The 112,467-nt window shown below is 59.7% G+C and carries 116 protein-coding genes (1 of these 116 only partly in view); 65 read left to right on the forward strand and 51 right to left on the reverse strand.

What is annotated here, in order from left to right; all coding sequences use genetic code 11:
* Window positions 1–101: hypothetical protein (locus ACRZ94_RS19590; RefSeq protein WP_480655235.1), on the forward strand; the 101-nt coding region annotated here is incomplete at its 5' end.
* Between the two features lie 9 nt (window positions 102–110).
* Here the strand turns inward: ACRZ94_RS19590 and ACRZ94_RS19595 are convergent.
* The 8 genes from ACRZ94_RS19595 to ACRZ94_RS19630 form a co-directional block, all read right to left on the reverse strand.
* Window positions 111–1,397 (reverse strand): lipopolysaccharide biosynthesis protein, encoded by a 1,287-nt coding sequence (locus tag ACRZ94_RS19595; protein ID WP_480656671.1) that lies wholly within the window; start codon window positions 1,395–1,397, stop codon window positions 111–113.
* A 169-nt stretch (window positions 1,398–1,566) separates the two neighbouring features.
* Window positions 1,567–3,393: an SGNH/GDSL hydrolase family protein gene (locus ACRZ94_RS19600; RefSeq protein WP_480798127.1), complete on the reverse strand. Its 1,827-nt coding sequence runs from the start codon at window positions 3,391–3,393 to the stop codon at window positions 1,567–1,569.
* Window positions 3,394–3,650: 257 nt separating this feature from the next.
* On the reverse strand, window positions 3,651–4,238 hold the full coding sequence (locus tag ACRZ94_RS19605) for an LbetaH domain-containing protein (RefSeq protein WP_480656667.1): 588 nt from the start codon (window positions 4,236–4,238) through the stop codon (window positions 3,651–3,653).
* A complete protein-coding gene (locus ACRZ94_RS19610; protein ID WP_480656665.1) occupies window positions 4,235–5,398 on the reverse strand; it encodes a glycosyltransferase in 1,164 nt (387 codons plus the stop codon). Before ACRZ94_RS19610 ends, ACRZ94_RS19605 begins: the two co-directional genes overlap by 4 nt.
* Window positions 5,395–6,498, reverse strand: a complete 1,104-nt coding sequence (locus ACRZ94_RS19615; RefSeq protein WP_480798128.1) for a glycosyltransferase family 4 protein — start codon at window positions 6,496–6,498, stop codon at window positions 5,395–5,397. Before ACRZ94_RS19615 ends, ACRZ94_RS19610 begins: the two co-directional genes overlap by 4 nt.
* Entirely contained in the window at window positions 6,495–7,514 is a 1,020-nt protein-coding gene (locus ACRZ94_RS19620; RefSeq protein ID WP_480798129.1) for a CgeB family protein, read from the reverse strand. The genes ACRZ94_RS19615 and ACRZ94_RS19620 overlap by 4 nt, the downstream gene beginning before the upstream one ends.
* Window positions 7,511–9,007, reverse strand: coding sequence for a hypothetical protein (locus ACRZ94_RS19625; protein ID WP_480798130.1), 1,497 nt, complete (start codon window positions 9,005–9,007; stop codon window positions 7,511–7,513). The genes ACRZ94_RS19620 and ACRZ94_RS19625 overlap by 4 nt, the downstream gene beginning before the upstream one ends.
* Before the next feature lie 66 nt (window positions 9,008–9,073).
* Window positions 9,074–10,303 carry a glycosyltransferase family 4 protein gene (locus ACRZ94_RS19630; RefSeq protein ID WP_480656657.1) on the reverse strand — a complete coding sequence of 410 codons (1,230 nt, stop codon included), beginning with the start codon at window positions 10,301–10,303 and terminating at the stop codon, window positions 9,074–9,076.
* Between the two features lie 175 nt (window positions 10,304–10,478).
* On the opposite strand from ACRZ94_RS19630, the gene ACRZ94_RS19635 reads away from it, so the two are divergent.
* The 9 genes from ACRZ94_RS19635 to amaB all read left to right on the forward strand — a co-directional run bounded on the left by ACRZ94_RS19635 (window position 10,479) and on the right by amaB (window position 22,711).
* Window positions 10,479–11,456 carry an alpha/beta hydrolase gene (locus ACRZ94_RS19635; protein ID WP_480656655.1) on the forward strand — a complete coding sequence of 326 codons (978 nt, stop codon included), beginning with the start codon at window positions 10,479–10,481 and terminating at the stop codon, window positions 11,454–11,456.
* 163 nt (window positions 11,457–11,619) lie between these two features.
* A complete protein-coding gene (locus ACRZ94_RS19640; protein ID WP_480656653.1) occupies window positions 11,620–13,200 on the forward strand; it encodes an ABC transporter substrate-binding protein in 1,581 nt (526 codons plus the stop codon).
* 102 nt (window positions 13,201–13,302) lie between these two features.
* A complete protein-coding gene (locus ACRZ94_RS19645) occupies window positions 13,303–14,862 on the forward strand; it encodes an ABC transporter substrate-binding protein (protein WP_480798131.1) in 1,560 nt (519 codons plus the stop codon).
* A gap of 83 nt (window positions 14,863–14,945) precedes the next feature.
* Window positions 14,946–15,923, forward strand: coding sequence for an ABC transporter permease (locus ACRZ94_RS19650; RefSeq protein ID WP_480798132.1), 978 nt, complete (start codon window positions 14,946–14,948; stop codon window positions 15,921–15,923).
* Window positions 15,920–16,870 (forward strand): ABC transporter permease, encoded by a 951-nt coding sequence (locus ACRZ94_RS19655; RefSeq protein WP_480656647.1) that lies wholly within the window; start codon window positions 15,920–15,922, stop codon window positions 16,868–16,870. The genes ACRZ94_RS19650 and ACRZ94_RS19655 overlap by 4 nt, the downstream gene beginning before the upstream one ends.
* A gap of 4 nt (window positions 16,871–16,874) precedes the next feature.
* Window positions 16,875–18,584: an ABC transporter ATP-binding protein gene (locus ACRZ94_RS19660; RefSeq protein ID WP_480656645.1), complete on the forward strand. Its 1,710-nt coding sequence runs from the start codon at window positions 16,875–16,877 to the stop codon at window positions 18,582–18,584.
* 207 nt (window positions 18,585–18,791) lie between these two features.
* The gene (locus tag ACRZ94_RS19665) at window positions 18,792–19,967 is read left to right on the forward strand and encodes a 2-aminoethylphosphonate--pyruvate transaminase (RefSeq protein ID WP_480798133.1); all 1,176 of its coding nucleotides are present in this window, start codon (window positions 18,792–18,794) and stop codon (window positions 19,965–19,967) included.
* 122 nt (window positions 19,968–20,089) lie between these two features.
* Window positions 20,090–21,196 carry a saccharopine dehydrogenase family protein gene (locus ACRZ94_RS19670; protein ID WP_480798134.1) on the forward strand — a complete coding sequence of 369 codons (1,107 nt, stop codon included), beginning with the start codon at window positions 20,090–20,092 and terminating at the stop codon, window positions 21,194–21,196.
* A 3-nt stretch (window positions 21,197–21,199) separates the two neighbouring features.
* Entirely contained in the window at window positions 21,200–22,711 is a 1,512-nt protein-coding gene (gene amaB / locus ACRZ94_RS19675; RefSeq protein ID WP_480656639.1) for an L-piperidine-6-carboxylate dehydrogenase, read from the forward strand.
* Between the two features lie 36 nt (window positions 22,712–22,747).
* Here amaB and ACRZ94_RS19680 read toward each other — a convergent pair whose 3' ends face one another.
* A complete protein-coding gene (locus tag ACRZ94_RS19680; protein WP_480656637.1) occupies window positions 22,748–24,325 on the reverse strand; it encodes a DUF5928 domain-containing protein in 1,578 nt (525 codons plus the stop codon).
* A 141-nt stretch (window positions 24,326–24,466) separates the two neighbouring features.
* Between ACRZ94_RS19680 and ACRZ94_RS19685 the strand changes: the two genes are divergently transcribed.
* Window positions 24,467–25,285, forward strand: coding sequence for a sulfotransferase family protein (locus tag ACRZ94_RS19685; protein WP_480656635.1), 819 nt, complete (start codon window positions 24,467–24,469; stop codon window positions 25,283–25,285).
* A 158-nt stretch (window positions 25,286–25,443) separates the two neighbouring features.
* Here ACRZ94_RS19685 and ACRZ94_RS19690 read toward each other — a convergent pair whose 3' ends face one another.
* Together ACRZ94_RS19690 and ilvD are read right to left on the reverse strand one after the other, a co-directional pair.
* The gene (locus ACRZ94_RS19690; protein WP_480656633.1) at window positions 25,444–25,896 is read right to left on the reverse strand and encodes an NUDIX hydrolase; all 453 of its coding nucleotides are present in this window, start codon (window positions 25,894–25,896) and stop codon (window positions 25,444–25,446) included.
* A gap of 91 nt (window positions 25,897–25,987) precedes the next feature.
* Complete coding sequence (gene ilvD / locus ACRZ94_RS19695) at window positions 25,988–27,820, reverse strand: dihydroxy-acid dehydratase (protein WP_480798135.1); 1,833 nt, start codon at window positions 27,818–27,820, stop codon at window positions 25,988–25,990.
* 106 nt (window positions 27,821–27,926) lie between these two features.
* Here ilvD and ACRZ94_RS19700 point away from each other — a divergent pair, with 106 nt between their 5' ends.
* The 3 genes from ACRZ94_RS19700 (at window position 27,927) to ACRZ94_RS19710 (ending at window position 30,594) form a co-directional block, all read left to right on the forward strand.
* Window positions 27,927–28,490, forward strand: coding sequence for a helix-turn-helix domain-containing protein (locus tag ACRZ94_RS19700; protein ID WP_480656629.1), 564 nt, complete (start codon window positions 27,927–27,929; stop codon window positions 28,488–28,490).
* Window positions 28,491–28,555: 65 nt separating this feature from the next.
* The gene (gene sseA, locus ACRZ94_RS19705) at window positions 28,556–29,410 is read left to right on the forward strand and encodes a 3-mercaptopyruvate sulfurtransferase (protein ID WP_480798136.1); all 855 of its coding nucleotides are present in this window, start codon (window positions 28,556–28,558) and stop codon (window positions 29,408–29,410) included.
* Window positions 29,410–30,594, forward strand: coding sequence for an amino acid aminotransferase (locus tag ACRZ94_RS19710; protein WP_480656625.1), 1,185 nt, complete (start codon window positions 29,410–29,412; stop codon window positions 30,592–30,594). The genes sseA and ACRZ94_RS19710 overlap by 1 nt, the downstream gene beginning before the upstream one ends.
* Window positions 30,595–30,705: 111 nt before the next feature.
* Here ACRZ94_RS19710 and ACRZ94_RS19715 read toward each other — a convergent pair whose 3' ends face one another.
* On the reverse strand, window positions 30,706–32,031 hold the full coding sequence (locus tag ACRZ94_RS19715) for an ammonium transporter (RefSeq protein ID WP_480798137.1): 1,326 nt from the start codon (window positions 32,029–32,031) through the stop codon (window positions 30,706–30,708).
* A 36-nt stretch (window positions 32,032–32,067) separates the two neighbouring features.
* The gene (locus ACRZ94_RS19720) at window positions 32,068–32,406 is read right to left on the reverse strand and encodes a P-II family nitrogen regulator (protein ID WP_480798138.1); all 339 of its coding nucleotides are present in this window, start codon (window positions 32,404–32,406) and stop codon (window positions 32,068–32,070) included.
* Window positions 32,407–32,663: 257 nt separating this feature from the next.
* On the opposite strand from ACRZ94_RS19720, the gene ACRZ94_RS19725 reads away from it, so the two are divergent.
* Window positions 32,664–34,847, forward strand: a complete 2,184-nt coding sequence (locus ACRZ94_RS19725) for a transglycosylase domain-containing protein (protein ID WP_480656619.1) — start codon at window positions 32,664–32,666, stop codon at window positions 34,845–34,847.
* A 57-nt stretch (window positions 34,848–34,904) separates the two neighbouring features.
* Here ACRZ94_RS19725 and leuB read toward each other — a convergent pair whose 3' ends face one another.
* On the reverse strand, window positions 34,905–36,008 hold the full coding sequence (leuB, locus tag ACRZ94_RS19730) for a 3-isopropylmalate dehydrogenase (RefSeq protein WP_480798139.1): 1,104 nt from the start codon (window positions 36,006–36,008) through the stop codon (window positions 34,905–34,907).
* A 91-nt stretch (window positions 36,009–36,099) separates the two neighbouring features.
* Between leuB and ACRZ94_RS19735 the strand changes: the two genes are divergently transcribed.
* The gene (locus tag ACRZ94_RS19735; protein WP_480798140.1) at window positions 36,100–36,627 is read left to right on the forward strand and encodes a redoxin domain-containing protein; all 528 of its coding nucleotides are present in this window, start codon (window positions 36,100–36,102) and stop codon (window positions 36,625–36,627) included.
* On the opposite strand, the gene ACRZ94_RS19740 is transcribed toward ACRZ94_RS19735, so the two are convergent.
* The 6 genes from ACRZ94_RS19740 to leuC all read right to left on the reverse strand — a co-directional run bounded on the left by ACRZ94_RS19740 (window position 36,624) and on the right by leuC (window position 42,443).
* The gene (locus tag ACRZ94_RS19740; protein ID WP_480798141.1) at window positions 36,624–37,517 is read right to left on the reverse strand and encodes a LysR family transcriptional regulator; all 894 of its coding nucleotides are present in this window, start codon (window positions 37,515–37,517) and stop codon (window positions 36,624–36,626) included. The genes ACRZ94_RS19735 and ACRZ94_RS19740 overlap by 4 nt on opposite strands.
* Before the next feature lie 57 nt (window positions 37,518–37,574).
* A complete protein-coding gene (locus ACRZ94_RS19745) occupies window positions 37,575–38,621 on the reverse strand; it encodes an endonuclease/exonuclease/phosphatase family protein (protein ID WP_480798142.1) in 1,047 nt (348 codons plus the stop codon).
* A complete protein-coding gene (locus ACRZ94_RS19750) occupies window positions 38,618–39,448 on the reverse strand; it encodes a hypothetical protein (protein ID WP_480656609.1) in 831 nt (276 codons plus the stop codon). Before ACRZ94_RS19750 ends, ACRZ94_RS19745 begins: the two co-directional genes overlap by 4 nt.
* Window positions 39,449–39,808: 360 nt before the next feature.
* Window positions 39,809–40,414 (reverse strand): 3-isopropylmalate dehydratase small subunit, encoded by a 606-nt coding sequence (leuD, locus tag ACRZ94_RS19755; RefSeq protein ID WP_480656607.1) that lies wholly within the window; start codon window positions 40,412–40,414, stop codon window positions 39,809–39,811.
* Window positions 40,415–40,456: 42 nt separating this feature from the next.
* Entirely contained in the window at window positions 40,457–41,002 is a 546-nt protein-coding gene (locus ACRZ94_RS19760) for an HdeD family acid-resistance protein (protein ID WP_480656606.1), read from the reverse strand.
* 37 nt (window positions 41,003–41,039) lie between these two features.
* Window positions 41,040–42,443, reverse strand: a complete 1,404-nt coding sequence (gene leuC / locus ACRZ94_RS19765) for a 3-isopropylmalate dehydratase large subunit (RefSeq protein WP_480656604.1) — start codon at window positions 42,441–42,443, stop codon at window positions 41,040–41,042.
* Window positions 42,444–42,696: 253 nt separating this feature from the next.
* Between leuC and ACRZ94_RS19770 the strand changes: the two genes are divergently transcribed.
* The 4 genes from ACRZ94_RS19770 to ACRZ94_RS19785 all read left to right on the forward strand — a co-directional run bounded on the left by ACRZ94_RS19770 (window position 42,697) and on the right by ACRZ94_RS19785 (window position 45,563).
* A complete protein-coding gene (locus tag ACRZ94_RS19770; RefSeq protein WP_480656601.1) occupies window positions 42,697–44,046 on the forward strand; it encodes a mechanosensitive ion channel family protein in 1,350 nt (449 codons plus the stop codon).
* A 155-nt stretch (window positions 44,047–44,201) separates the two neighbouring features.
* On the forward strand, window positions 44,202–44,561 hold the full coding sequence (gene rsfS, locus ACRZ94_RS19775; protein ID WP_170327847.1) for a ribosome silencing factor: 360 nt from the start codon (window positions 44,202–44,204) through the stop codon (window positions 44,559–44,561).
* 44 nt (window positions 44,562–44,605) lie between these two features.
* Window positions 44,606–45,076: a 23S rRNA (pseudouridine(1915)-N(3))-methyltransferase RlmH gene (rlmH, locus tag ACRZ94_RS19780; protein WP_480656599.1), complete on the forward strand. Its 471-nt coding sequence runs from the start codon at window positions 44,606–44,608 to the stop codon at window positions 45,074–45,076.
* A 1-nt stretch (window position 45,077) separates the two neighbouring features.
* Window positions 45,078–45,563: a flavodoxin family protein gene (locus ACRZ94_RS19785; RefSeq protein ID WP_480656597.1), complete on the forward strand. Its 486-nt coding sequence runs from the start codon at window positions 45,078–45,080 to the stop codon at window positions 45,561–45,563.
* 3 nt (window positions 45,564–45,566) lie between these two features.
* On the opposite strand, the gene ACRZ94_RS19790 is transcribed toward ACRZ94_RS19785, so the two are convergent.
* Window positions 45,567–45,914, reverse strand: a complete 348-nt coding sequence (locus tag ACRZ94_RS19790) for a hypothetical protein (protein WP_480656595.1) — start codon at window positions 45,912–45,914, stop codon at window positions 45,567–45,569.
* A 35-nt stretch (window positions 45,915–45,949) separates the two neighbouring features.
* Window positions 45,950–46,660, reverse strand: a complete 711-nt coding sequence (locus ACRZ94_RS19795) for a DUF599 domain-containing protein (protein WP_480656594.1) — start codon at window positions 46,658–46,660, stop codon at window positions 45,950–45,952.
* Between the two features lie 154 nt (window positions 46,661–46,814).
* Here ACRZ94_RS19795 and ACRZ94_RS19800 point away from each other — a divergent pair, with 154 nt between their 5' ends.
* The 3 genes from ACRZ94_RS19800 to ACRZ94_RS19810 all read left to right on the forward strand — a co-directional run bounded on the left by ACRZ94_RS19800 (window position 46,815) and on the right by ACRZ94_RS19810 (window position 49,007).
* Complete coding sequence (locus ACRZ94_RS19800) at window positions 46,815–47,606, forward strand: trypsin-like serine peptidase (protein WP_480798143.1); 792 nt, start codon at window positions 46,815–46,817, stop codon at window positions 47,604–47,606.
* Window positions 47,603–48,418, forward strand: a complete 816-nt coding sequence (locus ACRZ94_RS19805; protein WP_480798144.1) for a trypsin-like serine peptidase — start codon at window positions 47,603–47,605, stop codon at window positions 48,416–48,418. The genes ACRZ94_RS19800 and ACRZ94_RS19805 overlap by 4 nt, the downstream gene beginning before the upstream one ends.
* A gap of 121 nt (window positions 48,419–48,539) precedes the next feature.
* Entirely contained in the window at window positions 48,540–49,007 is a 468-nt protein-coding gene (locus ACRZ94_RS19810; protein WP_480798145.1) for an Hsp20 family protein, read from the forward strand.
* A gap of 100 nt (window positions 49,008–49,107) precedes the next feature.
* Here ACRZ94_RS19810 and ACRZ94_RS19815 read toward each other — a convergent pair whose 3' ends face one another.
* Entirely contained in the window at window positions 49,108–49,557 is a 450-nt protein-coding gene (locus ACRZ94_RS19815; protein WP_480798146.1) for a hypothetical protein, read from the reverse strand.
* 632 nt (window positions 49,558–50,189) lie between these two features.
* On the opposite strand from ACRZ94_RS19815, the gene ACRZ94_RS19820 reads away from it, so the two are divergent.
* Entirely contained in the window at window positions 50,190–50,621 is a 432-nt protein-coding gene (locus tag ACRZ94_RS19820) for a hypothetical protein (protein ID WP_480798147.1), read from the forward strand.
* A 94-nt stretch (window positions 50,622–50,715) separates the two neighbouring features.
* On the opposite strand, the gene ACRZ94_RS19825 is transcribed toward ACRZ94_RS19820, so the two are convergent.
* The 3 genes from ACRZ94_RS19825 to ACRZ94_RS19835 form a co-directional block, all read right to left on the reverse strand.
* On the reverse strand, window positions 50,716–51,714 hold the full coding sequence (locus tag ACRZ94_RS19825) for an isopenicillin N synthase family dioxygenase (protein WP_480656583.1): 999 nt from the start codon (window positions 51,712–51,714) through the stop codon (window positions 50,716–50,718).
* A 287-nt stretch (window positions 51,715–52,001) separates the two neighbouring features.
* Window positions 52,002–54,185 carry an esterase-like activity of phytase family protein gene (locus ACRZ94_RS19830; protein WP_480656581.1) on the reverse strand — a complete coding sequence of 728 codons (2,184 nt, stop codon included), beginning with the start codon at window positions 54,183–54,185 and terminating at the stop codon, window positions 52,002–52,004.
* A 123-nt stretch (window positions 54,186–54,308) separates the two neighbouring features.
* Complete coding sequence (locus ACRZ94_RS19835) at window positions 54,309–55,784, reverse strand: NAD-dependent succinate-semialdehyde dehydrogenase (RefSeq protein ID WP_480798148.1); 1,476 nt, start codon at window positions 55,782–55,784, stop codon at window positions 54,309–54,311.
* A gap of 270 nt (window positions 55,785–56,054) precedes the next feature.
* On the opposite strand from ACRZ94_RS19835, the gene ACRZ94_RS19840 reads away from it, so the two are divergent.
* The 10 genes from ACRZ94_RS19840 to ACRZ94_RS19885 all read left to right on the forward strand — a co-directional run bounded on the left by ACRZ94_RS19840 (window position 56,055) and on the right by ACRZ94_RS19885 (window position 64,000).
* Window positions 56,055–57,134, forward strand: coding sequence for a hypothetical protein (locus tag ACRZ94_RS19840; protein WP_480798149.1), 1,080 nt, complete (start codon window positions 56,055–56,057; stop codon window positions 57,132–57,134).
* Window positions 57,131–57,475, forward strand: a complete 345-nt coding sequence (locus tag ACRZ94_RS19845; protein WP_480798150.1) for a hypothetical protein — start codon at window positions 57,131–57,133, stop codon at window positions 57,473–57,475. Before ACRZ94_RS19840 ends, ACRZ94_RS19845 begins: the two co-directional genes overlap by 4 nt.
* Window positions 57,472–58,590, forward strand: a complete 1,119-nt coding sequence (locus tag ACRZ94_RS19850; protein ID WP_480798151.1) for a hypothetical protein — start codon at window positions 57,472–57,474, stop codon at window positions 58,588–58,590. The genes ACRZ94_RS19845 and ACRZ94_RS19850 overlap by 4 nt, the downstream gene beginning before the upstream one ends.
* Window positions 58,591–58,677: 87 nt before the next feature.
* Window positions 58,678–60,609, forward strand: coding sequence for an AAA family ATPase (locus tag ACRZ94_RS19855; protein WP_480656571.1), 1,932 nt, complete (start codon window positions 58,678–58,680; stop codon window positions 60,607–60,609).
* Window positions 60,606–60,941 (forward strand): hypothetical protein, encoded by a 336-nt coding sequence (locus ACRZ94_RS19860; RefSeq protein WP_480656569.1) that lies wholly within the window; start codon window positions 60,606–60,608, stop codon window positions 60,939–60,941. Before ACRZ94_RS19855 ends, ACRZ94_RS19860 begins: the two co-directional genes overlap by 4 nt.
* On the forward strand, window positions 60,938–61,231 hold the full coding sequence (locus ACRZ94_RS19865) for a hypothetical protein (protein ID WP_480656567.1): 294 nt from the start codon (window positions 60,938–60,940) through the stop codon (window positions 61,229–61,231). The genes ACRZ94_RS19860 and ACRZ94_RS19865 overlap by 4 nt, the downstream gene beginning before the upstream one ends.
* 141 nt (window positions 61,232–61,372) lie before the next feature.
* Complete coding sequence (locus tag ACRZ94_RS19870; RefSeq protein ID WP_480798152.1) at window positions 61,373–61,672, forward strand: hypothetical protein; 300 nt, start codon at window positions 61,373–61,375, stop codon at window positions 61,670–61,672.
* Window positions 61,673–61,736: 64 nt separating this feature from the next.
* Entirely contained in the window at window positions 61,737–63,074 is a 1,338-nt protein-coding gene (locus ACRZ94_RS19875; RefSeq protein WP_480798153.1) for a DUF6638 family protein, read from the forward strand.
* Window positions 63,075–63,341 carry a hypothetical protein gene (locus ACRZ94_RS19880; protein ID WP_480656562.1) on the forward strand — a complete coding sequence of 89 codons (267 nt, stop codon included), beginning with the start codon at window positions 63,075–63,077 and terminating at the stop codon, window positions 63,339–63,341. It begins immediately after the preceding gene.
* Window positions 63,342–63,352: 11 nt separating this feature from the next.
* Window positions 63,353–64,000, forward strand: coding sequence for a DUF1523 family protein (locus ACRZ94_RS19885; protein ID WP_480798154.1), 648 nt, complete (start codon window positions 63,353–63,355; stop codon window positions 63,998–64,000).
* 15 nt (window positions 64,001–64,015) lie between these two features.
* Here ACRZ94_RS19885 and ACRZ94_RS19890 read toward each other — a convergent pair whose 3' ends face one another.
* The 6 genes from ACRZ94_RS19890 to ACRZ94_RS19915 all read right to left on the reverse strand — a co-directional run bounded on the left by ACRZ94_RS19890 (window position 64,016) and on the right by ACRZ94_RS19915 (window position 71,254).
* Window positions 64,016–65,110 (reverse strand): flagellar basal body P-ring protein FlgI, encoded by a 1,095-nt coding sequence (locus ACRZ94_RS19890; protein ID WP_480798155.1) that lies wholly within the window; start codon window positions 65,108–65,110, stop codon window positions 64,016–64,018.
* On the reverse strand, window positions 65,107–66,117 hold the full coding sequence (locus ACRZ94_RS19895) for a flagellin (protein ID WP_480798156.1): 1,011 nt from the start codon (window positions 66,115–66,117) through the stop codon (window positions 65,107–65,109). The genes ACRZ94_RS19890 and ACRZ94_RS19895 overlap by 4 nt, the downstream gene beginning before the upstream one ends.
* Window positions 66,117–67,568, reverse strand: coding sequence for a flagellar hook-associated protein FlgK (flgK, locus tag ACRZ94_RS19900; RefSeq protein ID WP_480656556.1), 1,452 nt, complete (start codon window positions 67,566–67,568; stop codon window positions 66,117–66,119). Before flgK ends, ACRZ94_RS19895 begins: the two co-directional genes overlap by 1 nt.
* A gap of 33 nt (window positions 67,569–67,601) precedes the next feature.
* Window positions 67,602–68,897, reverse strand: a complete 1,296-nt coding sequence (locus ACRZ94_RS19905) for a flagellar hook protein FlgE (protein ID WP_480656554.1) — start codon at window positions 68,895–68,897, stop codon at window positions 67,602–67,604.
* Window positions 68,898–68,995: 98 nt separating this feature from the next.
* Window positions 68,996–69,832, reverse strand: a complete 837-nt coding sequence (locus ACRZ94_RS19910) for a flagellar motor protein MotB (RefSeq protein ID WP_480656552.1) — start codon at window positions 69,830–69,832, stop codon at window positions 68,996–68,998.
* 84 nt (window positions 69,833–69,916) lie between these two features.
* Complete coding sequence (locus tag ACRZ94_RS19915) at window positions 69,917–71,254, reverse strand: FliI/YscN family ATPase (protein WP_480656550.1); 1,338 nt, start codon at window positions 71,252–71,254, stop codon at window positions 69,917–69,919.
* Window positions 71,255–71,341: 87 nt separating this feature from the next.
* Here ACRZ94_RS19915 and ACRZ94_RS19920 point away from each other — a divergent pair, with 87 nt between their 5' ends.
* The 9 genes from ACRZ94_RS19920 to ACRZ94_RS19960 are packed head-to-tail and all read left to right on the forward strand — an operon-like array spanning window position 71,342 to window position 75,881.
* Window positions 71,342–71,728 (forward strand): FlgB family protein, encoded by a 387-nt coding sequence (locus tag ACRZ94_RS19920; RefSeq protein ID WP_480656676.1) that lies wholly within the window; start codon window positions 71,342–71,344, stop codon window positions 71,726–71,728.
* Window positions 71,729–71,740: 12 nt separating this feature from the next.
* Window positions 71,741–72,127: a flagellar basal body rod protein FlgC gene (flgC, locus tag ACRZ94_RS19925; RefSeq protein WP_480656548.1), complete on the forward strand. Its 387-nt coding sequence runs from the start codon at window positions 71,741–71,743 to the stop codon at window positions 72,125–72,127.
* Between the two features lie 11 nt (window positions 72,128–72,138).
* The gene (fliE, locus tag ACRZ94_RS19930) at window positions 72,139–72,429 is read left to right on the forward strand and encodes a flagellar hook-basal body complex protein FliE (protein WP_366553739.1); all 291 of its coding nucleotides are present in this window, start codon (window positions 72,139–72,141) and stop codon (window positions 72,427–72,429) included.
* A 4-nt stretch (window positions 72,430–72,433) separates the two neighbouring features.
* Complete coding sequence (locus ACRZ94_RS19935; protein WP_480656546.1) at window positions 72,434–72,706, forward strand: flagellar biosynthetic protein FliQ; 273 nt, start codon at window positions 72,434–72,436, stop codon at window positions 72,704–72,706.
* On the forward strand, window positions 72,706–73,416 hold the full coding sequence (locus ACRZ94_RS19940; protein ID WP_480656544.1) for a flagellar hook-basal body complex protein: 711 nt from the start codon (window positions 72,706–72,708) through the stop codon (window positions 73,414–73,416). Before ACRZ94_RS19935 ends, ACRZ94_RS19940 begins: the two co-directional genes overlap by 1 nt.
* 22 nt (window positions 73,417–73,438) lie before the next feature.
* Window positions 73,439–74,224 (forward strand): flagellar basal-body rod protein FlgG, encoded by a 786-nt coding sequence (gene flgG, locus ACRZ94_RS19945; RefSeq protein WP_480656542.1) that lies wholly within the window; start codon window positions 73,439–73,441, stop codon window positions 74,222–74,224.
* Complete coding sequence (gene flgA / locus ACRZ94_RS19950) at window positions 74,224–74,634, forward strand: flagellar basal body P-ring formation chaperone FlgA (RefSeq protein ID WP_480656540.1); 411 nt, start codon at window positions 74,224–74,226, stop codon at window positions 74,632–74,634. The genes flgG and flgA overlap by 1 nt, the downstream gene beginning before the upstream one ends.
* The gene (gene flgH / locus ACRZ94_RS19955) at window positions 74,634–75,365 is read left to right on the forward strand and encodes a flagellar basal body L-ring protein FlgH (protein WP_480656538.1); all 732 of its coding nucleotides are present in this window, start codon (window positions 74,634–74,636) and stop codon (window positions 75,363–75,365) included. Before flgA ends, flgH begins: the two co-directional genes overlap by 1 nt.
* Window positions 75,366–75,377: 12 nt before the next feature.
* Window positions 75,378–75,881, forward strand: coding sequence for a flagellar basal body-associated protein FliL (locus tag ACRZ94_RS19960; RefSeq protein WP_480656536.1), 504 nt, complete (start codon window positions 75,378–75,380; stop codon window positions 75,879–75,881).
* Here the strand turns inward: ACRZ94_RS19960 and ACRZ94_RS19965 are convergent.
* The 7 genes from ACRZ94_RS19965 to ACRZ94_RS19995 all read right to left on the reverse strand — a co-directional run bounded on the left by ACRZ94_RS19965 (window position 75,878) and on the right by ACRZ94_RS19995 (window position 82,651).
* On the reverse strand, window positions 75,878–76,261 hold the full coding sequence (locus tag ACRZ94_RS19965; RefSeq protein WP_480656534.1) for a hypothetical protein: 384 nt from the start codon (window positions 76,259–76,261) through the stop codon (window positions 75,878–75,880). The genes ACRZ94_RS19960 and ACRZ94_RS19965 overlap by 4 nt on opposite strands.
* On the reverse strand, window positions 76,258–77,346 hold the full coding sequence (gene flhB / locus ACRZ94_RS19970) for a flagellar type III secretion system protein FlhB (RefSeq protein WP_480798157.1): 1,089 nt from the start codon (window positions 77,344–77,346) through the stop codon (window positions 76,258–76,260). The genes ACRZ94_RS19965 and flhB overlap by 4 nt, the downstream gene beginning before the upstream one ends.
* Complete coding sequence (locus ACRZ94_RS19975; RefSeq protein ID WP_480798158.1) at window positions 77,343–78,116, reverse strand: flagellar biosynthetic protein FliR; 774 nt, start codon at window positions 78,114–78,116, stop codon at window positions 77,343–77,345. The genes flhB and ACRZ94_RS19975 overlap by 4 nt, the downstream gene beginning before the upstream one ends.
* Window positions 78,113–80,200 carry a flagellar biosynthesis protein FlhA gene (gene flhA / locus ACRZ94_RS19980; RefSeq protein ID WP_480798159.1) on the reverse strand — a complete coding sequence of 696 codons (2,088 nt, stop codon included), beginning with the start codon at window positions 80,198–80,200 and terminating at the stop codon, window positions 78,113–78,115. The genes ACRZ94_RS19975 and flhA overlap by 4 nt, the downstream gene beginning before the upstream one ends.
* A gap of 9 nt (window positions 80,201–80,209) precedes the next feature.
* Window positions 80,210–80,899: a lytic transglycosylase domain-containing protein gene (locus ACRZ94_RS19985; RefSeq protein ID WP_480656526.1), complete on the reverse strand. Its 690-nt coding sequence runs from the start codon at window positions 80,897–80,899 to the stop codon at window positions 80,210–80,212.
* A gap of 73 nt (window positions 80,900–80,972) precedes the next feature.
* Window positions 80,973–81,440, reverse strand: a complete 468-nt coding sequence (locus ACRZ94_RS19990; RefSeq protein ID WP_480656524.1) for an Lrp/AsnC family transcriptional regulator — start codon at window positions 81,438–81,440, stop codon at window positions 80,973–80,975.
* The gene (locus ACRZ94_RS19995; protein WP_480656522.1) at window positions 81,437–82,651 is read right to left on the reverse strand and encodes an MFS transporter; all 1,215 of its coding nucleotides are present in this window, start codon (window positions 82,649–82,651) and stop codon (window positions 81,437–81,439) included. The genes ACRZ94_RS19990 and ACRZ94_RS19995 overlap by 4 nt, the downstream gene beginning before the upstream one ends.
* 164 nt (window positions 82,652–82,815) lie before the next feature.
* On the opposite strand from ACRZ94_RS19995, the gene ACRZ94_RS20000 reads away from it, so the two are divergent.
* The 7 genes from ACRZ94_RS20000 (at window position 82,816) to ACRZ94_RS20030 (ending at window position 87,596) form a co-directional block, all read left to right on the forward strand.
* Window positions 82,816–83,430 carry a ribonuclease D gene (locus ACRZ94_RS20000; protein ID WP_480656520.1) on the forward strand — a complete coding sequence of 205 codons (615 nt, stop codon included), beginning with the start codon at window positions 82,816–82,818 and terminating at the stop codon, window positions 83,428–83,430.
* Window positions 83,427–84,389, forward strand: coding sequence for a KpsF/GutQ family sugar-phosphate isomerase (locus ACRZ94_RS20005; RefSeq protein WP_480798160.1), 963 nt, complete (start codon window positions 83,427–83,429; stop codon window positions 84,387–84,389). Before ACRZ94_RS20000 ends, ACRZ94_RS20005 begins: the two co-directional genes overlap by 4 nt.
* Before the next feature lie 33 nt (window positions 84,390–84,422).
* A complete protein-coding gene (lptC, locus tag ACRZ94_RS20010) occupies window positions 84,423–85,004 on the forward strand; it encodes an LPS export ABC transporter periplasmic protein LptC (protein WP_480798161.1) in 582 nt (193 codons plus the stop codon).
* 42 nt (window positions 85,005–85,046) lie between these two features.
* Window positions 85,047–85,499, forward strand: coding sequence for an LptA/OstA family protein (locus ACRZ94_RS20015; RefSeq protein ID WP_480656515.1), 453 nt, complete (start codon window positions 85,047–85,049; stop codon window positions 85,497–85,499).
* Entirely contained in the window at window positions 85,499–86,257 is a 759-nt protein-coding gene (lptB, locus tag ACRZ94_RS20020) for an LPS export ABC transporter ATP-binding protein (protein ID WP_480656513.1), read from the forward strand. Before ACRZ94_RS20015 ends, lptB begins: the two co-directional genes overlap by 1 nt.
* A gap of 252 nt (window positions 86,258–86,509) precedes the next feature.
* Window positions 86,510–87,073 carry a ribosome hibernation-promoting factor, HPF/YfiA family gene (gene hpf / locus ACRZ94_RS20025; protein ID WP_480656511.1) on the forward strand — a complete coding sequence of 188 codons (564 nt, stop codon included), beginning with the start codon at window positions 86,510–86,512 and terminating at the stop codon, window positions 87,071–87,073.
* A gap of 58 nt (window positions 87,074–87,131) precedes the next feature.
* Window positions 87,132–87,596 (forward strand): PTS sugar transporter subunit IIA, encoded by a 465-nt coding sequence (locus ACRZ94_RS20030; RefSeq protein WP_480656509.1) that lies wholly within the window; start codon window positions 87,132–87,134, stop codon window positions 87,594–87,596.
* Window positions 87,597–87,645: 49 nt separating this feature from the next.
* Here the strand turns inward: ACRZ94_RS20030 and dalA are convergent, their stop codons facing one another.
* On the reverse strand, window positions 87,646–88,161 hold the full coding sequence (gene dalA, locus ACRZ94_RS20035) for a divisome-associated lipoprotein DalA (protein WP_480656507.1): 516 nt from the start codon (window positions 88,159–88,161) through the stop codon (window positions 87,646–87,648).
* Window positions 88,162–88,329: 168 nt separating this feature from the next.
* Between dalA and ACRZ94_RS20040 the strand changes: the two genes are divergently transcribed.
* Together ACRZ94_RS20040 and ACRZ94_RS20045 are read left to right on the forward strand one after the other, a co-directional pair.
* The gene (locus ACRZ94_RS20040; protein WP_480798162.1) at window positions 88,330–88,929 is read left to right on the forward strand and encodes a L,D-transpeptidase; all 600 of its coding nucleotides are present in this window, start codon (window positions 88,330–88,332) and stop codon (window positions 88,927–88,929) included.
* Window positions 88,930–89,069: 140 nt separating this feature from the next.
* Complete coding sequence (locus ACRZ94_RS20045; RefSeq protein WP_480656504.1) at window positions 89,070–89,252, forward strand: hypothetical protein; 183 nt, start codon at window positions 89,070–89,072, stop codon at window positions 89,250–89,252.
* Between the two features lie 83 nt (window positions 89,253–89,335).
* Here the strand turns inward: ACRZ94_RS20045 and hemH are convergent, their stop codons facing one another.
* Both hemH and ACRZ94_RS20055 read right to left on the reverse strand, forming a co-directional pair.
* The gene (gene hemH, locus ACRZ94_RS20050) at window positions 89,336–90,385 is read right to left on the reverse strand and encodes a ferrochelatase (protein WP_480656502.1); all 1,050 of its coding nucleotides are present in this window, start codon (window positions 90,383–90,385) and stop codon (window positions 89,336–89,338) included.
* Between the two features lie 56 nt (window positions 90,386–90,441).
* A complete protein-coding gene (locus ACRZ94_RS20055; RefSeq protein WP_480656500.1) occupies window positions 90,442–91,272 on the reverse strand; it encodes a methyltransferase domain-containing protein in 831 nt (276 codons plus the stop codon).
* Between the two features lie 46 nt (window positions 91,273–91,318).
* Here ACRZ94_RS20055 and ACRZ94_RS20060 point away from each other — a divergent pair, with 46 nt between their 5' ends.
* From ACRZ94_RS20060 to ACRZ94_RS20080, 5 genes are all read left to right on the forward strand, one after another.
* The gene (locus ACRZ94_RS20060) at window positions 91,319–92,017 is read left to right on the forward strand and encodes a double zinc ribbon domain-containing protein (RefSeq protein WP_480656498.1); all 699 of its coding nucleotides are present in this window, start codon (window positions 91,319–91,321) and stop codon (window positions 92,015–92,017) included.
* Between the two features lie 37 nt (window positions 92,018–92,054).
* Window positions 92,055–92,312: a glutaredoxin 3 gene (gene grxC, locus ACRZ94_RS20065; RefSeq protein ID WP_480656496.1), complete on the forward strand. Its 258-nt coding sequence runs from the start codon at window positions 92,055–92,057 to the stop codon at window positions 92,310–92,312.
* Complete coding sequence (locus ACRZ94_RS20070; RefSeq protein WP_480798163.1) at window positions 92,309–93,139, forward strand: carbon-nitrogen hydrolase family protein; 831 nt, start codon at window positions 92,309–92,311, stop codon at window positions 93,137–93,139. The genes grxC and ACRZ94_RS20070 overlap by 4 nt, the downstream gene beginning before the upstream one ends.
* Before the next feature lie 15 nt (window positions 93,140–93,154).
* A complete protein-coding gene (locus ACRZ94_RS20075) occupies window positions 93,155–93,595 on the forward strand; it encodes a MarR family winged helix-turn-helix transcriptional regulator (RefSeq protein ID WP_170334681.1) in 441 nt (146 codons plus the stop codon).
* Between the two features lie 109 nt (window positions 93,596–93,704).
* Window positions 93,705–94,301: an imm11 family protein gene (locus ACRZ94_RS20080; RefSeq protein ID WP_480656492.1), complete on the forward strand. Its 597-nt coding sequence runs from the start codon at window positions 93,705–93,707 to the stop codon at window positions 94,299–94,301.
* 87 nt (window positions 94,302–94,388) lie between these two features.
* Here ACRZ94_RS20080 and ubiG read toward each other — a convergent pair whose 3' ends face one another.
* The gene (gene ubiG, locus ACRZ94_RS20085) at window positions 94,389–95,135 is read right to left on the reverse strand and encodes a bifunctional 2-polyprenyl-6-hydroxyphenol methylase/3-demethylubiquinol 3-O-methyltransferase UbiG (RefSeq protein WP_480656490.1); all 747 of its coding nucleotides are present in this window, start codon (window positions 95,133–95,135) and stop codon (window positions 94,389–94,391) included.
* Between the two features lie 48 nt (window positions 95,136–95,183).
* Here ubiG and pip point away from each other — a divergent pair, with 48 nt between their 5' ends.
* From pip to infB, 6 genes are all read left to right on the forward strand, one after another.
* Window positions 95,184–96,161: a prolyl aminopeptidase gene (pip, locus tag ACRZ94_RS20090; RefSeq protein WP_480656488.1), complete on the forward strand. Its 978-nt coding sequence runs from the start codon at window positions 95,184–95,186 to the stop codon at window positions 96,159–96,161.
* A complete protein-coding gene (locus ACRZ94_RS20095; protein WP_480656487.1) occupies window positions 96,158–96,979 on the forward strand; it encodes an ABC transporter substrate-binding protein in 822 nt (273 codons plus the stop codon). Before pip ends, ACRZ94_RS20095 begins: the two co-directional genes overlap by 4 nt.
* A gap of 158 nt (window positions 96,980–97,137) precedes the next feature.
* Complete coding sequence (rimP, locus tag ACRZ94_RS20100) at window positions 97,138–97,728, forward strand: ribosome maturation factor RimP (protein WP_480656485.1); 591 nt, start codon at window positions 97,138–97,140, stop codon at window positions 97,726–97,728.
* Window positions 97,728–99,341 carry a transcription termination factor NusA gene (nusA, locus tag ACRZ94_RS20105; RefSeq protein WP_480798164.1) on the forward strand — a complete coding sequence of 538 codons (1,614 nt, stop codon included), beginning with the start codon at window positions 97,728–97,730 and terminating at the stop codon, window positions 99,339–99,341. The genes rimP and nusA overlap by 1 nt, the downstream gene beginning before the upstream one ends.
* A gap of 24 nt (window positions 99,342–99,365) precedes the next feature.
* The gene (locus ACRZ94_RS20110) at window positions 99,366–99,989 is read left to right on the forward strand and encodes an RNA-binding protein (RefSeq protein ID WP_480798165.1); all 624 of its coding nucleotides are present in this window, start codon (window positions 99,366–99,368) and stop codon (window positions 99,987–99,989) included.
* An 8-nt stretch (window positions 99,990–99,997) separates the two neighbouring features.
* A complete protein-coding gene (gene infB / locus ACRZ94_RS20115; RefSeq protein ID WP_480798166.1) occupies window positions 99,998–102,472 on the forward strand; it encodes a translation initiation factor IF-2 in 2,475 nt (824 codons plus the stop codon).
* 172 nt (window positions 102,473–102,644) lie between these two features.
* On the opposite strand, the gene ACRZ94_RS20120 is transcribed toward infB, so the two are convergent.
* The 6 genes from ACRZ94_RS20120 to ACRZ94_RS20145 form a co-directional block, all read right to left on the reverse strand.
* Window positions 102,645–103,313 (reverse strand): hypothetical protein, encoded by a 669-nt coding sequence (locus tag ACRZ94_RS20120; protein WP_480798167.1) that lies wholly within the window; start codon window positions 103,311–103,313, stop codon window positions 102,645–102,647.
* Window positions 103,314–103,451: 138 nt separating this feature from the next.
* Complete coding sequence (locus tag ACRZ94_RS20125) at window positions 103,452–104,279, reverse strand: alpha/beta hydrolase (protein ID WP_480798168.1); 828 nt, start codon at window positions 104,277–104,279, stop codon at window positions 103,452–103,454.
* Between the two features lie 3 nt (window positions 104,280–104,282).
* A complete protein-coding gene (locus tag ACRZ94_RS20130; RefSeq protein WP_480798169.1) occupies window positions 104,283–105,161 on the reverse strand; it encodes a tryptophan 2,3-dioxygenase in 879 nt (292 codons plus the stop codon).
* Between the two features lie 63 nt (window positions 105,162–105,224).
* The gene (gene tdh / locus ACRZ94_RS20135; RefSeq protein ID WP_480798185.1) at window positions 105,225–106,253 is read right to left on the reverse strand and encodes an L-threonine 3-dehydrogenase; all 1,029 of its coding nucleotides are present in this window, start codon (window positions 106,251–106,253) and stop codon (window positions 105,225–105,227) included.
* Window positions 106,254–106,267: 14 nt separating this feature from the next.
* On the reverse strand, window positions 106,268–107,452 hold the full coding sequence (locus tag ACRZ94_RS20140) for a glycine C-acetyltransferase (RefSeq protein ID WP_480656471.1): 1,185 nt from the start codon (window positions 107,450–107,452) through the stop codon (window positions 106,268–106,270).
* 111 nt (window positions 107,453–107,563) lie between these two features.
* Window positions 107,564–108,127 carry a helix-turn-helix domain-containing protein gene (locus ACRZ94_RS20145; RefSeq protein ID WP_480656469.1) on the reverse strand — a complete coding sequence of 188 codons (564 nt, stop codon included), beginning with the start codon at window positions 108,125–108,127 and terminating at the stop codon, window positions 107,564–107,566.
* Window positions 108,128–108,242: 115 nt separating this feature from the next.
* Here ACRZ94_RS20145 and ACRZ94_RS20150 point away from each other — a divergent pair, with 115 nt between their 5' ends.
* Window positions 108,243–109,418 carry an acetyl-CoA C-acyltransferase family protein gene (locus ACRZ94_RS20150; protein WP_480656467.1) on the forward strand — a complete coding sequence of 392 codons (1,176 nt, stop codon included), beginning with the start codon at window positions 108,243–108,245 and terminating at the stop codon, window positions 109,416–109,418.
* 97 nt (window positions 109,419–109,515) lie between these two features.
* On the opposite strand, the gene ubiB is transcribed toward ACRZ94_RS20150, so the two are convergent.
* Window positions 109,516–111,045, reverse strand: a complete 1,530-nt coding sequence (gene ubiB, locus ACRZ94_RS20155; protein WP_480798170.1) for a 2-polyprenylphenol 6-hydroxylase — start codon at window positions 111,043–111,045, stop codon at window positions 109,516–109,518.
* Window positions 111,046–111,798 carry a bifunctional demethylmenaquinone methyltransferase/2-methoxy-6-polyprenyl-1,4-benzoquinol methylase UbiE gene (ubiE, locus tag ACRZ94_RS20160; RefSeq protein WP_480798171.1) on the reverse strand — a complete coding sequence of 251 codons (753 nt, stop codon included), beginning with the start codon at window positions 111,796–111,798 and terminating at the stop codon, window positions 111,046–111,048.
* Window positions 111,799–111,947: 149 nt separating this feature from the next.
* On the opposite strand from ubiE, the gene ACRZ94_RS20165 reads away from it, so the two are divergent.
* Window positions 111,948–112,467, forward strand: the 5' portion of a protein-coding gene (locus ACRZ94_RS20165) for a hypothetical protein (RefSeq protein WP_480798172.1). It continues 179 nt past the right edge of the window; the window shows 520 of its 699 coding nt (coding positions 1–520); its start codon is at window positions 111,948–111,950; the stop codon falls past the right edge of the window.

Consider the following 112,467-nt stretch of genomic DNA (forward strand, 5'->3'; position numbering starts at 1 on the left):
CCATGGTCCTGATCGAGGTCCAGACCGGCACCTATCTGGGTGAAGACGACATCGTCAGATACGAAGACATCTACGCAAGAGGACAAGGCGCTAAAGGGTAAGGCGCCTCGTCACCCAAATGGCGGGTGGCGTCGCATAACCCGAAGTGTCGTGGCCAGAATGAAGAGGTGCATCGCCAGCAGCGCTGCACCCGCCGAGATCAATCCGAAAGGGGCCAGTAAAAACCCTGTCGCAAATGTGCTGAGAACACCGGCGGTAGCGACCCAGATGGCCAGCAGGGAATGGCGGTTTGTGGACACATAAGGGGTCTGCAGGGTGAACCACACGATCTCAACCGCGATGGCCGTGGTCATCAGATACAGCAGCGGGGTCCAGCCTGCGACGGCTCCACGCGTCCACCACGCCAGAAAACCGGGCCCTAGTGTGATCATGCCAACCCAATAAAGCCCCGATCCGCAAATCCCGGACCAGACCATCAACCTGAATATCCGTGCGCCGGTCTGCCGGTCCTGTTCGCCGCTGAGGCGCGCGAAAATCGGCTCAAGCGCATAGATGAAAATGGCGGCGCACATACGGCCAACCCGCGTCAGGGTGCGGATCGCTGAGAGGATCGTGACCTTGTCCGGCCCAAGCTGGCTTGAAACCAGAATATTCACACCCTGAATCGTGACCAGATTGGTGATCGTGTACAGCATGTAGGACAGCGACGGCCCAAGCATGTTGCGAATCTTGGTGAAAGAGATCAGGCGCACATTCGGGCGGGTCCAGGGGTGCTTGACCCAGAGTATCGTGGTCGCGACCGAAAACAGGGTGATCTGAAGCGCAACAATCGTGACCGCGACGGCAAGATACCCTCCTCCGGCCAGTCCCCAGAAGGCAAGGGCGATTGCGACGCCAAGCTGATAGGTTGCGGTGGTAGCGACCATCAGCCAATAGAGCCCGCTGGCCCGCAACCCTGCGCCCACAGCCCCGAACAGGATCGAACCGGCGGCCACCATGGTCAGCAGGAAAAAGGTCAGCGGGACCTGATCGGCGAATTGCGAGATTCTGAGGAAATCGGCAAGTGGTAGCATGCTTGCCGCCGTACCCAGCGCCAGCAACAGAACGCAGACTCCGATCAGCATTACCCAGGCCGAGGCATTGACGACCCGCGCCCGGCCTGTGCGTTTTGCCGCCGTCAATTGCGTCATTTCATTCGCGGCGATCTGCGCCAGCCCCAGATCAGCCAGCGAGAACACGGACCGCAAAGAATCAATCGCCAGCCAGCCGCCGTAAACCTCTAGCCCCCAGGTCGAGATCATTATGGGCATCAACAGTAATTGTGTGCCTACCGTCACACCGCGGGCATAAACCTGCGCGCCGCTATTGGCGAAAAACTCCTTGGCGTTTCTTTGCATGGGGTCCGGCTTTTGACGTATTCGGCAAGAACGCCGTCACGTTACATGTCATTGTGATATGGGCCAGATCAAAACACAAAATGCCCGGCTTTGGGGGCCGGGCAATGGTTGAGTTTTGAAGACTGATGCTTTTTTGACTCAGTCGAATTGACCCCTAATTAGAGTCTATTCAGTTCGATACGGTAGGCAAGAAACGACCCGCAAACTGAGTCATGACGGCGGTCAGGTCCGTGTCTGAGAGCGCATCAAAGATGCCCAATGCGGCAATCTCTCCGGCGAAGGGCTCCAGCCCGCCAACCCCACCAAACAGGTGAAAAAGCGGCGTTGTGTCCGCCGGAAGCAAAGCCGGGTTGTCGATCATGGTCCGGGGTTGCGCGGCCCCGTTCAAAAACACGTCGCTGTCGCCATAGCTGCCACCGGCAGGCCTGCGCCACGCGATGACCGCATTGCTGCCATCGCTGATCGTCCCAAACCGGCTGCCGCCGTCGGAATGGTTCCAGACAATGCCATCGGCGTCCACGCCCCCCGACAGACTGCCTGCGCCAACATCGCCCAGTTGCCAGATCCTTTCCAACGCAGACAGGGCCGGGCCGGTGGTTAGGGCGGCAACAACAGTAAGCCCGGGGTTTTCGCCCAGCCCAAACCGGGTTGCAGCCTGAAAGAGCGCGCTGCCATTGCCCATGACGCGCCCTTTGCTGTTTGAGATCTGCGGAACGACCGGGATCGCGTCTGTATCTGCAAGGCGCGGCAAAAGGTGTTCGGCAATTGCCTTGTGCCCGGCATCGTCCGGGTGGGTTGAATCGGCCTTGGTAAAGGCAAACCCCTCCATATCCACAAAGGTGAACCCGGGCCGGGCCTGTGTGGCAGACAGGATGCTGTCGCGCGTCTGGCTCCAGGCAGCGGGTGGGGTGTTGGGGGCGTGGTGGTCCCATGGGCCGATCACCCAAACCGGCCCGGAATAGACACTGCGCAAGGCGTTGAACGCAGCATTGGCGCCCGCCTCGACCCCGGTTTGGCCGACATCGTTCAGTCCAAGGGCGATGACCACCTCGTCCGGCGCGCCGGAGGCTGCCGAAATACGGTTGAAGTCATCTACGATGCGGTCGGCCAGTGTTCGCTCGGCGCCCGAACTGTCGTTGACATAGCCGGTGCCGCCATTTCCGCTAGCGACGGAGCTGAACTCTTCGTGCGGGCGCAGCAGGTTGACCCACCCGTTCCAGGGCGCACTGGCGCCCGCGGCTGCGGTAAAGCTGTCGCCAAATACGATGGTCCGCCACCCCGGGGCGCTGGCGCTGACGGATGCGCCCGGTCGGGTCTTGAACCCAAACCAGCGGGCATCGCCGAACCCTTCGACGACAACGCGGTTAGCTTTTGCCGGCAGTTTGAAGGCCCACCAGCGCCGTCCGGGTCCGACGCCTGCGTGATTGACGGGTTTATGTGCCACGCCATTGATTGTCACACGATACCGGTCCAGCAGGTTGTCGCCGCCGTCAATGCGGATCGCAAAGTCGCGATCCACGATAAATGAGGCCTTCCACGACACGCTATGCCCATTTGCCGCCGGGATGTTGCCGCTGTTGCGGGTGGCAGATGGGAACTGTCGGCCCATCAGGCCGAAATAGTTGGAATCATGGAACCATCCGCCCCGCAGATCGGCGTCTTCTGCGCCATCCTGAATCAGGTGGCTTTGCGTCAAACCGTCATAAGGTGCCGATGGGGCGGACGAGGTGCCAACGGACAGGGTATTGGGATAGCCCGTCACATAAAACCCCCGTGCGCTGTCACTGGGTGCGGACAGGTGATGCCCGTTGCCGCTTGTATCCTTCACATGGCCAACGTCCTGCTGCACGTCGTTGACCGGGACGTTGCCTGCCAGATCCTGCGAAAGGCTGGACCTGTCCGTCAGGTCAAACAGCGCCAGCGGGTTGAAGGCCAGCAAACCCGCGCTGCGCCTGCGGACAGACAAGCTGGGGATGGAAATGCCAGAACTGATCATGCCAGATCTCCGTGATGTTGAATGAATAGGGCCAACCTCTGGCGGCCCCGGGATGTGTTCGTAACGGGATCAGGTGGTCACAGGCCCGCAGGGTCGACCACAAAGCCTGTCCTGTGGCGCGCTGTCTCAGGCCCGATTTCGTCAGCGACAAAAATTTCGCCCGAACGTTTGTTTTTGCTTAGGTGAGCGCACGGTGGCCCGGCAACAGGCGTGGAACAAACAATGAAACCCGTGGCCTACCGGACAATGAAACCGATCTAATTCCCCACCAAGTCCGACCGATCAAATTTCGCGCGCGTGCGAATGAACTGCGCACGATTTCCGGCGTAAACGCCCCAGGGCTGCAATGAGGTCATCGCAACGCCGCGCGCACCAAGAACGGCCCCCTCGCCCAGCTCGACGCCCGGCCCGACAAAGGCACCGGCGGCCACCCAGGCCTGCCGCCCGACGCGGATGGGGCGCGTGATCAACTGGTCGTGGAGGTCATCTATGTCATGACTTCCTCCGCACAGTTCTGCATCCTGCGAGATTGTGGCGAATTCCTCGATCACGATCCGGTCCATGCAGTAGCAATTCGCCCGGCGGCCCAGAACAGTATATCGTTCAAGCGTCAGGTTGGGCGGGTACCAGATACGGGCTGAGCCATAGACGCGCGCTGTGGAATGAACATCTGCCCCAAACAGGCGCAACGACCAAATGCGCCAGAAATGCAGGGGTGGCGGCGTCCACCGACAGAGCAGGTACCACCAAAGCCCCCAGATTAGCCGCAAAAGCCGGTGTCGCGCACTGAAATTCGGGCCGCCTGTCACCGGTGAACTGTGCTGCGCGTCCAAAGGCCGTGTCACTGCGCGCACCTTTTTGCGTCTTGCAGCACGCCCATTAGATCCTGCGCCGCCGCATGCGTGGTAAATCGCTGTTCATATCCGGTGCGCGCTGCACGTTTCATGTCCGCGCGTTCAGGGGCGGATAGGGCAAGAAACTCTGCAATCGCCCGGCCCGCACCGGCGCTTGTGTTGTCGCAAATGATGGCTGCGCCCGTGTCCGAAAGCTCGGCATGGATATTTGTTTGCCGCGTTGTGATAACCGGCGTTCCACACGCCAGCGCCTCGGCCAGAACCACGCCGAAGTTTTCTTGATGGGTGATCAGGGTCAGCGCCTCGGCCCCCTCAAGCGCGGCCCATTTCTGGTCGCCTGACAGCGGCCCGGGGAAATGCACGCGGCCTTCGATCCCGGTAACGCGTGCCAGATCGCGCAGGCCCGGCACCATGTTTCCCGGATCCGGCCCTGCGATCACTAGTTGCAACGTTGGATCGTCCACAGCGGCCTGTCCAAACCCCCGGATCAACAGATTGGCCCCTTTCTTTGGATGAAGCCGGCTGAGGAACAGGATGTACCGTTGATCCGCTGTCAGGTTCAGTTTTTTCCGAAACGCGCCAATTCTTGCCGCAGAGTCCGACGTTGGCGGTGCGCTCGCGCCATAAGCGACAACCGCTTCGGTGTAGGGCGGGCCGATGAACCCGCCGCGTGCAGCGTCAGCCTCTTGTCTTGCGGTGAAAAGAACGCGGTGGGCATGATGCAAAACGGGGCCTTGCGCGGCCCAAAACGCCTGTTTGACCCAGTGTTTGACCGGTTTCACCTGCCGAAAGTACGGGTCCAGCATACCGTGCGTATAGACAACATAGGGCAACCCGGCCCTGCGGCAGCCGCGCCCGCCACCGACCGAGGCCCAGTGCCAGACGCCATGAATCACGGCCACGTCGAAACGATGCGCATTATTTGCAATCCAGCGGGCCAGCTTTTGGGTATAGCCGACCGAACTGACACCTGGCCCCACTCCGGTGGCCGGAACCGGGCTTTGTGCCAGCCACGGCGCCTGTGGTGTATCGAGTGTGACGGTTTCGTTCTGCCAGCCCGCGCGGGCCATTTCTGCCGAGCTCGCATTCATGCCGTGCACCGGGCCGCCATAGGCCGGATCAACGGTCGGGATCACGCGCAGCACTCTCATGCGGCCACCGCATTCAGGATGCTCTGCAATTGCTGTTCGTAATGCGCCATTAGATACTGTGTTTTGACCTTTCGGCGGCCCTCTGCCCCCATTTGCCGCGCCAGTATCCGGTCGCTCAGAAGGGTTTCCAGCCGGTCGGCAAAAGCCTGCGTGTCTGACGGGTCGACGACATAGCCGTCCCTCCCGTCCGAAACGATTTCCTGCGCCGCATCCCGGTCCCCGCAGATCACCGGCAGGCCCCGCAACCACGCTTCGAGATACACAATTCCGAACCCCTCTTTTTCCGAAGGCAGGCAGAATACGCTGGCTTGCCCATAGGCGGCGGCAAGGGCTGCATCCGAAATTCGGCCAGTAAACCGAACGCTGGTGGAAAGGTCGAGATCCTTTGAAAACGTCTCTAATACAGGGCGAATGACACCATCACCCACGATCGTCAGGGTCGCATCCACCTGCCGTTGTTTCAGCAGGGCGAAGGCCCGCAACAGTTTGTCAACGTTCTTGCCGTGATCATGTGCAGCCAATCGGGCCACGCACAGGATGTTCGGAGGCCCGTCATTGGACGGATCAGGCAGCGGCAAATCATCCACCGCATTGCGGAAGACGCTGAACATCTGAGGCGACAGCCCAAACGCCTGCGCCATCCGGTCGGCTGTGAATTGCGAGACCGAGATAACCCGATCCAGACGCCGCATCATCGCTGCGTCCAGCGGCTGCCGCGCGCGATAAACGGGGTCGCCCCAAACCTCATCCCCGTGAGCGACCAGGACTCGGCGTGCCCGGGGTGCAACCATGGAACATGCGCTTAGCACCGGCAGGAGATTGACGTGGCCCGCAATCAGAATATCGGCCCCCCGCGCGGCCGTCACCGCCGCGCGAAACATCCTCGGGGCAGAGCTGTCACAGGGATGGAAGTCAGCGGCTATGTCCGTGGGCATGTCCGATACCTGATCCCGCCGTAGTATAATCTGCGGACGCGCCCCACCTGTTTCCCCCGCCCGATTGGCCAGCGCTTTGACAAAGCGGCGATTGAACTGCTGCAGCCCGCCAAGCAAGCTGTAGGTCTCAAGCCCCAGGAAGACGATTTTCTCGGGCGCACTCATACTTGCGTGCCTTTCGCATGTTCCAGAATGCTGGACATGAGGGGCTCGTTGAACGTGCCGTTTGCCCGGGCGCGGGCTTGTCCGGCGCGGGCAACATCCCGCAGGCGGTCAGGCTCGGCCAGCAGGCGTTTGCACTGTTCCGCGCAATCCTCGGCGGTGTCAAAAAACAGGGCCTCGCGGGATTCGTCGTACAGGCGTTCATGGGTTGGGGTCCGGATCGCACACATCGCTGTACCAATGGCGGGGATCTCGATACTGCGGTTGGTGTGCGTATCGCAGTTGTTGGTGTTCAGAATAACCAGCGCAATCCGGGCACCTGCGATGGCTGAGGCATAATCGCGCCCTTCCAGATAGCTGCTGCGAATATGGGGTTTGAGCACCGCGTGATTTACAGCCTTGTGCCAGCGCGGCCCATAGATCGCCAGATCCAACCCGGCCTCGATCAGTGTTTGCATGAAAGCCTCGCGGCCCGGCATCCAGGTTCCGACAAAGGCAACGTCCGACTGCCACTGCGGATCCAAGGGGGTGTCGAACGGTCTGTGCACAACCTCATCGGCGCATTGCAGAACGGCGCGCGGATTGCGTGCGCCTTTGGCCCGCATGGCGTCTTCCTGACTGTCCCGTTCGACGGTCACTGTAAGGTCGTATTGTTCCAGAACCTGCTGAAAAAGGGCCCAGCGTTTCCGCTCGGGCGTGGGCGTGGCATAGGGATTATCCCCGGTATAGTGACTGATTGAAGGGGCAAAACCCTTTAACAGAGTCATGCTTTTGGGGCCGATCACTTCGCCACCGTCAACATGGACATGATCGAATGACGCGCCGTTGATGTCTTGTTTCAAGGTCCGTGACACAAGATGATCGATGCCAAATCCACCCTGACGATTGAGCCAAAGCCGCCAGTGTTTTGGCAGTGCGCGGTCCGGGGCGATATGCACAACCTCATGCCCCAGCCGCCTTGCGGCCTCAGCCCGCTGTAACGAGGTTCCGGATTTCGATCCAACGTAAAGCAGCCTCATTCCGGGTGCCCCGTGGCGGGTCGGAGTGCAGGGGTCGGGGCGCACATCGTCAAAAGCCGCAGGCTCAGACCGACCAGCAGGCACAGGGCCAAAACCTGCAGGGGGGCCCGCAACATGGTCAGCGTTTGCCCCAGAATGGTTGTGGTCAGAATTCCATAGCCGACCAATAGGGCGTTGAACGCCTGCACCACGGTCCGCAGGCCGAAATAGCGCAGCATCAGGCGGTAGGTCACAGCCCAGCACGCGAATACAAAGGTGGAAATGAGGAATACGCCCCAATAGCCACCAAGCGCCCACGCCTCGGCCTGTGAGGTGATCATGGGGCGGCCGACGCTTTCGCGGGATCGCAGGGCCAGCTCCCAGACCAGTTCATCGCCCAGCATGGTGATCTTCTGCTGCCCGAAATTCGGCAGCGCGCTGGGTATGGTGGTCTGCCACAGTTTGGCGAAATCCAAGCCCGTTGGCACAACGATACGGCCGGTGACGATGTCCATTTGTGGCAACAAGGTCAGGCGATCAAATATCGACGTGTCGCCGCCGCCAAAGAAATACGACCGGAACAGGCTGACGCCGGTTTGACGCTCGGCATAGACGAAAGAGGCGCTGTGCGTGTGGAACGGGTTGATCAGCGTGATCAGTGTCTCGGTGGAAAACAGGCGGGCAAGAGCCTCGCGTATCATCAGGTCTGGCGTTTCGCGCAGCGGGCGCACCGCAATAGAGACCGCCGAGAAAACCGTCAGAAACCGCACCAGAAAATAGGCCAGGACCACGCGCTGCCAGGTGAGGAAACGACGGCCAAAAATCATCAGTAGGACGAGGCCCAGCAGGACAAAGGACAACAGATCAGTCCGGCTGTTGTCGATCACTGCCAGAACGCTATAGGCCCCGAAAAGCCCCAGAAAACAAGGGTCAAGCGCCCGTGCTCCGGTCCGAAGAAAGCTGAGCGCCACAAGAATGGGCAGCAGGTAGAAAAAGCTGGTGGCGACAATCGCGGATATACCCCCCGTATAGCGCAGCACCAGGACGCAAACCGAGCTGATCAGGAAGACATAGAACAGGCTGTTTGTGCGCCGGGCCGCAGCAATGGTTGCCTGTCGTGATCTGTTGGGCACAAGCGCGTCCAGCAGGCCGATCAGGGCCACAGCACTTTGGGACACCAGCACAATCATCGCCGCCCGGTCCGGGCCCAGGATATTGAAATCTATGGATACCAGCCGCACCGAAGCATTCATCATCAGCATAAAGCTGAAAGTCCAATAGGGGGACGAGTAGAAAAACGCGCGCCATCCGTCCTTGTGCAAAGCCACCATGGCGGTTGCGATCAAGGCGCAGCACAAATGAATCAACAGGCTGAGTTCGGGTTGAAGGGCCAGCTGAAATGCAAATAGCAGCACGCTGAGGATCAGGCCAATCCAAAGCACCATGCGCATCCGCGCGTCAAAGCGGGCGGCGGCCCGTGCATCCAAAGCGATCATGCTAGCTGTTGTGTTCATTGTCCTGTGTTGAGGGAAATGCCAGAAATCTGAATAAATGGTTAACGCGAACAACCACAGCGCGAATTAACCCTGTGGTCTGGCGCTAAACACGCGCTGAAAAACCGAGCGGTATGCTTCCAGAATCGTATCGCGATTCATGTTTTGCTGTACAAACAAGCGACCGGCATCGCCCATCTGTTGTTGTCGAACCGGGTCGGCAAGCAGATCAGACACCGTCTGACACAGGCCGGACTCATCCCCGGGATGAACACAGAGACCCGCGCCCGAGGATTGGGCCAGTTGGTCCAGGGGGCTGCCCGGTTCGGCGATGCAGACAAACGGTCGCCCGGCGGACATGATCGAAAACAGCTTTGAGGGCAGCGCATAGTTCGCCACGTTCAGCGCTTGGGGCACCAGATGTACATTGGCGCTCTGTAGGGATTGGATAAACTGCTTGGCTGGTGCGAGATCCAGAAAACGGGCGCTTTCTATGCGCCGGTGGCGGATCTCGTCCTCAAACCTTGCTCGCTCGGACCCGTTGCCTTGCAGAATGATCTCGACCTCGGGTGTGGTGTCGGACAGATGAGCCAACAGCGGCAGAAGCTGATCGAGGTTCTGTTTCTTGCCGAAATTGCCCGAATACATCACCCGCGGTGGACCCGTCGGATCAATCGGGACCTGCGCGGCGACCTTGGACCAGATCGGTAATACGGTCACAGGTTTTGTGCAGCCGATCCGCTCAAGCTCAGTCTTCATCCCTTGGGTCAGCACGATGACTTCATCTGCAAAATTCAGACCCAAACGTTCGGCAAAACGCATGGTCCTAAAGATCAAGGGATGGGCTGAAAGGCCCAGAGATTCCGCAAGACCGCTTTCAATATCATGTACAACAGCCACGATCCGCGCGCCGCTGCGCAGTTTCAGGGCTGCGGCCCCGTAGAGGGTCAGAATGCTGGGCACATAGGCGATGATCAGGTCCGTTTGCCGATAGCTTCCCTGGATCGCACGGCCAAGCGCACGGCTGAGAAAGCGCAGATCGTTCCTGATCCGGTCCTTGAACCCACCCGAGCCGCGCGGGCTGACCGGCACGCGTTCAATCCGTATGTCATCCAGTGCCTCATGGTCTCGCGCGCCCTTGGACCATTCTGCAAAGGGTTCAGCGCTGGGGTAATGCGGGCGGAAGGTCAGGGCAGAAACGGCATAGCCCGCGCTGGACAAATGGCGCGCAAGATCGACACTGTAGGGGGCAGACCCGATATCTTCGGGCCAGAAATAGGGCGACAGGTAAAGAACCGACGTTTCAGATGCAGCCATTTTGCAGTGCTATTGCTCGTACACTTTGTGGATACGGGCCTGAAACGCGTTTAGTCAACCTTGGGTTTAGTTGCATTGAGGCGCACAACTGCCTTTGCAGTCAAAAGCTGACAGATCGTTGCGCGGTTGCTACGCTCATCGCATTCAAAACAGTCTTTCGCCTGAGGGATTTCTTATGCTTTTTATCACCAACCGGTTTCCAACCCAAAGTATCCGCACCCGCAAAGGCCGCCGTTTTACCTTTGATCTGAATAATAACGCGCCGTCGAACTCGGTGTTTTATTGCGAGACAGGGGCAGACGGGAATCACACCGAAATCACCAGCAAAGAGCTGTTGCGCCGGGTTCGTGACAGTCAGTGCCGCCAGATTTTGCTGTATCTGCACGGCTTCAACAACCTGCCGGACGTCGTGTTTCACGACGCGGCCGAACTGCAGCGCCTGTGCGATGCCGCCAAACCGGGTGAGGTGCTGGTTTTGCCGCTGATCTGGCCCAGCGATGCCGAAGAGGGCATTGTCCAAAAGTACTGGGATGATCAGAAGTCAGCGGACCAAAGCGGGTTTTCCTTTGCCCGGGTGCTAGAGCGGTTTCTGGAATGGCGCAACAGCGAAGACAATGAGCCCGACACTGCCCCCTGTCTGAAACGGATCAACCTATTGGCCCATTCGATGGGCAACCGGGTCTTGCGGCAGACGTTGATTGCGTGGAACCGGTACGATCTGGCGTCGGGCGTGCCGCTGCTGTTTCGCAATATCTTCATGGTGGCAGCCGATGTGGTCAACGAAACCGTGCACGAGGATGAGCCCGGTGTGCTGATCAGCCATGCCGCGCGTAATGTCGTGGTCTATTTCGCCTCGGATGATCTGGCGCTGCGGGCCAGCAAGGCGGCGAATCTGAAAAACAAGGTCGCTTCACGCCGTTTGGGGCATACAGGCCCCGAGAATATCGATCGCACGCCGCGCAATGTGTTCCAGGTCGATTGTGATGACATCAACACACGCTACGACCTGCCAACCGGACACAAATATTTCGGAGCCGAAGAGCCAGGGGGTGAGGCTGGTCTGGTGTTCCATCACATCTTTCAATGCCTGCATTCAGGCAGGGTTTTCCCGAAGGATGCCCATCAACGTTCAGATATTCTGCGTGAGAGTTGATCTGCTTAGACCGCAGATTTGAATGAATTTCCCTAAGGTTGTCACACGATCTCACATTCTTGTGTTGCAACTGTCAAAATGATCTGGATGATCTGTCACATCATGGCCGCCCAAGCGGCCTGCCGCCCGAATGGCGGCGCTAACAATAACCGGGGAGACTAAAATGATCCTAAGAAACCTGATGCTGGCTGCCAGCGCGACTGCGTTGATGGCAACGGGCGCTTCGGCTGAGACTCTGCGCTGGGCGCGCGCTGGCGATGCGCTGACGCTGGACCCGCACTCGCAAAACGAAGGTCCGTCGCACACCATTCGCCACCAGATGTATGAACCGCTGATCATCCGCGACGTGACCGGCGCGTTTGAGCCTGCATTGGCGACCGAGTGGGGGCCCAAGGCCGATGATCCGAATGTCTGGGTCTTCAAGCTGCGCGAAGGTGTGAAATTCCACGATGGCGCGGATTTCAACGCCGAGGACGTGGTGTTCAGCTTTGAGCGCGCCAAGCAGCCGAACTCGGACATGAAAGAGCTGATCGGCTCAATCACCGAAGTACGCGCGATCGATGACTATACTGTTGAGATGGTCACCGACGGCCCGAACCCGATCCTGCCGTCGAACCTGACCAACCTGTTCATTCTGGACAAAGGCTGGGCCGAGGCGAACAACACCGTCAACGTTCAGGATTTCGAAGGCGGCGAGATCACCTATGCGACCACCAACGCCAACGGCACGGGGCCATATAAACTGCAAAGCCGCGAGCCTGACGTGAAAACCGTGATGGTGCGCAACGACGACTATTGGGGCATCGACCAGTTCCCGATGGAAGTGACCGAGATCATCTATACCCCCATCCAGAACGCAGCGACCCGCGTAGCGGCGATGCTGTCGGGTGAGGTGAACTTCCTTCAGGATATGCCGGTGCAGGACATTGACCGCGTCAATGGTGCCGACGGCCTGATGGTCAAGCAAGCGCCGCAGAACCGCGTCATCTTCTTTGGTATGAACCAGGGCTCGGATGACATCGAAGCGGACAATGTAGACGGCAAGAACCCTCTGGCCGATGTGCGTGTGCGTCAGGCGATGTCGATGGCGATCAACCGTGATGCGATCAAACAGGTCGTGATGCGTGGTCAGTCGCAGCCCGCGGGCATGATTGCGCCGCCCTTCGTGAATGGCTGGACCGCTGACATGGATGGCGAATCCGCAACTGATCTGGCCAAAGCCAAAGAACTGATGGCCGAAGCAGGCTATCCCGATGGCTTCTCGCTGCGGTTGGACTGCCCGAATGATCGCTACATCAACGATGAGGCAATCTGTCAGGCGGCTGTCGGCATGCTGGGTCAGATCGGTGTGACCGTGAATCTCGATGCCAAGCCCAAGGCGCAGCACTTCCCGCTGATCACCGATGGCAAGACCGATTTCTACATGCTGGGCTGGGGTGTTCCGACATATGACTCGGAATACATCTTCAACTTCCTGGTGCATGGCCGCGAAGACGAGATCGGTACATGGAATGGCACCGGCTATCAGGACGATGCGCTGGACGCAAAGATCAAGTCGCTGGCCTCGAACACGGATCTGGACGCGCGGAATGCCGACATCGCCGACATCTGGCGCGTGGTGCAGGACGAAGCGCTGTACATCCCGATCCACCACCAGGTTCTGAACTGGGGTATGGCTGACGGTGTGGGCATCGAAGTGGATGCCGAAGACCAGCCCAAGGTCAAATACTTCACCATGAACTAAGCGTAGCGGGGGCCGAAAATCGGCCCCCGTTTGCCTCTGATACGAACAGGGGTGTTGAGTTGTCTTCCATGTTTTTTCCGAAACCACTTTGAGGACGCGATCATGATCCGTGCTATTCTTGTGGCCAGCACGATGCTGGCGCTGCCCGCCACAGCCAAAGAATTCACCTGGGCTTCGACCACCGATCCACAAACGATGGATCCGCATGCCGTCAACTCGGCCCCGGTACTTGGATTTCTCAACAACGTCTACGAAGGGCTGGTGCGGCGCGGCAAGGACATGAGCGTCGAACCCGCCTTGGCCGTCAGTTGGGAGCCGATCGGCGAGGGCGAAGGTTGGCGGTTTAACCTGCGTGAGGGTGTGAGCTTTCACGACGGCAGCGCCTTTGACGCGCAGGATGTTCTGTTCAGCTATCAGCGCGCCTCGGGCGAGGCCGCAGACACCCGCAGCTGGTTTGCGCCGGTCAGCGACGTGATTGTGGTCGATGAATACACCGTCGACATCATGACCAGCGCGCCGAATCCGCTGTTTCCGTCCTCGATTGCCAATTGGATGATCATGGATCAGGGCTGGACCGAGGCCAACGATGCGACCGTACCGGATAAGGAAACGGGCAACTTTGCCACTGTGAACGCCAATGGCACCGGCGCGTTCAAAGTCACAGCGCGCGAACCGGGTCTTCGCACTGTGTTAGAGCCGCATGAGGGCTGGTGGGGCGCGGCGGAACACAACATCACCCGCGCCGAGTTCAACCCGATCCAGAACCCGGCCACCGCCGTGGCCGCGCTGTTGTCGGGCGATGTGGATATGATCAATCCGGTGCCGATTCAGGATGTTGCGCGTCTGCAGAATGATGCCGACGTTGAAGTCATTCAGGGGATTGAGGCCCGCGTGATCATGCTGGGCTTTGATCATCAGGCCGAGGCGTTGAAATACACCGATGATGCGGGCAAACCAAACCCGTTCCGCGACCCGCGCGTCCGCAAGGCGGTGGCGCAGGCTGTGAATGTTGACGCAATCCTCGCAACCATCATGCGCGGCAATGCCGAACCGGCCTCGCAACTGGTCAGCCCCGCGATGAGCGGCTATTCACAGGCCAATGCGGACCGCCCGGCCTTTGATACCCAGGCCGCCAAGGCCCTGCTGGCCGAGGCCGGCTATGCCGACGGCTTTTCTTTCGGCCTGAAATGCCCCAATGACCGGTATTTGAATGATGAGGCCGTATGCCAGGCTGTCGTCTCGATGCTGGCGCAGATCGGGATCACCGCAGAACTCGACGCGATGCCGGTGCGCAACTACTGGCCTGAGCTGCGCGAAGGTAATTACGACATGTACCTGCTGGGCTGGAGCCCGGGCACCTTTGACGCGGAACACCCCGTGCGGTTCCTCGTGGCTACGCCGAACGAAGAAAAGAAACTGGGCAGCTGGAATTTCGGCGGTTTTTCGAATGCGCGCGTGGATGAGCTGTTGCCGATGATCCAGTCGGAACTGGACGCGGATAAACGGCAGGCCATGCTGGATGAGGTCGCGCAGATCATTCAGGACGAACAGGTCTATGTGCCCATGTATGTGCAGCCCTTGGTCTGGGGAACACGCAGCAATATCGAGCTGACGCAGCGCCCGGATAACTTCTTTTTGCTGCGCTGGGTGACGGTGAACTGACAAAACGTAACGTTTGTGCGTTAGCGATACCTTGACCATTCGCTGAAAGACGGCCTAGAGACACCGATCAACGAGGGAAACGAATGTTCGCTTATATCATCCGAAGGATGTTCCAATCCGTGATCGTGCTGCTGGTCGTGGGGCTTGTGGCCTTTTCCATGTTCCGCTTTGTCGGCGATCCAATCGACAATATGCTGGGGCAAGAGCGTACCCAGGCCGATATTGACCGGCTGAGGGGCGAGCTGGGGTTGGATAAACCCTTCCCTGTCCAGTATTTCAAGTTCCTGCAAGGGGCCGTTCAGGGCAATTTTGGCGTCTCGTACCGTCAGGGCCGCCCGGTGTCGACCATCCTGCTGGAGCGCGCGCCCGCGACGCTGGAACTGGCCTTTGTCTCGGGCTTTCTGGCGATCACCATGGGGATTGCGCTGGGCGTGTTCACCGCCATCCGACGACAAGGGATCGCCGCGAATGTCATCATGACGGTATCTTTGATCGGGGTGTCCCTGCCCACGTTTTTGATCGGGATATTGCTTATATACATATTCTCGGTCGAACTGGACCTCCTCCCCAGCTTTGGGAGGGGCGAGACCGTTATGATTGGCAATTGGTCCACCGGTTTTCTGACGGCCTCGGGGCTGAAGGCGCTGATCCTGCCTGCGATCACGCTGGGCCTTTATCAGATGACGCTGATCATGCGACTGGTCCGCTCCGAAATGCTTGAGGTGATGCGCGCCGACTATGTCCGCTTTGCCCGTGCGCGCGGGTTGTCGGACCGGGTGATCAATTTCCGCCATGCACTGAAGAACACGCTGGTGCCGGTGATCACGATCACGGGTCTGCAACTGGGCTCGATCATTGCCTTTGCCATCATCACCGAGACAGTATTCCAGTGGCCGGGCGTCGGCCTGCTGTTCATCAACGCGATCCAGTTTGTCGATATTCCCGTCATGGCCGCTTATCTGATGCTGATTTCGGTCATGTTCGTGACGATCAACCTGATTGTCGATCTTCTATATTATGCCATTGACCCGCGCCTGCGTGTCGACGCGAGGGCCACATGACCGATATCCTGGATACCCCCAAAACCCCCGAAAAGACGCGGTTTGCCAAGTTCTGGGACAGCGATTTTGCCTGGTCCTTCCGGCATTCACCGGTGGCGATTGTTGCCTCGCTGGTGGTGGTTGTACTGGTGCTGTCGGCGATCTTTGCGCCGCTGATCGCGCCGTATAACCCGTTCGATCCGGCCTCGCTGAACCTGATGAACGGCTTCACGCCACCCGGCACGCCCAACGCGTTCACGCAGGAAACCTTCTTTCTTGGCACCGATGATCAGGGCCGCGATGTGTTCTCGACCATCCTGTACGGGCTGCGGGTTTCGCTTTTCGTCGGGGTCTCGGCCGTGGTGCTGGCAATGATCATCGGCGTGATCCTTGGGCTGATGGCGGCCTATTACGGCGGCTGGATCGAGACTTTGATCATGCGGGTTGCCGATGTGCAGCTGACCTTTCCGGCCATTCTGGTCGCCATGCTGATCTTTGGCATCGCCAAGGGCGTGACCCCGCCGGAATACCGCAACGCGATGGCGATCTATGTGCTGATCGTCGCGATTGCCCTGTCGGACTGGGTGCAATTTGCCCGCGTCGTGCGGGGTGCGGCACTGGTAGAAAAGAACAAGGAATACGTTCAGGCTGCGCGCTTGATCGGTCGCGGATCGTTCCCGATCATGTTCCGCCATATCCTGCCCAATGTCCTCAGCCCGGTTCTGGTGATCGCCACCATTTCGCTGGCGCTGGCGATCATTGCCGAGGCAACGCTGAGCTTCCTTGGCGTGGGCGCGCCCCCGACCCAGCCGTCGCTGGGCACGCTGATCCGTATCGGGCAGGGGTTCCTGTTCTCGGGTGAGTGGTGGATCTTGTTCTTCCCGGCCTGCACCCTTCTGGCGCTGGCCTTGTCTGTGAACCTGCTGGGCGACTGGCTGCGCGACGCGCTGAACCCCAAGCTGCGGTGATTTCATGAGCCTTCTGACGATCAATGACCTGACGGTCGAATTCCCGACCCGCCGCCAATTGTTCACTGCCGTGGACCATGTGGACCTGTCGGTGGAGCCGGGCGAAATCCACGGTCTGGTGGGCGAATCCGGCGCCGGTAAATCCACCATCGGTGCTGCCATCATGGGCCTTTTGGACCGCCCCGGCCGTATTGCCAGCGGTACCATCAAACTCAGCGGTGATCAGATCAGCGGTCTGGATGCGGATGCGATGCGTGGGCTGCGCGGCAAAAAGATCTCGATGATCTTTCAGGACCCGCTGACCTCGCTCAACCCGCTGTTTACTGTGCGCGAGCAACTGGTTGAGACGATTCAGGCCCATCTGGGCGGCTCGGACGCCGAGGCCAAAAAACGCGCCCGCGATCTGATCGACCGGGTCGGTATTCCCGACCCCGACACGCGGCTGGATCAGTACCCGCACCAGTTTTCGGGCGGGATGCGGCAGCGCGTGGTGATTGCCCTGGCATTGTGCACCGAGCCGGATGTGATCATCGCGGATGAACCGACCACGGCGCTGGACGTGTCGGTTCAGGCGCAGATTCTGGACCTGATCAAGGAACTGGCGACCGAACGTCAGGTGGGCGTCATTCTGATCACCCACGACATGGGCGTGATTGCCGACACCACGGACAAGGTGACGGTGATGTATGCGGGTAAGGTCGTTGAGAGCGGCCCGACCTCTCAGGTCATGGGCCAGCCCAGCCACGAATACACCAAATCCCTGATCGCCGCCGTGCCGCGCCCGACGTTGAAACTGCACCGCTTTCCGCAGATCAGCTATGGCGGGCGTGAGACCCGGTTTGCCATCGAAGACATGGCGCGCCATTGGCCCAAGGTTGACAATGACACCACCAAACCGGTGTTCGAGATACGCAACCTGACCAAGAAGTTCCTGCAAAAGAAGGGCCTGCTGCCCTGGGACCGCACCTATTTCACTGCTGTGGACGATGTCAGCTTTGACATCCGCGCGGGTGAGGTGTTTGGCGTTGTAGGCGAATCCGGCTCGGGCAAGTCCACGGTGGCGCGGATGATTGCGGGGCTGTACCCAGTTGATGGCGGCACCATCACTTTCGAGGGGCAGACAGTCAGCGACCTGACCAACCGCGCCGCGCTGGATGCCTATCGCAAGAACATCCAGATGATCTTTCAGGATCCCTATTCCTCGCTGAACCCGCGTATGCGGGTCGATGACATCGTGGCCGAACCGATCCGCCATCACAAGCTGATGGAGGGGGCTGACATCAAACGCCGCGTGGATGAGCTGCTGGATCAGGTGGGCCTGGGGTCCGAGGCCGGGCTGAAATACCCGCATGAGTTCTCGGGCGGTCAGCGTCAGCGGATTTCCATCGCGCGCGCCCTGGCGACGCAGCCGCGTTTTCTGATCTGTGACGAACCCACCAGTGCGCTGGACGTGTCCATTCAGGCTCAAATCCTGAACATCCTAAAGGATTTGCAGGAACATCTGGGCCTGACCCTACTGTTCATCAGCCATGACCTGCCGGTGGTGCGTCAGATGTGCGACCGGGTGGCGGTGATGAAACAGGGCAAAGTGGTCGAGTTGCAGGAAACCAACGACCTGTTCGCCAATCCGCAGACCGAATACGCCAGCGAATTGCTGCGGTTGATGCCACGGCTGGATGACCTCTCGACCGAGGGTCTAAATCCCGAAGCGTAGGGCCCGCCCGGTGCAATATCAGTGCCTAACTAAGAGAATTTGAGCGGTGCGGCAGGCCATTACAGGTTTGCCGTGCCGTGTGGCACCGGCGTTTATGTCGGATTTCTGACAGGACCCGCATCATAGAAAAAAGCTATAAGGCATAGATAAGATGGAGTTCGATCAATAGTCCTTGGATGTGCCCTTTCAGGAACAAGGCTTCAGATCATGTCTTCCTTTCCCCGCCCCGAACTTGGTGAGCCCTATCTGCTGACACCGGGGCCGTTGACCACCTCTTATACTGTAAAACAGGCGATGCTGCGCGATTGGGGCAGTTGGGATGGCGATTTTCGGGCTATGACAGCCGAATTGCGGGCCCGTCTGTTGGATTTGCTGGGCGATGGCAAAGACGCGTATGACTGCGTGCCCATGCAGGGTTCGGGCAGTTTCGCGGTTGAGGCGATGCTGACATCGATGATCCCACCCGACGGTAAAGCGCTGGTTCTGGCCAACGGGGCCTATGGCAAACGCGCAGCACAGACTCTGGCTTACTCCGGGCGGGCGCATGTTGTGTTGGACAAGGGCGATTACCTGCCGCCCCGCGGGGCCGAGGTGGTGCAGATTCTGGCCGATGACCCGGCAATCACCCATGTTGTTGCCATTCACTGCGAGACGAGCTCGGGCATCCTGAACCCGCTGGCCGAGATTTCCGAGGCCACGGCGGCTGCCGGTCGCAAGCTGTTGATCGACAGCATGTCCGCTTTTGGTGCGATTTCGCTGCAACCGGGCGAGTACATTTTCGAGGCGCTGGTTTCCTCGGCCAATAAATGCATCGAAGGCGTGCCGGGCTTTGGCTTTGTTCTGGCCCGCAAATCGGCGCTGGCCGAGGCGAAAGGCAATTGCCCCTCGCTGAGCCTGGATCTGCATGCGCAATGGGACGCGATGGAGAAAACCGGCCAATGGCGCTTTACCCCGCCGACCCATGTGGTTGCGGCTTTCCTGCAGGCGTTGACCGAACATGCCGCCGAAGGTGGCGTGGCCGGGCGTGGTGCGCGGTACCAGCGCAACCGTGATGTCATGGTGTCGGGGATGCGTAATCTGGGGTTTGAAACCCTGCTGTCGGATGAGTGGTTGTCGCCAATCATCGTCACTTTTTTCTGTCCGGCGGATCCGAATTTTGATTTCGGCCGGTTCTATGATCTGATGAAAGATCAGGGCTTTATCATCTATCCCGGCAAACTGACCGAGGTCGAAAGCTTCCGGGTCGGCTGTATCGGACGGATGGATGCCGACGTGATGCGCGCGGTGGTCGAAGCGGCGAAAGAGGCGCTGGTGCAGATGAACGTCGTCAGCGCGGCCCCGCCGGCCGCAGCGGTCGCATCTCGCATGGCGCAGATCGCCTGATTGATCGTTTTGACGAAAAATCCGATATAATGACGTAGCTTTCGGCGTTTTCGGCAAGATACCCTCTGCGGATTGAACAATCTGCGCCTCATACTTTCACAAAACGAAAGAGGAGGCGCGTTTTGAGCTGGAATATTTGTGTCATAGGCGCAGGCAAGATCGGTCAGATGATCACCAGTCTGCTGCAATCGTCATCCAATTACTCGGTCACCGTGGCCGACCGCGATCTGGCCGCTTTGTCGGTGCTCAATCAGTTGGGCATCGCGACCCGGCAGATTGATGTGTCGGATGAGGCGCAGCTGGCGCAAGGTCTGGCCGGGTTTGATGCGGTGATCTCGGCGGCCCCGTTTTTCCTGACGCCGAAGATCGCCAAGGCAGCCAAGACCGCAGGCGCGCATTACTTTGATCTGACCGAGGATGTCGCTGCCACCAATGCCGTGCGCGAACTGGCCAAGGACAGCCAATCTGCGTTCATGCCGCAATGTGGTTTGGCACCGGGTTTCGTTGGCATTGCCGGTGCTGCGCTGGCGGCGGAATTTGACGAGCTGGACAGCCTGCATATGCGGGTTGGGGCGCTGCCTCTTTTCCCGACAAACGCGCTGAAATACAACCTGACCTGGTCCACCGACGGGCTGATCAACGAATACTGCAATCCCTGCGATGCCATCGTGAATGGTGAACGCGTGAAGACAGCCCCGCTGGAAGACTATGAGGTGCTGGGACATGACGGGGTAGAGTATGAATGCTTCAACACCTCAGGCGGATTGGGCACGTTGCCCGAAACGCTGGAAGGCAAGGCGCGGGCAGTCTCTTATCGCTCGATTCGGTATCCCGGCCATTGCGAAATACTGAAGCTGCTGCTCAAGGATCTGGGGTTGGAACATCGCCGCGATCTGCTCAAAGACATCTTTGAAACCGCGCTGCCACGCACTGATCAGGATGTGGTGCTGGTGTATTGCACCGCCAAGGGCATGATCGACGGGGCCCTGCGTGAGAAATCGCTGATCAACAAAAGCTTTGCCCGCACCCTCAACGGACAGGTCTGGAGCGCCATTCAGGTCACCACCGCCGCAGGCGTTCTGGGCGTGGTTGACCTGATGCGCACAGGCGCTTTGCCCGGCAAGGGATTTGTCCGGCAAGAACAGGTGACGCTGTCCGATTTCCTCAACACTGAATTTGGCCGGCTCTATCGCGCTGGCGACGTAACCGAACAAAACAAGGCGGCTTAAGACATGAAAGACATCGTGATGACTGCGCAAACCACCCTTGCCAATCTGGACCTGACGGCTGAGGACCTGACCGGTGGCTCGCTGGCCGTGCGATCCCCCATCGACGGCAGCCTGCTGGCCGAGGTGCATGAAACGCCTGCTGGCAACATGGACACCATCTTTGCCAACGCCAAAACCGCGTTCAAGGCGTGGCGCACCGTGCCCGCCCCGCGCCGGGGTGAGCTGATCCGCCTGCTGGGTGAGGAATTGCGCGCTGCCAAGGACGATCTGGGCGCGCTGGTCAGTTGGGAGGCCGGCAAGATCACATCCGAAGGTCTGGGCGAAGTGCAAGAGATGATCGACATCTGCGACTTTGCCGTGGGTCTGTCACGGCAGTTGTACGGCCTGACCATCGCATCCGAGCGCCCCGGCCACCGGATGATGGAGACATGGCACCCGGCGGGCCCGGTCGGTGTGATCTCGGCCTTCAACTTCCCTGTTGCGGTCTGGTCGTGGAACGCGGCGATTGCGCTGGTTTGCGGCGATACGGTGATCTGGAAACCGTCTGAAAAGACGCCGTTGACCGCGATGGCCTGCCAGAAGATTTTCGAACGCGCGTTGGCCCGGTTCGGCGATGCGCCCGACCATCTGCTGCAAACCCTGATCGGCGGTGCCGCTCTGGGTGAGGCACTGGTGGCCAGCGAGGATGTGCCGGTGATTTCGGCCACCGGCTCCACTCGTATGGGCCGCGCGGTGGCCCCTGTGGTGGCGCAGCGGTTTGGCAAGTGCATTCTGGAACTGGGCGGCAATAACGCGATGATCGTTGGCCCCTCAGCCGATCTGGAAATGGCGGTTCGGGCGATTGTGTTCTCGGCCGTTGGGACTGCCGGTCAGCGCTGCACCACACTGCGCCGTCTGATCGTGCATAACTCGATCCGTGAGGAGTTGGTCGGCCGCCTCAAGAAAGCCTATGCCGGTCTGCCCATCGGCAACCCACTGTCTGACGGCACACTGATCGGCCCGCTGGTCGATGAGGCCTCCGGCGCGGCCATGACCGCCGCGCTCAAGTCCGCCGAGGCCGAAGGTGGCACCGTATTCGGCGGCGCGCGCGTGACCGAAGGTGTCCCGGGCGGCGTCTACATGCAGCCCGCCATTGTCGAGATGCCCGGCCAAACCAAGACGGTGAAAACCGAGACCTTCGCGCCGATCCTCTATGTCATGGGCTATGAAAATTTCGACGACGCCATCGAGATGCAAAATGACGTGCCGCAGGGCCTTTCGTCTTGCGTTTTCACCCTGAACATGCGCGAGGCCGAGCAATTCCTGACCGCAGCCGGATCTGATTGCGGCATCGCCAACGTCAATATCGGGCCTTCGGGGGCCGAGATCGGTGGCGCATTCGGCGGTGAAAAGGAAACCGGCGGCGGGCGTGAAAGCGGATCTGACGCGTGGAAGGCGTATATGCGGCGGCAGACCAACACCGTGAACTACTCGGCTGAATTGCCGCTGGCGCAAGGCGTCAAGTTCGACATCTGATCCAAGGGCCCGGCGGTGCGCAACACCATCGCCGGGTCAATCCGCAAACAGGTAATCCAGCTGCATTATGGCCTGGGCCTTGTCTTGTGAAACCCCCAGGAATTTTGCAACGGCGGCCTCATTTTCGGGCCGAGGGTTGGCTTCGCGGATACGCAAATACCCGTCTATCCCCGCCCCCCGGATCATCTCGGATTCATAGACCATCGCATTGAGCAGGGTCGGCACCAGACGGGCGACGCTGTCTGCGGGGCTGTTTTCACCCGCCAGACCCACGCGCCGGGCGTGGCCGATCAGATAGTCGTCGGAATACTCACACTCGATCTCAAGCACATGGGTCTTGGCCTGATCGGCGCAGAAATCCTGAATGATATCAAGATTGGCCGGGTCCACGCAGATCGCCAGCTTGTCGGTTTCAAAATGCTCAAACAGCATCCGTACAACGGCGCGGCGGTGGCGGGATCGTTTGGTCAGGGTGGTCTCAATGCCACCCAGATCGGGTAGGGGAGTGGCCTCTTCGTTGAACAGGTATTCAACGCAGGGAATGTCTGTTTCAGACATGATCTGATCGACCAGCCGTTTGGCCACATGCCATTTCTTGCAGGCGATCAGAAAAACCTCTCGCTCGGGGCCCAGGGTATTCCCGGCCTCCCAGAACCTTTGGCCGTGACGGCGGCCAACACGTCCGCGCCCGGTGAGAAAGCTGAACAGGTTCCGGCCCTCACCCGAAATCTGAAACGCGACCCCTTCGCTGGCATAAAGCTTGCCCAGCCGCTCTTTCAGCTCATGCGCTTCGGGGCTGATCTTGCGGGCGAACAGGTAATCCTGACCCAGCAGCATGTCGTAATGGTCATTGTAGAAGGTGACCGGCATCCCGTAATCCGAGAACATCAGGAAGGTGAGGGTGCGGTTCTCGATTTCCTCTTTCGGGATCAGGTGGCGGACGAGGGTTTGAAAGAACGTCTCATCCGGGATCCATGTGGTCGAGAAAAACCGGATCACATCCGGGCGCTGTTTCAGGAAATCCAGGATCATCTCAACCGTGCGGCGGCGCAGGCACCACCACTGGCTGCCGATCATCACCTGAATGTCCTTGGGCACCTCACGCGTCAGACCAAAGCGTTTCTGCAGATCGTACGATGTGTAGAACCGTTTGCTCTGGGTGCGTTCATTGAAGAAATGGCGATAGATCAGCCGGTCTTCTTTCATGCCGGTCTTAATCCAGTTGCTGGCAAAAAAGTCGTGGCTTTCGACAAAATCCTTGTCGTTTTCGTCCAGAAACCCGTGGGCGTATTCGGCGGTTTTGATCGCCATGCAATCGCCCGAAAGCATGTAGAAATGGGTGGCGCGGGGAAAGGCATCGACGGCGGCCTGCAAGGCATTCAGAGTTGCCTGAACCAAAGACCATTCCCCCCAGCCGCATTTGATGCGCCTGGCCGCAAAAGCGACATTCGGGTTGTCCTTCAGCGCGCTTTGAATGCGCGCGTAAGCGGCGGCGCTGGCGCGGGCGTCAAAGTGGATCGCCATGCAATCCCCCGCAGCTGTTAGCTGTGTGGCCTGTTCGATGATGGCCTCGGGGTCTTTGTGGCATAGAAGAATGTAGGCAATCCTGGCCATTTTATGTCTGCTTCACCTGTTTCTGCCTGTGTCGACCGTGATACTGAGGATGAGCGATTGAATAAACAGAATATTTTTGGTTCTTTGGCTACAAAGGCAGGCGTGTTGAGTGTGTATTGACCTGCTAAGGAGGCGTTTCATATGGGTTTTCCCGGCACATGGATGACCGAAAGCGAAAGCATGGTATACCGGGTCGTGCCGAAATGTGCCTGCTCGACCATTGGTCAGATCATGTATTACTCGGATCATGGTCAGTTTTTCGACGGTGACATCCACGATGCAAAAGGCGGGATGCATAAATGGGCGTTTGACCGTAGCCAGGGCCCGATTTCAGAGAATATCCGAAACCATGCGTCCTATTCCTTCACCTGCGTGCGCAATCCCTATACGCGGATTCTGAGTTCATTCTTTGACAAGATCTGCGGTATTCAGCGGAACGGAAAACGCTATCGCGGTAACCTGGTGCCGACGCTGATCTACAATTACGGCATCGAGGTCGGTGGCGATGACGGCAAGGGGGAGTTCGACCAGATCGCCAGCTTTCGTCGGTTTCTTTTGTTTGCGCGCGACACGATCCGCTGGCGCAGGCCGATGGATCCAGACATCCATTGGTCCGCCATGTCGGGCCATGTCTCGACTTTTATCGTGAATGGCGGGCGGTATGACCGGATATTCTGGACCGAGAAGTTCAATGACGGGATGCAAGGCGTGTTGGATCATCTCGACGTACCGCATGCGGTGACCTTGTCCGATATCCCGCGGTTCAATGAATCCGAAGGGCACGGCCCCAAGCGTGCGCATCCGGTTGAAGACTACTTCGATGATCTGTCGATGCATCTTGTGTACGAGATCTACAAACAGGATTTTGAACTGTTCAAATACGATTTCGAAAATCCGGCGAACAAAATGCCAATCGGCGAAATTGATCTGGATGAGGTTCACGCCAAGCTCGGCGACTGATCAAGGCAGGGATCTCCCGCCCATCGTCAATGTCTCTGACAAGACATCTCTTCTGGTTGGGCCCGGCGCCGCGCTCTGCGCGGCGCCGGGCCCAAGACCGAACGTGGCATCGGCGAAGCCGATGGTGCGGATCGGGCGCGGGAGCCTTTTGGATAGAATCAGATTGTGCCGAGATGTTTTTTCAGGCCGATTGGGTAGAGGTCAGGGCCAGTTGCCCTACCCAGATTTTCTGGGTGATGCCAGCGCGCCGTGCAAAGGGTGCCATTGTCCTCGGTAAAGGTGATGTCAGCATCCGGTAGAGAGGACGGGTTTGCCAGAGCTACGTTGGCGGCAAAGATGATCTCGTGGCCGACCTCACCTTCGTGGTGATAGATGTTTTCCATAACGATAGGGCTCCCGGCGATTTCAATTCGCACGCCAAGTTCCTCAACAAACTCGCGCTGCAAAGCCGTTTGCCACGTCTCTCCAAACTCGACGGAACCGCCCAGTGGGCGTACGCCCTTGACTGCGCCACTGTCGTCATGGACATCAGCGGCCAACAGGCGCGATCCCTTCCAAAGCAAACCGATTGCTTTGACCTGAATGCCTTGACGTGGTCGCCAGATTGTCATCTGCCTCTGTGCCCCCCTGTTGCGTTATCCAAATGAAAAAGGCCCCGCTGTGCAAGACAGCGGGGCCTTTTGCTTAACGTTCCCACCAAGATCAGACCTGACGCACAGCCCCTTTGGCCGCGCTGGTAGTGAGTTTGGCATAGGCCTTCAGCGCCGTAGATACTTTGCGCTTGCGCGGTGCTGCTGGTTGCCAGCCCTTTTCATCCTGTTCGGTCCGCCGCGACGCCAGCTCTTCATCAGACACCGCCAGATGGATCGAGCGGTTGGGGATATCGATCTCAATCTTGTCCCCCTGATGCACAAGACCGATGACACCGCCCTCGGCGGCTTCGGGTGAGACATGGCCGATCGACAGGCCCGACGTGCCGCCCGAGAAACGACCATCGGTGAGCAGGGCGCAAGCTTTGCCCAGACCTTTGGATTTCAGGTAGGAGGTCGGGTAGAGCATTTCCTGCATGCCCGGCCCGCCGCGCGGGCCTTCGTAGCGGATGACCACCACGTCGCCCTCTTTTACCTTGCCGGTCAGGATGTCGTTCACCGCCTGATCCTGGCTTTCGCAGACATAGGCTGAGCCGGTAAAGGTCAGGCTGGCCGGGTCCACACCGGCGGTTTTCACGATACAGCCGTCGCGCGCGATGTTGCCGAACAGAACCGCCAGACCGCCATCCTGACTGAACGCGTGTTCCTTGGACCGGATCACGCCGCCTTCGCGGTCGGTGTCCAGTTCTTTATAGCGGTTCGACTGGCTGAACGCCTGCGTGGTGCGCACGCCACCGGGGGCGGCTTTGAACAGGTCCTGCGCCTTGGGGTTGTTGGCGACCTTGATGTCCCAGTTGGCAATCGCCTCGCCCATGGTGCCGGAATGGACCGTGTTGCAGTGTTCGTGGAACAGCCCCGCGCGGCTGAGTTCGCCGAGGATCGAGAAGATGCCCCCGGCGCGGTGGACGTCCTCCATATGCACGTTCTCGGTGTTGGGTGCGACCTTGCAGAGACAGGGCACCTTGCGGCTGAGGCGGTCCATGTCGGACATGTCGAAATCGACGCCCCCCTCATGCGCGATGGCCAGCAGGTGCAGCACGGTATTGGTGGAGCCACCCATGGCGATGTCCAGCGACATCGCGTTCTCGAACGCATCAAACGTAGCGATTTCGCGGGGAAGGAAGCCCTTTTCGTCCAGATCATAATGCCGTTTGGTGATCTCGACGATCCGGCGACCGGCCTCAAGGAACAGCTCTTTGCGATCTGAGTGCGTGGCCAGCGTAGAGCCATTGCCCGGCAGGGCCAGACCCAGCGCCTCGGCCAGGCAGTTCATCGAGTTCGCGGTAAACATGCCCGAGCACGACCCGCAGGTGGGGCAGGCGTTTTCCTCGATATGCTGGACCTGTTCATCGGTAAACCGGTCATCGGCGGCTGCGACCATGGCATCCACGAGGTCGATCTTTTTGGCGTCCAGATCGGCGATGTCGATCTTGCCTGCCTCCATCGGTCCGCCCGAGACAAAGATCGCCGGGATGTTCAGGCGCATGGCGGCCATCAGCATGCCGGGCGTGATCTTGTCACAGTTCGAGATACAGACCATCGCATCGGCGCAATGGGCGTTGACCATATATTCCACCGAATCCGCGATCACCTCACGCGAGGGAAGGGAATACAGCATCCCGTCATGGCCCATGGCGATGCCGTCATCCACGGCGATTGTGTTGAATTCCTTGGCAACGCCGCCCGCCTTTTCAACCTCGCGCGCGACCATCTGGCCAAGGTCTTTCAGGTGCACGTGACCTGGCACGAATTGGGTGAATGAGTTGACGATGGCGATGATCGGCTTGCCGAAATCGCCTTCGGTCATGCCGGTGGCGCGCCACAGGCCACGGGCACCGGCCATGTTGCGGCCATGGGTAGAGGTTCTGGATCGGTACATTGGCATGATGCTGTTTCCCTTTTGCCCGGTTGCGATATGCGGGAGATGTGCGTTATAACGCACGTACCACATGTGCGCTATAACGCACAAGAGGATTCGAAAGACGAGCGATATGGCACCTGACGACATTACGCTGAAACTACGGGATGTGCGGGCGGCCTCGGGGCTGAGCCTGTCCAAAGTGGCCGAGATGACCGGCGTCAGCAAAGCCATGCTGGGTCAGATCGAACGCGGCGAATCCAGCCCTACCATCGCGACGCTGTGGAAGATCGCCAAAGGGTTCCAGTTGCCGCTCAGCGCACTGATCGGGTCTGACGCTTTGCGCGATACGGCCACCCCGGATGTGTTTCGCACGGTGACCTTTCCCGGCTCGATCGAGGTCAAGATTGTCTTTCCCTTTGATCCTGCCCTGCGGGCCGAGACTTTTCATGTCGATCTCGCACCGAACCAAAGCCACGAATCTGCCGCCCACGCGACCGGCGTGACCGAAGAGGTCTTTGTCCTGAACGGCGCGCTTGAGATTTTGCGGGATGGTGAATGGGTGCCATTACAGGCCGGGCAAGGCCTGCGCTTTGCCGCTGACCTGCCGCATGGCTACCGTGCGGGCGAAAATGGCGCGAGGTTTCTGAACATGCACCATTATGCGCAACTTGATGCGCTGGCCGCGATTGGCTGATCCAGCCTTGAACCATCAACCGCGCGCGTATAGGGACAAACCAACCGTATTCAGGGGAGGTTTTGATGCAGGACGATCCGAAAACCCTCGTTTCAACCGAATGGCTTGCCGCCCATCTCAAGGACCCGGATCTGCGGATTCTGGACGGCTCGTGGTATCTGCCGGCGCAGAACCGGGATGCCGAGGCCGAATACGATGCCGGGCATATTCCGGGCGCGCGGTTCTTTGATATTGACGAGATTTCCGACCATCGGTCGGACCTGCCGCATATGGCCCCTCCGGTTGAGAAATTCATGTCGCGCCTGCGGGCGATGGGCGTGGGCGATGGCCACCAGGTCGTGGTCTATGACGGGGCCGGGCTGATGTCTGCGGCGCGTGTCTGGTGGTTGTTCCGCCTGATGGGTCAGGACAACATCGCCGTTCTGGACGGTGGCTTGCCCAAATGGCAGGCCGAAGGGCGTGAGATCGAAGACTTGCCCCCCGTGATCCGCGACCGCCACATGACGGTGCGGGTTCAGAACCATCTGGTGCGGGACGTCACGCAGGTCTCGGCCGCGTCCAAGCTGGCCGATCATGAGATCATCGATGCCCGCGCTGCCGCCCGTTTTGCCGGAACCGCGCCCGAACCGCGCGAGGGGCTGCGGTCGGGTCATATTCCGGGGTCGCGCAACGTGCCCTTTACCGAACTTCTGAACAAGAACGCCACGATGAAGTCACCCGATGACTGCCGCGCCGTGTTCGAGGGGGCGGGCGTGGACCTGTCGAAACCCGCCATCACCTCATGCGGGTCGGGCGTGACCGCCGCGATCCTCAGCCTTGCGTTGGAACGCATGGGCAAGAAAGACCATTCGCTTTATGACGGCTCCTGGGCTGAATGGGGTGCCTTCCCGACCCTGCCCGTCGCAACCGGAGAGACCTGATGTTCGAGAACCTCAAACCGCAGCCCGCCGACAAGATTCTGGCGCTGATGCAGATGTACCGCGACGACCCGCGCGATCAAAAGATCGATCTGGGCGTGGGCGTCTACAAGAATGCCGAAGGCGTGACCCCCGTCATGCGCGCGGTGAAAGCCGCCGAAAAGCGCATTCTGGAAGAGCAGGAGAGCAAGGCCTATACCGGTCTGGCCGGTGATCCGGCCTATGCGGATGCGATGATCGATCTGATCCTTGGCACGGCGGTTCCGCGCGGCAATATCGCCGCCGTCGCGACCCCGGGCGGCACCGGTGCCTGCCGTCAGGCGTTTGAGATGATCCGCATGGCCAACCCTGAGGCCCGCGTCTTCGTATCGAACCCGACATGGCCCAATCACCTGTCGATCCTGAACTATCTGGGGATGGAGGCCGTCCCGTATCGCTATTTCGATGGCGAAACCCGTGGCGTTGATTTTGACGGTATGATCGCCGATCTGAAAACCGCCAAGGCGGGCGACGTCGTGTTGCTGCACGGCTGCTGCCACAACCCGACCGGGGCGAACCTGAACATGGTGCAATGGCAAGAGGTCGTGAACATCATCAACGCGCTTGGCCTCGTGGCGATGATCGACATTGCCTATCAGGGCTTTGGCGACGGCCTTGAAGAAGACGCGCAGGCGACCCGTCTGGTGGCCTCATCCGTTAAACGCTGCCTGATTGCGGCGTCCTGCTCGAAGAATTTCGGCGTGTATCGCGAGCGCACTGGCCTGCTGATGGCGATCAGTGACGATGCGGCGCAGACGGCTCTGAATCAGGCGACTTTGGCGTTTTTGAACCGCCAGAACTATTCCTTCCCGCCGGATCACGGGGCCCGCGTGGTCACCACGATCCTGACCGATGACGCCCTGCGCGCCGATTGGCAGGCCGAGTTGGAAGAGATCCGCCTGTCCATGCTGGGTCTGCGTCAACAACTGGCAGATGAGCTGCAGCGCCTGACCGGCTCGGATCGCTTTGGATTTGTTGCGCAACACCGCGGCATGTTCTCGCGTCTGGGGGCCGCGCCGGAACTGGTCGAGCAACTGCGCAACGACCACGGCATCTACATGGTGGGCGACAGCCGTCTGAACATTGCCGGTTTGAATGCGACCACAGTGCCGATTCTGGCTAAGGCGATTGTCGACGTCGGTGTCTGACGACCGACGCACGAACGAATAAAGCCGCGCAATCCAGCGCGGCTTTTTTGTTTGCTTGCAAAAGAAAAGGCCGGGCGCGAACGCCCGACCTTTGAGTGGTTAACTCAAGGCTTAGCCCTTCGAGAACTCGGGGTAGGCTTCCATGCCCAGTTCCGCCATGTCGAGGCCGTTGATCTCGTCCTCTTCGCTGACGCGGATGCCAAGGGTAGCTTTCAGGATGCCCCACAGGATCAGAGCGCCGGCAAAGGTGAACACACCGTAGGCGATGATGCCCAGCAGCTGCGTGCCCAGCGATGCCTCACCGTAGAAGATTACGGCGATGGTGCCCCAGATACCCGCAAACAGGTGAACCGGGATGGCACCGACAACATCGTCGATCTTGAACTTGTCCAGCATCGGAACCGCGAAGACCACGATGATGCCGCCCACTGCACCGATCCACAGCGCACCGAACAGGGTCGGGGCCAGCGGCTCAGCGGTGATCGAGACCAGACCGGCCAGTGCGCCGTTCAGCACCATGGTCAGGTCAGGCTTTTTGTACAGAACCTGCGTCAGGATCAGAGCTGCAACAGCGCCTGAGGCTGCGGCCATGTTGGTGTTGGCAAAGATGCGCGACACGTCCGACACGTCACCCACGGTGCCCATCGCCAGCTGCGAGCCACCGTTGAAGCCGAACCAACCCAGCCACAGGATGAACGTACCCAGGGTTGCCAGCGCCAGGTTCGAACCGGGCATCGGGTGAACTTTGCCGTCCTTGTACTTGCCGATACGGGGGCCAAGGATGATGGCACCCGCCAAGGCTGCCCAGCCACCGACCGAGTGTACAACGGTCGAACCGGCGAAATCCGAGAAACCGGCCTCAGACAGCCAGCCGCCGCCCCACTGCCACGAGCCCGAGATCGGGTACATCACACCGGTCAGCAAGATGACAAAGATCAGGAAGGGCCACAGCTTGATGCGCTCGGCCACGGCACCTGAGACGATCGAGGCGGTTGCCGCAACGAACACCAGCTGGAAGAAGAAGTCCGACCCGACAGACGCATAGTCCAGCGCCGCATCCGCAGGCGCCACGCCAACAGCATCAAGCTGCGTGGTCGAGAAGAACGGGCCCAGCCACCCTGCGATGGTCCAGCCGTCGCCAGGATACATCAGGTTAAAGCCGATCAGCCAATACATGATGGCGGCAAAGGAAAACAGCGCCACGTTCTTGATCATCTGCATGGCCACGTTCTTGGACCGCACAAGGCCACCTTCGAGCATGGCAAAACCTGCTGCCATGAAGAAGACCAGGAAGCCCGCCATCAGGAACAGCAGCGTGGTAAAGATATACTGGGTGTGCAGCGCGGCTTCGCCCTCGACGGCGGCCTCTTGCGCCAGACCCATCTGCGGCAGCGCGACAATCGCGGCGGCAGGGATGAGAGATTTCATAAGGTTCATTGTTCGTCCTCGGATAGTGTTGAGTGGGCGCGCGATTTACAGCGCTTCCTCGTTGGTTTCCCCGGTCCGCACGCGCAGCGCCTGCTCGACATCGAGGACAAAAATCTTGCCGTCGCCGATCTTGCCGGTCTTGGCGGTGTTGGTGATGGTTTCAATGATCTGGTCGGCCATCGTGGCAGGAACCACGATTTCCAGTTTGATCTTGGGTACGAAATTCACGGCGTACTCGGCGCCACGATAGATTTCCGTGTGACCGGATTGCGAGCCGAAGCCCTTGATTTCGGTCACCATCATGCCGCGGACGCCCGCATCGGTCAGTGCCTCGCGCACCTCCTCGAGCTTGAACGGCTTGATTGTCGCAATGATCAGTTTCACGTTGGTCCCCTCTGCTTCCCGGTCTGTCCGGCTTGTTTGCACTTGCAGAAAAAGAGCGTGGTCAGACGCTGTACGGAACGATTCCGGGGCAAAACATTGGGGAATTTAGCGGCAAGTTGCACAATTTTTGCACAAATTGGGCTGTTTGCTTATTTTTTAATCGCAATGATGAGGGTGATTTACGGCATTTCTGACCTCTACTTCACGCGCCTGTCAGGGTATGGTGCCTCAAAATGATAACCGGGCAGAGTTTGAGCATGACTGAGTCCAGGCGCCGAAAGTCTCCGCTGGTGGCGGATAAGAGATACCCGTCGAAAAGGCGCAAGCCCACGGCGACCAAGCGTGCTGCAAAGCCTGCGGGCAAAAAAGCAGTTTCGCGCAAGACAGCGACGCGCAAGACAGCGCGCAAGAAAACACGTAAGAAATCCGGTGGTGGCGGTGGGTTTTTCCGTCGGATGTTCCGCTGGATCTGGCGTCTGATCTGGGGCATCACGTGGCGCGTGGGTGCGGTGGCTGCCATGCTGCTGGCTCTGGCGATTGGGGTTGTCTACACCTCGCTTCCGGATGTGAATGCATTGCTGGATGGTCGGGCGCGTGGGTCTGTCACGCTGTTGGACCGCGAGGGTAAGGTTTTTGCCTGGCGTGGCGATCAGTTCGGTGGGGTGATCACCGCTGATACTGTCTCACCCCATCTGAAAAACGCAGTGGTCGCCACCGAGGATAAGCGATTCTATCGCCATTTCGGCGTCAGCCCGCGCGGTGTCGCCAGCGCCGTACGCATCAACCTGAGCGAAGGGCGTGGGCCGCTATCCGGCCATGGCGGGTCCACCATCACGCAGCAGACCGCGAAACTGTTGTGTCTGGGCGTGCCTTATGTGCCCAGCGAGTGGGAATCCGAGGCTGCCTACGAATCCGATTGCCGTCAGGGCTCCTTGTGGCGCAAGGCCAAGGAAGCGGTCTATGCGATGGCGATGGAGGTGAAATACTCCAAGGATGAAATCCTGACCATCTATCTGAACCGTGCGTTCCTGGGTGCGGGTGCGCGCGGGTTTGAGGCCGCAAGCCAGCGCTATTTTGGCATCTCGGCGGCCGAGGTGAATCCTGCGCAGGCGGCGATGCTGGCCGGTCTGCTGGTGGCCCCCACACGCTATGCGCCGACAAACAACCTGCAACGCTCGCAGGACCGGGCGCAGCTGGTGATCGGGCTGATGGAGGCGCAGGACTATCTGACCGCGTCCCAGGCCAGCCGTGCGCGCAGCAATCCGGCCCAGCTGTCCGAGGCAGCCGCGGCGCGGGCGGGCGGCTACTTCGCCGATTGGGTGATCACCGAACTGCCCAGCTATTTTGGCACCGATACCACCGATGACGTGGTGATCCGCACGACGCTGGATCAACGGCTGCAGACATCGGCGGAAGAGGCGCTGAAATACATTTTTGAGGAAAAGGTGCGCGAAGGCTCCAAGGCGCAGGCCGCAATTGTCGTCATGTCGGCGGACGGGGCTGTGCGGGCCATGGTTGGCGGGCGCAAGACGCGGGTTTCGGGCGCGTTCAACCGCGCCACGCAGGCGTTGCGCCAGACCGGGTCCTCGTTCAAGCCATTCGTCTATGCCACCGCACTGGAACTTGGTCATTCGCCGCTGGATACGGTCATGGATGAGCCCTATTGCGTGGACATCCCCGGCTCGGGACAGTGGTGTCCCAAGAACTATACCAAGAAATACTATGGCCGTGTGACGCTGGCGGATGCGCTTAAGAACTCATTGAACGTGCCAGCCGTGAAAGTGGCCGAGTATGTAGGGCTGGACAACGTGCGCACCGTGGCCAGCGAGTTCGGGATCGAAAGCAGCCTTGCCGAAGGTCCGGCCCTGGCGCTGGGCGCATCCGAAAGCACGCTGATCGAGATGACGGGGGCCTATGCCGGTATCCTGAACGGCGGCTCGGCGGTTGAACCCTTTGGGTTGTCCGAACTCAAGCTGTTGGGGGATAACACGCCAGTTATCCAGACCAGCACCGGTATTGGTGAGCGGGTGATCAACGACAAGGCGGCCAAACAGCTGACCTGGATGATGGAGCGTGTGGTGTCCGAGGGCACCGGCGCGCGGGCGCAACTGCCAGGATGGCAGGTGGCGGGCAAGACCGGCACGACCCAGGCTGCGAGGGATGCGTGGTTCATTGGCTTTACCGCAGATTACGTGACAGGTGTCTGGATGGGGTATGACGACAACACGCCCTTGTCTGGCGTGACGGGCGGTGGCCTGCCTGCGGAAATCTGGAAAGAGACGATGGTTCGCGTGACCGAAGGGATGACACCCACGCCACTGCCGATGCTGGCCCCTGATCCGCCCGTACAGACGGCCCAGCCCCGGCAACAGCGGCGTCGGCAGGGCAATGGGTTCGAGGACACCATCAACAACCTGCTGAAAAACATTTTCGGAAACTGAGCCACAAAAAAAGGCGGTGCGCCGGGCACCGCCTTTGCTTTCATTACGCGTGCCTGCTTACAGGCTATCATCCAGTGCGGTCAGGATGGCATCGCCCATTTCGGTGGTCGAGACCGGCTCAACCCCCTCTTCAGCCAGCAGATCGGCGGTGCGGACGCCGTCGGCCAGCACCTTTTCGATCGCAGCTTCCAGACGGCCTGCTTCCTCGCCCTGATCAAAGCTATAGCGGAGCGCCATGGCAAAGCTGAGGATACAGGCAATCGGGTTCGCCTTGCCCTGACCCGCGATGTCGGGGGCCGAGCCATGTACGGGCTCGTACATCGCTTTGGGGCGGCCATTGGCCATGGGGGCACCCAGCGACGCCGAGGGCAGCATCCCAAGCGAGCCGGTCAGCATTGCCGCACAATCCGACAGGATGTCCCCGAACAGGTTGTCGGTCACGATCACGTCGAACTGCTTGGGCGCGCGCACCAGCTGCATCGCGCCGTTATCCGCATACATGTGCGTCAGCTCAACCTCGGGGTAATCCTGCGCCACGCGGTCCAAGACCTCACGCCACAGAATGCCCGATTCCATGACATTGGCTTTTTCCATCGAGCACAGTTTCTTGTTCCGGCGCATCGCCAGTTCAAAGGCCGAGCGCGCGGCGCGTTCGATCTCGGACTCGGTATAGCGCTGGGTGTTGATGCCGACGCGTTCATTGCCTTCGTTGAAGATGCCGCGCGGCTCGCCGAAATACACGCCCGAGGTCAGCTCTCGCACGATCATGATGTCCAGACCGGCAACGATGTCTTTCTTCAGCGACGAGAAATCTGCCAGCGCGTCAAAACACTGCGCCGGGCGCAGGTTGGAAAACAGGTCCATTTCCTTGCGCAGGCGCAGCAGGCCGCGCTCGGGCTTTACGCTGAAATCCAGATCGTCGTATTTCGGGCCGCCCACGGCACCCAGAAGAACCGCGTCGACCTCTTGCGCCTTGGCCATGGTTTCGTCCGACAGGGGCTTGCCATGCGCGTCATAGGCGGCACCGCCGACCAGATCCTCGCTCACGTCAAAGTGAAGGCCACGCTTTTCGCCGAACCAGTCGATGATTCTGCGCACTTCGGCCATAACTTCGGGGCCAATTCCGTCTCCGGGCAGGATGAGGAGCGAGGGGTTGGACATGAAGGATCTCCTTGCGTTTCGTCGCACAGGGCCTAGCGTCTGCACCCGAGCGGGTCAATGAGACGATCCCGCCAAATCATGAGGAAAACACATGTTAACACCGGGAAATCCCGTCCCAGGGCTGAAAATTGAAACCGTGGGTCACGGAACCTTCGATCTGGACGCGGACAAAGGCGAAAACGGCACGCTGGTGATTCAGTATCGCGGGCTGCATTGCCCGATCTGCATCAAGCAGATGTCCGAGGTCGAAGCCGCGCTGGATGATTTCGCCGCGCTGGGCGTCGAAGTGATCATGATCACCACCGACACCGCCGAACGCGCCGCAGAAACCGTCGAAAAGGCAGGCGTGTCGCGTGTGCGTGTGGGCCACAGCCTGCCCATGGCCGCCGCGCGTGAGGATTGGGGCCTGAACATCTCGACCGCGCGCGACGGCAGCGCCGAACCGGCGATGTTTGCCGAGCCCGGCCATTTCTATGTCGCACCGGATCGCACGCTGTATTACGCGTGGCAGCAGACAACGCCTTTTGGCCGTCCGTCCATGTCCGATATTGCTGGCGGCCTGAAATTCACACTGGGCAACAATTACCCGGCGCGCGGCACCTATACCGGGCCGCTTTAAAGGCTGGCTTTCAGTCCTTTCACAAGTAAATCCCAGACCCGGCGGATACGCGGGGTCTGGCGCATCGCTTGCGGTGCGGCCAGCCAGACGGGCAGCGGCAACATCTCAAGATCGGGGATGACGATTTCGATCTCGGGGTCGGCCTCGGCCACTTCAAGCTGGCTGAACCCGATGCCACAGCCTGCGCGCACCAGTTGCCAATAGGCGCTTTGCAGGTCGCACCGTGTGGCAAAATTGTCCTTACCGACATTCCAGCCCCGCGCGCGCATTCGGGTAATCATCTGCTCATTGGCGTCAAAGCCGACCAGATCATGCTCCAAAAGGTGCTCGGGTCGTTCTGGCCGCCCGGCGCGGTCCAGATATGACGTGGCGGCACAAAAACACAGCTGCACATCCCCCAGATGGCGCGAGATCAGGTCCAGCTGTTCGGGGCGGTGGGTGCGCACGGCGATGTCGGCCTCGCGATACAACAGGTTTTCGATGGCGTCCGTTGCGACCAGTTCCAGCTGAATGGCCGGTTCCTGGGCGCGAATCTGCGCCAGTATTGGCGGCAACAGATGATGCGCGGCAAAGACCGAGGCGGTGATCCGCACCGATCCTTCCAATTGCTGCGACTGCCCTGCCGCCGCAAGGCTGAATGAGGTCATGGCCTGATGCATCTGCTGCGCCATCGGCAGCAACTGCGCACCTACCGTGCTGAGTTTCAGGCCCCGCGCGTGGCGGTCGAACAGGGATACGCCCAATTCCTCTTCCAGCGCATGTATCTGGCGGCCCAGCGTGGGCTGGCTGCGGTCCAGCTGCCGTGCAGCCGCCGACAGCGACCCGGTTTCGGCCACGGCAAGAAAGCTTTGGATCAGGGACCAGTCGGCATGGGTGAGTGCTTTGTCCATTCAAAAATGAATACACGTTCCGGGGATTTCGGCAATCGCCGTGACAAAGCGATGAGGTCAGTTTGACGGCTGATCGGGTGCCGCTACATCGACCCAGACCAACCTGTGTCGGCTGGCCTGTTCCGCGACGGCGCGCAAAGCATTGTCCGGCGCGGGCCAGAAAACACCGGACCCCGTCACCTGCAGATCGGCTGAGGGTAAGACGTAATCCACCCGCATTTTCCCCACCGCTTTCCAGTCAACAGTTGTTGCGGCCCCCAACGCGTCAGCGGGGCGCGGGTCTTGCAGGCGGGGGTCACGCAACAGGGCGCGAATCGTCTCAGTCCGGCCATCGCCCCGGTCGGGGTCCAGATTGGCATCTCCGGCGATCACAAAGGGGCCGTTTGGCCTTTGCCCCAGCTTGCCATCCAGAACCAGCGACCACAGGCGAATTTCGTCGCGGTTGCGCAGGCCGTTGCGATCCTCGGGTCCGTCAAACACGGGTGGGGCGGCATGAAAGGTCAGCAGGTCAAGCGGGCCCAGGGGCGTGTCCACCGGCACGATCCAATGCGCCACGGCTGAAAGCCGCTGAATGCGCTGGGCGTCCTCGGACGGGAACGGGCCATTGTCGGTTACGGGCAACTGAGCACCGGGCAGGTCGCGCCATAGCAACTCGGTAAAATCCTGTACGCGGTCGGTTGCGATCTCATAGCGCGACAGAACGGCCAGCCCGCCCTGACCTGTAAACCGCCCCCAGCCCTGCGCATCTGCGGGGCCATTGGCGCGCCCGTCTCCGTTCAGGTCCAGCGAGGTTTCGATCCCGGCATTGGGCTGCGTGGCGAATCCGTAAGGATAATCCAGACCCGCAGCGCGCAACGTCTCGGCCAATGCGGCCAGAGCCTGACCGTTCAAGTCCCAGTCGATCCCCTGCAAGGTGACAATATCCGGACGCGTGGTGAGCAATACCTCAGTCACGGCCTGCACCTGCGGGTCACCGCGTTGGATATCCCGCAGCAGCAAGCCCGGCCCGTCGCGGCTGAGTTCAGTGTTGTAGGTGGCGATCCGAACCGTCTGCGCCTGCGCCAAAACCGGCAACAGCAGCACCAGAAGGAGGAGCCGGATCATGCGGCCTGAGTTGAATCGGCTGTCGAGTAGGCCCGGCGCTTTTCGACGATCAGGCTGGCAATCCGCAGGGTCGCCATGCCGCGCATGATCATGCTGGCGGGCAAAAAGGCCCAGGCGCACATCGTCCAGATCAGGGTTTGCGGATTGCTCAGCGAGATCGGATTGCCGTAATCGGTCAAAAGCTTGATCAGCGCAGGAATGAGAAACGGCAGCAGCACCCCGATCGAGATGTTCAGACGACCGTCCCGCTGCAGGCGCGTGACCACATCTCCGCCCTTGGTGGGGTCGAACAGGGGCAGGTTGGTCCAGACGTTGAATGCACCGTTTCCAGTGGGCCACCCGCGCAGTTTCACCGCATAGGCAAAGCTGGCGATGGTCACGAGCGCCGCGACATAGGCGATCCCGGCCGCGATTCGCACCAGTTCAACCAAAGGTGCACTGGCATCTGCCGGCAACATCAGAACGACCAGACGAACCGGGGAATAGGGGAAATCGACGACATTCGCGACGCCCAGACCCAAACGATACGCCGTAGCGGTCAGTTCATTCGGCGTGTACATGTTCTTGCAGATCAGCGTCAGAAACGTGATCATCGACATCAGCCCGACAAACCGCAGACGGTTCACAGGCGGCGCGTCGCGGAATTCGATAAAGCTGGGGAAGGCCGAGTTGTATTCGGCAAACGTCAGAAAAAACGCGAGAATAGCGAGAAAGACGACAATCTCGGTGCCGTTTGTTGACGATACGGGCAAGTACAACGCGGGGGTCAGCACCATCAATGCGACCAGTAGTCCCCGAATTGCCGCCCCTGTTGTGCGCGCAATCACTATCCGAACCCTTTCAAACTGGAGCGATCGGTTCTTCGCCGACGTCTTTCCAACTTGTGCCCGCCAATTCTATTTCTGGCGGAAGCCTAAAAATACCCAAAGTCTTGGTGACGGGTGCCTGTTTCCGCCAACATTGGCCATAAGCGACATTTCGCTCAAGCCACGGCGCAGAAAACACTTAATTTCGGGCAAAAAGATGGCGCAACTGGTGCGGGATTGCATCATTTCTGACGCAAAACCAACATGAGCGTTAATGCAATATCAAGATATTGTGGTTTCAGCAGATTTACACCCAATAGCGAAAATGGGGCCGCCAAAGCGACCCCGTTAGGTTGAGTGTCCACAGATTCGTCCCCAGAATCATACCCAGGGGCGGGCTTGACTTGCGTGGTCTTCGAATTTGTCGATGTGGTGATCTTTTTCCATCGTCAGGCCGATATCGTCCAGACCATTCAGCAGGCAGTGCTTGCGGTGCGGATCGATATCGAAGGTGATTTCCACGCCATCCGAGGTGGTGATCTGCTGATCTTCCAGATGCACGGTCATGCGGGCGTTTTCACCCTTGTGTGCGTCATCCATCAGGATCGCGTGATGCTCTTCCTCGACCACGATGGGCAGGATGCCGTTCTTGAAGCAGTTGTTGAAGAAGATGTCGGCAAAGCTGGTCGAGATCACGACCTTGATGCCGAAATCCTTGATCGCCCAGGGCGCGTGTTCCCGCGATGAGCCACAGCCGAAATTGTCACCGGCCACCAGAATCTCGGTCTGGCGATAGGCGGGTTTGTTCAGAACGAACTCTTCATTCTCCTGCCCGTCATCGTGATAGCGCATTTCGTCAAACAGTACGACGCCTAGGCCGGACCGTTTGATGGTTTTCAGGTGCACTTTCGGAATGATCATATCGGTGTCGATATTGATCAGCGGCATTGGGGCGGCCACCCCGTGGACTTTGTCGAACTTTTCCATGTCTACACTCCTGCGGGGTAGGGCCGCGCCCGTGCCTCGCGTTTAAGCTTCTTTCGTTTCGCCTGTGGGTGCGTTCTTGACGAAGAACGCCATAAAGACCAATCCGAGCCCGTTGAACAGCATCTCGATGCCCAGGAAGATCCCCAGAATGCTCAGCAAGACCTGCGGGTCACTTCCGACATATGTCCAGATGATACCGGCAAGGACGATCGACAAGATGCCCGAGATCATCGTGGGCCAGAAAAACTGCGTTCCTTTCATCTGGAACGACAGAATGACCCGCGCGATGCCCCCTGCCATGAACAGGATCAGCATCACGGTCGCCAGCGTCAGCGTGCCCTGCAGCGGATGATCCAGAAAGGACCAGCCCAGAAACAGCATGACCGCACCCATGATGAGCGACAGGATCTTGTTGCCGGTGCCTTCGACGGTGAAACCGCCCACGACCTGCAACGCGCCAGAGATCAGCAGCAATATGCCAGTGATCACCGTTACGGCCACGGACGCCGCAATCGCATTGCCCAGCGCAAAGACGCCGAACGCAATCGACAGCAGCCCCAGCAGCAGCCATTTGACCCAGTCACTCATGTTTTCAATCCCTCAAATATCTAGATATGAGCGGACCTTACATCAATTCACGGACGTCTGTAAGACGTCCTGTGATCGCCGCTGCGGCGGCCATTGCGGGGCTCAGCAGGTGGGTGCGTCCGCCCCGGCCCTGACGCCCTTCGAAGTTGCGGTTCGAGGTGGCGGCACAGCGCTCGCCCGGTTGCAACTGGTCGGGGTTCATCGCCAGACACATGGAACATCCCGCCAGACGCCATTCAAACCCGGCCTCTTTGAAGATATCGGCCAGACCTTCTTCTTCGGCCTGCGCACGCACCAGACCCGAGCCCGGAACGACCATGGCGCGCATTCCATCCTTGATCTTTTTGCCCTTCAGGATTTCCGCTGCGGCGCGCAGGTCTTCGATGCGGCCATTGGTGCAAGAACCGATAAAGACGGTGTCGATTTCCACGTCGCTCAGCTTCTGACCGGCTTCCAGACCCATATACTCGATCGAACGGCGGGCCGCGTCGACCTTGCCGCCCTCAAAGTCGTCGGGATGCGGAACGGTTGCGGTGATCGGCAACACATCCTCGGGGCTGGTGCCCCACGTGACGACCGGTGCGATGTCTTCACCACGCAGGGTAATGACCTTGTCGAAATGCGCGTCTTCGTCCGTAAAGAGCGTCTTCCACCAGTCCATCGCAGCTTCCCACTGAGCGCCTTTCGGGGCGTGGGGGCGGCCTTTGACATATTCGAACGTGGTCTCATCGGGGGCGATCAGGCCCGCCCGGGCACCGCCTTCGATAGCCATGTTGCAGACGGTCATGCGACCTTCCATTGACAGGTCGCGGATCGCTTCACCGCAATATTCGATGACATAACCGGTGCCGCCAGCGGTGCCGGTCTCGCCGATCACGGCCAGAGTGATGTCCTTGGCGGTCACGCCCGGCTGCAATTTGCCGGTGATCTCGACCTTCATGTTCTTGGATTTCTTCTGGATCAGGGTCTGCGTGGCCAGAACGTGTTCAACCTCGGACGTGCCGATACCATGGGCCAGCGCGCCGAACGCGCCGTGGGTTGCGGTGTGGCTGTCGCCGCAGACAACGGTCATGCCGGGCAAGGTCCAGCCCTGTTCCGGGCCAACGATGTGGACGATGCCCTGGCGGACGTCATGCACCGGGTAATAGTGAATGCCGAAATCCTTGGCATTCTTGTCCAGCGCTTCGACCTGAATGCGCGATTCCGGGTTTTCGATGCCGTTCACGCGGTCGGGTGTGGTGGGGACGTTATGATCCGGCACGGCGATGGTCTTTTCCGGTGCGCGCACTTTGCGGCCCGCCATGCGCAGCCCTTCGAACGCCTGCGGGCTGGTCACTTCGTGCACAAGGTGGCGGTCGATATAGAGCAGGCAGGTGCCATCATCGGCTTCGTGGGCGACATGGGCATCCCAGATCTTGTCATAGAGTGTTTTGGGGGACATCGGTCCTCTCCCGTATGTAATGAGAAATAGCTGGCGAGGTGGCTTAGGCCGCGGATAGGCGGGCCAGAACCGTGCGGGCAGCCCCAAAGAACCGTTCGCGCAAACGCGCGCGGTCTTCCAGATTCTGAAGTTGGGCTACAGTGAGTCTCATGCCGACCAGATATATCGGGGTTTGCTGTCAATCAAGGTTCAAAACCGCGTCAGGCTTGCATCGCCGGGTTTTGCTGTTCAAGCTGACCGGCAGGAGACATGAATGAATCAAGACCTTATCCCCGGGACCCTGTCAGACCTTTACGAGAATATGGTCGGGGCATTTTCTTCGCAGTTTCAGAATTTCTATGAGTTGGTCGTCACGCCGGGATGGCGTCAGTACCAGCTGGTGATCATCCTGCTGCTCTGGGCGCTGGCCTATATGCTGAAGCTGTCCACGCAGGGCCGGTGGGATACATGGGCGCGGGCGCGCACGGGTTGGCCGAAATGGCGGCTGCGCATTCTGGTGCAGCTGATGCAGCGCCTGACACTGGTCTATTTCGTACTGCTGTCCTGGGGGCTTTATCTGTTCATGCAGAATGTCACCTGGCCCTCGCGCAGCTATATCATCGGGGTCATTGCCACTCTGGCTGCTGCATGGTTGGCGATTGCGCTAGTGGCACGGTTGGTGCGCAACCGCACCCTGCGCCGCATCTTCAAATGGGCAATGTGGGTCTATGCAACGCTTATTGCCCTGAATCTGACCGATGACGTGGCCGGATTTCTGGACGGGGTGGCGATTTCCATCGGTGATCTTCATATCTCGGCGTTGGGAATACTCAAGGCCACGCTGCTGATCGGCATTCTTCTGACGCTGGCCCGCATCGGCACCCGTGCCGCCGAGCGCGGGTTGCGCAGCAATGATGACATTACACCGTCGATGCAGGTGCTTTTGGCAAAGGGCATTCAGGTGCTGCTGTACGGTGCTGTCTTTATGGCGGCCATTCGCACGCTGGGATTTGACCTGACCGGGATTGCGCTGTTGTCCGGCGCCATCGGCGTGGGGATCGGCTTTGGTCTGCAAAAAGTCGTGTCGAACCTGATCTCTGGCATCATCATTCTGATGGATCGGTCGATCAAACCGGGCGATGTGATCTCGCTGGGCGACACCTTCGGGTGGATCAACGCGCTGGGCGCGCGCTATGTCTCGGTGGTGACACGGGACGGGCGGGAATACCTGATCCCGAATGAGGACCTGATCACCAATCAGGTGGTGAACTGGTCGCATTCCGATAAATTCGTGCGGCTGGATCTGAATTTCGGCACCAGCTATGGCGACGATCCGCACAAGGTGCGGGCGACGGCCATTCGCGCGGTCAAGTCTGTGACCCGTGTCCTCAGCGGTGGGTCACATGAACCCGTGTGTCACATCATCGGGTTTGGCGACAGCAGCGTGGATTATGTGCTGCGATTCTGGATCAGCGATCCGACCAAGGGGCTGACCAATATCCGCGGCAATGTCTATCTGGCCCTGTGGGATGCGTTCAAGTCCGAGGGTATCTCACTGCCCTTCCCGCAGCGCGAGGTGCGCCTGCTGCCCGACGCAGACCCGCAACAGATCGCAGAGGATTGACGCGGCGTTGATGGCGCGTTCATTGAAATGTTGCATTCCCCTTGTTACCTTATTAGTACCCCGGCGCCGGGATTTGATGGCGCGCAGCAAAGGAGGACTATGTCCTGTCTCTACATACCCAGGCGGGTTTGCCCGCCGATGACGGGGCCAGCGTGATGGCCCACTCTCAGTCAATCAGCGACAAGCTGCTTGAGCGTATCCTTTCCTCACTTTCCGATGACAAGGCCGAAGACGTCGTGCAGATTAACCTGCAAGGTAAGTCTTCTGTCGCGGATCACATGGTGATTGCCTCGGGTCGGTCGACCCGTCAGGTGGCGGCCATGGCGGAAAAGCTGACGGATCGCATCAAGCAGGAATTCGGTTTCACCTCGAAGGTCGAAGGCAAGGATGCCGGCGACTGGGTGCTGATCGATACGGGCGACGTGATCGTCCATATCTTCCGCCCCGAAGTGCGTGAATTCTATCAGCTGGAAAAGATGTGGCTGCCTCAGGGCGGCAGCGCCTCAGCCAACTGAGGCGCCATCCCGGCCATTATTGAAGGGCCGGAGGCGAGAGAGATATGCGGATCAGCATAGTTGCGGTCGGGCGATTGCGCGCCGGACCCGAGAAGACCCTGCTTGACGATTACCTGACCCGATTTGACCGGACTGGCCGTGCGCTGGGCCTTGGTCCCGCGCGGGTGATCGAGGTTGAAGACAAGAAAAATGCAGGTATGGGGGCCGAGGGTGCTTTGCTGCGCAAGGCGCTGCCCAAGGGTGCTGTGATCTGCACGCTGGACGAACGTGGGAGGGTGATGTCCTCGCCGGATTTTGCCAAAAAGCTGGGTGGCTGGCGCGATGCCGGGCGGCAGGATCTGGCGCTGATCATTGGCGGAGCGGACGGAATAGACCCTAATCTGCGGTCGAAGGCCGATTTTTCCATCTCATTCGGGTCGATGGTCTGGCCCCATATGCTCGTCCGTGTGATGCTGGCCGAGCAACTTTACCGGGCCGCAACCATCCTGTCGGGCGGTCCTTATCACCGGGTCTGACATGGCGCAGCTTTTGATCGTTTACCATTCGCGCACTGGCGGGGCCCGACAGATGGCCGAAGCCGCGGCAGAGGCCGCGCGGGAAGAATCGGATGTTGTTCTGAAAACCGCCGATCAGGCCGAGCCGGATGATCTGCTGACTGCAGACGGTTATATCTTCTGCGCACCCGAGAATCTGGCGGCAATTTCGGGTCTAATGAAGGAGTTTTTCGACCGCAGCTACTATCCGGTGCTGGGCAGGATCGAAGGCCGTCCCTATGCGCAGATGGTCTGCGCAGGGTCCGACGGTGAAAACGCCGCCCGCCAGATGGCCCGCATCGCAACAGGCTGGCGGCTGAAAGAGGTACAGCCGCCTTTGATTATCTGCACCCACGCGCAAACGCCCGAGGCAATTCTGGCCGAAAAGACCATCCCAGAGGATCAGCTGGAGAAATGCCGTGAGATCGGCGCCGCCTTGGCCGCGGGGCTGAGCCTCGGGATTTTCTGAGGCTCAGTTCAGGTCAACAACCGTGGTGCCGTCATTCCAGCCATCGACATTGTCGCGGGCCTGAATCTGCACCTGCGTGGTGCCGTCGGGAATCACCACACCACTGAGAGACCGGGTAAAGGGCTGCTCATTCTCATGCGGGTGATGCAGCACGCGCATTCCCAGCTCATTTCCGTCCATATCCAGCACACGCCAGCCATCGGCGTAGTGGTCCCAGCCTGTGTCGGGATGGCGGATCGTCACGTCAAATCGCCAAGTGTCGCCGCTTTGGCGGGCTGAGACGTTTTCGATCACGGCAGGATCGGCAAAGGCGGGCGTGGCCAGTAAGGCGCTGAGAATCAGATATCGCATATCGTGAATATAGAAGCGGATAGGGGGCGTGGGGATCACGACTCTGTGTGGGGTGGCAGTGTCTGCAAGATGGATCGGGATTGGGACGCGAACTCACGCCGGTAAAGAACGCCCAGTGTGATGGCGGTGCCCGCGATCAGGGCGACAGGTCCCAGAATCCAGGCCAGGGAAGCCAGCGCGAAATAGGTGGCGCGCAGCCCGCGATTGAAACTGCGCGCGGCAGTGACACAGATTTCCGCTGCCTGCCCCGCACGCGGATAGGCCTGGGGGTCGTCGGGGTCGTTCGGGACAGCAGCCATCAGAACGGCGCAATAGCCAAACAACCGATGCGCCCAGACGTATTTCAGGAACGCATTGGCCAGAAACAGGATCACGACAAGGATCTTGACCTCCCATACCAAAGCAGGTGCGCTGCCGATGGCCAGATCACTGGCAACACCGGCCAAACGCTCTGTATTTCCCAGCAGGGCCAGCCCACCCCCGATGGCAATCATGGTGGTCGAGGCGAAAAACGTGCTGCCCTGCCGCATCGTGGCCACCACCTGCGCGTCAAACATGCGCGGTTGGCGGGTGACCATTTCATGCATCCAGCTGCGGCGGAAATCATCCATCATCATCGCAACCGATTGCCGGTTTGGCGCGGGATGTTCGATCCGCCAGCCAATCCATTGCCACGCGCCAAGCAACAGCAGCACAGCGGCGTAATCCAGTGTCGAGAACATGAGGGCGCGGTCGATCCAGGTCATGGGCGGAACAGTAGGACCAGTGATGCGAACTTGCCAGACGGGAATGATGCAGCGCTGCATCAGGTGCACGCCGAAACCCTATCCAGCGCGGTCGCCCTATTTTCGCCCCACCGAGCCCGTAGCACTGAAACCAATGGAAAGGCCGGAGAACCGCTTGCGACACTGGATCAGGGCATTTGCGCTGGCATTGATGCCGATGGCTGCGATGGCGCAGGATACTGGGCTGAAAAGCCTCGATACCACCGATGCAGGGCGGGCGTGGATGGCTGTGGGCCGTCTGGATATCGGCGGCACAGGGTTTTGCACCGGAACGCTGATCTCTCCGACATTGGTGCTGACCGCAGCCCATTGTCTGTTCGACAAGGAAACCGGTCGGCGGATCGATCTGGCGAAGGTTGAGTTTCTGGCGGCCTGGCGTTTGGGCCGGGCCTCGGCCTATCGGGCTGCACGGCAGGCTGTGATCCACCCCAAGTATCGCTATAGCCAGAAGACACCGACCGCACGGCTGGCCAATGACATCGCGCTGATCGAGCTGTGGCAGCCGATCCGCAACACCACGGTGATCCCCTTTGAAACCGGCAGCCGCCCCCGTCGCGGGGCCGAGGTGGGCGTCGTCTCTTACGCACAGGACCGTGCCGAGGCCCCGTCCCTGCAAGAGGTATGCTCGGTCATGACACGTCAGTCCGAGGTGCTGGTCTTGTCCTGCGATGTCGAGCTTGGCGCATCCGGCGCACCGGTTTTCACCTTTGACGGCGACCGTCCGCGTATCGTGTCCGTCGTCGCCGCCAAGGCGGAATATAACGGCCAGCGCGTCGCAGTCGGGACAGCGGTCGATGCATCGCTGCCTGTGTTGCAGTCGGAATTGTCGGCGGGTCGCGGATTTCAGGCCGAGCCCGCCCAGGGTGGGACCAATAGAAATATCGGAGCGAGGTTCATTAAACCATGACGCGTTACTTCCTGAGCGCCTTTATGTGCCTGTTTGTTCTGTCGACCATGTCCCACGCGCAAAGCGTCAAACGCAAATTGACCGATCGCGAAGACCTGTATGGGTGGGAGGCTGTCGGACGTCTGGATATTGGCGACAGCGGCTTTTGCACCGGCACGCTGATTGCCAAGGATATTGTTCTGACAGCTGCGCATTGCGCATTGGATAAAGCCACCGGCCAGCCCTACAAACCGGGTGAGGTGACGTTTCGTGCGGGGCTCAGCAACGGTGAGGCACTGGCCGACCGCAAGGTCATCCAGATCGCCGCGCATCCCGACTTTGTCGCCAATGGACCTGTGTCCGCGCCGCGGGTTCGGGTTGACGTTGCCCTCATGCGTCTGGATGAGCCAATTCCGCATTCCGTGGCGGACCCGTTTGCCATGTTCAGCGGACGTGTCAGCGGCAATGAGATCAGCGTCGCTTCGTACGGGCGTGGACGGGCCGAGGCGATCACGCGCCAGCGTTCCTGCCGTATCCTGCGGCGTCAGGATGGGCTGATCAGCTTTGATTGCGACGTCACTTTCGGCTCTTCCGGGTCGGCTATTCTGGCCAAGAAAGGCCCGCGCTGGCAGATTCTGTCCGTCGTATCCGCCGTCAGTTATGGCGGCGGGTTCAAAGTGGGACATGGCATGGAACTGCCGGATATCGTGGCCGAGCTGAAGACCATATTGCGCCGCGATGCGCCCCAGCCCAAGGCGTCAATCCGCCGGTTGCAGGTGGGGTCCGGAAAGTCGAATTCCGGTGCCAAATTCATCAGCCCCGGCGGGGGTTGAACTCGGCCAGACCTCTACCCATGTGATCTGTATCGGGCCGCCGCAAACGGGGCCTGACTGACTGAACGCCCGTCCGAAACCGGAGGGCAGACCATAGATCGCTCAGATGAGGATATGACACATGCGAACCTTTGATTTTGCACCGCTGCACCGCGCCACCATCGGCTTTGACCAGATCGCCGACATGATGGATCGCGTCCTGACCAATGATGTGGCTCAGCCCAGCTATCCGCCTTACAATATCGAAAAAACCGATGCCGACGCATATCGCATTTCGGTTGCTGTCGCCGGTTTTTCCGAGGCCGATCTGTCGGTCGAAGTAAAGGAAAACGCGCTGATCGTCGCGGGCAAGAAAGCCGCCGAGGATAAAGAGCGCAGCTATCTGCACCGTGGTATCGCAACCCGCGCGTTCGAGCGCCGCTTTGCGCTGGCGGATCACGTGCGCGTCACCGGTGCCAGCCATGAAAACGGCATGCTGAATATCGAACTGAAGCGCGAAGTGCCCGAAGCCCTGAAACCGCGCCGGATCGAGATTTCGTCGGCCAAGTCGATCGAAAAGGACGTGGTTGACGCCAAGGCCGTGAACTGAGGCGTCTGACCGCACAGCGATAGCCCTGCCTCTCGGGGCTATCGCAGACTGCACGCCCCGCGTACCTCCAGGCGCGGGGCGTTGTCGTTATGTCGGGTCATTACCGTTCAAAACGGAAAACAAAGGCGGCTGACAACAACAGAACTGCCGTTGCGTATTCCAGAAACTCTTCAAGCGAATTGGCGAGCGTTTCAACATAACCACTTAACGGTTGGCCGGCCAGAATTGCCGGGCTGCTGAAGACAGCGGAAAACACTCCGCTCAGCCCGGTATCGAACGTATCGAGAAGCATGGCCGTCAAAAAGGCGGCACCCCCGGCAAACAGAAGCTTGGCCGCCAAAACCTCGCGGCCGCTGGTGTCAAAAATGCTGCGTCTGTTCAGAAATGACACGGCACTGACCACCAGAAATGCCGCGACGATACCTGCCACCGCGACGACCAGCGTTACCAGATCCTGACCGGCAATATCCGTTTCTTCAGCAGCAAGATTTTCGCCAAGAGTATTCATACTTTCGTGGAATTGCAGGATTTCATCCGCAGCCGCGATCATAAGAACCACGCCCAACATGCCGCCCAAAACCCGATACACCATGTGACGGGGTTTGGTCACGACAGTATGTATCAGCACCGCACCCGCCACGGTCAGGACAATTGCAGTGGGATAGCGTATCAGGTTGAACTCGGATCTGATGGTAGAAAACGGGTCCAACAAAGCAGCGGTAACTCCGATCAAATAGACACCAAGCAGTATGTCAATCCGCAGCCCGTAAGGCCCGGATCGCAAACGGCCCCGGAACCGAAGCGCCACATAACCCCCCATCCCTCCAAGGATTACGATCAGGGCAATACGTGTGAACAATTCAAAGAGGGTTGCGGGCCGAACACTTTCAACCTGCTCCGCTGATAAAAACAGGCTCAGCACCAATGCACCGAGCAGTGTCCCGGCCAGTAACGAGCACAGGAAAACCAATCCCAACTCTGACGAAATGCGAAATAAACCCGTCTTAGAACTCAATAAACACACTACTTTTTCAATACACGACCCGGATCACTATATATTTTCTGACACATAAGGGAAGCTGGAGGCCAATTGCCAAACCTCTGGCAATGATATGCGCCCTCGGGCTAGGCTTTGTTTTGAGGGGCTTTTGCCGAATTAATTTTAACAAGGAACCCAGGATCATGCGCCGAAATCACACTATTGCTGGTACTATCTGCACTGCCATCTTTGTGACAACGCTGGCGACGTCTCAGGCCCAGGCCGATGATGCGGGCAAAGTGATCGCCGGGGTCGCCTTGGGCGTGCTGGGGGCATCAATTGCCGAGCATCACCACAAGCACGGATCCCAGTACCAAAAACACCCCAGCGTCTCGCCTGAGGAAAACGCCATCGGCTTGTGCATGCATCGCACCAAAACCGCGATGAGCAACCAAGGGTACTACGCCGTCGATTTCGAGCGCACCTTGTCTTACACCACAAATGCGGACGGGATCGATCTGATTGATTTGGAAGTGGCCCGGTCCAAGGACAGCAATGATGTGCGCAGTTATATCAAAGCCCACTGCGCCATTCAAAACGACGCCGTGGTAAATTTCCGGTACTCAAGCTACTGAGTTTGAAAACAGCCCCTGCAGCACGCGCATGGGGCTGTTGTCTTTTGGGAACGCAATCGACGTTGCCTGTCGCTCAGACGAATGCGGGGGTGCCTTAGCTTGCTTTCTTCAGATGCGCGTAGCTGGCAGAAAAGCGCGAGAATTTATGGGTGCCGCACGTCACAGGTGCATAGCGGCTGGTGCTTTCAGGGCTGATACATGATGCCAGAGGAGAAAACTCTGCTCCAAAATCTGCATCAATGAAAAACGGAATTGAGTACCTCTCGCGGCCCGACGTATTCACGACCCGATGCAAATTCGCCAGATACACATCATTGGTGAGGCGCTGGATCAGATCTCCGATATTGATGACGAACGTGCCAGGAATGGGGGTTCCTTCAACCCATGCGCCGTCGCGGTTCATGACCTGAAGACCACCAACATCATCCTGCGCCAGGATCGTCAGGTTGCCATAGTCGGTATGCGCGCCGATGCCGATGATTTTTTCGTCGATCTGACCATTCTGCGGAGGGTAATGCAGCAGGCGCTGAATGCTGATCGGGTTTTGCATCAGGCCGTCAAAATGATCTTCGCTCAGGTCCAGACTGATCGCGATCCCCTTCAGCAATTGCCGGGACAGCGTAACCATCTTTTCGTGGTATCCATAAACCAATTCCTGAAAGTCGGGCAGGGTGACAGGCCATTGGTTGGGCCCAAAAAACGGGCCTTCCAGCGCGGGGCGCTCCGGGCCGATGTCAAAACACTCTTTCAGGTCCTTGGTCTTGGTTGGATCGGTGTTCTCGCCGAAAGGCTCGATATAGCCGCGCAAGGCAACATCGGAATTGCTGACATGCAGTTTCATCTTTTCGTCCGAGGGCAGATCGAAAAAGCGGCGCGTTACGTCGAAAACCTGATCCACGTAATCCTGAGGGATGCTGTGGTTTTTGACATACATGAAACCTGCGTTGGACAGGGCCCAACGGATTTCCTTGGCGACCTTATGCTTGTCGCTGCCATCAAGCAGCGGCGCGATATCAATCACCGGGATCTTGTCGAATGATTCACGTTTTGCGCGCAGCTTGTCGTCGAGTTGCGTTACGGGATCTTGTGCCATGATGTGTTCGCCTGAATTCTGAGGAACCGAAATTCCTGCGCAAGAACAAGCAAAATGGGCGCGCGTTCAACAGTCAAATTTTTCGCGCTAAGGTGAATTGATTTCACTTAAATTTGGTGTGCGGGCCTGAAAGATGAAGAAAACATAATCTCAAATTTCGGTACACAAAGATACACTTTAGTACACATAACGAACGCCGGGTCGGAAAACGCGTCGCAAATGGGCTGTCCGATGCAAGTAACCCCGCGAGTTTCCGTCACGGGGCCACTTTATGCTGTTGGGGCGAACTAGTTGCCAGCGGTGACTTGCCCAATCGACCAGAACATCGTTTCTCCCGACGCGTCATCGACGCCGTCATTGTCGGTCATTACAAATGCTTCGCCCGAGGGCAGGATGGCCAGACCTTCGATTTTGTCCAGAACGTACCCTCCGGTCGAGGTCAGGTCGGGCAGCAGGTCGCGGACCTCTTCTTTGCTGACTACGGGCAGAGGGCCGCCCAGCGGGGCCGGGGTCATCTCGGACAGCGGGATGCGGTAGACCTTTTTGGTCAAGGCGCGGTGGTCGTGCTGGTTGTCGCGCTCGATCACATAGACATGGTCCCCGAAGGCCACGATTTCCGACAAGCCAACCCAGCCTGTATCCGGGTCTGCTTTGGGATAGTGGACCGCGCCCCATTCCTGTGTCTCAAGGTTGTAGGCCACCAGTTTCACATGGTTGTCCGGGTCGTCCTTCCATTCACGCTGTACGGCCATCCACAGGGTGCCGCCAACCCTGGTGATACCTTCGAACCCAAAGCGTTTCTCGACCGCCATCAACTCGGCGGGCAGGCCGATCTCGCCCTTGCGGTCCTTGATCAGACCATCCGCGCTGACGTGGTAGATCGCGTGCGGGATAACGCGGTCGGTGCGACCTTCCGAGGCGACGTAGAACCCACCCTCGCCGTCCAGTGTGATGCCTTCAAGGTCCAGCTTTTGTGCAGGATTGCCGTCCTGACGGTGGATGCGGATCACGTCCACGATGCGGGCGGGTTTCTGGCTGGGGTCGATCTTGAAGATCGAGGGTTGGAAACCGTAGAAGCTGTCATTGACCGCATAGATCATGCCGTCCTCATCCGCGACCAGACCAGACAGCGCGCCCCATCCGATCAGCTCATCCGCGCCTTTCGACGTCAGATGCGGGTAGGCGGCGGGGGCGTCCTGATATTCAAAAATGCTGACATGCGCACGTGGGCCGCCATCTTCGATCAGGTCTTTTTCATTGGCCGAGATCAGCAGGTTCCGCTCGGGGATCGCCACATACCCTTCCGGGCCAACACCCGACGGCAGCAGCTGTTTCAGAACCGGGCTCGCCGGGTTAGCGGCGTCGTAGACACCCACGACCGAGGCGCGCTCAGCCCCTACGAAAATCATCGGAGTACCGTCGAAGGTGGCTGCGGTTACGCTTTCGGGCTCAACCCCTTTGCTGTCCGAGCGTTTGTCGGGATAGTGGCCGATCTGGATGATCGCTTTCTCGAACTCGGTGCCGTTCTCGTAAACAACGGTGCCGTCCTTGTGGAAGATCGTCCAGCCACGCGAACCTCCTTCGTAGTCGCCTTCGTTGGCGGTGGCAAAGTGGTTGTCATCGATCCATTTCACCGCGTCCGGCTCGCGCAGGCGACCCGGCTGGCTTTCGGTAAAGATCAGCGCGCCGCGCTCATCTGTGGCGTCGATGCCTTCCAGATCAACCGCGCCCGCCGAGAAATGGCTGATCACGGTGCCGTCTTTGGCAACAACCGCGATGTGGTTGTTTTCCTGCAGGGTGACGACGGTTTCACCGAGGCCGTTGATGTCTACAAACTCGGGTTCAGGATCGGTCGGCGCAACCTCGGCCAGACCGGTCAGCGAGGCCATTTTCATACCCGCGCAGTTCAGCGCGCCATCTTTCAGCGGCACCAGCGCCAGCTCACCTGCAGGCAGCTGCGGGATGATGCCGTCATTCAGGTCTTCGTCCCGCTCGTTTTCAATCGCTACGGCGACAAAGCTGCCATCGGGGGCGATGGCGACGCTGTCGGGCTGACCACCCAGATCACAGGCACCGGTTTCGGTCTTGCCCGCGATGTCGATTGAGATCAGCTTGCCCGACGGGGCGGTATAGCTCTCCGAGGTGTTCACACCCACAAAAGCCGTCGCGCCAACGATCCCGACCGAGGTCGGCTCACCGCCTACGTCCATGGCTCCCAAAGGCGCAGGGTTCGCCGGATCGGTGATGTCCACTATGCCGATCACGCCCAACGGGCTGTCGGTGTACACCAGCGTCATGCCATCGGCGGTGGCCGCGATGATCTCGGGCGAGGTTTCGCGGGTGGTATCCGCGCCTTCGGCCATGTTTTTCACCACGGGGAAAGACGCAATTCGGTTGAAATTCATCTCTGCCATGGCCTGACCGGCGGTCAGGGCAAGGGCAGATGTCAGGCAGACAGCGCGCAACGACATCGGTGGATTTCCTCTCTCAGTTGGATCAGAGGGGAAATGAACCGGGATCGTTGCGGCGTTGTGACAGTTTGGCTTCAGTTTTGTGACAAACGCGGCCACCGCCGGGGCAGTGGCCGCAAAGGATCAGACCGACAGACAGACGTATTTCATCTCAAGGTAATCTTCCATGCCGTGATGGCTGCCTTCGCGACCCAGACCGGATTGTTTGACGCCGCCAAAGGGCCCGACCTCGGTCGAGATGATACCGGTGTTCACACCGACAATGCCATATTCCAGCGCCTCGGCCACTTTGTAGACGCGGCTGAGGTCCTTGGCATAGAAATACGAGGCCAGACCAAAGATCGTGTCATTGGCCATGGCGATCACGTCATCTTCGTCCTCGAACTTGAACAGCGGGGCGAGCGGGCCAAAGGTTTCATCCTGCGCAACCATCATATCCTGCGTCACACCCGTCACGATGGTGGGCTGAAAGAAGGTGCCGCCCAGATCATGTGGAAGACCGCCGGTCAGAACCGCGCCGCCCTTGTCGGTGACGTCCTTGATATGTTCTTCGACCTTGGCGACTGCCTCTGCGTTGATCAGCGGTCCCGTGGTTGTGCCCTCGGCCAGACCGTCGCCGATCTTTAGCGCCTCAACGGCGGCTTTCAGTTTGGCCGCGAACGCGTCATAGACACCGGCTTGCACGTAGATGCGGTTTGCGCAGACACAAGTCTGACCATTGTTACGGAACTTGCACAGCATTGCGCCTTCGACCGCGGCATCCAGATCAGCATCGTCGAACACGATGAAGGGCGCATTGCCGCCCAACTCCATCGAGCATTTCATGACCTGATCGGCAGCCTGCTTCAGCAGGATGCGGCCCACTTCGGTCGAGCCGGTGAAGGTCAGTTTGCGCACACCGGGGTTTTCGCAGAACTCCTTTCCGATCTCGCTGGCGCTGGAGGACGGCAGAACGTTGAACACGCCCGCCGGAATGCCCGCCTGTTCGGCCAGAACGCCCATGACCAGTGCAGACAGTGGCGTTTCCTTGGCAGGACGTGCAACAAAGGCGCATCCGGCAGCCAACGCTGGCGCTGCCTTGCGGGTGATCATCGCGTTAGGAAAGTTCCACGGAGTGATCGAGGCCGCCACACCGATGGGCTGCTTCATCACCATGATGCGCTTGTCGCGCTGATGGCCCGGGATCGTCTCACCATAGACCCGCTTGGCCTCTTCGCCGAAGAATTCGATGAAGGACGCGCCATAGCCGATCTCGCCAATCGCCTCGGCCAGCGGCTTGCCCTGCTCGGCGGTCAGGATCTTGCCCAGATCCTCGGCGTTTTCCATCATCAGATCGAACCAGCGGCGCAGGATGACCGCGCGTTCCTTGCCGGTCAGCTTGGCCCATTCCTTTTGCGCCGCCTCTGCCTGTGCAATTGCGCCCGCCACTTGCGCGCGGCTCAGGTCGGCCACTTCGGCGATGACATCCCCGCGCGCCGGGTTGGTCACGGCAAAGGTGCCATTGTCGCCATCCACCCACTGACCGCCGATATAGGCTTGGGTCACCAGCAGGTCTGGGTTCTTGAGAATGGATTTCAGGTCGGTCGTTGCGTCCAGCATAGGTCAGCCTCCGGCAGGAATGGTGTCTCGCGCACCCAATCAGGTGGGGTCGGGAATGTCTATGTCCACTGTTCGGCGCGGATCAATCCAGATTTGATCAAAAGGTAAGATCGTGCAGATGTCCCACAGCGCGCAATAGATACTGATATGGCGCTATCTTTTTCGTGATGAGTTTGCCAGACTTTGCATGATTTTGGGATCCAAGGGGATGTAAATGGTCGTAACATTCCCTATCTAATGGGTAATTAAAGAAAAAAGGGGATAGTGCAGATGTCGAACCACCAATTTGACGCCTTGATCGAAGAAACGCAGACCAAAGTGCGTGAAAGCCAGTCGCAGATTGAAAGCCTGACGTCGCGGATTGACGCGGCGCGCGCCAAGATCGGCACCGCCGAGGCGGATATCGACATCGAAAACGCCACGCTTGAGGATGTGCATGCCCATACCGAGGTGATGAACGCCAATATCGCCGAACTGATCATGGGGCTGGACGACGTCACCAACGCGTTCTCCAAGGATTTCGACGAGATGCGCTCGAAAACCGGGTGGGAGTCGTTTGTGGGCATCTTCGCCAAGGCCAAGTCCGAGTCGATGCGGCAGGAACGCATGCGCACGGCCAATATCGACGACAAACTGCAGGACCTGATCGCCAAATCCGATGTGATCGTAAAGCTATTGGAAGGTCAGCTGTCCGTGCTGGAAGAACAGCGGGTGAAGGTCGAAAACAACCTGACCGGCACGCTGGATGATCGTGAGGCGACTGTGGCTGAACTGGAGGCCCTGCGGGCTGAGATTCAGGATATGGACCCGACGATCATCACTCTGGAAAACAAGATCAGTGTCGAACAGGACGCCGCCGCGCGGACGCAGCTGGAAACCGAACTGGCCGAGCTGAACAAGCAATACAACGCTAAGGTTCAGGAAGAGCAGGTCAAGCTGGCCAAGTCCCAGACGCTGGAGCGCTATATCGAAAAGGGCAAGACCTGGGTCGATTCACTCCAGAACCAGGCGGCGACGCAGATGGTGCTGATCAACAAGCTGCAGACAGACACGCAACAGCGCGTGGTGCTGTATGACGCCCTGACCAAATCGCTGAAAACCGCGCAGCAGCAGGACGTGGCCCACCGCATCAACGAGATCGGCGTGCAGACCGACCAAGAGGCGCAAACCGCCATGGCCGCCATCGGCACCGCGACCAACCAGAAAATGGCCGACATGCTTGAGGCGCATGAGGACCACATGGTCTTTGCCCGCGACGTGCTGGAGAAAAAGGCCAAAGCCGACGAACGCTTTGCCCGCCGGTTCGCCTCGATTGTCGAGAAGCATGATAAGAACTTGTATGGTGGGTGAAGAACGCCTTGTACCAAAAACGAAGCAAACCAATTCGCATAAAAAGCCTGAAGGAATTAGACCCGACCTTTAAACCAAGATGGTTTCGAATTTGGTTTCGGCTGGCTTTGGTGGGCATGATTTCGATGATCGCGCTGGTCATTGGGGCGATCATAGATGTGCAATGGATCGCTCGGATAGGGCTGGTAGTTGTAGGCTTGGTTGGAGTTACGATCTTCCTGATCGAGACTGGCTCTAAAATATTGTCGTTCGCAGGCTATTGGTTGCCGTGGGCTGGGCTTAAGGCTGCACAGATAGACTCGTGGCTGGAACGTGACTTGGATTGGGAAGGTTGGAGATGACTAACCCCACCCAAGACCATGTCGGACTGACCGACACCTTCGCCTCGCGCCGCTATTTCCGCAAATTCGAGGTGATCACCGTCCACCTCCTGCGCGTGGCCGCGACGATGGAGGCGGAAGGTGCGATCAGCAAGCAAGAGGTGCGGATCGTGTCGCGTTACCTCTCGGGGCTGCTCTACACTTTCCGCGCGCTGTCCATGAAATACCTGCTGGTCGGGCGCGATACGGGGCGGTTCTTTGGCAGCCTTGCGATGGATAAGCGCGACAGCGGGTTTCCTGTGGCGGCCGAGTTGCTGACCATGGCCAATGACGCGCAGCAGGCGCAGGTGCATCTGGAGAACATGCCGTCCGAGGATGATCTGAAAACCGACATGGTGCGGACGATCATTGGCGACCGGGAAATCCCCACCAAGCTGCAATTTGCGCTGTCACAAAGGCTCTATTACGAGGAATTGCTGAAGGGAGAGCTGTTCTGGGCGCGCAACGATCCTGAGTGCCACTGGATCGGGAATGAGGGGGATCGGCGGAAGTTTCTGATCCACTGGGCGGTCTATGACAGCCAGATCAACCTGCCGGTCATCTACCTGATGCAGTTGGAGGACAGCGGTAAAACGGCCCTGCCCAAAGACCAACGCCGCTGGCCCGAGGTGCAGGCGCATCTGATGGCGCAATCCTTAGGTGGGTTGAAACTGGTGACCATCGCCAAAGGCTTCGATCAGGATTTCGACGACCTGCACCCCAAACACATGCGCCGCATTCATGTGGGGCCCATGTATTCCTCGGCCTTTACCGAGCAGTCCGGTCCTCTGCGGAAGGTGCTGGAGGACGCGCAGGCGCCCGAAGGTCAGGACTGGGCGTTGGCCTGGACCACCGAAGAGCTGGAAAGCGAAGAGGTGATCGAGGAGCGCGCTGGCTGGTTTTCCACAGTCGAGCGCGAGGTCTTTGCGCTGGACCCGTTTGGCGGGCAGGGGGCCGAGACCGGGGCTACGCGCACGCAGCGGTCGATCATTCTGCCTCAGCGTCCGTTTCAGGTATTGGCCGAGCGTAACCCGCCGGGCTTTGGTGATGTGCGCAAATTCGTGGTCAGCAAGACGGGGCAGGTGTTGCGCTATTAGTTTCGCCCCCTTTCGGACCCTGCAAGGGTCCTGCCGGGCAGCGGGACGACCGTATTTTGAACGAGAAGAAGATGCAGGGTTGAGCAGATGAGTTTGACGTCAGACCAAATGGAATTGCGCGAAGACGATATTCGTAAGCACTATCCGGCAGCGACCGCTTTGCTGAGCGGCTTTGAACACGCGCCCCGGGTTGCCAAGGCGGTTGAAGCGGCAGTCGAACGGTCGCCGGGGGTTTCCTCGGGGCGGCGATTTCGGTCAACGACGCCGGGGTTGGTAACCCGGCGCACGGTTCGGGCCGATGGGGTGCACCTGGTTGAGCGGATTGAAGCCTCGGACGAGGGCGATACGCTGGTTTCACCGTCGCAGGCGGTTGTTCAGCAAGCCATTCGCCGTGCCGCCGCCATCGCTTTGGCGGTGGCCGAAGCCTATGCAGAACAGACCCCTTTGGCCGATCTGAAGCGCGCGAACCTGTCCGGGGATTTGCCCGCCGCGCGCAAGGGCGAGTTTTCGGAATTGCTGACGGCTGAGGCTTTGGTCACGCTGCACACGTTTGGCAATGCGTTGGCCTATTTGATGTCGTCACATTTGGGCGAGGTCACGGCCGATATTGGCGAGATCGAAGAGGTTCTGACCGATAACGGCCAGTTGGCCCTGCATGGTGCGCTGTGGGAACTGGATCAGACCTTGGCCAAGCACGCCCCCGATGACACGCATCTGATCGCGGCCGCCAGCGCCTATGCCGAACAGCTGATGGACAAAGCCGCCTTGCGCGCGGGGTCCGCAGGCCATCTGGCCCCGTTCCAGAACGCCGCCTGGCATATCGAGGCCGACGATCTGACGATCCGGGGGTTTGAACCGGCCTCAAAGGCGAAATCCACCACCCTCACGATGACGTTCAAGGAACCGAATGAGGTGGTGGGCAACCATATCGCCAAATACCAAGCGATGAAGCTGGCCAAGATGCTGATGGCCTATGATTTTGATCGACGCCTGAACCCGTTTGCGGAACTCGGCGGGTTCATCTTTACCTTCATGGGCGACGGTAAACCGGGCACCGGCAAGACCACCCTGATCCAGATGATGGCCGGGCTGATCAACGATTTTTGCCAGAATGCGGGCTATCCGTTCCGATATCAGAACCTGAGCACCGACAATATCGACAGCTATCAGGGTAAATCTGGCCAGAACGCCAAGGCGTTTATCAACACGATCATCGACCCCTCGGTCATCGGCTTTGGCACCATCGACGATATCGACCAGCTGGCGGGCAAGCGCGGCGACCGGCAGTCCAGCGCGGGCCAACTGGAAATCACCGCCGTGCTGATGGAGAGCTTTGCGGGTGCCAACACTGTTGTGCGCGGCAATTGCACCTTTGGCATGTTCTCGAACTACCCCGAGAACGTGGACGACGCCCTGCGCCAGCGGGCGGGCGCGCGGTTTCTGGTGGACGGGCCGCAGACGCGCGAAGACTACATCGACATCCTGCACCTGCTGATGGGCCGCAATCACGACATCCCGCTGGGCGAACACGAGGCCTATGCCGCGCAGGAGATCAAGAAGGCCGTCGCTGCCAGTTTCGAAAGCCATTCCCGCCCGCATGAGAATGCTCTGCTACAGGTCTATGATCGGGTCTCGGGCGAGATTGGCCAAATGGACACAATCGCCAAGCTGGGCACCTACCTCAAGGCGATCCAACAGGCGGATGAGCGCTTTACGGGCCGTGCAATCAAGAACATCACCGACGCGGTCAAGGTCCGCGCGATGGACTTCGAACTGCCTGATGAGTGGATGGAGAACCCCGACCTGTTCCTGTTCCGCGACTACGACACCAAGAAGGCCATGATCGAGGACCTGCGCCAGCCGATCACGGTGGACATGGTGATGCAGGAGATCAACCGCTACGCCGACAGCGAGTTCCGCTATGCCGACAAAAGCGACGAGGTCGCCATCGACAAGGCGGTGCGTGAGATGGGCCGGATGGAAGAGGCCAAGCGGCGGTATCTGGAGGGCAAGGGGTGACCGGTGGCCTGATCCTGATCTTCGGGTCGCTGATCGGCGCGTGCTTGTATTTTGGCGCCGCGGTGGCCCGTCGCAGACCACCCTCCCGACGGGCCTTTGCCCTGTTGGCGCTGATCATCTTCGCGGTCACCTATATCTGGAGCGCCCTGTTCGAGATCTGGATGAACGGCGCGTCTGTCCTGCGCCCGGCCTCATTGCTCCACGCCTTTGGTCCCGCTGAAATGCCATCACATTTCCTTGGGATGGCGTTTTTCTGGTTCGTGCCCGCACTGATCTTGGCCGGAGGCGCGTATGCGTTTACGCGCCGTCGGTCAAAGGAGGCAACGACATGACATTGACACTCGCAATCACCGGTTTGGCCCTTGTTTTGGGTCTGATCCTGCCCCTGCGTTGGGGCGTGTTCGGCTTTTTGGCCGCCGTAGCGGTGCTGTTTCTGACCCAATTCGGCGTGAACGCAGGCAGCGGGTTCGAGGGCACCACTTGGGAAGAGTCGCTGATCCTGTTTGAGGGCAGCGTGGTGTCCTACATCGGGTTCAACCTGCAAATCACGGCGCGGGCGTTTGCCTTGCCGTTGTTGGTGTTGGCGGTTGTGGTTGTTTGGCGGTTCAGGAGGATGGGATAGAACAAGTGGCTATATCCAGGGCGGAAGGGGTGACAGCAGGGTTGAGCCTCATCTTTGCGTCTTTGAACAGCGCGTACCTGCGATGATTTTGGCCGGAGTCGCTCATGCGGTTGCGCGCCGTCGGTTAGGGAAGGCGAACACATGATATTGTTGCTAGCAATCATTGGTCTCGCAATTCTTTTGGGCCTTTTCCTGCCGTTGCGTTGGGGCGTTTGGGGACTTCTTGGTGCTGTCGCCATTTTTTCATTTTCTTTAGGGATCTTAGCGACTGTTTCATTTTGCAATTGGAAAGCGCTATTGCCCGGGAATTTCGGCAAATACGGACTGTGCGCGGCGACAGATCCCCCAAGCGACGTATTTATCAGTTTTCTGATGATGGGGTGTATTTTGAGTGTAGCTACAATATCGCTTTTTGGTTTCAGGCGATGGATGTCAAAATGACAAGCGCGATAATGAAGTTAGCGAAGCATGCAGCGCAGCCGCGATGCGCGAGAGGTCAAATGCAATGATCCGCCTAATCGAAAAAGGTCTGATGTTCGGCAATCTCGTCCACATCTCCAGCCCGGCCTTAATCGAGCGGTATAACCGCGCGTTGCAGCACCTGGCGGGCAGGACCACTCAGCTTTTGGATTTCCACGTGGATATCTCGGGCTATTCCCCTGAGATCGGGCAGGAATTGGACGACTCGTTCTACCTCAACCCCAATGGGGTGAACCGGCAGTTCATCCTGCTGACGACCGAACAGAAACGCGCACCTTTGCTGAACGTCAAATTCTCGACCTCGCGCGATATTCTGCGCGAATTTATCGAGATGAACGAGGCGCAGCTGTTTGCCCTGACCGCCACAGATGCCGTGGCCGGAGAGCTGGTGAACTCGGTCTTCAAACTCACCACACCTGCCGATCTGCTGAACCTGCGCAAGATCGAGATTGAGGCCGACACGGTCGGCGGCACCCTGCGCAAGGCCGAACAACTGGCGGGCATGGTCGAGCAGTTCAAGACCCAAGAGGACGCCTGGTTCGACGATGTGCTGATCGCCCGGATGATCGAGACGGCCAAAGAAACCGGCGACGTCACCCGCAACCCGGTCCATCTGCGCCATACCGCGTTTGAACAGCGCAATTTCTGGACGGCGCATTTCGGCGGGCTCTACCTGTTTCCCGATCTGGACTATCCGGCGGCGATTTGCATGGGCGAAAAGCCGGATGACCTGCTGCTGGACCATGTGTTCGACCCCACGCAACGGCACCGGATTGCAGCCTTTTTGAACGACAACACTCTGGTGGAATCGATCATTGAGGCGCGGGGTGTGAACTCAGCCGCCGTTTTGCGGCAAAAGATGGATTTTCTGACCATCCACGCCGCGGCGGATGCCGGGGTTGATCTTGCAGGGCTGGACCGCAGCGATATGCGCCGTCTGGCCCGCAACCACGCCGATCACTTGCCCGAGGCGTTTCACGGCCTTGCCCAATTGCTGCGCTGGGCCAGCGAAGGTGGGCCGTGGCCGCGTATCACCTCGGACCACCCGGCCTATTTCTACACATTGCGCGCGACGGATACGCCAAACCGTGATCTGGTGAATATGCTTCTGGCCGAACTGGCCCCGCTGGACCCGCGCCAGATGTTCATCTGCCACAAAGAACTGTTCTACAGCACCTATTCCACATGGCCTGAGGCCAAGAAAGCCTATGTTGCCGACTTCCTCGCGCGCGAGTATCAGATGGACAAGGCAGGCGCCCGCGCCGCGCTGTTCGGGCATGAGCCGGATATGAGCGGTGCAGATCGTGTCAGCGATGACATCATCGCGCGCGTCGGCCCGTGGGGCGCTGTAGGGAGAGGCTGAATGTTCGTTGCAATCCGTTTTCTGATCCCGCTGCTGATCATACTGACGGTGATCTATGTCGGGTTGTCGATCTATTCCCGCCTTGTCCGCCGCCGCAAACTGATCGCGCATTGGGAAAAGAAAGGGTTGCACGGCGATCGTGACGCATTTCTTGAGCGGGGGATGCGGCAGTATGATAACTCGTTCCGCAAGAAACTGCTGCTGGGTGTCTATGTCATTCCGCTGGGGGCGATTGCCCTGCTGATCTATATTACTAATTTCATGTGAGGGCCTTGTAGATGGTCTATGTCAAATGGGTGTTCATCATTGTGTTCTGGGGTCTGGTTGCCTCGGTTCTGGAATACACGCTGCCGCAGCAGGATGTGGTGCGGATCGTCAAGACCGAGGTGCGTCGCGTCGATTTCGGTGAGAACTCGATCTTCTGGGCGCAGCAGGATACCGGGCAAGAGGGCGCGCAGACCGTGAACCGTGATGTGCGGTTTGTTGAGACCTTCCGCCCGAACGGCAAGCCGCGTGTTTACCGCAACGAAGATACCGGCTGGGGCTGGCCGCCTTACTTCAAGCTCGACAGTTCGAATCTGCAGGCAGAGCTGACCAACCTTGTGTCCACCGCAGACAATCCGCAATGGGTGGTGTTGCGCCATTATGGTTGGCGCAATCAGCTGATGTCGATCTTCCCCAACGTAGTCTCGGTACGCCCGGTGGACGGCCCCGACGTACGGTTGATCCCGTGGTTCAACATTATCTTCCTGACCGTGTTTTTTGCGATCCTCTGGGCGATGTGGGTACGCTGGCGCAGGTTCCGCCAACGGCGTATTGACCCGATGCTTGAGAATGTCGAAGACGGCCTATACGCCGCCGGAGACGCGATCGAAGATCGCAGCAACCGGTTCAAGCGCTGGCTGGACAGCTGGAAATCGAAATAGGGGCGCAGCCCGCCCCTACCTTACTATGAACTCTGCATGCAGTGCCCCGGCGGCCTTGATCGTCTTGAGGATGTCGATCATGTCGCGGGGCGACACGCCCAACGCGTTCAGGCCCGCCACGACCTCGGATAGGGTGGTGGCCTCGGGGATTTCGGCCAGTCCGGTGCCTTCCTCTTCCTCGATACCGGCGATGGTGCGGGGGACGACGACCGTTTCGCCGCGCGCAAAGGGGTTGGGTTGGACGGCGATGGGGGCCTCTTCGACCGTCAGGGTCAGATTGCCCTGTGAAACCGCCACGCGAGAGATGCGTACCTCTTGCCCCATGACAATGGTGCCCGACCGCTGATCCACCACCACGCGGGCCTTGGTTTCGGGTTCGACCAGAATGTTCTCAATCCGGCCCAGCGCATGCGCCGTTGAAACGGATTGGGTCGCCGCGATGTTCAGCTCGACCGTGCCCGAGTCGCGCATGATCGCGACCGCCCGGTTGAATTCCGTGTTGATTGCCACCTCAATGCGGCTGGCGGTGGTGAAATCCGGTTCACGCAGGGCAAGGCGCATCTGCGTGAGGGTCGAGAGGTCAAAGTCAATCTCACGCTCGACCCGCGCGCCGGACGGGATAACGCCCGAGGTCGGAACGCCTTGGACGACCGAGGCAGCCTCACCCTCGACCGAGGCGCCACCGGCCAGAACGGTACCTTGCGCCACGGCGTAAATCTGCCCGTCCGCAGCGTTCAAGGGGGTCATGATCAACGTCCCGCCCAAAAGGCTGTTGGAATCGCCGATGGCCGACACCGTGACGTCGATCTGGCCGCCCACCCTCGCAAAAGGCGGTAGGCTGGCCGTCACCAACACCGCAGCCACGTTCTTTGGGCGAAAATCCTCGCCATTCACATTCACGCCCAGCCGTTCGAGGATGTTCGACATGATCTCTTCGGTGAACGGAGAATTGCGCAGCCCGTCGCCGGTGCCATTCAGCCCGACCACCAGGCCATAACCCACCAGATCGTTGCCGCGCACCCCGTCGAAATCGACCAGGTCCTTGAGGCGGATTGCACCGGCCTGGGCGATGCCGGGCAACAGCATCAAAAGGAATACAAGAAGTCTCATCTGAGGAAATTCACCAATGACAGGTTCGAATTGCGAACGGTGACGGAATAGAGGCTCTCTAACTGGAACTGGACGGTCTGCAGCTGCACTGCGGTTTGATAAGGGTCCGCAGCGACCAGTTTGTTGCGGCTGTATTCCAGGCTGGTTTGGGCTGCGCTGTTGCGTGTAGCGGCCTGTTCGATCCGCGCCTCGGCCGATCCGACCTGCGCACGCAGGTTGACCACCTCGTTCTGAGTATTGGCCAGATCAACCCCCAGCTGGGTGAACAAGGCCGTCCGTTGATCACGCGGCAGGTTGAGCCTGTCATCCGACACCAGCGCCGCCACGGCAATATCGCGCAGCGCGTCCTTGAGCGCAGGGTCTGTCGCCGTGATCGGAATGCGAACACTTTCATTCTCGGAGATTTGCATCGGCGACAAGGCCGTGTCCGATCCCTGATAGATCAGCGCATCGAACCCAGCGGGGTCGTTGAACCAATCCTCGGCCGCCTGCCGCATATCCGCGACAGTGGCATGGCCGGTCAGTTCGACCTCTAGCGCGGCCAGCAACGTGTCGGTTGACGGCAGCGGCGAAACATCCGTGGCCGCACCTGAATACAAGCTACGCCCGCCCGCCCGCGTGTTCAGCGCCGAGATGATCGTATCAAGCTCATTGCGGGCCTGCACGGATGCGTTCTCATGGCTGACGGCCTGGTTCGATGTCCCGAAAGACAGCATCGAGGCGGTGAATTCACTGACCGCATCGTCAATGGTCGTCAGGCTCAGCTGCATGGCATCGGTGAACAAGCCAGCCTCCGAGGTTGAGACCTGATAGGCGTCCAGTCGCGACAGGCTGCGGTCCAGATCCAAAAGGTAGGAATAGTCCCCATCCAGATGCCCCGAGACATCCTGAACCTTGCCGGTGGACATTTCGTAAGACAGGGTTTCGATCTGGGTTTTCAATTCGGTCGATCGGGCCTTCAACGTCATGCCGCGCGCCAGATCACCGATAGAAGTCAAATTCATCATCACAACCTCAGCAAAGTATCCATCAATTCATCCACGACCGAGATGACCCGGGCGTTCGCCGCATAGGCTTGTTCAATCTCAATCAGGTTCTGCAGTTCCTGATCCGTATCGACGCCGTCTTCGGCCTCGATCCGGGCCATTTCCAGCTGCGCGCTGTTGGCAAAGGTCAGGCGCTGGCTTGCCGCATGGGCGTCGGCCCCGGTTCGGGACATCAGCGCCTCGGTCAGGTCCGAGGCCCGCATGGCCCCGGTTCCAAATGGCGCCCCCGCCACAGCGCGCGCGTCGCTGAGCACCGCACCAAGCGCCTGCAACTGTGTGGCATTGCCCGGATCTCCGGGTGCTGCCGCGCCAAGACCATCCCGCAACCGCCAGCTTTCGCCCCCATTGTCGGGGTCAACAACCGTATTCAGACTGATGCGAGAGGCCAGCCCGGCCGGGGCCGTCGCGTCGAACCGGTTGCCTGCATCGGTGAACAGGCCCGCATCGGTCGGCAGTGCGGTTGGGTCCAGGCCCGGTGTTTCGAACCGTTCGATCAGATCGCGGGCGACCGAGTCCAGATTGGCCTGCACCTCAACCGCCAGCTCGTCACGGATCTGGAACTGCGCCATCAGCGCGCCGCCCCGGATTTGCGCACCGTCGCCGCTGGTGCGCACCGGGTTGCCGTTCATTTCCAAACCCGACAGCAGGCCATTGCCCACCGTCATGTGGGGTTTGGTGTCGCCGGTGGTCGTAAAGGAGAACTGCGCCGCCGTTCCCTCCAGCAGGATCAGACCGCCATCGGAATAAAGCGAGACCTGATCATTCGCACGTGGCACCGCATTCACGGGCACCAATTCGTTGACCTGATCAATCAGAACCTGCCGTTGATCCAGCAATGCCCCTACGTCCCCGCCCGTATGTTTGACCGAGGGGATTCGGGCATTCAGTTTCTCAATGTCTTTGAGGGTCTGATTCAGGCGATCCACCTGTTTTCCGATGGTACGGTCCGCGTCTGACCGCATCTGTCGGACGCCCTCCGAGGCGGAATTGATCCGATCCGCCAGATCGCGCCCTGCGCGCGCGACCTGATCCAGCCGTTCCGAGGAATCTGGCAAGCTGGCCGCCGTGATCAGGCTGCTGTCGAAATCCGCCAGCCTTGCAGCCAGCGAGGTCTGGTCATCCGCGGACCCGACGACCCGCTCAACACCGGTGTGAAACTGTGACAGGGCGGTCTGATATCCAAGCTCGGCATCGGTGGCGCGGCGGTTTGCGGTCAGGACCGGGTCGTGGTTGCGCACCACGCCAACCGTGCGCACCCCCTGACCCGAGATCACATTCGTCGTCAATTCCAGCGACCTGCGTGCAAAGCCGGGGGTCAGCGCATTGGCGATATTGTCCGAAACCACCGATGTGCCCCGGCTGGCGGCGGTCAGACCGCTGACGGCGTTGTTGAATGCGGTCGTCATATTCATCTGACAGCCCCCTTTTCCGGCTCAAAGCCCAAATCAGCGTTTGATATTGGTGGTTTCCTGCAACATCTCATCCACGGTCTGGATCACCGTCGCGCTTGAGGAATAGGCGCGCTGGGTCTGGATCAGCGAGGTCAGCTCGGTTGCGATGTCGGTGGTCGATTCCTCGCGCGCAAAGGAAACAAGATCGCCGGTCGGCCCCTCACCTGCGTTCCACAGGAAGAAGGTGCCGCTTTCGCGTGATGGCGCATAGGTCTGGCTGTCCAGTGCCGTCAGGCCGTTGGGATTGGGCACATCCGCCAGCGGAATCTGGAACATGCGACGGCTGACACCAGTGTCATAGAAGGCGTAGACATAGCCGTTTTCATCCACCTGCACGCTGGTCATTGTCCCAACGGCAGACCCGTCGCGTGTGATCGAGACCGGGGCGAATGTGTCGGACAATTGCGTGATTCCGTCCGGGTCATTAATCTCGCCAATATTGATCTCCATCGGGCCGCCCGCGACGTTGACAATGACGCTGCCGGTGGCCGGGTCATAGGCCCCGCCCGAAACGGTCGCGACGCTGGCCAATGTCCCCCCGGCAGTGCGGCTGTCGGTGAAGGTTAGCGTATATTCCCCGATCACCGCCCCGCCCGAGGCGGAATCGCGCAGGATCATCGTCCATTCATTACTGGTCCCGGTGGCGGGGACGGTTGGCACCAGTTCAATGTCGACGCTTTCGGATTTGCCGAGGTTGTCGAAATACTCAACCGACAGGGGCTGAGAATCGCCGGGAGCACCCGCATCCGTTGCTGTCGCAGGCAGGTTCATGCGCAGGTTCATCTGCGTGGTCGGCGCGCCCGACAGCTGATTGACGCTCAGCTGCACAGGCTCCAGCGCGGCCGGGGTATCGCGGGGAACCGACGGGATCGAGCCATCCGGGTTTGCGCGCCATCCTAGCAGGACGAGGCCAGATTCGGTGACCAGATACCCTTCTTCATTGGTGCGGAATGAGCCGGTCGAGGTCAGCAACATCTCATTCGAGCCGCCCGCGATTTGCGAGCTTGGGCGCACCGGCAGCATGCCCCGCCCGCGCACCGCCAGATCGGTTGAGTTGTTCGTGGTCACCAGCGACCCGCGCTGATCAATCAGACGTTGACTTGTGGTGCGGACCCCGCCCGCCGAATAGCTGCCGCCCTGCCCGGACGTGACCATCGAATGAAAATCCGTCTCGACCCGTTTATAGCCGAAGGTCGAAGAGTTCGCGATGTTGTCGGAAATCGTGGCCAGCCGGTTGGCGTTGGCCTTCAATGAGGCCACACCGGCATTCAGCGAGGAGGAAATCGTCATTGGCACGCCCTTCTGTTGCGTCAATCGTTGAAGCAACAGCTAGCGCACTGCCCCTTAACAGCGCGCTAACAGGTAAAATGCGTCCTATCCTTTCGCTGTCAGGTGTCGCGCAGAAAGATGATCTCGATCCGATTGTTGCGCACTGCCATGGGGTTTTCGTCGGACAGTTCCCGGTCGGCATGGCCGGTAACACGGTCCAGCCGGGGCGTCGAAAACCCCTTATCTTCAAGCAATTGCCGCACCATCTGCGCGCGTGAGGTCGACACATCCCAGGACGGATCGCGCGCCAGAACCACCGGTGAGGCGCGGACATGACCTTCGACCGCCACATCGTTTGTTACCAGGTCCGAGGACCGTGCCACCAAAAGCGCCAGCGCCCGCATCATCGGCGTGGGTGTATCCGTGCCCGATTCGAACAGGGGTTGGTCGTCAGTATCGAACAGTTCGACCACCAGCCCTTCGTCGGTGACGCGCGTGACTATGTGTTTCAGCACCTTATCCGACACCATGCTTTCGCCGGTATGCCCCAAAAGCTGCGCCTCAAGCGTCGAGAAATCGTCGGACGCCTCTTTGCCGCCATCGGGATTGACGCCGATCGAGCCACGCGCCTGCCGTGCGATCGTGGGATGACGCTTGGCCGCGCCGGATCCGTCCATCACCATCGTGTCTTCTGAGAACATGTTATTGCCGCCAAAGGCCCCATCGCCGCCCCCCGACACCGGATTGACCGGAATCGTCGGCGAGAAGTAATCCGCCAGCCCTTTGCGTTGCGTTTCGGTCGTTGCATTCAGCAGCCACATCAACATGAAGAACGCCATCATGGCCGTGACAAAGTCGGCATATGCGACTTTCCACGCGCCACCATGGTGGCCATCGCCACCGGACACACGTTTCTTCTTGATGATGATTGGCGCCGCATTGGTTTGCGCACCCATCTCCACCACCTTTTTCTATCACCCGACTACAGGCGTAGCCGTGCAGGTCTTAAGGTGGGCTTAACACTTAAAACTGTTCAGATTTCACCGCGGCGCCATGGGCCCGGCCCGCCGCAGAATCAGTTGCAGATGGTTGAAGCTGTTTTTGATCCCATCCGGCTCGGCCTTGCCAAAGAAGGCATCCAGTTCCTCATGCACGCGCACGGCCTGATCCAGCAGCGGGTCGGCGCCTTCGGAATACAGCCCCGCTTTGATCATCACCTCGGATTGTTCATAGCTGCCGACCAGTTTGCGGGTTTCCGCGATCATGCGGTTTTCCTCCTCGGACGCCGCGCCGGGCAGGCTGCGTGAGACCGAACGGCTGAGGTCAATGGCCGGGAATCGCCCACGCTCGGCAATGTCGCGGTTCAGCACGATATGCCCGTCCAGCACGCCGCGCAGGATGTCGGCCACAGGCTCATCCATATCCGATCCGGCCACCAGAACGCTGAACACGGCCGTGATGTCGCCCTGACCTGACGTGCCGGGTCCGGCGCGTTCGCACAGGCTGGCAATCAGCGGCGTCACGGATGGGGGGAAGCCGCGCAGCGACGGGGCCTCTCCCATGGCGACGGCGATTTCGCGATGGGCTTCGGCAAAGCGGGTCACCGAATCGGCCAGAAACAGAACATTCAGCCCCTGATCGCGCAGATATTCGGCCACCGACATCGCCGACCACGCGCAGCGCCGGCGCGCCAGTGCCGATTGATCTGACGTGGCGGCCACCACAATCGACCGCTTCATCCCCTCGGCCCCCAGCGCGTGTTCGACAAACTCATTCACCTCGCGCCCGCGTTCCCCGACCAGCGCGACAACAACGGCATCCGCCTGCATCGACTTGGCCAATGTGGCCAGCAGGGTCGATTTACCCACGCCCGATCCGGCAAACAGACCGATTCGCTGGCCCTGAACCACCGGCAGCATGGTGTTGAGCATGGCCAGCCCGGTCTCCATCCGGGTGCCCAGCGGTTTGCGGGCGACGGCGGGGGGCGGGGCCTGCATGATGTCGCGCTCCTGCGTGCCGGGCAGCAGCGGTTTGCCGTCCAGCGGTTTGCCGAACGGATCAACCACCCGCCCCAGCCAGTGCATCCCGGGCGCAAAAGCCGGGGTCTGATCCAGAATCACCCGATCCCCCAGACAGACGCCATCGGGTGCCGCCGTGGGCATCATGTGAATCAGATCCGATTCGACATGCAGCACCTCTCCGGCCAGATCCGGGCCGCTGCGTCGCCGCAAAGTCAGGTGGTCGCCGATCCGTGCCTGCCCCTCAAGCCATTGAATTTCAATGACTCCGCGCGCCACACCGGACACAAGACCCATATGGCGCACTGCGGACAGGCGGTCGAATTTGCATTTCAGAAAGCTTGGGTCGAGATCGGGCATCGTGGGTTCTCCAACGGGTTTCTGAAAACGGTTTCTAAAGGAATCGGGGTTAAGCCTTGATTGAAATTGATCGAGGGAGAAGCCCCGATGTTCTATGACCTGAACGTCTTTAAAACAGCGTACGCAATGGCAACCCATGCCGGGCAACGGCAGGCCGTCATCGCGCGCAACATGGCCAATGCGGATACGCCGGGCTACCAGCCCCGCGATCTTGAGGGCTTTCAAAAAGCATTCGAAAAATCGGGGGGTGAGGTCGCGATGACCGCCACCCGCGCTGCACATCTGAACGGTGCAAGCGCCCCGCAGACATGGGCCGAGTACGAGGCCGCGCCCTCGGGCGATCCCAATGGCAACGGCGTTTCTGTTGAGGAAGAAATGTTCAAAGCGGTTGAGGTCAAACGTCAGCATGACCGCGCGCTGACCATCTACAAATCCTCGATGAACATCCTGCGCAGCAGTTTGGGCCGGGCGTAAGGGGGCAGAGAGATGAGTGATTTTTCCCATTCCCTTGCCGCCTCGACCAGTGCCCTGCGGGCGCAATCGGCGCGGCTGCGGCATGTGTCCGAGAATATCTCGAACGCGGATACGCCGGGTTATCGCCGCAAGACCGTGCCGTTCGAAACCGTGCAGAAAGACGGGCGTGAGGTGGTGCAGACCGGGCGGGTCAAGCTGGACCGCCGCGACGGTTCGCGCATCTACGACCCCGGCCATCCTATGGCGGATGAGACCGGGCATTATCGCGGCTCGAATGTCGATCTGATGATCGAGATCGCCGACGCCCGTGAGGCGCAGCGCAGCTATGAGGCCAATCTCAAGATGTTCGACCAGACACGGCAGATGTCGTCGAGCCTTATGGAACTTCTCAGAAAATAAAGGACACCAGAATGGATATCCGATCCCTGACCGCGGCGCAGAATTACGCCGTTGCACGCCCGGCCACGCAGGCCGATCCCGATCACGCCGGAATGGCGCAAGGTCTGCGCAACACCTTTCAGGATTTCACCGCGACGTTGAAACACTCTGAGCAGATGTCGCAGGCCGCTATGACCGGGCAGGCCGATCCGCATGCGCTGGTACAGGCGCTGGCTCAGACCGAACTGGCCGTGGAAACCGCCGTGATCGTCCGCAACAAGGTGGTTGAGGCGTATCAGGAAATTCTGCGGATGCCGGTCTGACCTGATGCTGAGCGAAGGTCTCTTCTATGACATCGTGCGTCAGGCGCTTTGGGTCGCGGTCATCACCTCGGTCCCGATCCTGGCGGTGGCGCTGGTCTCGGGCCTGGTCGTGGGCCTGTTCCAGGCGCTGACCTCGGTGCAGGAAATGACGCTGACCTTCGTGCCCAAACTGATCGCCATCGTCATCGTGTTCTGGATTTCCATGGGCTTCATGACCCAGACGCTGGTGACCTTTTTCACCACAACCCTCATCCCGCTGATCGCCGGAGGTCGCTGATGGATACCGCCTATACCACCTTGTCCCGCCAGTCGGGGCTGATGAATGAAATGCGGTTGGTGGCGAACAATATCGCCAATGCCAACACCACCGGCTACCGCGCGCAGGGGCTGGTGTTTTCCGAGTTCGTCCGCGACATGCCGGGCAATCCGTCCCTGTCGATGGCGCGGGCCGAGGTGCGCAATACATCGCTGCAACAGGGTCTGCTGACCGAGACCGGAGGGGATTTCGATTTCGCCATCGAAGGCGACGGTTTCTTTATGGTCGAAACACCCGGCGGCAATCGGCTGACCCGGGCGGGGGCGTTTTCCCCCAGTGCCGAGGGCGATCTGGTGACCATGGACGGCCACCGGGTGCTGGACGTCAACGGTGCGCCCGTATTCATCCCGCCGGACGCGTCCTCAATCGACGTGGGCAGCGATGGCACGCTCAGCATTGAGGGGCAGCTTTTGGGGCAGATCGGGATCTACCGGGTCGAAGACCCCAAGACACTGGTGCGTGAGGGCAGCACCCAGTTCCGCGCCGAGGCGCAGATCGACCCGGTGGACAATCCGGTGGTTTTGCACCGGTTCCTCGAAGGCTCGAACGTGAACGCGGTGCATCAGGTCACCCGGCTGGTCGAGATTCAGCGAGCCTATGAGCTGGGCCAGAGCTTTCTGGAAACCGAAGACGAACGTGTACGCGGGGCGCTGAAGGCGCTGATGCGGTGACTTTAGAACGGAGGATTTGAACATGCGGGCATTGAAAATCGCAGCAACGGGCATGACGGCGCAGCAGATGCGGGTTGAGACGATCTCGAACAACCTCGCCAACACCAATACCACCGGCTACAACGCACGCCGGGCCGAGTTTGCGGATCTGCATTATCAACAGATGGCGCGCGCAGGCACGGTGAATGCCAATGACGGAACGGTTCTGCCGACAGGTATCCAACTGGGTCTGGGTGTGCGCCCCGCAGCTGTGACCGTGCAGCTGGCGCAAGGTGCCATTTCGGCCACCGGCAACGATCTGGACGTGGCCATCGAAGGGCGCGGCTATCTTGAGGTGACACTGCCCAACGGCCAGTCGGGCTTTACCCGCGACGGCAGCCTGAAACGTTCGGCCGAGGGGCTGATCGTAACGTCCGACGGATACGCCGTCACGCCCGAGATCACAATTCCCGACGATGCGCGCTCGATCTCGATCAACAGCGCGGGTGAGGTTTATGCCTATTTCGATGACACCGCCGACGGCCAGCTGCTGGGGGAACTGACGCTGGCCAGTTTCTCGAACGCCAAGGGGCTTGAGGCGATCGGCAGCAACCTGTTCAAGGAAACCGAAGCCTCGGGCGCGCCGGTTGTGGGAACCCCGGGCGAGGACGGGCTGGGCACCCTGCGGCAGGGTTATCTTGAGGACAGCTCGGTCGACGCGGTGCGCGAAGTAACCGAACTGATCGAGGCGCAGCGCGGATATGAGATGAACGCCAAGGTCATTTCCGCTGTCGATCAGATGATGGGCGCAACGACGCAGGTGCGGTGATGCGGTTTCTGATCCTATTGCTGATCCTGCCGATCTCAGCCCTGGCTGACATCGTGGTGCCAACCCGCACTATTCGCGCCAAGGAAATCATCTCGGCCACCGATCTGGAATTCAAGGCGCAGAACGTGCCCGGCGCGGTGACCAACCCCGAGTTTCTGATCGGGAAAGAGGCCCGTGTTGCCCTTTATCCCGGCCGCCCGATCCGCCAACAGGATGTCGGCGCGCCGGCCCTGGTGGATCGCAATGACCTGGTGGTGCTGATCTTTGACCGCAAACCGCTGTCGATCACCGCCGAAGGCCGTGCGCTGGGGCGCGGGGCTGCCGGGGACCGCATCCGGGTCATGAACCTGTCTTCCCGCACCACCGTAACCGGCCTGATCCGGCCCGACGGACAAATCGAGGTAAAATGATGTCAGGACTTACGAAATCACTGCTGTTCGCCGTTCTTGCCGTATCGGCCTGCGGGCGGGCGGATCATCTGGGCAAGCCGCCAAGCTTTACCCCCAATGAGGATTCGCCCGAGCACGTCGCCATGCTGTGGCCGGGCCTACCCCTGCACACGCAACCGCAGCGCACGGTCGACCGATCCTCGTTATGGAGCGGGGGGCAGAGCTCATTGCTGGGGGATCAGCGGGCGATCAAGAAGGGTGACATCCTGACGGTCGTGATCGAGCTGGATGAAAAGGCTGAATTTTCGAACGATACGGAACGCTCGCGTTCGGCATCGGAAAGTCTGGGAATTGTAGGCCTGTTCGGACTGCCGCAGAGGGCGGCAGAGCATTTGCCTGATGGTGCATCCCTGGCCGAAGCGGTCGAGATCGAATCCTCGTCGGAAAGCACCGGTGACGGTTCGGTCAAACGCAAGGAAAAGCTGACATTGCGCGTCGCTGCGACCGTGGTTGACGTGCTGCCAAACGGGGTTCTGTCGATCTCGGGTTCGCAGGAATTGCGGGTGAATTTCGAACTACGTGAATTGCTGGTCCAGGGCTATGTGCGCCCGCAGGATATCTCGCGCAGGAATGAGATCACCTATGACAAGATCGCATCGGCCCGCGTGTCCTATGGCGGGCGCGGGCAGATCACGGATGTGCAGCAGCCCCGATATGGCCAGCAGATTCTTGATGCTGTTCTGCCCTATTAAGAGGTTGATACGATGAAGAAACTTTTGCCCGTACTGATGCTTCTGGTTGGTTTGGGTGCCGGGATCGGTGCCGGGGTTTTTCTGGCGCCCTCCGGTGCCAAAGACATGGAAAAGCAGGACAAGGTGGAGGCCAAAGCCGACAAACCCAAAGAGAAATCCGCCAAAACCAAAGACAAAAAGGATGATGCGGGCGCGTTTGAATACCTCAAACTGACCAAGCAATTCGTGGTGCCGGTCGTGGATGCCGAACGCATTGAGGCTTTGGTCACCATGTCGCTGAGCCTTGAGATCACCCCCGGCAAAACCGAGGCCTTTTACGCGGTTGAACCCAAGCTGCGTGACGGCTTCCTACAGGTGATGTTCGATCACGCCAACACGGGCGGATTCGACGGAGCCTTTACCGAGTCCGACAATATGATGGTTCTGCGCAAGGCGCTGCTGGAAATGGCGCGCAAGGATCTGGGGGATGACGTCTCGCAGGTGCTGATCATGAGCGTCAGCCGCCAGGACGTCTAACCGAGCTGTTTCTTGGCCTGCGCCTGCTTCAGCGCAAGCATTTGGGCCGCCGACAGGTTTGCAACAGCCTGTTGGCGGCTAAATGCCATCCGCAACTTGTCCATTGCCGCCAGCTTTTGGGCCCGCAGCCGGGCCAGTTCCATATTCAGTTCACGGCGCGTGGCGGATTCCCATCCGTTCCACAAAACATCCGTGCCAGTGACGCGATACCCGTCGGTTGCGGCACTGTCCTGACGCGTTTGCCGGACCTGCGCGTCCAGCCGGGCCAGCTGTTGCTGCACGCGGGCTTCGGCCTCTAGTACCGGACGCAGCGCGTTGTATTCCTTTTGAAAGGCCGCATCGGTTACATGCCCAAGATCTGACAACGCATTTCGTTTCATCTGATCTGTCCTTTCGCCCGTTTGCGCATCGCTTCTGCAAACCGGATCGCGGCGGCGACCGGGCGGTAATGTTCCTCAGCGATTTCCTGGCCGACCTCGACCGCCGCATGCAACGCGCGTGCGGTAGGTGGATCAGAGTGGATGGGCACACCGGATTCGATGGCGCGGGCGCGGATCGCGGCGGCGACCTCATCGACACCCTTGGCCACACAGATCGGGGCCGATCCTGCCGTCCGGGTCCATTTCAACGCCACCGCATAGTGGGTCGGGTTGACGATCACCACATCCGCTTTGGGCACGTCCGACATCATCTGATTGGTGGCAATGTCCTGCGCGCGCTGGCGGCGTTGTTGTTTGACATGCGGATCGCCCTCGGCATCCTTGGTTTCGTCCTGAATCTCTTTGCGCGACATGCGGTTCTTGCGCATGTGCTCGGCATATTGCCACAGGTAGTCCACCACACCGATCGCCAGCGCCACGGCGATGACGATGAACAGAAAACGAAACAGCAGGTTCATCATCAACATGACCGAAGAGCGCGCGGGCGCGGCACTGGCCGACAGGATATCGCTCAGGTTCGCGCGCAGGAACAGGGTCAGGCAGGTTCCGTAGATCACCAGTTTCACAAAGCTCTTGGCAAATTCGAACAGCCCCCCGCGCCCGAATTTGTTCTTGGCATTCGATATCAGTGAAATGCGTGAGAGTTTCGGTTTCAGCTTGCTGGGGGCAAAGACCAGCGCGCGCTGGGCGATGAGGCTTAGCAGCACGGCGCTGGCCGGCAAGGCAAACAGGATCAGCACTGACAGCAGAGCGGTTTTCAGCATTCCACCAACAGGGCTGGCGGCGGGGCCTTCGGTCAGCAAAGGCGCGAAAGAATGGGACTGGTCGATCAGGACCACAAACAGGCTGCCCAACTGCTGAACGCCGAATTGCCCGGCCGCAAAAAGCGCGATGGCAAACCCGGTATAGGCAGCCACGACCGACAGGTCGTTGGATTTGGCCACCTCACCCTTTTCGCGCGCTTTCTGCAGTTTCTGCGGCGTCGGCTCATAGGACTTGTCGCTGTCGTCATCCGAGCCGCTCATCTGGAATCCTCAAGCGGGTTGACCATGAAGGCGAACAGGGCATCGGACCACACCGACAGGATGAGAGGCGTGCCAGCGAACAACAGAAACAGGCCCGCAAAGGTGATGGCGGGGGCGCCGACAAAGGCCACCATCAGCTGTGGCATCGCGCGGTTGATGACGCCAAGGGCAAGGTTATAGATCAGCGAGGCGATGACAAAGGGCATCGCCAGCGCAAAAGCCAACCCAAAGCTGCGCGCGATGTGCTGAACGCCCCAATGTGACAGGTCTTGCGCCATTGGGGCCGTGCCCATGGGAAACAAGGTGTAGCTGTGGATCAGAAACTGCGCGACACGGATGTGCAACCCCAGGATCACCGCCAGCGTCAGCCCGGCGAGTGTCAGCAGATACCCCATTGCGGGAACCGGATCGGCCGCCGCACCGCCAAGAATTTGGGACAGCGACGTCGCCTGCGCCGCGATGGACCCGGCGGTTTGCAGAGCCAGAACAAACAGGCGCAGGCCAAGGCCCAGAACCACGCCGATCAGCACCTCGATCACGATCAGGCGCGCCATCGGGAACAGGCCGGGCTCCGCGATCTGAGCCTGTATGGCGGGCGTGACGATCAGTGTAAAAGCCGCTGAGATCGCCAGTTTGACACGGGTCGGGATGCTGCGTTCGCCAAAGGCGGGCAGCAGTGAGACCATGGCAGATACGCGCAGAAACACGGCAAACAGGTGCCACAGGCCCTCGCCCAGCTGAGGCAGCAGCTCGGGCGGCAGGGCGATCACGCGGGCACCGTTCCGACCAGGGCCGGGCGCGCCTCAAGCCCGATTTCCTCAAAGGACAGAACCGGGTTTGCCACACCTCGCGCGTGCATGATGGTGCGCAGCAATCGCCGCCGCCGGGTCGAGGTGACGACGGCGGGAAACACCCCGTGATCGGCCGATTGCGTCACGCTGTCGACCACGCCATCCGCCAGCTTGTTGAACAGATTCGGCGGCAGCGCCACGTCCAGACCCGCATTGGGCGCGTCGATCTGGTAGGTCGAGAATGTATCCTCCCATTCCGGGGCCAGCTGGATCAGCGGGATCGAGCCATCGTCGCGCTTCATCTCGGCCACCAGTTGGAAGCCCAGCCGCTGCCGGACCAGTTCGCAGATGCCTTCGGGTTGTGTTGTGGTCAGCCGCGCTTCGGCCACGCTTTCGAGGATCAGCGCCATGTTGCGGATCGAGACACGTTCGTCCAGCAACAGCCGCAGCACCGCATGAAGCGTGTCGATCGGCACCTTGTCGGGGATCAGTTCATCCAGCAGCTTGCGGTTTGCCTCGGCCCGGACCGGATCGCTGAGCCGCGTCATCTCGGACAACAGGCGGCGCAGGGATTTCAGCGTCAGCAGACGCGAGAAATTCTGTTTGATGATCTCAAGCAGATGGGTGGCCAGAATCTCGGGCGGTGAGACGATGGTGGCCCCGCTCATCGCCGCGGCCTCTTGATCCTTGGGCAGAATCCAGCGGGCGGGGGCGCCATAGACGGGCTCGGTCACGTCATTGCCTTCGGGCAGCATGTCACGGTCATCCTGCACCAGCGCCAGCACCAGATCGGGGTTCAACACGCCACGCGCCTGTTCGACGCCTTGCACCTTGACCACATAGGTGCCCATGGGCAGATCGGCGCGGTCGGTCAGACGAATGTCAGGCAGGATCAGACCAAAGCTGGACGCAACATAGGTGCGCATATTGGCGATCCGCGCGTCCAGACCGGTGCCGGGGTTCAGCACCATGCTGACCAGATCGGGGGCAAATTCCAGATGCACGTCGTCCAGATCCAGAATGTCGCCAATGGCCTGCGATACCGGCGTTTCGTCCTGAGGGGCAGGTTCCAGCGCGGCCTCTTCCTCGGCCTTTTGTTTGCGGTGCACGTTGAAGGCGGCATATCCCAGCACGCTGGCCCCCAGAATGAAGGGCAGAAATGGCAGGCCGGGGACCAGCGCAAACAGCACCATCAACATCGCAACGGTGCCAAGCGCCGCCGGATGTTTGCCTAGTTGCGAGAAGATCGCGTTATCCGTCGCCCCCTGCGTGCCGCCCCGCGCCAGCAGCAGCGCAGACGCGATCGAGATGATCACCGCCGGGATTTGCGACACCAGCCCGTCGCCCACGGTCAGGATGGCATAGGTCTCAAACGCCGAGGAAATCGGCATGCCATGCACGATCACGCCCATGATCAGGCCCATCACCAGATTCAGCAGTGTGATCAGCAAACCGGCAACCGCATCGCCTTTGACGAATTTCGATGCGCCGTCGAGCGAGCCGAAAAAGGTTGTTTCCTGCTGTTCCCGCTCGCGCCGCTCTTTGGCCTGTTGGTGGTCGATGGCACCTGCGGACATGTCGCTGTCGATGGCCAGCTGCTTACCCGGCATGCCATCCAGTGCGAATCGCGCGCCAACCTCGGCCATGCGGGCCGCGCCTTTGGTGATGACCATGAAGTTCACGATCAACAGCACACCGAACACCACCAGACCCAGGAATACACTGCCGCCCATGACGAAATCGGCGAACCCTTCGATCACGTCTCCAGCAGCGTTGGGGCCGGTATGCCCTTCACCAATGATCAGCTTGGTCGAGGACACGTTCAGCGACAGCCGCAACATCAGCGAGGCCAGCAGGATCGTCGGGAAGGATGAAAAATCCAGTGGCCGCTCAATGAACAGGGTCAGCGTAAAGATCAGGATCGCCAGCGCGAAGGAGGCCGCCAACCCGACATCCAGCACCCAGGCGGGCATCGGCAGGATCATCATCACGATGACCGTCATCAGCGCCAACGCCAGCAGCACGGTCGGTGAGAACAGGGAACGAGTGTCGATCTTGGGCACGCGTGCCTCCTAGTTGAACGAGATGAAGGCGCTGGCGGAGCCGGATGGCGGAACAAGTGACCCCAACGCGCCCCCGCCCGATTGTGGCAGGGTCACGGGGATCAGGGGTGTCGCCGCAGCGGTGAAGGGATCGTGCGGTTCCGGTGCCACCGGCACCGTTTGATCCAGCTGCGCAAGAACGGTTTGAAACCGGCCGGAATAGGCGTTGGCCAGCGACGGCGTGCGTGAGTGATAGGCCCCGACAGCGGCCTGCCACGAACCAAGCTCGGCATAGAGGTCGTTCAGAAAGCGCGCTGCGTAGGTGGCGTTTTCATCGGGGTCGAACATGGCGTCGATGGACCGGAACGCTTTGCCGTGCCAGCGATAATTGATCTGGAAGCAGCCGATGTCAAAGCTGCGTTTGCCCGCTTTGAAGATGTTGAAGACATAGGTCTTCGCCTCATATTCCGAGGTGAACCAAAACCCTTGTCCTTCAACATTGATGGTCCAGGGCCAGGGCTCTAACCGCCCATCCCGCAGGCGTCCGGTTTCAACCCGTGCAATGGCGCGCATCACATCAAGCGGTACGCCCTCAGCCAAAGCCGCGCGCCGGGCGGCAGCGTCGCATATCCCGGCCACGCGGGCATCGGACATGGCAAAGCCCTGTTGCGCCCAGCCAAGCGCAAGGAAACTCAGTCCAAAGATAAATCGATAGGGCATTCTGCCGGTCCGGGATTCTGATCCATCCCGGCCAAGCTAGTCCCGCTTGGGTTTACAGAGGGTTATCAGCCAATCAGATTCGATCAATCCGCCGCCCGAATACGACGCTGGTATTGGTGCGCAGCACGCCGGGGATTTTGGCCAGATCGTCGACCAGAATATCCAGATCCTCAAGGCGTGGGGCTTCGGCCGACAGCAGCAGGTCGAACTCACCATTGATGGACAGGCAGAGTTTTACCTCGGGGTAGGCCTCAATCCGTTTGATGATGCGGGTGGTTTCCTTTTGCTGCACTTCCAGCAGCACAACGACCTGCACGCGCGGGGCGTCTTCGGAGCTGTTCAAAATCACCGAATACCCGGCGATCAGACCGCTTTCCTCCATCCGGCGGATGCGTTCGTGCACGGTGGTCCGGGCCACGCCCAGCTTTGCCGCGATTTTCGAGGTTGATTCGCGGGCGTTGTGTTGTAACGCGGTGATGATACGACGGTCTAACTGGTCCATGGTGCGCAAGGTGTAGTCCAGAGAGGGCGCCGGGCTCAAGACGTGTCAGTGCGCGCGGTTGCGTGCGGCCAGATCAGGGATGCCGCCACAATGCCGGGCGCTGCGATCAATGCGATTGCAGCAAGCGTGGGGGCGGCCCCAAAGCGCGTCATCATCCACCCTGCAAACGGATACAAAAACAACCAGCACACATGCGAGAGGGTGAATTGCGCCGCAAAAATCGCCGGGCGATCCTCGGGGCGGGTCGAGCGGGTCAACAGGCGGCCCGAAGGCGTCAGCGTGGCTGAATAGCCGAAACCCGCGCAAGCCCAAAGCAAGGCTAGCCCGAACAGCGAGACCGGACCGAGGGCAAACGCAGCCGCAGCCGCAATCATGGTTCCCAATGCGATGACGGCCCCGGTCAACATAGTGCTGCGATCTGTGTATCTGTTCAGCAGTCCGGGCAGGGCAAAGGCGGCCAGCATCGACCCGCCTCCGTACCCGGCAAGCGCGATGGCCACGGCGCTGTCAGCCAGGCCGAGATCGCTGCGCACGATGACGACGGTGTTGACGATGACCATCGCGCTTAGCGCTGCTGCTGTCCAGGTCAGCGCCAGAAGCCCGCGCAGACGCGGCGTGCGCAGGTACAGGCGGATACCGCGGGTGGTTCGGTCATAAATCCCGCGCCGCGCAGTTGGTTTGGGTGAGGGCAGCGCCACCGAAATCACCAGCAGTGCCGAGGCGGCGAACCCAAGGCCCGTGCCCCAGAACAGGCTGTCAAAGCTGACCGCCAACAGCAACGCAGCGGCAAGCGACGGGCTGAGCAGGCTTTCCAGATCATAGGCAAGACGCGACAGCGACAGAGCCTTGGTATAATCCTGCTCGTCCGTCAGGACATCCGGTATGGTGGCCTGAAATGCCGGTGTGAATCCGGCCGAGGCTGATTGCAGAAAGAAGATCAGCACATAGATCTGCCAGATCTCGGTCACGAAGGGCAGGCAGATCGCGACGCCCGCGCGCACAAGATCCAAAGTCACCAGCATCCGGCGACGGTCAAAACGGTCGGCAAAGGCGGCTGCGATGGGGGCGACCGTGACATAGGCCACCATCTTGATCGTCAGAGCTGTCCCCAGAACCAGCCCGGCGGCTTCTCCGGCCAGATCGAAAGCCAGCAATCCCAGCGCAACCGTCGCCAGACCGGTGCCCATCAAGGCCACAATCTGCGCCGCCAGCAAGTGGCGGTAAACGCGGTTTCGCAGTACATCCAGCATGTTGGGGTCGGACCTGTTGTGGCAATTCGCACCTGCCCTAATTGTCAGCCCAAAACCGCCAAGGTCAAGAAACCCGCGCAACTTGGTCGCATTCTATTGATAGCGTTGAGTTTGCGGCCCAAACCTCCTATCTCGGGGGCGATACCTGACAAAGGAAGACCCGCGTGGCGAACCACCTTTATAAGAACGACCTGCCGGACGGGTTGGATTTGGGCCCTGTTGTGGCCATTGATTGCGAAACCATGGGGCTGAACCCGCATCGCGACCGCCTGTGTGTGATCCAGATGTCGGGCGGCGATGGCAACAGCCACATCGTGCAGGTCGAAATAGGCCAGACCGAGGCCCCGAACCTGTGTGCGATGCTGGAGAACCCCAACGTCCTGAAGCTGTTCCATTTTGGCCGCTTCGATATTGCGGCGATGTACCACGCGTTCGGGGCGCTGGCCGCGCCGGTCTATTGCACCAAGATCGCCAGCCGTCTGGTGCGCACCTATACCGACCGGCATGGGCTGAAAAACCTGTGTCAGGAACTGATCGGTGTCGACATCTCAAAACAGCAACAGATGAGCGATTGGGGCGCCGAGACGCTGACAGATGCCCAGCTGGACTATGCAGCCTCGGACGTATTGTATCTGCACCAGTTGCGTGATGCGTTGGATGGTCGCCTTGCCCGTGAAGGTCGGACCGAGATGGCACAGGCGTGTTTTGACTTCTTGCCGATGCGTGCGAAGCTTGACCTCGCCGGTTGGCCCGAAACGGATATTTTTGCGCACTCATGACCGATTCCGAAGCATTTCTGAAAACCGCCCGACAGGTCGTCACGGATGAAGCCCGTGCACTGGACGTTCTGGCCGAAGGGCTGGACGACCATTTTGCCGAAGCGGTGCAGCTGATCCTGCAGGCTCCGGGCCGTATCATCATCAGCGGTATCGGCAAATCGGGCCATATCGGTCACAAGATCGCCGCCACGCTGGCCAGTACCGGCACGCCTGCCTATTTCGTGCATCCGGCCGAGGCGAGCCACGGTGATCTGGGCATGGTGTCCAAGGGCGATGTGGTTCTGGCCATCTCGAACTCGGGCGAGGCGCCGGAACTGGTGAACCTGCTGGCCTTTACCCGCCGCTTTGGCATTCCGCTGATCGGCCTGTCCAGCAAGCCCGAAAGCACCCTGATGAAACAAGCGGATGTGCACCTGCTGATCCCGTCACTGGGTGAGGCGTGTGGCTTTGGCATGGTGCCCTCGATCTCGACCACGCTGACACTGGCCATGGGCGATGCGCTGGCGATTGCGCTGATGAAGCACCGGGATTTCAAGCCCGAGGATTTCCGCGCCTTCCATCCCGGCGGCAAGCTGGGCGCGCAGCTGTCAACCGTGCAGGATTTGATGCACAAGGATCTGCCCCTGGTCTCTATCGATACGCCCATGAGCGAGGCGCTGCTGGTCATGAGCCAGAAAAGCTTTGGCGTTGTGGGCGTCACCGATGCGGCAGGCAGCCTTTTGGGCATCGTCACCGATGGCGACTTGCGCCGGAACATGGACGGCTTGCTGGACAAGACCACTGCCGAGGTGATGACCGAGAACCCCCTGACCATCGCGCCCAACGCCATGGCGGAAGAGGCGGTTGCGATCATGAACGACCGCAAGATCACCTCGCTTTTTGTCGTAGACCCCGACGCGCCCGGTCCGGCGCAGGGGCTGTTGCATATCCACGACTGCCTGCGCGTCGGGCTGGGCTAGGCGGAGGGTATTGCGGTGGACGGACATTCACGCATGGTTCAGTTCTTCAAGGTGGTGCTGCCATTGGTGGCCATCCTGATGCTGTCCACCGTGTTCCTTCTGTCGCGCAGCATCGAAACCGATGTGAATGTGCCGTTCACTCAAAAGGACATCGAGGAACGGCTGGCGGATCAGGTGGTCACGCAGCCCAATTACCGCGGCACGACCCGCAAGGGCGAAGAGGTTCAGATCCAGGCGATCCGGGCCACTCAGGGCACCGAGAACTCGGTTCCCACCGCCGCTGAATTCCGGGGGCGGATGGGCTTGTCCGATGGCGGGGTGATCACGCTGGATTCCAATTCGGGCATGATCCGACCCGACAAGAACACCGCCACATTCGTGGGGGATGTTGTTATCACCTCGACCGATGGCACCGAAATCACGACCGATTTGCTGAATACCGCGCTGGACGAAATCCGCGGGGACGCGCCCGGACAGGTCAATGGCACCGGGATTATCGGGAACTTCACCGCAGGCGGCATGCGCTTTGGCACCGAAAAAACCGATGGACCTGTGCATATTATTTTTACAGACGGCGTGAAACTGATATACGAGCCGGAAAAAGCAGAAAGATAACCTGTGTTCGACTTTCGATTTGTCCCCTTTTGTGTTGCTTTGATGTTTGGCACTGGTTCTGCTGTGGCGCAGGAAACGCAGGTGGCGTTTGGCGCGACCAAGGCCGATCCGACCCTGCCGGTCGAGGTGACGTCAGAGCGGCTGAACGTCAATCAAGAGGACGGGTCGGCCGAATTCTTGGGCAACGTGATCGTCATTCAGGGCGAAATGCGCCTGACGGCGGAACGGGTTCTGGTCATCTACAACGAAGACCGTTCGGGCATCGAACGGATGGAAGCGACCGAGGATGTGGTTCTGGTCAGCCCGCCCGATGCGGCTGAGGGCGACTGGGCCGAATACACCATCGACTCGGGCGAGATTGTGATGAAGGGTAATGTGCTGCTGACGCAAGGTCCCAGCACCATCAGCGGCGATCAGATGAATGCCGACCTGACCGCAGGCACCGCGACGATGACCGGCAATGTCAAAACCATTCTGCAGCAGGGCGCCAACTGATGGCGCGTCCCGAACTGACCGTGGCCCAGGGCAAATCCGGTCTCAAGATTGAAAAGCTACGCAAATCCTACCGCAAAAAAACGGTGATCCGCGACGTGTCGATGACGCTGGACCGGTCCGAGGTTGTGGCGCTGCTGGGACCGAACGGGTCGGGTAAGACCACAACGTTCTATTCGGTCGCCGGACTGGTGTTCCCCGAGGCGGGCACGGTCACCATTGACGGACAGGTTGTGACGACCCTTCCGATGTACCGCCGCGCGCGTTTGGGTATCGGCTACCTGCCGCAGGAAATGTCGATTTTCCGCGGGATGAGTGTCGAAGACAATATCGCCGCCGTGCTCGACATCACAGTTCAGCACGCTCATCGCCGCAAGGAGCGGCTGGAAGAGCTGCTGTCGGATTTCTCGATCGAACATCTGCGCCGTGCGCCAGCGCTGGCCCTGTCAGGCGGTGAGCGCCGCCGGGTCGAGATCGCGCGCTGTCTGGCCGCCGATCCGAAATATCTTTTGCTGGATGAGCCCTTTGCGGGGGTCGATCCGATCAGCGTAGGCGATATTCGCCATCTGGTGGCCGATCTGAAGAAACGCGGCATCGGGGTTCTGATCACCGATCACAACGTGCGGGAAACGCTGGAAATCGTGGACCGCGCCTATATCCTGCATGACGGACAGGTTCTGATGTCCGGCAGTCCGGATGAGGTGGTCGAGAACGAAAACGTCCGCCGCGTCTACTTGGGCGAAAATTTCCGTATTTCATAAGCTTGTGCAGGAATGCGCCGAACGCATGGCGGAAATCACGTATATACACGTCTGTTTTGATTGACTCTTCCGTCGTCTCTTGCCTCAATTGGGGTATGGCATTTCTTCGGTTCCCGACTGGATCATGGTGCCCCTTCCTGGAAGGGCGAAAGGTAGGACTACCCGGGGAATTGCCGTTATCCCCCACCCGATAAAAACAAGTGCGTCGCGTTACGTGACGTCAGAATGGGTGTGAATTGTGAAGGAGATCACATGCGTTACCAAATCAGCGGAAAACAGATCGACATCGGCGAAGCACTGCAAACTCATGTGCAGACCGAACTTGGCGAGGTTGTTGGCAAATATGCTCAGCGACCGACCGACGCCAATGTCGTCTTTTCCCGTTCTGCGCATGAATATGTTTGCGAAACCACCGTGCATTTGTCCACCGGCCTGACAGCGCAGGCCAAGGCCCACGCGACCGAGATTTACGCGGCGTTTGAGGGCTGCTGCGACAAGATGGAAACCCAGTTGCGCCGGTATAAACGGCGGCTCAAGGACCACCACAAAGATCGCGCCGAGCCGGTTGAACTCTTTGGGGCTTCCTCTTATATCCTCGCCTCTGACGAATCTGAATCGGCTGATGAGCCCGAAACGCTGCAGCCGATGATCGTGGCAGAGATGGAAACCAAGATCCCGTCGCTGAGTGTTGGTGAAGCCGTTATGCAGATGGAACTGGCTGGTGCCCCGGTGCTGGTGTTCCGGAATGAAAACAAGGACGGGTTGAACGTCGTTTACCGCCGGGAAGATGGCAATATCGGCTGGATCGATCCGTAACAGGCAAGAGATTTAGGCTCGCCCCTGCGCAAGCGGGGGCCCGCCATGGAGCGTGACAATGGAGCTTTCGAGCATACTCAAGCCCGAAGCAGTACGTGTATTATCTGCAGCATCCAGCAAAAAGCGGCTGTTTCAGGAAATTGCCGATGTGGCTGACACGACGCTGGGTCTTGACGCGCAGACGGTCGTTGACGGCCTGTTGGAACGTGAAAGCCTGGGACCTACGGGTGTAGGCCACGGCGTGGCGTTGCCGCATGCGCGCGTGGCCGAGCTCGAATCTGTCTCTGGTGTCTTTGTCATGCTGGAAAAGCCGATTGATTTCGGCTCGGTTGATCGTCAGCCGGTCGATTTGGCCTTTGCCCTGTTCGCACCCGAAGAGGCAGGTGTTGATCACCTGAAAGCACTGGCTTTGGTGTCGCGTACACTGCGCGATACATCTGTTTGTGCGAAATTGCGGGCCAATCCGGATCCGGTCAAACTCTATGCGATTTTGACCGAAGCCCAATCGATGCAGGCTGCTTAAGACGCTGTCAGTTACAAAAAAGCCCCCGGTTTTCCGGGGGCATTTTGTTTTAGCCGCCGGTTCCCATTTCCAGCGTCCACCAGATTTTGCCGCCACCTTCCTGATGCCAGGCAAAGCCCATCTGGCTGGCTTTGGGGTCCATGATCACAGATCGTGGGCCGGGTTGCTGCATCCACGCGGCCAGGGTTTCTGTTTCGGTCTCATAGGTCTCAGAGATCGCCTCGCCCAGGAACGTCCCGAAATACCCAACGCGCTGGGCGCGATCGATCGGTGACGAGCCGTCGGAACCAAAGTGCCACGGCCGGTTTTGGCGGGCCATATCCTTGGAATGGGTCGCGGCTGCGGCGTTCAATTGTGCGTTCAGCTGTACCGGCTGCAGCCCCTGCGCCTGGCGCAATGCGTTGACCGAATCAAGCATGCGGAATTGCAGTTTTTCGGGATTGCCGCGAATCTTGTAAACCGTCGGCAGAGGCCGTCCGTCCGCCCCGTAGGTTGGGGTGCTGCTGGGGGAACATGCTGCCAGTGCAACAAAACAGGCAAATAGTAAGGAAAATATACGCGTCATGATCGACCTGGTGATTGATTTAACCTAGGGCATAGCGCGACAGACCGTCTGGGGCAAACGCACAATACCGCGCTTATGCGTGATTCTGCCGGTTTGATTTGCGACTGAAGCATTCTGGCCATAAAATACATCTAATTTCAGCCTGGCCTTAGCAAAGGACCGCGACACATGGTCAAAAAACACTTTCACACCCCCACCCGCCGCGGATTCCTGGCCGGTGCGTCGACCCTGCTGGCGACGCCTGCGATTGCCCAGTACATCCCCGGCGACCCGCTGCGCCCCGCGCCCGAGCCGGAACCGGAGGTTCGCCGCAACATCTCGGGATTCCGGGCGCTGGACTGGCAGCCTTACTTCTCGAATACCGATAACGGCGCAATTTTGGTCGATACCGTTTCGCGCGCGCTGCATTATTGGTCAGAGGATCAGACCGTGTACAAGCTGTACCCCTCCTCGGTGCCTTTGACCGAGGAATTGACCCGCCGGGGCCGCACCAGTGTGATCCGCAAGGTCGAAGGGCCAAGCTGGGCTCCGACTCCGTCGATGAAAAAGCGCAACCCGGAATGGCCGGACTATATTCCTCCGGGTCCTGATAACCCATTGGGGACACACGCTTTATACCTGAGCTGGAAATATTACCGCATCCACGGCACCCACGATACACGCAAAATCGGGCGCAGATCTTCGAACGGCTGTATCGGTCTGTTCAACGAGGATATTGCGGAACTGTTTTCAATGGCGAATGTTGGCACGCAAGTGTTGCTTATTTGACGACATTTTCGCGCACGAACCCGCTTGCCGCTCAAGTTGTAATTGCATTCCAGTCGGATAGCTGATTAGTAAAAACATACGAGGTAAGTCTTGGGTGTGCGGTTTCGCTATTTGGAGCCGTGCAAATTCTGGAGGTTAATATGAAGAAACTCGTTCTCGCCGCTGCACTGACTGCTGCTGCTTCGACCGCCTACGCGGGCAACCTGGAAGAGCCGATTGTTGAAGCGCCGGTTGTTGTTGAGGAAACTCAAGGTTCGTCGCAGGGCATCATCCTGCCGCTGATCCTGCTGGTCGTTGTTGCTGCTGCTGTTGCCGCAAGCTAATTTGACGAGCACCATCTAGAGAAAAGGCGGTGGAGTTCTCCACCGCCTTTTTTCATGCTTGATTATCGGGTTTGAATGGCCGGTCAGTCCAGCCAACCCTTGAGATTGTCTTCGATCACCTTGCCAAGCGCCGCAATATGCGCGTCGTCATCGTTCAGGCATGGGATGTAGGTAAAGGTCTCGCCGCCGGCCTCTTCAAAGCTTTCCTTGATCTCTTCGTTGATCTCTTCCAGCGTTTCGATGCAATCGGCGGAAAACGCGGGCGCAATCACGGCGATATTCTTCTTACCTTGCCGCGCCAATTCGGCCACATGCTCGACCGTATAGGGTTTCAGCCATTCCTCGGGCCCGAATCGCGACTGGAAGGTCGAGACCAGCTGATCATCTGCCCAGCCCAGCCGCTCTTTCAGCAGGCGTGAGGTTTTGGCGCATTGGCAGTGATAGGGATCGCCCTGCTGCAAATAGCGGTCCGGCATGCCATGATAGGAACAGACCAGAATATCGGGCTTGGTCTTCATCGCCGCATAGGCTTGTTCCACCGACCCGGCCAAAGCGTCGATATAGGCGGGCTCATCAAAATAGGCAGGCACGGTGCGGCTGGCGGGTTGCCAGGCTTCCTCCATCAATGCGCGGAAGAACTGGTCATTTGCGGTGGCGGTCGTCGCCCCTGCGTATTGCGGATAAAGCGGGAAGAACAGGATGCGGTCGCAGCCTGCCGCGACCATCTCGCGGACTTTTGATTTGGTCGACGGGTTGCCGTAACGCATGCAGAAATCGACCATCACCCGATCGCCATAGCGCGCCTGCATCGCATCGCGCATCTTGGTGGTTTGGTCCTTGGTGATCGTCATCAGCGGGCTTTCGCCCTTGTCGTGATTCCAGATCGATTTATACGCCTCGCCCGAGCTGAAGGGCCGTTTGGTCAGGATGATTCCTTGTAGGATCGGCTGCCACTTCCATTTCGGGTAGTCGATGACGCGCTGATCCGACAGAAACTCGTTCAGGTAACGGCGCATGGGCCAATAGCTATAGTCATCCGGGGTGCCCAGATTGGCCAGCAGGATGCCGACACGGCCCATTTTGACCTTGGGATGGTCGGCGGGGGCGTGGGATGGGCGAGTGGCGTCAAACATGGGTCGCTTCCTGAATTTCTGCGTACCGGGCTGAGATAACCGGAAAAACCCGGGCGTCAATCGGACAGTTTGCCTTCTTTTGCCCCAAGCGCGTCGGCAAGGCGGGTTTGGGCCGATCCGGGACGCAGCGGTTTTTGCTGGCTGTCATCGGGGGACCATCCGGTCAGGCAGATCAGCTCATACGTGGCGGCCAGACGTCCCTGTGGAGTTGTGAAGTTTTCGGCATAGATCTGCTGGGCGCGGGCAAAGACCTGCCGCCTGGTGGGGCGTTTCACCCGATCAGACAGGCTGTTGGTTTCGCCCATCGCGCGCAGATCACGCATCAGGTGGGGCAGGTCGCGATATTCCGCCGTCAGGCGCGCGGTGTCAGCGACGGGCAGGGCGAGGCCGGCCCGCTGCAGCAACCCGCCCAAATCGCGCAGCTCGGCCATGGGCGCAATGCGAGGGCTGAGTCCGCCGGTCACCTCAATCTCGGCCTGCCCGAGGGCCGCGCGCAGTTCATGCAGGGTTTCGCCGCCCAAACAGACCACCAGCAACAGCCCGTCGGGCCGCAGGGCGCGGTGGCATTGGATCAGTTGCCCCACCGGATCATTGGCCCAATGCAGCGCCATCGCGTGGATCACCAGATCATGCGCGCCTGGGGTCAGGTCCAGCACCTCGTCATCACCAACGACATGTGCGCCCGGCAACACATCCCGCCAGACTTGCGCAAACGGGGTCACGATCGCCGGGGCCGTAAAGGTTTTGTTAACCATGGAGAGTCGATCCTGCACCTCGTCCACCGCGGCGTGATGCAAAAACATGGCGTCTTCCCGCGCGCGGGCACGGTGCCGGGTCAAAGCCCTGCGATCGAACAGAGAGGGTGCGTTGGACTCAGGCAGTTTCATAGGGCGCAATTATCGCATCTGGCCGCGGATTCAAACCGCCGTTCAGATGATCTATCCACCGCGCTGCATGGGCTGCGGTGAGTTGACCGAGACGGATTTCGGCCTTTGCGGTGCCTGTTGGCGCGAGACGCCTTTTATCGGCGGCACGGTGTGCGAAAGCTGCGGTGTTCCCCTGCCCGGTGAGGCAGATGGCCACCGGATCGAATGCGATGACTGCATGAAAACGCCGCGCCCCTGGCAGGCCGGGCGCGCCGCGCTGCTTTATGACGGCAAGGCACGGTCGATGATTCTGGCGTTGAAACATGGCGACAGGCCGGAACTGGCACGGCCCGCCGCCGGGTGGATGGCGCAGGCTGGCCGCGACTTGTTTCACAAGGATATGCTGATCGCCCCGGTGCCTTTGCATTGGTCGCGGCTGCTCAAACGGCGCTATAATCAGTCGGCCCTGCTGGCGCAGCATCTTGGGCGGCAAACCGGGTTGGAAACCTGCCCCGACCTGCTGATCCGCCGCGTCAAAACCCCTGTTCTGGATGGGAAAACCGCCGATGAACGCGCGGACACGCTGGAAAACGCCATCGCGGCCCATCCCAAACGGGTCAACAGGATGCAGGGCCGCGATGTGCTGTTGGTGGATGATGTCATGACCTCGGGGGCGACGCTGGCCGCCTGTACGCGTGTCTGCAAAGATGCAGGCGCAAATCATATTTTCGTGTTGACCCTAGCGCGCGTTGCCAAGGATGCCTAATTCGCGGAAGATTACGCGAAACCCGAAGGGACGATTTATGAAACCGGTTGAAATCTACACCTCGCCGCTCTGCGGCTTTTGCCACGCGGCCAAACGCCTGCTGAAACAGAAAGGCGTCGAGTTCAAGGAAGTCGATGTGTTCATGCACCCCAAGCGCAAGCCCGAGATGATCAAGCGCGCCGGCGGCAAACGGACCGTTCCGCAGATTTTCATCGGTTCGCAGCATGTGGGCGGCTGCGATGAGCTTTATGAGCTGGACCGTCAGGGCAAGCTGGACCGCCTGCTGGCGGCATGAAGACCGCGCTGCTGCAACTCACCTCGTCGGATGATCCGTCTGACAACCTGACCACGGTGCGCGCCATGATGGCCGAGGCCGCCGGGCAGGGCGCGCGGTTCATCCTGACGCCCGAGGTGACCAATTGCGTGTCCAACAGCACGACGCGGCAGCAAGAGGTTCTTCAGTTCGAAGAAGATGACATAACGCTGGCTGGCCTGCGCGAACAGGCCAGCGCGCTGGGCGTGTGGCTGCTGATCGGCTCGTTGGGGATCAAAACCCACGATGCCGATGGCCGCTTTGCGAACCGGTCGTTCATGATCGACCCGCAGGGGCAGATCGTGGCGCGCTATGACAAAATCCACATGTTCGACGTGCAGGTCTCGGACTCTGAGACCTTCCGCGAATCGAAGAATTACCGCCCCGGCGACCGCGCCGTGGTGGCCGAGACCGCGTTTGGCAAGGTCGGTATGGCCATCTGCTATGACATCCGGTTTCCGCATCTGTTTGCCGCTCTGGCACAGGCCGGGGCGCGGATTCTGACGGTGCCAGCTGCGTTTTCGCCGGTCACGGGGGCGGCGCATTGGGAATCGCTGCTGCGGGCGCGGGCGATTGAAAACGGCGCTTGGGTGCTGGCCCCGGCGCAAACCGGCGAACACCGGAAAACGCGTGGCAAAACGCGGTACACGCATGGTCACAGCATGGTCGTTGCCCCGTGGGGAGAGGTCGTCATCGACGCAGGTACCGATCCAGGCATTCACATTTTCGATTTGGATGATAGTTCTGTGACAGAGGCGCGCCGCCGCGTGCCTTCATTGACCCATGTGCGGCCTTTCACCGGCCCCTGATCCAGAACCGAAGATATGACGGACGAGAAAAATGCCCTCGCGGTCACGCTGTTCAGCGAGATCCTGACCGCCGACCAGCTATTGCGCAACCGGCTGAGCCGGGTGCTGCCCAAGGGCATGGAAATCTCGCATTTCTCGGTGCTGAACCATTTGGTGTTCGTGGGGGATGAACGCACCCCGGCGCAACTGGCCAGCACCTTTCACGTGACGCGCGGGGCGATGACCAACACTTTGGCCAAGCTGGAATGGGCCGGATACATCCACATACGCCCCGACTGGGACGACGCCCGCCGCAAAATGGTCGCCATCAGTCCCGCCGGTCGGAGGGCGAGAGATCAGGCGATTTCCTCGATTGCGCCGCTGATCAACCGCGTGGTCGGAGAGCTGGGACTGGAACGCGTCCGCAGTACGTTGCCCGTGCTGAGGGATTTGCGGTTGCAGTTGGAGGGGGAGTAGGGTTTGGCTGCGGTGCAGTGCAAGACAACAAAACTCGATCAATTGGAAATGTTCGATCAAAGAACGGGTTAAATCATTCTGTCTTTTGACAATTTAGGGATGAGCATGAATGCCATGGATTATGCATGAGAGTATTTCAGACCAAGAAGACGTGACGTGGGCGTTGCGGGATCTAACGACCGGCGCTGACAGAACGACCCCTAAAATTCACATGCCGACATTTGAAATTTCTGAAGATCAATACCCTTTGGATTTTCAACAAACCTCATCGCATACAGAGCTAACGGATTTCATGCGGGGCGGAGGTTTGGGTGTTGTTCTCGTCAGTCAAGCGTTCCGGGATTTGATCGAAGAAATGGATCCGGGACACAGCCTTTACTATCCAGTTGTTCTGCATTGCGATGATGGGCGCATTATCAAGGACGAGTATTTTCTTCATAAGTTCTCAGACTTTGTCGACGGCGGTGTCATAGTCGACGAGTCCGATGTCCAGCCAGTCGTGCGTAAAGGAAAGATTAGATTTTACAGCAGTTCGGCTTGGCCCAGGCTGGTTTGGCGCAGCGATAAACTCAAGGATCGCCACGTATTTGCGGATAGCTTTTTGCGCGACCGCTTTTGTGTTTCTGATGCGTTCCTTGAGGCGGCCGAAGACAAAGGCTTCAAAGGTTTCCAAAAAATCGAGGCCTTCATCCGTTATGCTTCCTGACCGCGTGTAGGCCAACAAGCGTAGGATGGGTTTACAACCCATCATCAATTCTCGGAAACCACAGGCAAGATGGGTTGAAAACCCACCCTACCCGGTCTTCACACTCGCCGTCACATAATTCACGCTCAAATCCCGGTCCGAGATCGACCAGCTCCACAGGATCGGGTTGAAGACGAAGCCCTTGCGGTCCACCGGGTCCAGCCCGGACTGTCGCAGCAGGTCGAACAGTTCGTCGGGCGTGATGAACTTGTTCCACTCATGCGTGCCGCGGGGTAGCCAGCGCATGACGACCTCGGCCCCGAAGATGGCCATGGCATAGGATTTCGGGTTGCGATTGATGGTCGAACAGATCAGCAACCCGCCCGGTTTCAACAGCTGCTGCGAGGCGGTCAGGAAACCCAGAGGATCGGCCACATGCTCGACCACCTCCATGTTTAGCACCACGTCGAACTGTTCCCCTGCGGCGGCCATGTCCTCGGCTGTGGTGTGGCGGTAGTCGATCTCAAGTCCCGATTGCTCGGCATGGATGCGGGCGACGGGTAGGTTGCCCTCGGCGGCGTCGGCACCGACGACCTCGGCCCCCAAACGCGCCATTGGTTCGCTCAGCAGTCCGCCGCCACAGCCGATATCCAGCAGGCGCAGGCCCTCAAACGGTTTTTCGGCCTTCAGATCACGGTCAAATTCACCCGCAATCTGCTGTGTGATATAGTCCAGACGGCACGGATTGAGCATGTGCAGAGGTTTGAATTTCCCATGCGGGTCCCACCATTCGGCGGCCATCGCCTCGAATTTTGCGATCTCGGACGGGTCCACCGTGTTCGGATGCGCTTGCATTCCTGTCTCCGTGTGCTCTTTTACGTTTAAAGACTATATAGGGCCCTAATGGATAAGTACCCGGACCAAAAGCGCGCAGTTCAATATCTGTACCCGCCGATTGACCCGTTCGATCAGCGGATGGTCGATGTGGGCGACGGGCACCGCATTTATATGGAGCAATGCGGCAATCCGAATGGCCTGCCGGTCGTGGTGTTGCATGGCGGTCCCGGGGGCGGGTGCAGCCCGGCGATGCGGCGGTATTTCGATCCGAATGTGTACCGGGTGATTCTGTTTGATCAGCGCGGATGCGGTCGGTCACGGCCTCATGCGTCGGTGGTGGATAACACGACCTGGCATCTGGTGGATGATATTGAGCGGCTGCGCACCTTGCTGGACATTGACGATTGGACGGTGTTTGGCGGCAGTTGGGGCGCAACTCTGGCGCTGGTCTATGCGCAGGCGCATCCGGACCGGGTGAACCGGCTGGTGCTGCGCGGCGTGTTTCTGGCGACGCAAGCCGAGTTGGATTGGTTCTATGGCGGCGGTGCTGGCAAGTTCTGGCCCGAGCAATGGGCGAAATTCACCGCGCTGCTTTCAAAGGACGAGCTATCGGATACGATCAACGCCTATCACAAGCGCCTGTTCTCGGGCGACCGGGCGACGGAAATCCTGTATGGGCGGGCTTGGTCGGCGTGGGAGAACGCGCTGGCCTCGATTCATTCGCACGGCGCAACCGGCGAAAGCCCCGGAGAATACGCGCGTGCCTTTGCCCGACTTGAGAATCACTATTTCACCCATGGGGCTTTCCTTGAGAAAGACGGCCAGATTCTGGATCAGGTCGACCGGATCGCGCACATCCCCGGGCACATAGTTCAGGGGCGGTACGACATGATCTGCCCACCGCAGGCAGCGTGGTCTTTGGCCGAACGCTGGCCAAACGCCGAGCTCAAGATGGTGCGTCAAGCGGGTCATGCGCTGTCCGAACCCGGCATCAGCGCCGAATTGGTCCGTATCATGGACCGCGTGGCCGAGGGGGTGGCATGACCCGGATTGACCGCCGTGCCTTATTCGCCTCAGGTGCTGCCGCTGCTCTGTTGGCGGCGACGGGTGCGTCGCTTGCGGACACGCCCAAAAAGGGCGGGACGCTGCGTCTGGCCGTGCCACGCGATGACAGTTTGGAGCAGGTGGCGCGCGGGGCTGTGTTCGATACGCTCACCGAGATCGCGCCCGATGGCACCCTGCGCGGAGAGTTGGCGCGTGGGTGGCACACAGAAGCAGATGCCCGGGTGTGGCGTTTTGATCTGCGCGGCGATGTGGCGTTCCATGATGGTGCAGCTTTGGATGTGAAAGATGTGGTCTCGGTGCTGCAACAGGTTGGACGGGCCGAGGCGCTGACGGCGGATTCGGTGCGGCTGGAACTGGCCGACTCCAACCCTGGCCTGCCATTTTTGCTGGCAGACAGCCGGTTCGTCATCACACGCGACGGACAAGGCGTGACGCCCTTGCGCACAGCCAATGGCACCGGGTGCTACCGGGTGGAACGGGCCGAGGATGATCGGCATTTTCTTGGCCGCCGGGTGGCGGGTCACTACAAGGACGGGCAGGCCGGATGGGCCGATGCGCTTGAGATCATCGTGATCCCTGACGCCAAAGTTCGGGCTGAGGCGTTGCGAGATGCTTATGTGGATATCGCGGCGCTGCCAGATGGGGATGAACTGACGGATCAACGCGGTCTGCGCTATCACCCCAGTCAGGATGACATGGCGCTGGCCGTGGCCGGTCATGTGGGAATGCCGCGCCAGATCGGCAGCGCCCGCGCACTGGATGACGGGCGCATCGCGGAACGGTGGTGGCTGGCCTGACCTGATCACGTTTCACGCTGGGGGTTGCAGACTCGGCAACTCCTGCGTATATGCATCTGCAACAGCGGCGCGTTGGACTTCTGGTTCAAGGCTCCACCGGAAAATTCGACGGGCCGCGCGCCCGTTTTTTTGTGCCCGGATGAAGGGTGAAGTACCTGATGACAAACGACCTGATAGCCAAAGCTGCCATCGACCGGCGACTGGCCGAGATCATCACCCCCGTGATCGAAGATCTGGGGTACGAACTCGTCCGTATTCGCCTGATGAGCGGCAAGACCACCACGATGCAGATCATGGCCGACAAGCCCGATGGCGGCATCGAAGTGGATGACTGCGCCGAGATTTCCAACGCCATCAGCGCCACGCTGGATGTCGAGGACCCGATCCTCGATGCCTATACGCTTGAGGTGTCCAGCCCCGGCATCGATCGCCCGCTGACCCGTCTCAAGGATTTTGAGATGTTCGAAGGGTATGAGGCCAAGATCGAGACCGCAGAGCTGATCGACGGCCGCCGCCGTTTCAAGGGCGAGTTGGCCGGGATCGAAGGGGATGAGGTTCTGATCAACATCCCCGAGGGGGATGAGACGATCACCATCGGTCTGCAATTCGACTGGCTGAGCGACGCCAAGCTGGTCCTGACCGATGACCTGATCAAGGAAATGCTGCGCCAGCGCAAAGACGCTGGATCCTTAAACGAAAACGCTTTCGACGAGATTGAGACCGAAGGGTCCGAAGAGGAGACGAACTGATGGCAATCACCTCAGCCAACCAGCTGGAGCTGCTGCAGACCGCCGAGGCCGTGGCCCGCGAAAAGATGATCGACCCCGGTCTGGTTGTCGAAGCGATGGAGGAATCGCTCGCCCGTGCCGCCAAGAGCCGTTACGGCGCCGAGATGGACATCCGTGTCAGCATCGACCGCAAGACCGGTAAGGCGACCTTTACCCGCGTGCGCACCGTGGTCGAGGATGAAGAGCTTGAGAACTATCAGGCCGAATTCACCGTCGAGCAGGCCAAGCAATATATGGAAAACCCCGAGGTCGGTGACGTTTTCGTGGAAGAAGTGCCGCCGGTTGAAATGGGCCGGATCGCGGCGCAATCCGCCAAGCAGGTGATCCTGCAGAAGGTCCGTGAAGCGGAACGTGATCGTCAGTACGAAGAATTCAAGGATCGCGCAGGCACCATCATCAACGGTGCCGTCAAGCGCGAGGAATTCGGTAATGTCATCGTCGATCTGGGCGGTGCCGAGGCCGTTCTGCGCCGCAATGACAAGATCGGCCGCGAAAGCTATCGCCCTAACGACCGCGTGCGCGCTTATATCAAAGAGGTTCGCCGCGAGGTTCGTGGCCACCAGATATTCCTGTCGCGCACCGCGCCGGAATTCATGGCCGAGCTGTTCAAGATGGAAGTGCCGGAAATCTATGACGGCATCATCGAGGTCAAGGCCGTGGCCCGTGACCCCGGCTCGCGCGCCAAGATCGCCGTGATTTCGTATGACGGCTCGATTGACCCCGTCGGTGCCTGCGTTGGTATGCGCGGCAGCCGCGTGCAGGCCGTTGTGAACGAGCTGCAGGGCGAAAAGATCGACATCATCCCGTGGAACGAAGATCAGCCGACCTTCCTGGTGAACGCTCTGCAGCCCGCCGAGGTTTCCAAGGTTGTTCTGGACGAAGAAGCCGGCAAGATCGAAGTTGTGGTGCCTGAGGAACAGCTGTCCCTCGCCATCGGTCGTCGTGGTCAGAACGTGCGTCTGGCCAGCCAGCTGACCAATCTGGACATCGACATCATGACCGAAGCCGAAGAATCGGCGCGTCGTCAGAAAGAGTTCGAAGCCCGCACTCAGCTGTTCATGGAAAGCCTGGATCTGGACGAATTCTTTGCCCAGCTGCTGGTGTCCGAGGGCTTCACCAACCTCGAAGAGGTTGCCTATGTCGAGCTGGATGAACTGCTGGTTATCGACGGTGTGGACGAAGGCACGGCGCAGGAACTGCAAACCCGTGCCCGTGAATTCCTGGAAGCACAAGCCAAAGCGGCGCTGGATGCGGCCCGTGCTTTGGGTGCCGAGGACAGCCTTATTGAATTCGAGGGCCTCACACCCCAGATGGTAGAGGCGCTGGCCAAGGATGATGTGAAGAATTTGGAAGACTTCGCAACCTGCGCAGACTGGGAACTGGCCGGTGGCTGGACCACGGTCGATGGTGAGCGCATCAAGGATGACGGTGTGCTCGAACCCTTTGGTGTCACTCTGGAAGAGGCGCAGGATCTGGTCATGACCGCCCGCATCATGCTGGGCTGGGTTGACCCGGCCGAGCTGGAACAGGCGGACGAAGACGGCGAAGAGACCGAAGAGGAGGCCGAGGCCTGATCTCAGGGCCTCGGGGTGGCGTGAATGGGTCGCGGTGGCGTCCATAAGGATCGGTCGGACGGACCCGAGCGCAAGTGCATCGCCACAGGCGAGGTTCAGCCCAAATACGGGCTGATCCGCTTTGTGATGGGGCCGGACGGTCAGGTCTTTCCCGATGTTGCGGCGAAATTGCCGGGGCGCGGGGTCTATGTGGCGGCGGATCGCGCCGCGCTGGACAAGGCGGTTGGCAAGAAACTGTTCTCGCGCGGGTTCAAGGCGCAGGTGACGGCGCAGGCGGACCTGACCGATGAGGTCGAAAAGCAAATCGCGCGGCGGGTGATCGAGCTGATCAGCCTGGCGCGCAAATCCGGTGACGCGGTTGCCGGATATGAAAAGGTCAAGACGTGGCTGGACCGGGAAGAGGCCCAGATACTGATTCAGGCCAGCGATGGATCGGGGCGCGGCAAGTCGAAACTCAGCACGCCGCACTTCGGAAAATACATCGGCTGGCTGACCGCGGACGAGTTAGGAGCGGCATTTGGGCGCCAAACCGTGATTCATGCGGCGCTGGCCTCTGGCGGACTCGCCAAACGTGTTGTAGAGGAAGCGCAGCGCCTGCGTGGCTTGCGCGAAACGGATGACGGCGGCAAGGGCCGCGCGGAAGGGTAAGAAGCTTTATGAGCGATAGTGACGGCAAAAAGACATTGGGTCTTCGTGGCGGGGCACGCCCCGGAAATGTGAAACAGAGTTTCAGCCACGGACGCACCAAGAATGTCGTGGTGGAAACCAAACGCAAACGCGTGGTGGTCCCCAAGCCGGGTGCCGGAAAGCCGGGCGGCGGTGCAACGCCCTCGGGTGATCCGTCGCGTCGCCCTGCCGGGATTTCCGATGCGGAAATGGCGCGCCGGATGAAGGCGCTGCAGGCCGCCAAGGCGCGTGAGGCCGAAGAGGCCGCCGCCCGTGAGGCCGCCGAAAAGGCGCGCGAAGAAGAGCGCGCCCGCCGTCGTGCGGAACAAGAAGCCAAAGAGCGCGAACAGCGCGAGGCCGAAGAACGTGCACGTCAAAAGGCGGAAGACGAAGAGCGCAAGCGCGTTGAGGCGGAAGAAGCCGCCAAACGCGCTGCGGCTGCCCCTGCGCCCGAAGAACCCAAAGCGGCCCGCGCCCCGGCCAGCAAGCCTGCGCCTGCGGCTGCTCCGCGCAAACAGGATCGTGAGCGTGAGCAGCGTGGCCGCGGCAAGGGTCGTGACGACAACCGCCGTTCGGGCAAGCTGACACTGGGTCAGGCCACCGGCGGCGAAGGCAACCGCCAACGCTCGATGGCCGCAATGAAGCGCAAGCAAGAGCGCGCGCGTCAAAAAGCCATGGGTGGTTCGGTCGAGCGGGAGAAGGTGATCCGTGATGTTCAGCTGCCCGAGGCGATCATGGTCTCGGAGCTGGCCAACCGTATGGCCGAACGTGTGGCGGATGTTGTCAAATCGCTGATGCAGATGGGTATGATGGTCACGCAGAACCAGACCATCGACGCCGACACTGCTGAACTGATCATCGAAGAGTTTGGCCACAAGGTTACTCGCGTCTCCGATTCGGATGTTGAAGACGTCATCAAAGAGGTTGAAGACAGCGATGATGATCTGCAGCCGCGTCCGCCGGTCATTACCATCATGGGTCACGTTGACCACGGCAAAACCTCGCTGCTGGATGCGATCCGCGATGCGCGTGTTGTGGCCGGTGAGGCGGGTGGCATCACCCAGCATATCGGCGCCTATCAGGTAAAAACCGATGGTGGCACCACGCTGACCTTCCTGGATACACCGGGCCACGCGGCGTTTACGTCGATGCGCTCGCGCGGTGCTCAGGTCACCGATATCGTGGTTCTGGTTGTGGCCGCCGATGACGCGGTGATGCCGCAGACGATTGAGGCGATTAACCACGCCAAGGCGGCCCAAGTGCCGATGATCGTGGCGATCAACAAGGTCGACAAGCCCGATGCGAACCCCGACAAGGTGCGCACCGATCTGCTGCAGCACGAAGTCATCGTCGAGAAAATGTCGGGCGAGGTTCAGGACGTCGAAGTCTCCGCCATCACCGGTCAGGGTCTGGACGAGTTGCTGGAAGCCATCGCGCTGCAGGCCGAGATTCTGGAGCTGAAAGCCAACCCCGACCGCGCCGCACAGGGTGCCGTGATCGAGGCGCAGCTGGATGTGGGCCGCGGCCCCGTCGCCACCGTTCTGGTTCAGACCGGTACGCTGCGTCAGGGCGATATTTTTGTTGTGGGTGAGCAATACGGTAAGGTCCGCGCGCTGATCAACGACAAGGGCGAACGCGTCAAAGAAGCGGGCCCCTCGGTTCCGGTTGAGGTTCTGGGCCTGAACGGCACGCCCGAAGCGGGTGACGTTCTGAACGTGACCGAGACCGAAGCGCAGGCGCGCGAGATCGCGGAATACCGTGAACAAGCCGCCAAGGACAAACGCGCCGCAGCCGGTGCCGCGACCACCCTTGAACAGCTGATGCAGAAGGCCAAGGAAGACGAAAACGTCACCGAGCTGCCGATTCTGATGAAAGCGGATGTGCAGGGGTCTGCCGAAGCCATCGTTCAGGCGATGGAGAAGATCGGCAACGACGAGGTGCGCGTGCGCGTGCTGCACTCGGGTGTTGGTGCGATTACTGAGACTGATGTGGGTCTGGCCGAAGCCTCGGGCGCACCGATATTCGGGTTCAACGTCCGTGCCAATGCCTCGGCGCGGAACACGGCGAACCAGAAGGGCGTCGAGATCCGCTACTACTCGGTGATCTATGACCTTGTGGATGACGTGAAAGCCGCCGCATCGGGCCTGCTGAGCGCCGAAATCCGCGAGAAGTTCATCGGCTACGCCGAAATTCGCGAAGTCTTCAAGGTCACCGGCGTCGGCAAGGTTGCCGGCTGTCTGGTCACCGAAGGCGTGGCGCGGCGTTCCGCAGGTGTCCGCCTGCTGCGCGACAACGTGGTGATCCACGAAGGCACGCTGAAGACGCTGAAACGCTTCAAGGACGAAGTGGCCGAGGTTCAGTCGGGTCAGGAATGCGGTATGGCGTTCGAAAACTACGACGATATCCGCCAGGGCGACGTGATCGAAATCTTCGAGCGCGAAGAGGTTACGCGCACGTTGGATTGATCTGGTGTTGCGACGAAACAGTAAACGGCGGCCCTTTGGGTCGCCGTTTTTGTCTTGTTTAGTGCTTTTTTGATTTAAAACCACAACTACGCGTCTTTTATCGTGCTCTAGCCTCAAGCGGACAATGATGGAACGTCTGCTTTGCGGACGAAACGGACCTCTGGATTCCAACCTATAAACGCAAAGTACCATCGTCCTTAAGTCGGATTGTCGGCAACCTCAGAGTCTCGCGGCGCACTTTACGACAATACAACCCGTCTTCGGAATAGGCATCGCGCGAGAGCTTATAAGTTACCGGTTTTTCGATATCGTGCTTGTTGCCAACCCAAGCGAATTCATGAGAAAGGGTGTCTGCTACTTCTGACATTCCGGCGTCCGACATTGAGATTGTCGCACTTGGTCCTAGGATTTGAATGGTGTCGAAGTCGCAGTTTTTCTGTTTCAAACTGAAAGCAATCGGTGGAAGGCTCAATACAGGAAACGCTGAGCGTCCGAGTGTAAGAGAAAAATCCTCCAAGTCTCCGTTTTCTTCTGCAATATCAATTTTTTGCTCGACGAGAATAGCGGCTCGAATTGGGCAAACCAAAGACAAAGGATCATTTCGATATGGATATCTCGGGTCACTCCAAACGTCCGTCAGAACATCCTTGTTTATCATTAAAAAGGCTATTGAATTGGTAATGCCGGGGTAGCCTCGATTGCAAAGATGCCAAACTGATTGACCAAAAATCTCGGCATAAGGATCACTCAAACCCAACCGCATTGCGGTCTTGGCAAAGATTTTCCTCACTTCTGAATAATGAAGTTCGGTCTCAGTCTTACTTTTTTTGTGATGGGCCATACTTATTACCGCAAATCAATTTTAGTCGTTCAGAACGAAAGCCCAATCAAAAAGATAAAAGTGGCAAAAATTCGATCTTTGGGCAGCCATCAAGGGCTCGAACTAGACGTTCTAGGCGTCGCAGCAAACGGCCCTTACTTATTTCGACCCCACCAAAAACGTCCCCGGATGCATGATGATGTCGAAATGCTGCATCCCCTTCTGCAGATCGAAACTCACCGAATGCCCGCCCTTGCGCAGCAGTTCCGCATAATCCCGGCTTTGGCGGATGAACTCGGGCGTGTCGCGCTCGGCTACGGTTACGCGATAGCGCGGCCCGGGGGCGGGGAGGTGCAGGATGGGCGACAGGTCGTGAACCTCGACCGGGGTCAGTTGCAACGGGTCGTTTACGGGCGTCAGGCTGATCGGCTCCAGATCATAAACCCCGCTGATCAGGATCACGTCGCGCACGCGCAGCCCGGCGCGGGCCAGCGCGTCGGCTGAGGTGGCCATGACCATCGCCGCCAGATGCGCCCCGGCGCTGTGGCCAGACAGGGTGACGCGGGACGGATCAAACCCCAGATCGCCTGCATTGGCCGCAAGCCAAAGCAGCGCGTCGCGGCATTCCCCGATCATGTCCCCGATGCGCGCATCCGGGGCCAGAGTGTAGTTCAGGGTGGCAAAGGACTGTTCAGCCTCGACCAGCGCGGGGGCCATCATGGCCGACTCACGCTGGCTGAGCGCCTGCCAATATCCGCCATGGATGAACACGTGCAGCGGCGCCCCGGCCCCTTTCGCCGGGAAGAAATCCAAGACCTGTTCGGGGCTGTCGCCATAAGAGAGGTTCTGGTGACAATCCATCTGCGCCCGGTGTTGGGCGCTGAGCGCGGCATAGGCATCGACATAGGGGGTCAGGTCGCCACCGATCATGGATCGGGGGGAATATTCCTGATCCAACTCGGCCTGAGTGAATCCTCGGTACAGCATAGCCTACTCCTGATCCGCATACATCAATTCGGTGCGCACATCGTAGAGATCATGAAAGAACCGCAAATCCAAGGCTTTGCGCAGGAAGGACACGCCGCTGGACCCTCCGGTGCCGGGCTGGTTGCCGATCACGCGTTCCACCGCGGTGACATGATCGAACCGCCAGCGCTGGAACAGTGATTCCACGTCCATCAGCTTTTCGGCCAGCGCGTACAGATCCCAATGGCGGTCCGTGTTGCGGAAGACCTGCACCCACAGCTTCACAACGCGCGGGTCGCCGGAATAGGGCTGGGCGAAGTCGCGGTTCAGCAGCTCGTCGGGCACATCGAACCCTTGCCGGGCCATCATCTGCAACACCTCGTCATAGAGCGAAGGTTTCGTCAGCGCGGCGGTCAACATCTCCATCACCTCTGGGTCATGCGCGTGCACCTTGAGGGTGGCCGCATCCTTGTTGCCCAGAATGAACTCGATCTGACGATAGCCATAGCTTTGAAAGCCCGACGAACTGCCCAGAGCCTGCCGGAAGGTCATGTAATCGGCCGGGGTCATCGTCAGCAGGGTTTCCCACGCGGCAATCAGCTGCCTCTGGATCGCCTTCACCCGGTCCAGGTTCTTCATTGCCGGGCCAAACTCGTCCTGTTGCAGGAACCGGCGCACTTCGACCAGTTGGTGATGCATCAGTTTCAGCCACAGCTCGCTGACCTGATGGATGATGATGAACAGCATCTCGTCGGGTTGGGCGGGGTCCTGAAAGGTCTTCTGCAGGTTCAGCAGGGTCTTGAGCTGCAGAAAGTCGCCATAGCTTTTGCGGTGGGTTTCCGTGAAATCGGTGACCAGGGTCTCTTCGATCCCCCGTTCCAGATACCTGTCGTTGTCGCCCATGTGCTCCTCCAAACGCGCGGGTGTCCCTTTGTTTAGGGTCAAAACCCGCGCGGTGCCAGAGCGTTAGGTCCAGTCCAGAACCACCTTGCCCGACTGGCCGGATTTCATCGCGGCAAACCCCTGGGCAAAGTCGTCGACCTTCATCTGGTGCGTGATCACCCGGCTGACGTCCAGACCGTTCTGCAGCATGGCGATCATCTTGTACCAGGTTTCAAACATTTCACGCCCATAAACGCCCTTGATGGTGATGGCCTTGAACACGATACGTGACCAGTCAACGGGGGATTTTCCGGGTGGGATTCCCAGCAGAGCGATTTTGCCGCCCATCACCAGTGCCTCGACCATCTGATCCAGCGCAATTTGTGAGCCCGACATTTCAAGGCCCACATCGAACCCTTCCTTCATGCCCAACTCGGTGATGACGTCCTGCAGGTCCTCATTCGACACATCAACGGTGCGCACAGTTGGCACAACGTGCTCGGCCAGTTTCAGACGATCAGGGTTGATGTCGGTGATCACCACATGCCGCGCGCCTGCATGGCGGGCAACGGCGGCGGCCATGATACCAATGGGGCCCGCGCCGGTGATCAGAACATCTTCGCCCAGCAGATCAAAGCTGAGCGCGGTGTGGACGGCATTGCCGAGCGGATCAAGGATCGCGCCGATTTCATCGGGTACATCGTCGGGCAGGGGAACCACGTTGAAGGCGGGCAGCTTCAGGTACTGCGCGAACGCGCCCTGCTCGTTCACGCCGATGCCGCGCGTACCGGGGTCGAGGTGGAACTTACCCGCGCGGCTTTGGCGGCTGTCATTGGTGATCAGATGACCCTCGCCTGAACAGCGCTGGCCGATCTCAAGACCCGTCACATTGCGCCCCATCTCAACAATCTCGCCGGCGAATTCGTGACCGGTGATCATGGGAACAGGCACCGTAGCCGAGGCCCAGTCATCCCAGTTCCATATGTGAATGTCAGTGCCGCAGATGCCGGTCTTGTTGACACGGACCAGAACCTCATCCGGGCCGATCTCGGGCACCGGGGCCTGCACCATCCAAAGACCCTCTTGGGGTTTTGATTTCTCAAGGGCTTTCATGGTGTTGGGTCGCATCAGATCACCCCCAGTTCTTTGCCAACTTTCCCAAAGGCCGCCAAGGCGCGGTCCAACTCGTCGCGTGTTAGGGCCGCGTTCATCTGCGTCCTTATCCGCGCCTGACCGCGCGGGACGACCGGGAAGAAAAAGCCCGAGACATAGACGCCTTCGTCAAACAGCCGCGACGCCATATCCTGTGCCAATGTCGCCTCGCCCAGCATGACCGGAATGATCGGGTGTTCACCGGGCAGCAGGTCGAACCCCAGCTTTTCCAGCCCCGCGCGCCAGTATTTGGCGTTGCCGAACAGTTGCGCGCGCAGCATGTCGCCCTCTTCCACCAGACGGATCGCCTCAAGCCCGGCAGCAACGATCGAGGGCGGCAGCGAGTTTGAGAACAGATAAGGCCGCGCCCGCTGCCGCAGCAGGTCGATCACTGGCTGCGGCCCGGCGATATAACCGCCGATTGCCCCCCCAAGTGCCTTGCCCAAAGTTCCCGTCAGAATGTCCACATCGACGCCGAAATGATCCGGCGTTCCGGCCCCGTTCGGCCCCATGAAACCGGTGGCGTGACAGTCATCAACCATGACGATGGCATCATATTTGTCGGCCAGCTCGCGAATTTTAGGCAGGTTTGCCAGATAACCATCCATCGAAAACACGCCATCGGTTGCGATCATGATGTGCCGCGCCCCATCTTCGCGTGCCTGTTTCAGCCACGCCTCAAGATCGTTCATGTCGTTGTTCAGATAGCGATAGCGCTTGGCCTTACACAACCGCACCCCGTCGATGATCGAGGCGTGGTTCAGACTGTCCGAGATAATGGCGTCTTCAGGCCCTAACAAGGGCTCAAACAGCCCGCCATTGGCGTCGAAACAGGCGGCAAACAGGATCGCGTCGTCCTTGTTCAGGAACTTGGCCAGCTTTTGTTCCAGCTCGCGGTGAATGTCCTGCGTGCCGCAGATGAACCGGACCGAAGCCATACCAAACCCTTTGGGCTCCATCGAGCCAATGGCAGCATCAATCAGCGCGGGGTGATCGGCCAGACCCAGATAATTGTTGGCGCACAGGTTGATGACCTGTTTGTCGCCCACCGTAATCTCACCGCCCTGCGGCGAGGTGATCATGCGTTCGCGTTTATACAGGCCCTCAGATTCGATCTGCGAAAGGGTGTCCGAGATGTGGGACAAGAATGCATCTGCCATGGCGGCCTCCGGTTATCTGAGTCGCATATCTAACATAACGGACGTAATTCCCAAATGGGGGAATTACAATATTTGAGAAAAAAATCCGTGAAGTCGGAATTTGAGTCTGTATCAGGCGTTTTTCACGATCAGAAACACACGGGCCGGGCCGTCTGACACAATCGAATGCGCCACATCTGCGGCGTAACGGGCGGTGTCGCCCTCGTGCAGGCTGTGGGTGGCGGTGCCCGAGGTGACGTGGACGGCGCCTTCAAGCACTGTCAGCTGCTCACGCGCGCCGCGTGCATGGGGTTTGCTGGTCAGGGCGCCTTCGGTGTCGAACTGGATGTCATAGACCTCATGCCCTCCGGCCTCTTCGGGTGGGGACAGGATACGGATGCGGCAGTTCTGGCCCATATTGTCGATGCTGGGCACCTCGGCGCGGCGCAGCACTTCGATATGGTCGGTGGCGTTGGCCTCTTCCAGCAGGCCCGCGAAATCCACTTGCAGGGCGCGGGTCAGGTTCCACAAGGTCGAGATGGTGGGGCTGCTTTCGCCCCGCTCGATCTGGCTGACCATGGATCGGGACACGCCGCTGAGATTGGCCACGGCCTCAAGCGACAGGCCCTTGGCGCGGCGCGCCTCTTTCAGGCGGGCGGGCAGGCGCGTCAGGATATCGTCTGTGTTTTCCGTCATGACGGAATCTAGTGGGGATTGCGGGGGGAAATGTCAATTCTGCACGTGACAGAGAGTCCGATTTGCAAATTATGCTGCACGTGCATAATGCCCGCGGATTCTGGAGGAGAAAGATATGACTGACGTAGTGATTCTGGACGGTGCGCGCACGGCCATCGGGACATTTGGCGGGGCTTTGGCCTCAACCGCACCAATTGATCTGGCGACCGTCGCCACCGAGGCCGCGTTGGAGCGGTCGGGCGTTGAAGGCGCACAGATCGGTCACGTTGTTTTTGGTCATGTCATCAATACCGAACCCCGGGACATGTACCTGTCGCGCGCAGCGGCGAAACAGGCGGGTATCCCCGATGAGACACCGGCGATGAACGTGAACCGCCTGTGCGGATCGGGTGCGCAGGCCATCGTTTCGGCAACGCAGTCCCTGATGCTGGGTGATGCCGATTTCGCGCTGGCGGGCGGTGCGGAAAGCATGTCGCGTGGGCCCTACATAATGCAGCAAGCCCGTTGGGGCGCCAAGATGGGCGATATCAAGTCGCTGGACATGATGGTTGGCGCGCTTAACTGCCCGTTTGGCACAGGGCACATGGGTGTAACGGCGGAAAACGTGGCGGATGAACACCAGATCACCCGTGAGCAGATGGATGAGTTTGCTGTCACCAGCCAGACTCGCGCAGCCGCTGCGATTGAGGCCGGGTATTTCCAAAGCCAGATCACACCGGTTCAGGTGAAGGTCAAGCGAGACATGGTCGACTTCATGGTTGATGAACACCCAAAGGCCACCACGGCAGAGGTTCTGGCAGGTCTGCGACCGGTCTTTAAGAAAGAAGGTCGTGTGACGGCGGGCAACGCCTCAGGCATCAATGATGGCGCGGCAGCGATGGTTCTGGCGCGGGCTGATGCGGCTGAGAAAGCCGGTCTGAAACCGAAGGCCCGTGTGATCGGCTATGCTCATGCTGGGGTGCGCCCCGAGGTGATGGGGATCGGCCCGATCCCTGCGGTTCAGAGCCTGATGGCCAAAACAGGGTTGTCCATCAGCGATTTTGACGTGATCGAAAGCAACGAAGCCTTTGCAGCGCAGGCTTTGGCTGTGAACAAAGAGCTTGGGCTGGACGCGTCTAAAGTGAACCCGAACGGTGGTGCCATCGCGCTGGGTCACCCGGTTGGAGCAACAGGGGCGATTATCACCCTGAAGGCGCTGTATGAGCTGGAGCGCACAGGTGGCTCCAAAGCGTTGATCACCATGTGTATTGGCGGCGGACAGGGCATTGCCCTTGCCATTGAGCGGCTCTGATCCGGGATCGGGCAGGGGGGCTGTCTGCCCCCCATCGCGCCTTGGGCGCGATTCCCCCCGAGGATATTTATAGACAGATGAAGCAGGCGGGTTGCGCTTAACTGAATGCGTTGAGCAGCAGGACCAGTGCTGCGCCTGCCGCTGCGCCGATGGTGGCGGGCAGGGCAACGGACCAGAGGCGTGATCCTTGTGGTTCGTCTTTTTGCGTTTGGGCGATCAGCGCGTTTTCGACCAAAGCGGGCAGGCGCGGGCCGAACCGGGCCAGGACCATCGCGGTTTTACCGAAATCGCGCAGCGCTGCGCGGGGGCCGATGGATTGTTTGATATAATCCTCGACCACGGGGCGGGCGACTTCCCAGATGTTCATATGCGGGTCCAGTGACCGGGCGACGCCTTCGACCACCACCATTGTACGTTGCAGCAGGATCAATTCGGTCCGGGTTTCCATGCCGAAACGTTCGGTCACTTCGAACAGGTAATTCAGCAGGCGGCCCATCGAGATATGGGTGGCGTCCATGCCGAAGATCGGCTCACCCACGGCGCGCAGGGCGCGGGCGAATTCGTCGACATCCTGATTTGCGGGTACATAGCCCGCTTCGAAATGCACTTCGGCCACGCGTTTATAGTCGCGGCGAATGAAGCCGAAGAGGATCTCGGCATAGACCCGGCGGGTGTATTCGTCGATATGGCCCATGATACCGTAGTCATAGGCGATGATATCGCTGTTGGCGGCGACCTTGAGGTTGCCCTGATGCATATCCGCGTGGAAATAGCCGTCGCGCAGGGCGTGCAGCAGGAACAGGCGCAGGACCCGTTCGGCCAGATCGCGGCGGTTATGGCCAGCGGCGTCCAGCGCGTCGTTGTCGCCCAGCGGGATACCATCGGCCCAGCTGAGGGTCATCACCCGGCGGGCAGACAGGGACCAGACCACCGGGGGCAGCCAAAAGCCTGAATCATCCTTGGTGTTAGCGGCGTATTCCGAAGCTGCAGCGCTTTCCAGACGCAGATCCAGCTCGCCGCGTACCACGCCATCGAAATGCTCGATCACCTCCATCGGGCGCAGGCGGCGTGCGCCGGGGGCGCAGAGGGAAACGATGCGAGCGGCGAAATAGAAGGCGTCTACATCCTTGCGAAAGGCGCGCTCGATGCCGGGGCGCAGGACCTTGACGGCGACGTCCTCGCCCGTGCTGGTCAGCTTGGCCTTGTGGACCTGCGCGATGGACGCCGCAGCGATGGGTTCGCTGAATTCACTGAAGATTTCCGAGACGGGCTGGCCCAGTTCCCGTTCAACCTCGGCCATGGCCTCGGCTTTGGAGAAGGGCGGCAGCTTGTCCTGCAGCACGCGCAATTGCGCGGCCAGTTCGTCGCCGACCACATCCGGGCGGGTCGAGAGAACCTGGCCGAACTTGATATAAGCTGGTCCCAGAGCCGTCAGGGCGCGGGTTGCGGGCGGCATTTCGGGGTCGCCTTTGTAACCCAGCCATTGAAACGGTTTGCCCAATGCATGAGCCACGAACCGCAGGGCACGCGGGGCCTCGAACGCGTCCAAAACCACGTTCATGGCGCCCGTGCGTTCCAGAGTCGCGCCTGTGCGGATCAGGCGGATGATGTTGTGAGGACCGCGCATTTAGATTTTCCAGCCGGAATGCAGCGCGGCGATACCCATGCTCAGGTTGCGATACTTGGCGTTTTCGAACCCGGCGGTGCGGACCATGTTCAGGAACGTCTCTTGATCAGGAAATTTGCGGATCGATTCCACAAGGTACTGGTAGCTGTCGTAATCATTGGCGATCAGCTTGCCCATGCGTGGGATGACGTTGAAGCTGTAGAGGTCATAGAGCTTTTGCAGCCCGTCATTGGGCAATTGGCTGAACTCCAGCACCATCAGGCGGCCACCGGGTTTGAGGACGCGAAACGCCTCATTCAGGGCCTCTTGCGGGCGGGTCACGTTTCGAATGCCGAACGAGATGGTGTAGACGTCAAAGGTGTTGTCCTCGAACGGCAGGGACATGGCGTCGCCCACCACCCAGTTCAGGCTGTCAGACATCTGGTCAGCCTCGGCGCGTTGGCGACCTTCGACCAGCATCGGCTCGGTCAGGTCGAGAACGGTGGCGTGTCCGTAGCCGGCACGTTTGAGGAAGCGGAAGGAAATATCGCCCGTACCGCCCGCCACGTCCAGCAGGCGCTGACCGGGGCGCGGGGCCAGCCAGTCCATCATCGCGTCTTTCCAGACCCGGTGGATGCCCATCGACATGACATCGTTCATCACGTCGTATTTCGAGGCGACCGAGTTGAACACGCCCTGCACGCGGCCCGCCTTGTCGGCTTCGCGCACGGTTTCGAACCCGAAATGGGTGGTGTTGTCATTGGTGTCGGACATGAAAGGACGCCTTTGTCTGTGTTGATCATCCTTATAGGCCGCGCAGCCGGGAAGACAATCGCGCGAAATGGTAGCAGGGGGCGGCGAATTGACAGTCCCGCCACAGATTTTCCTTAGTCGCCGCATAAGACGACAATCAGGTATTTCAGATGACCGGGGATTTTCCGTTGGCAAGCATTTTTGCAGTCTTGTTGTCCATTCTTCTGGTGCTTGTTTTCATGGGGTGGCGCATCAGGGCGGTCTTTCGGACGATCCGGCGCGTGTATCGTGCAGAAGGGGCAGGCGACAAATGGGACGCCGTCGCCCGACATTTTCCCAATGATCCCGTGGACGAGGCGATCTCGCGCGCGGGCAGCGAAAGACCTGCGCAGCAATCGCTGACGCGGCTGACCTTTCGCACGACACCGGGTCTGCTTGTCCTGATCGCGATTGCGCTGTTCAATGTACTCAACGTCTGCTTTTTCCAGCCCGAGCTTATGCCCGATGACCAGGTCTTCCCAGGTTTGGAGCCCGAGACGATACTTTGGATCAAGCTGTCGCTGGTCGGGCTTGTCATCTACACCCTGATTTTTCATTTGGTGAACACGGTGACGATCGATGGGGCCGAACTGGTCACAACCGGTTGGCGGTTTCAGCGGCGCTATTATGACTTGACCAGGTTGACCAAAA

This window comes from Ruegeria sp. CH10, assembly GCF_056537125.1.

Coding starts and splice junctions, on each gene's coding strand:
- ACRZ94_RS20030 (WP_480656509.1), top strand. CDS start 87,132: ATGGAGCTTTCGAGCATACTCAAGCCCGAAGCAGTACGTGTATTATCT.
- pip (WP_480656488.1), top strand. CDS start 95,184: ATGGATAAGTACCCGGACCAAAAGCGCGCAGTTCAATATCTGTACCCG.
- ubiG (WP_480656490.1), bottom strand. CDS start 95,135: ATGCAAGCGCATCCGAACACGGTGGACCCGTCCGAGATCGCAAAATTC.
- ACRZ94_RS20045 (WP_480656504.1), top strand. CDS start 89,070: ATGAAGAAACTCGTTCTCGCCGCTGCACTGACTGCTGCTGCTTCGACC.
- ACRZ94_RS19850 (WP_480798151.1), top strand. CDS start 57,472: ATGACTAACCCCACCCAAGACCATGTCGGACTGACCGACACCTTCGCC.
- ACRZ94_RS19665 (WP_480798133.1), top strand. CDS start 18,792: ATGTCTTCCTTTCCCCGCCCCGAACTTGGTGAGCCCTATCTGCTGACA.
- ACRZ94_RS19870 (WP_480798152.1), top strand. CDS start 61,373: ATGATATTGTTGCTAGCAATCATTGGTCTCGCAATTCTTTTGGGCCTT.
- ACRZ94_RS19880 (WP_480656562.1), top strand. CDS start 63,075: ATGTTCGTTGCAATCCGTTTTCTGATCCCGCTGCTGATCATACTGACG.
- ACRZ94_RS20120 (WP_480798167.1), bottom strand. CDS start 103,313: ATGGCCCATCACAAAAAAAGTAAGACTGAGACCGAACTTCATTATTCA.
- ACRZ94_RS19680 (WP_480656637.1), bottom strand. CDS start 24,325: ATGGCCAGGATTGCCTACATTCTTCTATGCCACAAAGACCCCGAGGCC.
- ACRZ94_RS20095 (WP_480656487.1), top strand. CDS start 96,158: ATGACCCGGATTGACCGCCGTGCCTTATTCGCCTCAGGTGCTGCCGCT.
- flgH (WP_480656538.1), top strand. CDS start 74,634: ATGTCAGGACTTACGAAATCACTGCTGTTCGCCGTTCTTGCCGTATCG.
- ACRZ94_RS19615 (WP_480798128.1), bottom strand. CDS start 6,498: ATGAGTGCGCCCGAGAAAATCGTCTTCCTGGGGCTTGAGACCTACAGC.
- ilvD (WP_480798135.1), bottom strand. CDS start 27,820: ATGCCAATGTACCGATCCAGAACCTCTACCCATGGCCGCAACATGGCC.
- ACRZ94_RS20130 (WP_480798169.1), bottom strand. CDS start 105,161: ATGGGCGACAACGACAGGTATCTGGAACGGGGGATCGAAGAGACCCTG.
- flgA (WP_480656540.1), top strand. CDS start 74,224: ATGCGGTTTCTGATCCTATTGCTGATCCTGCCGATCTCAGCCCTGGCT.
- ACRZ94_RS19920 (WP_480656676.1), top strand. CDS start 71,342: ATGTTCTATGACCTGAACGTCTTTAAAACAGCGTACGCAATGGCAACC.
- leuD (WP_480656607.1), bottom strand. CDS start 40,414: ATGGAAAAGTTCGACAAAGTCCACGGGGTGGCCGCCCCAATGCCGCTG.
- ACRZ94_RS19645 (WP_480798131.1), top strand. CDS start 13,303: ATGATCCGTGCTATTCTTGTGGCCAGCACGATGCTGGCGCTGCCCGCC.
- ACRZ94_RS19625 (WP_480798130.1), bottom strand. CDS start 9,007: ATGAACACAACAGCTAGCATGATCGCTTTGGATGCACGGGCCGCCGCC.
- ACRZ94_RS19890 (WP_480798155.1), bottom strand. CDS start 65,110: ATGAGACTTCTTGTATTCCTTTTGATGCTGTTGCCCGGCATCGCCCAG.
- ACRZ94_RS19965 (WP_480656534.1), bottom strand. CDS start 76,261: ATGAAACGAAATGCGTTGTCAGATCTTGGGCATGTAACCGATGCGGCC.
- ACRZ94_RS19805 (WP_480798144.1), top strand. CDS start 47,603: ATGACGCGTTACTTCCTGAGCGCCTTTATGTGCCTGTTTGTTCTGTCG.
- ACRZ94_RS19745 (WP_480798142.1), bottom strand. CDS start 38,621: ATGATCCGGCTCCTCCTTCTGGTGCTGCTGTTGCCGGTTTTGGCGCAG.
- infB (WP_480798166.1), top strand. CDS start 99,998: ATGAGCGATAGTGACGGCAAAAAGACATTGGGTCTTCGTGGCGGGGCA.
- ACRZ94_RS19640 (WP_480656653.1), top strand. CDS start 11,620: ATGATCCTAAGAAACCTGATGCTGGCTGCCAGCGCGACTGCGTTGATG.
- ACRZ94_RS19655 (WP_480656647.1), top strand. CDS start 15,920: ATGACCGATATCCTGGATACCCCCAAAACCCCCGAAAAGACGCGGTTT.
- ACRZ94_RS19810 (WP_480798145.1), top strand. CDS start 48,540: ATGCGAACCTTTGATTTTGCACCGCTGCACCGCGCCACCATCGGCTTT.
- ACRZ94_RS19610 (WP_480656665.1), bottom strand. CDS start 5,398: ATGAGAGTGCTGCGCGTGATCCCGACCGTTGATCCGGCCTATGGCGGC.
- ACRZ94_RS19595 (WP_480656671.1), bottom strand. CDS start 1,397: ATGCAAAGAAACGCCAAGGAGTTTTTCGCCAATAGCGGCGCGCAGGTT.
- flhB (WP_480798157.1), bottom strand. CDS start 77,346: ATGAGCGGCTCGGATGACGACAGCGACAAGTCCTATGAGCCGACGCCG.
- ubiB (WP_480798170.1), bottom strand. CDS start 111,045: ATGCGCGGTCCTCACAACATCATCCGCCTGATCCGCACAGGCGCGACT.
- rimP (WP_480656485.1), top strand. CDS start 97,138: ATGACAAACGACCTGATAGCCAAAGCTGCCATCGACCGGCGACTGGCC.
- lptB (WP_480656513.1), top strand. CDS start 85,499: ATGGCGCGTCCCGAACTGACCGTGGCCCAGGGCAAATCCGGTCTCAAG.
- ACRZ94_RS19815 (WP_480798146.1), bottom strand. CDS start 49,557: ATGATCGCGGCTGCGGATGAAATCCTGCAATTCCACGAAAGTATGAAT.
- ACRZ94_RS20125 (WP_480798168.1), bottom strand. CDS start 104,279: ATGCTGTACCGAGGATTCACTCAGGCCGAGTTGGATCAGGAATATTCC.
- ACRZ94_RS19760 (WP_480656606.1), bottom strand. CDS start 41,002: ATGAGTGACTGGGTCAAATGGCTGCTGCTGGGGCTGCTGTCGATTGCG.
- ACRZ94_RS20055 (WP_480656500.1), bottom strand. CDS start 91,272: ATGAAACTGCCTGAGTCCAACGCACCCTCTCTGTTCGATCGCAGGGCT.
- lptC (WP_480798161.1), top strand. CDS start 84,423: ATGGTTCAGTTCTTCAAGGTGGTGCTGCCATTGGTGGCCATCCTGATG.
- ACRZ94_RS20005 (WP_480798160.1), top strand. CDS start 83,427: ATGACCGATTCCGAAGCATTTCTGAAAACCGCCCGACAGGTCGTCACG.
- fliE (WP_366553739.1), top strand. CDS start 72,139: ATGGATATCCGATCCCTGACCGCGGCGCAGAATTACGCCGTTGCACGC.
- ACRZ94_RS20040 (WP_480798162.1), top strand. CDS start 88,330: ATGGTCAAAAAACACTTTCACACCCCCACCCGCCGCGGATTCCTGGCC.
- leuB (WP_480798139.1), bottom strand. CDS start 36,008: ATGTCCAACCCCTCGCTCCTCATCCTGCCCGGAGACGGAATTGGCCCC.
- ACRZ94_RS19840 (WP_480798149.1), top strand. CDS start 56,055: ATGTCGAACCACCAATTTGACGCCTTGATCGAAGAAACGCAGACCAAA.
- ACRZ94_RS19740 (WP_480798141.1), bottom strand. CDS start 37,517: ATGGACAAAGCACTCACCCATGCCGACTGGTCCCTGATCCAAAGCTTT.
- ACRZ94_RS19620 (WP_480798129.1), bottom strand. CDS start 7,514: ATGAGGCTGCTTTACGTTGGATCGAAATCCGGAACCTCGTTACAGCGG.
- ACRZ94_RS20075 (WP_170334681.1), top strand. CDS start 93,155: ATGACGGACGAGAAAAATGCCCTCGCGGTCACGCTGTTCAGCGAGATC.
- flgG (WP_480656542.1), top strand. CDS start 73,439: ATGCGGGCATTGAAAATCGCAGCAACGGGCATGACGGCGCAGCAGATG.
- ACRZ94_RS19915 (WP_480656550.1), bottom strand. CDS start 71,254: ATGCCCGATCTCGACCCAAGCTTTCTGAAATGCAAATTCGACCGCCTG.
- hpf (WP_480656511.1), top strand. CDS start 86,510: ATGCGTTACCAAATCAGCGGAAAACAGATCGACATCGGCGAAGCACTG.
- ACRZ94_RS19660 (WP_480656645.1), top strand. CDS start 16,875: ATGAGCCTTCTGACGATCAATGACCTGACGGTCGAATTCCCGACCCGC.
- tdh (WP_480798185.1), bottom strand. CDS start 106,253: ATGAAAGCCCTTGAGAAATCAAAACCCCAAGAGGGTCTTTGGATGGTG.
- ACRZ94_RS19700 (WP_480656629.1), top strand. CDS start 27,927: ATGGCACCTGACGACATTACGCTGAAACTACGGGATGTGCGGGCGGCC.
- ACRZ94_RS20110 (WP_480798165.1), top strand. CDS start 99,366: ATGGGTCGCGGTGGCGTCCATAAGGATCGGTCGGACGGACCCGAGCGC.
- ACRZ94_RS19820 (WP_480798147.1), top strand. CDS start 50,190: ATGCGCCGAAATCACACTATTGCTGGTACTATCTGCACTGCCATCTTT.
- rsfS (WP_170327847.1), top strand. CDS start 44,202: ATGGCCCACTCTCAGTCAATCAGCGACAAGCTGCTTGAGCGTATCCTT.
- dalA (WP_480656507.1), bottom strand. CDS start 88,161: ATGACGCGTATATTTTCCTTACTATTTGCCTGTTTTGTTGCACTGGCA.
- ACRZ94_RS19600 (WP_480798127.1), bottom strand. CDS start 3,393: ATGATCAGTTCTGGCATTTCCATCCCCAGCTTGTCTGTCCGCAGGCGC.
- ACRZ94_RS19770 (WP_480656601.1), top strand. CDS start 42,697: ATGAATCAAGACCTTATCCCCGGGACCCTGTCAGACCTTTACGAGAAT.
- flgK (WP_480656556.1), bottom strand. CDS start 67,568: ATGAATATGACGACCGCATTCAACAACGCCGTCAGCGGTCTGACCGCC.
- ACRZ94_RS19940 (WP_480656544.1), top strand. CDS start 72,706: ATGGATACCGCCTATACCACCTTGTCCCGCCAGTCGGGGCTGATGAAT.
- ACRZ94_RS20060 (WP_480656498.1), top strand. CDS start 91,319: ATGATCTATCCACCGCGCTGCATGGGCTGCGGTGAGTTGACCGAGACG.
- ACRZ94_RS19630 (WP_480656657.1), bottom strand. CDS start 10,303: ATGGCTGCATCTGAAACGTCGGTTCTTTACCTGTCGCCCTATTTCTGG.
- ACRZ94_RS19865 (WP_480656567.1), top strand. CDS start 60,938: ATGACATTGACACTCGCAATCACCGGTTTGGCCCTTGTTTTGGGTCTG.
- ACRZ94_RS19885 (WP_480798154.1), top strand. CDS start 63,353: ATGGTCTATGTCAAATGGGTGTTCATCATTGTGTTCTGGGGTCTGGTT.
- ACRZ94_RS19985 (WP_480656526.1), bottom strand. CDS start 80,899: ATGCCCTATCGATTTATCTTTGGACTGAGTTTCCTTGCGCTTGGCTGG.
- leuC (WP_480656604.1), bottom strand. CDS start 42,443: ATGTCCCCCAAAACACTCTATGACAAGATCTGGGATGCCCATGTCGCC.
- rlmH (WP_480656599.1), top strand. CDS start 44,606: ATGCGGATCAGCATAGTTGCGGTCGGGCGATTGCGCGCCGGACCCGAG.
- ACRZ94_RS19905 (WP_480656554.1), bottom strand. CDS start 68,897: ATGACGATTTCCTCCTCGCTGAATGCCGGTGTGGCCTCATTGAAGGCC.
- ACRZ94_RS19650 (WP_480798132.1), top strand. CDS start 14,946: ATGTTCGCTTATATCATCCGAAGGATGTTCCAATCCGTGATCGTGCTG.
- hemH (WP_480656502.1), bottom strand. CDS start 90,385: ATGTTTGACGCCACTCGCCCATCCCACGCCCCCGCCGACCATCCCAAG.
- ACRZ94_RS19635 (WP_480656655.1), top strand. CDS start 10,479: ATGCTTTTTATCACCAACCGGTTTCCAACCCAAAGTATCCGCACCCGC.
- ACRZ94_RS20145 (WP_480656469.1), bottom strand. CDS start 108,127: ATGACGGAAAACACAGACGATATCCTGACGCGCCTGCCCGCCCGCCTG.
- ACRZ94_RS19685 (WP_480656635.1), top strand. CDS start 24,467: ATGGGTTTTCCCGGCACATGGATGACCGAAAGCGAAAGCATGGTATAC.
- ACRZ94_RS19960 (WP_480656536.1), top strand. CDS start 75,378: ATGAAGAAACTTTTGCCCGTACTGATGCTTCTGGTTGGTTTGGGTGCC.
- ACRZ94_RS19895 (WP_480798156.1), bottom strand. CDS start 66,117: ATGATGAATTTGACTTCTATCGGTGATCTGGCGCGCGGCATGACGTTG.
- ACRZ94_RS19995 (WP_480656522.1), bottom strand. CDS start 82,651: ATGCTGGATGTACTGCGAAACCGCGTTTACCGCCACTTGCTGGCGGCG.
- ACRZ94_RS20080 (WP_480656492.1), top strand. CDS start 93,705: ATGCCATGGATTATGCATGAGAGTATTTCAGACCAAGAAGACGTGACG.
- grxC (WP_480656496.1), top strand. CDS start 92,055: ATGAAACCGGTTGAAATCTACACCTCGCCGCTCTGCGGCTTTTGCCAC.
- nusA (WP_480798164.1), top strand. CDS start 97,728: ATGGCAATCACCTCAGCCAACCAGCTGGAGCTGCTGCAGACCGCCGAG.
- ACRZ94_RS19910 (WP_480656552.1), bottom strand. CDS start 69,832: ATGGGTGCGCAAACCAATGCGGCGCCAATCATCATCAAGAAGAAACGT.
- ACRZ94_RS19725 (WP_480656619.1), top strand. CDS start 32,664: ATGACTGAGTCCAGGCGCCGAAAGTCTCCGCTGGTGGCGGATAAGAGA.
- ACRZ94_RS20150 (WP_480656467.1), top strand. CDS start 108,243: ATGACTGACGTAGTGATTCTGGACGGTGCGCGCACGGCCATCGGGACA.
- ACRZ94_RS19795 (WP_480656594.1), bottom strand. CDS start 46,660: ATGACCTGGATCGACCGCGCCCTCATGTTCTCGACACTGGATTACGCC.
- sseA (WP_480798136.1), top strand. CDS start 28,556: ATGCAGGACGATCCGAAAACCCTCGTTTCAACCGAATGGCTTGCCGCC.
- ACRZ94_RS19835 (WP_480798148.1), bottom strand. CDS start 55,784: ATGCTGGACGCAACGACCGACCTGAAATCCATTCTCAAGAACCCAGAC.
- ACRZ94_RS20070 (WP_480798163.1), top strand. CDS start 92,309: ATGAAGACCGCGCTGCTGCAACTCACCTCGTCGGATGATCCGTCTGAC.
- ACRZ94_RS19825 (WP_480656583.1), bottom strand. CDS start 51,714: ATGGCACAAGATCCCGTAACGCAACTCGACGACAAGCTGCGCGCAAAA.
- ACRZ94_RS19790 (WP_480656595.1), bottom strand. CDS start 45,914: ATGCGATATCTGATTCTCAGCGCCTTACTGGCCACGCCCGCCTTTGCC.
- ACRZ94_RS19735 (WP_480798140.1), top strand. CDS start 36,100: ATGTTAACACCGGGAAATCCCGTCCCAGGGCTGAAAATTGAAACCGTG.
- ACRZ94_RS20140 (WP_480656471.1), bottom strand. CDS start 107,452: ATGGCAGATGCATTCTTGTCCCACATCTCGGACACCCTTTCGCAGATC.
- ACRZ94_RS20015 (WP_480656515.1), top strand. CDS start 85,047: ATGTTTGGCACTGGTTCTGCTGTGGCGCAGGAAACGCAGGTGGCGTTT.
- ACRZ94_RS19715 (WP_480798137.1), bottom strand. CDS start 32,031: ATGAACCTTATGAAATCTCTCATCCCTGCCGCCGCGATTGTCGCGCTG.
- ACRZ94_RS19710 (WP_480656625.1), top strand. CDS start 29,410: ATGTTCGAGAACCTCAAACCGCAGCCCGCCGACAAGATTCTGGCGCTG.
- ACRZ94_RS19935 (WP_480656546.1), top strand. CDS start 72,434: ATGCTGAGCGAAGGTCTCTTCTATGACATCGTGCGTCAGGCGCTTTGG.
- ACRZ94_RS19785 (WP_480656597.1), top strand. CDS start 45,078: ATGGCGCAGCTTTTGATCGTTTACCATTCGCGCACTGGCGGGGCCCGA.
- ACRZ94_RS19830 (WP_480656581.1), bottom strand. CDS start 54,185: ATGTCGTTGCGCGCTGTCTGCCTGACATCTGCCCTTGCCCTGACCGCC.
- ACRZ94_RS19855 (WP_480656571.1), top strand. CDS start 58,678: ATGAGTTTGACGTCAGACCAAATGGAATTGCGCGAAGACGATATTCGT.
- ACRZ94_RS19875 (WP_480798153.1), top strand. CDS start 61,737: ATGATCCGCCTAATCGAAAAAGGTCTGATGTTCGGCAATCTCGTCCAC.
- ACRZ94_RS19690 (WP_480656633.1), bottom strand. CDS start 25,896: ATGACAATCTGGCGACCACGTCAAGGCATTCAGGTCAAAGCAATCGGT.
- amaB (WP_480656639.1), top strand. CDS start 21,200: ATGAAAGACATCGTGATGACTGCGCAAACCACCCTTGCCAATCTGGAC.
- flgC (WP_480656548.1), top strand. CDS start 71,741: ATGAGTGATTTTTCCCATTCCCTTGCCGCCTCGACCAGTGCCCTGCGG.
- ubiE (WP_480798171.1), bottom strand. CDS start 111,798: ATGTCCGACACCAATGACAACACCACCCATTTCGGGTTCGAAACCGTG.